This window comes from Psychrobacter sp. P11F6 (genome assembly GCF_001435295.1).
GTDB lineage: Bacteria > Pseudomonadota > Gammaproteobacteria > Pseudomonadales > Moraxellaceae > Psychrobacter.
This window is the reverse complement of the sequence record NZ_CM003594.1, coordinates 1,038,089-1,153,431: the sequence shown is the minus strand read 5'-3', so window position 1 is coordinate 1,153,431 and position 115,343 is coordinate 1,038,089. Positions and strand designations below refer to the sequence as shown.

At 42.5% G+C, this 115,343-nt stretch carries 93 protein-coding genes, 1 other RNA gene and 4 pseudogenes (2 of these 98 running past the window's edge); 37 read left to right on the top strand and 61 right to left on the bottom strand.

Annotated elements, in window-relative coordinates; genetic code table 11:
• Window positions 1-296 carry the final stretch of a GerMN domain-containing protein gene (locus tag AK822_RS04825; RefSeq protein ID WP_157292358.1) on the top strand. The gene continues 403 nt to the left of window position 1, outside the view, so 296 of the gene's 699 nt are visible here — the last part of the coding sequence; the start codon falls outside the window, past its left edge; the stop codon is at window positions 294-296.
• Between the two features lie 311 nt (window positions 297-607).
• Here AK822_RS04825 and AK822_RS04820 read toward each other — a convergent pair whose 3' ends face one another.
• Both AK822_RS04820 and AK822_RS04815 read right to left on the bottom strand, forming a co-directional pair.
• A complete protein-coding gene (locus AK822_RS04820; RefSeq protein WP_060490759.1) occupies window positions 608-907 on the bottom strand; it encodes a hypothetical protein in 300 nt (99 codons plus the stop codon).
• A gap of 396 nt (window positions 908-1,303) precedes the next feature.
• Window positions 1,304-1,900, bottom strand: a complete 597-nt coding sequence (locus tag AK822_RS04815) for a hypothetical protein (protein ID WP_060490758.1) — start codon at window positions 1,898-1,900, stop codon at window positions 1,304-1,306.
• A gap of 330 nt (window positions 1,901-2,230) precedes the next feature.
• On the opposite strand from AK822_RS04815, the pseudogene AK822_RS15255 reads away from it, so the two are divergent.
• Window positions 2,231-2,275 (top strand): annotated as a pseudogene (locus AK822_RS15255) (hypothetical protein); the annotation flags it as partial.
• Window positions 2,260-2,622, top strand: a complete 363-nt coding sequence (locus AK822_RS04810; RefSeq protein WP_087945684.1) for a hypothetical protein — start codon at window positions 2,260-2,262, stop codon at window positions 2,620-2,622. The pseudogene AK822_RS15255 and the gene AK822_RS04810, both read left to right, overlap by 16 nt.
• Before the next feature lie 91 nt (window positions 2,623-2,713).
• On the opposite strand, the gene AK822_RS04805 is transcribed toward AK822_RS04810, so the two are convergent.
• Window positions 2,714-3,226: a hypothetical protein gene (locus AK822_RS04805; RefSeq protein WP_060490756.1), complete on the bottom strand. Its 513-nt coding sequence runs from the start codon at window positions 3,224-3,226 to the stop codon at window positions 2,714-2,716.
• Window positions 3,227-4,087, bottom strand: coding sequence for a tetratricopeptide repeat protein (locus tag AK822_RS04800; RefSeq protein WP_060490755.1), 861 nt, complete (start codon window positions 4,085-4,087; stop codon window positions 3,227-3,229).
• A gap of 501 nt (window positions 4,088-4,588) precedes the next feature.
• Here AK822_RS04800 and AK822_RS04790 point away from each other — a divergent pair.
• A complete protein-coding gene (locus AK822_RS04790; RefSeq protein WP_060490753.1) occupies window positions 4,589-4,774 on the top strand; it encodes a hypothetical protein in 186 nt (61 codons plus the stop codon).
• Between the two features lie 175 nt (window positions 4,775-4,949).
• Window positions 4,950-5,324, top strand: coding sequence for a hypothetical protein (locus tag AK822_RS04785; protein ID WP_060490752.1), 375 nt, complete (start codon window positions 4,950-4,952; stop codon window positions 5,322-5,324).
• 74 nt (window positions 5,325-5,398) lie between these two features.
• Here the strand turns inward: AK822_RS04785 and AK822_RS14995 are convergent, their stop codons facing one another.
• From AK822_RS14995 to AK822_RS04690, 22 genes and pseudogenes are all read right to left on the bottom strand, one after another.
• On the bottom strand, window positions 5,399-5,575 hold the full coding sequence (locus tag AK822_RS14995; protein ID WP_167541666.1) for a YdcA family protein: 177 nt from the start codon (window positions 5,573-5,575) through the stop codon (window positions 5,399-5,401).
• A 482-nt stretch (window positions 5,576-6,057) separates the two neighbouring features.
• A complete protein-coding gene (locus AK822_RS04780) occupies window positions 6,058-8,298 on the bottom strand; it encodes a S8 family peptidase (RefSeq protein WP_060490751.1) in 2,241 nt (746 codons plus the stop codon).
• 141 nt (window positions 8,299-8,439) lie between these two features.
• On the bottom strand, window positions 8,440-9,528 hold the full coding sequence (locus AK822_RS04775) for an AAA family ATPase (protein WP_060490750.1): 1,089 nt from the start codon (window positions 9,526-9,528) through the stop codon (window positions 8,440-8,442).
• 920 nt (window positions 9,529-10,448) lie between these two features.
• Window positions 10,449-10,835 (bottom strand): annotated as a pseudogene (locus tag AK822_RS14635) (DUF2280 domain-containing protein).
• Between the two features lie 430 nt (window positions 10,836-11,265).
• A complete protein-coding gene (locus tag AK822_RS04770; RefSeq protein WP_060490749.1) occupies window positions 11,266-12,633 on the bottom strand; it encodes a replicative DNA helicase in 1,368 nt (455 codons plus the stop codon).
• Window positions 12,630-13,478, bottom strand: coding sequence for an ATP-binding protein (locus AK822_RS04765; protein ID WP_060490748.1), 849 nt, complete (start codon window positions 13,476-13,478; stop codon window positions 12,630-12,632). Before AK822_RS04765 ends, AK822_RS04770 begins: the two co-directional genes overlap by 4 nt.
• Complete coding sequence (locus AK822_RS04760) at window positions 13,465-14,394, bottom strand: YdaU family protein (RefSeq protein WP_060490747.1); 930 nt, start codon at window positions 14,392-14,394, stop codon at window positions 13,465-13,467. The genes AK822_RS04765 and AK822_RS04760 overlap by 14 nt, the downstream gene beginning before the upstream one ends.
• On the bottom strand, window positions 14,394-14,645 hold the full coding sequence (locus AK822_RS14830; RefSeq protein ID WP_060490746.1) for a hypothetical protein: 252 nt from the start codon (window positions 14,643-14,645) through the stop codon (window positions 14,394-14,396). Before AK822_RS14830 ends, AK822_RS04760 begins: the two co-directional genes overlap by 1 nt.
• A 126-nt stretch (window positions 14,646-14,771) precedes the next feature.
• Window positions 14,772-15,383: a hypothetical protein gene (locus tag AK822_RS04750; protein WP_060490745.1), complete on the bottom strand. Its 612-nt coding sequence runs from the start codon at window positions 15,381-15,383 to the stop codon at window positions 14,772-14,774.
• A complete protein-coding gene (locus AK822_RS04745; RefSeq protein ID WP_060490744.1) occupies window positions 15,376-16,035 on the bottom strand; it encodes a hypothetical protein in 660 nt (219 codons plus the stop codon). The genes AK822_RS04750 and AK822_RS04745 overlap by 8 nt, the downstream gene beginning before the upstream one ends.
• Window positions 16,028-16,645 (bottom strand): hypothetical protein, encoded by a 618-nt coding sequence (locus AK822_RS04740; RefSeq protein WP_416202331.1) that lies wholly within the window; start codon window positions 16,643-16,645, stop codon window positions 16,028-16,030. The genes AK822_RS04745 and AK822_RS04740 overlap by 8 nt, the downstream gene beginning before the upstream one ends.
• A gap of 12 nt (window positions 16,646-16,657) precedes the next feature.
• A pseudogene (locus AK822_RS15250) lies at window positions 16,658-16,819 on the bottom strand (helix-turn-helix domain-containing protein); the annotation flags it as partial.
• A gap of 2 nt (window positions 16,820-16,821) precedes the next feature.
• Window positions 16,822-17,106 carry a helix-turn-helix transcriptional regulator gene (locus AK822_RS04735; protein ID WP_228139063.1) on the bottom strand — a complete coding sequence of 95 codons (285 nt, stop codon included), beginning with the start codon at window positions 17,104-17,106 and terminating at the stop codon, window positions 16,822-16,824.
• Between the two features lie 2 nt (window positions 17,107-17,108).
• The gene (locus AK822_RS15245; RefSeq protein WP_060490742.1) at window positions 17,109-17,339 is read right to left on the bottom strand and encodes a helix-turn-helix transcriptional regulator; all 231 of its coding nucleotides are present in this window, start codon (window positions 17,337-17,339) and stop codon (window positions 17,109-17,111) included.
• A gap of 209 nt (window positions 17,340-17,548) precedes the next feature.
• Complete coding sequence (locus tag AK822_RS04725; protein WP_060490741.1) at window positions 17,549-17,950, bottom strand: hypothetical protein; 402 nt, start codon at window positions 17,948-17,950, stop codon at window positions 17,549-17,551.
• A gap of 29 nt (window positions 17,951-17,979) precedes the next feature.
• Complete coding sequence (locus tag AK822_RS04720) at window positions 17,980-18,300, bottom strand: hypothetical protein (RefSeq protein ID WP_060490740.1); 321 nt, start codon at window positions 18,298-18,300, stop codon at window positions 17,980-17,982.
• Window positions 18,285-18,863 carry a tape measure protein gene (locus AK822_RS04715; RefSeq protein WP_060490739.1) on the bottom strand — a complete coding sequence of 193 codons (579 nt, stop codon included), beginning with the start codon at window positions 18,861-18,863 and terminating at the stop codon, window positions 18,285-18,287. Before AK822_RS04715 ends, AK822_RS04720 begins: the two co-directional genes overlap by 16 nt.
• 67 nt (window positions 18,864-18,930) lie before the next feature.
• Entirely contained in the window at window positions 18,931-19,638 is a 708-nt protein-coding gene (locus AK822_RS04710; RefSeq protein WP_060490738.1) for a hypothetical protein, read from the bottom strand.
• A gap of 148 nt (window positions 19,639-19,786) precedes the next feature.
• Window positions 19,787-21,199 (bottom strand): coiled-coil domain-containing protein, encoded by a 1,413-nt coding sequence (locus tag AK822_RS04705; protein ID WP_060490737.1) that lies wholly within the window; start codon window positions 21,197-21,199, stop codon window positions 19,787-19,789.
• 114 nt (window positions 21,200-21,313) lie between these two features.
• A complete protein-coding gene (locus tag AK822_RS04700) occupies window positions 21,314-22,555 on the bottom strand; it encodes a tyrosine-type recombinase/integrase (RefSeq protein ID WP_060490736.1) in 1,242 nt (413 codons plus the stop codon).
• Between the two features lie 163 nt (window positions 22,556-22,718).
• Window positions 22,719-23,077: a transfer-messenger RNA gene (gene ssrA / locus AK822_RS04695) on the bottom strand.
• Window positions 23,078-23,162: 85 nt separating this feature from the next.
• Window positions 23,163-23,834, bottom strand: a complete 672-nt coding sequence (locus tag AK822_RS04690) for an alpha/beta hydrolase (protein WP_060490735.1) — start codon at window positions 23,832-23,834, stop codon at window positions 23,163-23,165.
• Window positions 23,835-24,197: 363 nt separating this feature from the next.
• Here AK822_RS04690 and AK822_RS04685 point away from each other — a divergent pair, with 363 nt between their 5' ends.
• The 3 genes from AK822_RS04685 (at window position 24,198) to AK822_RS04675 (ending at window position 27,169) form a co-directional block, all read left to right on the top strand.
• A complete protein-coding gene (locus tag AK822_RS04685; protein ID WP_060490734.1) occupies window positions 24,198-24,992 on the top strand; it encodes a response regulator in 795 nt (264 codons plus the stop codon).
• A gap of 42 nt (window positions 24,993-25,034) precedes the next feature.
• A complete protein-coding gene (gene creC / locus AK822_RS04680) occupies window positions 25,035-26,852 on the top strand; it encodes a two-component system sensor histidine kinase CreC (protein ID WP_060490733.1) in 1,818 nt (605 codons plus the stop codon).
• 116 nt (window positions 26,853-26,968) lie between these two features.
• Window positions 26,969-27,169 (top strand): hypothetical protein, encoded by a 201-nt coding sequence (locus AK822_RS04675; RefSeq protein WP_055124390.1) that lies wholly within the window; start codon window positions 26,969-26,971, stop codon window positions 27,167-27,169.
• 152 nt (window positions 27,170-27,321) lie between these two features.
• Here the strand turns inward: AK822_RS04675 and aroC are convergent, their stop codons facing one another.
• A complete protein-coding gene (gene aroC, locus AK822_RS04670; protein ID WP_060490732.1) occupies window positions 27,322-28,425 on the bottom strand; it encodes a chorismate synthase in 1,104 nt (367 codons plus the stop codon).
• Window positions 28,426-28,513: 88 nt separating this feature from the next.
• Window positions 28,514-29,680 (bottom strand): 50S ribosomal protein L3 N(5)-glutamine methyltransferase, encoded by a 1,167-nt coding sequence (prmB, locus tag AK822_RS04665; RefSeq protein WP_060490731.1) that lies wholly within the window; start codon window positions 29,678-29,680, stop codon window positions 28,514-28,516.
• A gap of 290 nt (window positions 29,681-29,970) precedes the next feature.
• Between prmB and AK822_RS04660 the strand changes: the two genes are divergently transcribed.
• Entirely contained in the window at window positions 29,971-31,410 is a 1,440-nt protein-coding gene (locus AK822_RS04660; RefSeq protein WP_060490730.1) for a L,D-transpeptidase family protein, read from the top strand.
• A gap of 116 nt (window positions 31,411-31,526) precedes the next feature.
• Here the strand turns inward: AK822_RS04660 and AK822_RS04655 are convergent, their stop codons facing one another.
• A complete protein-coding gene (locus tag AK822_RS04655; RefSeq protein WP_045445100.1) occupies window positions 31,527-31,739 on the bottom strand; it encodes a hypothetical protein in 213 nt (70 codons plus the stop codon).
• Between the two features lie 290 nt (window positions 31,740-32,029).
• Here AK822_RS04655 and AK822_RS04650 point away from each other — a divergent pair, with 290 nt between their 5' ends.
• The gene (locus AK822_RS04650) at window positions 32,030-33,805 is read left to right on the top strand and encodes a DUF389 domain-containing protein (protein WP_060490729.1); all 1,776 of its coding nucleotides are present in this window, start codon (window positions 32,030-32,032) and stop codon (window positions 33,803-33,805) included.
• Here the strand turns inward: AK822_RS04650 and AK822_RS14825 are convergent.
• Complete coding sequence (locus tag AK822_RS14825; RefSeq protein WP_157292356.1) at window positions 33,802-33,942, bottom strand: hypothetical protein; 141 nt, start codon at window positions 33,940-33,942, stop codon at window positions 33,802-33,804. The genes AK822_RS04650 and AK822_RS14825 overlap by 4 nt on opposite strands.
• A 25-nt stretch (window positions 33,943-33,967) precedes the next feature.
• Between AK822_RS14825 and alaS the strand changes: the two genes are divergently transcribed.
• The 4 genes and pseudogenes from alaS to AK822_RS04630 all read left to right on the top strand — a co-directional run bounded on the left by alaS (window position 33,968) and on the right by AK822_RS04630 (window position 39,287).
• Window positions 33,968-36,640 (top strand): alanine--tRNA ligase, encoded by a 2,673-nt coding sequence (gene alaS, locus AK822_RS04645; protein ID WP_060490728.1) that lies wholly within the window; start codon window positions 33,968-33,970, stop codon window positions 36,638-36,640.
• Window positions 36,641-36,965: 325 nt separating this feature from the next.
• On the top strand, window positions 36,966-38,252 hold the full coding sequence (locus AK822_RS04640) for an aspartate kinase (protein ID WP_055124395.1): 1,287 nt from the start codon (window positions 36,966-36,968) through the stop codon (window positions 38,250-38,252).
• Between the two features lie 369 nt (window positions 38,253-38,621).
• Window positions 38,622-38,789 (top strand): annotated as a pseudogene (csrA, locus tag AK822_RS04635) (carbon storage regulator CsrA); the annotation flags it as partial.
• A 123-nt stretch (window positions 38,790-38,912) separates the two neighbouring features.
• Complete coding sequence (locus AK822_RS04630) at window positions 38,913-39,287, top strand: HopJ type III effector protein (RefSeq protein ID WP_045445094.1); 375 nt, start codon at window positions 38,913-38,915, stop codon at window positions 39,285-39,287.
• 86 nt (window positions 39,288-39,373) lie between these two features.
• On the opposite strand, the gene AK822_RS04625 is transcribed toward AK822_RS04630, so the two are convergent.
• Both AK822_RS04625 and AK822_RS04620 read right to left on the bottom strand, forming a co-directional pair.
• Window positions 39,374-39,685: a YeaC family protein gene (locus tag AK822_RS04625; RefSeq protein WP_060490727.1), complete on the bottom strand. Its 312-nt coding sequence runs from the start codon at window positions 39,683-39,685 to the stop codon at window positions 39,374-39,376.
• A 53-nt stretch (window positions 39,686-39,738) separates the two neighbouring features.
• Window positions 39,739-40,743 (bottom strand): NAD(+) kinase, encoded by a 1,005-nt coding sequence (locus tag AK822_RS04620; RefSeq protein ID WP_227675922.1) that lies wholly within the window; start codon window positions 40,741-40,743, stop codon window positions 39,739-39,741.
• A 299-nt stretch (window positions 40,744-41,042) separates the two neighbouring features.
• Between AK822_RS04620 and AK822_RS04615 the strand changes: the two genes are divergently transcribed.
• Window positions 41,043-41,765: a Bax inhibitor-1/YccA family protein gene (locus AK822_RS04615; RefSeq protein ID WP_045445091.1), complete on the top strand. Its 723-nt coding sequence runs from the start codon at window positions 41,043-41,045 to the stop codon at window positions 41,763-41,765.
• Between the two features lie 202 nt (window positions 41,766-41,967).
• Here AK822_RS04615 and AK822_RS04610 read toward each other — a convergent pair whose 3' ends face one another.
• Window positions 41,968-44,748 carry a heavy metal translocating P-type ATPase gene (locus tag AK822_RS04610; RefSeq protein WP_060490726.1) on the bottom strand — a complete coding sequence of 927 codons (2,781 nt, stop codon included), beginning with the start codon at window positions 44,746-44,748 and terminating at the stop codon, window positions 41,968-41,970.
• A 469-nt stretch (window positions 44,749-45,217) separates the two neighbouring features.
• On the opposite strand from AK822_RS04610, the gene mrcB reads away from it, so the two are divergent.
• The 6 genes from mrcB to purH all read left to right on the top strand — a co-directional run bounded on the left by mrcB (window position 45,218) and on the right by purH (window position 53,449).
• The gene (gene mrcB / locus AK822_RS04605) at window positions 45,218-47,695 is read left to right on the top strand and encodes a penicillin-binding protein 1B (protein WP_060490725.1); all 2,478 of its coding nucleotides are present in this window, start codon (window positions 45,218-45,220) and stop codon (window positions 47,693-47,695) included.
• Between the two features lie 35 nt (window positions 47,696-47,730).
• Window positions 47,731-48,543 (top strand): tetratricopeptide repeat protein, encoded by an 813-nt coding sequence (locus AK822_RS04600; protein WP_087945682.1) that lies wholly within the window; start codon window positions 47,731-47,733, stop codon window positions 48,541-48,543.
• A 122-nt stretch (window positions 48,544-48,665) separates the two neighbouring features.
• Window positions 48,666-49,592: a 50S ribosomal protein L11 methyltransferase gene (prmA, locus tag AK822_RS04595; protein WP_060490723.1), complete on the top strand. Its 927-nt coding sequence runs from the start codon at window positions 48,666-48,668 to the stop codon at window positions 49,590-49,592.
• A 196-nt stretch (window positions 49,593-49,788) separates the two neighbouring features.
• Window positions 49,789-51,081 carry a DUF3426 domain-containing protein gene (locus AK822_RS04590; RefSeq protein WP_060490722.1) on the top strand — a complete coding sequence of 431 codons (1,293 nt, stop codon included), beginning with the start codon at window positions 49,789-49,791 and terminating at the stop codon, window positions 51,079-51,081.
• Between the two features lie 274 nt (window positions 51,082-51,355).
• Window positions 51,356-51,715, top strand: coding sequence for a DNA-binding transcriptional regulator Fis (gene fis, locus AK822_RS15175; protein WP_087945560.1), 360 nt, complete (start codon window positions 51,356-51,358; stop codon window positions 51,713-51,715).
• 153 nt (window positions 51,716-51,868) lie between these two features.
• Window positions 51,869-53,449 (top strand): bifunctional phosphoribosylaminoimidazolecarboxamide formyltransferase/IMP cyclohydrolase, encoded by a 1,581-nt coding sequence (gene purH, locus AK822_RS04580; protein WP_060490721.1) that lies wholly within the window; start codon window positions 51,869-51,871, stop codon window positions 53,447-53,449.
• Between the two features lie 202 nt (window positions 53,450-53,651).
• On the opposite strand, the gene AK822_RS04575 is transcribed toward purH, so the two are convergent.
• Both AK822_RS04575 and AK822_RS04570 read right to left on the bottom strand, forming a co-directional pair.
• On the bottom strand, window positions 53,652-55,526 hold the full coding sequence (locus tag AK822_RS04575) for a SurA N-terminal domain-containing protein (RefSeq protein ID WP_060490720.1): 1,875 nt from the start codon (window positions 55,524-55,526) through the stop codon (window positions 53,652-53,654).
• Between the two features lie 383 nt (window positions 55,527-55,909).
• Window positions 55,910-56,182 (bottom strand): HU family DNA-binding protein, encoded by a 273-nt coding sequence (locus AK822_RS04570; protein WP_060490719.1) that lies wholly within the window; start codon window positions 56,180-56,182, stop codon window positions 55,910-55,912.
• A gap of 519 nt (window positions 56,183-56,701) precedes the next feature.
• Between AK822_RS04570 and AK822_RS04565 the strand changes: the two genes are divergently transcribed.
• From AK822_RS04565 to fdx, 8 genes are all read left to right on the top strand, one after another.
• Window positions 56,702-57,346 carry a hypothetical protein gene (locus AK822_RS04565; protein WP_045451866.1) on the top strand — a complete coding sequence of 215 codons (645 nt, stop codon included), beginning with the start codon at window positions 56,702-56,704 and terminating at the stop codon, window positions 57,344-57,346.
• 528 nt (window positions 57,347-57,874) lie between these two features.
• The gene (locus AK822_RS04560) at window positions 57,875-58,384 is read left to right on the top strand and encodes an Rrf2 family transcriptional regulator (RefSeq protein ID WP_045451863.1); all 510 of its coding nucleotides are present in this window, start codon (window positions 57,875-57,877) and stop codon (window positions 58,382-58,384) included.
• Complete coding sequence (locus tag AK822_RS04555; protein ID WP_045451862.1) at window positions 58,381-59,607, top strand: IscS subfamily cysteine desulfurase; 1,227 nt, start codon at window positions 58,381-58,383, stop codon at window positions 59,605-59,607. Before AK822_RS04560 ends, AK822_RS04555 begins: the two co-directional genes overlap by 4 nt.
• A gap of 198 nt (window positions 59,608-59,805) precedes the next feature.
• A complete protein-coding gene (gene iscU / locus AK822_RS04550) occupies window positions 59,806-60,216 on the top strand; it encodes a Fe-S cluster assembly scaffold IscU (RefSeq protein ID WP_055124404.1) in 411 nt (136 codons plus the stop codon).
• A gap of 248 nt (window positions 60,217-60,464) precedes the next feature.
• Complete coding sequence (gene iscA / locus AK822_RS04545) at window positions 60,465-60,785, top strand: iron-sulfur cluster assembly protein IscA (RefSeq protein WP_045445072.1); 321 nt, start codon at window positions 60,465-60,467, stop codon at window positions 60,783-60,785.
• 118 nt (window positions 60,786-60,903) lie between these two features.
• A complete protein-coding gene (hscB, locus tag AK822_RS04540; protein ID WP_055124405.1) occupies window positions 60,904-61,485 on the top strand; it encodes a Fe-S protein assembly co-chaperone HscB in 582 nt (193 codons plus the stop codon).
• 274 nt (window positions 61,486-61,759) lie between these two features.
• Window positions 61,760-63,640, top strand: a complete 1,881-nt coding sequence (gene hscA / locus AK822_RS04535) for a Fe-S protein assembly chaperone HscA (RefSeq protein ID WP_060490718.1) — start codon at window positions 61,760-61,762, stop codon at window positions 63,638-63,640.
• A gap of 91 nt (window positions 63,641-63,731) precedes the next feature.
• A complete protein-coding gene (fdx, locus tag AK822_RS04530) occupies window positions 63,732-64,070 on the top strand; it encodes an ISC system 2Fe-2S type ferredoxin (RefSeq protein ID WP_045445066.1) in 339 nt (112 codons plus the stop codon).
• A gap of 120 nt (window positions 64,071-64,190) precedes the next feature.
• On the opposite strand, the gene AK822_RS04525 is transcribed toward fdx, so the two are convergent.
• The 5 genes from AK822_RS04525 to AK822_RS04505 all read right to left on the bottom strand — a co-directional run bounded on the left by AK822_RS04525 (window position 64,191) and on the right by AK822_RS04505 (window position 72,093).
• Window positions 64,191-65,468, bottom strand: a complete 1,278-nt coding sequence (locus AK822_RS04525) for an adenylate/guanylate cyclase domain-containing protein (RefSeq protein ID WP_228139062.1) — start codon at window positions 65,466-65,468, stop codon at window positions 64,191-64,193.
• A 629-nt stretch (window positions 65,469-66,097) separates the two neighbouring features.
• Window positions 66,098-66,529: an HIT domain-containing protein gene (locus AK822_RS04520; protein ID WP_045445060.1), complete on the bottom strand. Its 432-nt coding sequence runs from the start codon at window positions 66,527-66,529 to the stop codon at window positions 66,098-66,100.
• Window positions 66,530-66,778: 249 nt separating this feature from the next.
• Window positions 66,779-70,516 carry a transcription-repair coupling factor gene (gene mfd / locus AK822_RS04515; protein WP_060490716.1) on the bottom strand — a complete coding sequence of 1,246 codons (3,738 nt, stop codon included), beginning with the start codon at window positions 70,514-70,516 and terminating at the stop codon, window positions 66,779-66,781.
• Window positions 70,517-70,754: 238 nt separating this feature from the next.
• Window positions 70,755-71,288 (bottom strand): ribonuclease E activity regulator RraA, encoded by a 534-nt coding sequence (gene rraA / locus AK822_RS04510; protein ID WP_060492174.1) that lies wholly within the window; start codon window positions 71,286-71,288, stop codon window positions 70,755-70,757.
• Window positions 71,289-71,391: 103 nt separating this feature from the next.
• Window positions 71,392-72,093: an NAD-dependent epimerase/dehydratase family protein gene (locus AK822_RS04505; protein WP_055124410.1), complete on the bottom strand. Its 702-nt coding sequence runs from the start codon at window positions 72,091-72,093 to the stop codon at window positions 71,392-71,394.
• A 747-nt stretch (window positions 72,094-72,840) separates the two neighbouring features.
• On the opposite strand from AK822_RS04505, the gene rpsT reads away from it, so the two are divergent.
• A complete protein-coding gene (gene rpsT, locus AK822_RS04500) occupies window positions 72,841-73,107 on the top strand; it encodes a 30S ribosomal protein S20 (protein ID WP_010200097.1) in 267 nt (88 codons plus the stop codon).
• Between the two features lie 145 nt (window positions 73,108-73,252).
• Here rpsT and AK822_RS04495 read toward each other — a convergent pair whose 3' ends face one another.
• The 19 genes from AK822_RS04495 to AK822_RS04405 form a co-directional block, all read right to left on the bottom strand.
• Complete coding sequence (locus AK822_RS04495) at window positions 73,253-74,089, bottom strand: histidine phosphatase family protein (protein WP_060492173.1); 837 nt, start codon at window positions 74,087-74,089, stop codon at window positions 73,253-73,255.
• A gap of 184 nt (window positions 74,090-74,273) precedes the next feature.
• Window positions 74,274-75,071: a metallophosphoesterase gene (locus AK822_RS04490; RefSeq protein WP_228139061.1), complete on the bottom strand. Its 798-nt coding sequence runs from the start codon at window positions 75,069-75,071 to the stop codon at window positions 74,274-74,276.
• A 155-nt stretch (window positions 75,072-75,226) separates the two neighbouring features.
• Window positions 75,227-75,925, bottom strand: a complete 699-nt coding sequence (pyrF, locus tag AK822_RS04485) for an orotidine-5'-phosphate decarboxylase (protein WP_060490714.1) — start codon at window positions 75,923-75,925, stop codon at window positions 75,227-75,229.
• A gap of 74 nt (window positions 75,926-75,999) precedes the next feature.
• The gene (locus AK822_RS04480) at window positions 76,000-76,413 is read right to left on the bottom strand and encodes a lipopolysaccharide assembly protein LapA domain-containing protein (RefSeq protein WP_060490713.1); all 414 of its coding nucleotides are present in this window, start codon (window positions 76,411-76,413) and stop codon (window positions 76,000-76,002) included.
• A gap of 172 nt (window positions 76,414-76,585) precedes the next feature.
• A complete protein-coding gene (locus AK822_RS04475) occupies window positions 76,586-76,891 on the bottom strand; it encodes an integration host factor subunit beta (RefSeq protein WP_045445047.1) in 306 nt (101 codons plus the stop codon).
• A gap of 326 nt (window positions 76,892-77,217) precedes the next feature.
• Window positions 77,218-78,909: a 30S ribosomal protein S1 gene (gene rpsA, locus AK822_RS04470; protein ID WP_055124414.1), complete on the bottom strand. Its 1,692-nt coding sequence runs from the start codon at window positions 78,907-78,909 to the stop codon at window positions 77,218-77,220.
• Window positions 78,910-79,219: 310 nt separating this feature from the next.
• A complete protein-coding gene (gene cmk / locus AK822_RS04465) occupies window positions 79,220-80,002 on the bottom strand; it encodes a (d)CMP kinase (RefSeq protein WP_060490712.1) in 783 nt (260 codons plus the stop codon).
• Window positions 80,003-80,173: 171 nt separating this feature from the next.
• On the bottom strand, window positions 80,174-80,749 hold the full coding sequence (gene tadA, locus AK822_RS04460) for a tRNA adenosine(34) deaminase TadA (RefSeq protein WP_087945559.1): 576 nt from the start codon (window positions 80,747-80,749) through the stop codon (window positions 80,174-80,176).
• A gap of 12 nt (window positions 80,750-80,761) precedes the next feature.
• Entirely contained in the window at window positions 80,762-81,499 is a 738-nt protein-coding gene (locus tag AK822_RS04455; protein ID WP_060490711.1) for a uracil-DNA glycosylase, read from the bottom strand.
• A gap of 179 nt (window positions 81,500-81,678) precedes the next feature.
• A complete protein-coding gene (locus AK822_RS04450; RefSeq protein ID WP_060490710.1) occupies window positions 81,679-84,252 on the bottom strand; it encodes an AAA family ATPase in 2,574 nt (857 codons plus the stop codon).
• Between the two features lie 722 nt (window positions 84,253-84,974).
• The gene (locus AK822_RS04445) at window positions 84,975-85,382 is read right to left on the bottom strand and encodes an ATP-dependent Clp protease adaptor ClpS (protein ID WP_087814601.1); all 408 of its coding nucleotides are present in this window, start codon (window positions 85,380-85,382) and stop codon (window positions 84,975-84,977) included.
• A gap of 102 nt (window positions 85,383-85,484) precedes the next feature.
• Window positions 85,485-86,351 carry a hypothetical protein gene (locus AK822_RS04440; protein WP_060490709.1) on the bottom strand — a complete coding sequence of 289 codons (867 nt, stop codon included), beginning with the start codon at window positions 86,349-86,351 and terminating at the stop codon, window positions 85,485-85,487.
• A gap of 101 nt (window positions 86,352-86,452) precedes the next feature.
• The gene (gene argC / locus AK822_RS04435; protein WP_055124420.1) at window positions 86,453-87,520 is read right to left on the bottom strand and encodes an N-acetyl-gamma-glutamyl-phosphate reductase; all 1,068 of its coding nucleotides are present in this window, start codon (window positions 87,518-87,520) and stop codon (window positions 86,453-86,455) included.
• A gap of 110 nt (window positions 87,521-87,630) precedes the next feature.
• Window positions 87,631-88,767 carry a uroporphyrinogen decarboxylase gene (gene hemE, locus AK822_RS04430; protein ID WP_060490708.1) on the bottom strand — a complete coding sequence of 379 codons (1,137 nt, stop codon included), beginning with the start codon at window positions 88,765-88,767 and terminating at the stop codon, window positions 87,631-87,633.
• 294 nt (window positions 88,768-89,061) lie between these two features.
• Window positions 89,062-90,234 (bottom strand): glutamate 5-kinase, encoded by a 1,173-nt coding sequence (gene proB, locus AK822_RS04425; protein ID WP_045445028.1) that lies wholly within the window; start codon window positions 90,232-90,234, stop codon window positions 89,062-89,064.
• A 79-nt stretch (window positions 90,235-90,313) separates the two neighbouring features.
• Window positions 90,314-91,531 (bottom strand): Obg family GTPase CgtA, encoded by a 1,218-nt coding sequence (cgtA, locus tag AK822_RS04420; RefSeq protein ID WP_060490707.1) that lies wholly within the window; start codon window positions 91,529-91,531, stop codon window positions 90,314-90,316.
• A gap of 293 nt (window positions 91,532-91,824) precedes the next feature.
• Complete coding sequence (locus tag AK822_RS04415; protein ID WP_060490706.1) at window positions 91,825-93,270, bottom strand: glyceraldehyde-3-phosphate dehydrogenase; 1,446 nt, start codon at window positions 93,268-93,270, stop codon at window positions 91,825-91,827.
• Between the two features lie 339 nt (window positions 93,271-93,609).
• On the bottom strand, window positions 93,610-94,788 hold the full coding sequence (locus AK822_RS04410) for a lipocalin family protein (RefSeq protein WP_060490705.1): 1,179 nt from the start codon (window positions 94,786-94,788) through the stop codon (window positions 93,610-93,612).
• 440 nt (window positions 94,789-95,228) lie between these two features.
• Window positions 95,229-96,332: an NUDIX domain-containing protein gene (locus tag AK822_RS04405; protein ID WP_060490704.1), complete on the bottom strand. Its 1,104-nt coding sequence runs from the start codon at window positions 96,330-96,332 to the stop codon at window positions 95,229-95,231.
• A gap of 296 nt (window positions 96,333-96,628) precedes the next feature.
• Between AK822_RS04405 and hemP the strand changes: the two genes are divergently transcribed.
• On the top strand, window positions 96,629-96,787 hold the full coding sequence (hemP, locus tag AK822_RS14625) for a hemin uptake protein HemP (protein WP_227672156.1): 159 nt from the start codon (window positions 96,629-96,631) through the stop codon (window positions 96,785-96,787).
• Window positions 96,788-97,045: 258 nt separating this feature from the next.
• Here hemP and AK822_RS04400 read toward each other — a convergent pair whose 3' ends face one another.
• Both AK822_RS04400 and AK822_RS04395 read right to left on the bottom strand, forming a co-directional pair.
• Window positions 97,046-102,040: a translocation/assembly module TamB domain-containing protein gene (locus AK822_RS04400; protein ID WP_060490703.1), complete on the bottom strand. Its 4,995-nt coding sequence runs from the start codon at window positions 102,038-102,040 to the stop codon at window positions 97,046-97,048.
• 165 nt (window positions 102,041-102,205) lie between these two features.
• The gene (locus tag AK822_RS04395) at window positions 102,206-105,751 is read right to left on the bottom strand and encodes an autotransporter assembly complex protein TamA (RefSeq protein ID WP_060490702.1); all 3,546 of its coding nucleotides are present in this window, start codon (window positions 105,749-105,751) and stop codon (window positions 102,206-102,208) included.
• A 464-nt stretch (window positions 105,752-106,215) separates the two neighbouring features.
• Between AK822_RS04395 and AK822_RS04385 the strand changes: the two genes are divergently transcribed.
• The 6 genes from AK822_RS04385 to cydB form a co-directional block, all read left to right on the top strand.
• Window positions 106,216-107,547, top strand: coding sequence for an MFS transporter (locus tag AK822_RS04385; RefSeq protein WP_060490701.1), 1,332 nt, complete (start codon window positions 106,216-106,218; stop codon window positions 107,545-107,547).
• Window positions 107,548-107,745: 198 nt separating this feature from the next.
• Complete coding sequence (gene coq7 / locus AK822_RS04380; protein WP_201539625.1) at window positions 107,746-108,384, top strand: 2-polyprenyl-3-methyl-6-methoxy-1,4-benzoquinone monooxygenase; 639 nt, start codon at window positions 107,746-107,748, stop codon at window positions 108,382-108,384.
• Window positions 108,385-108,674: 290 nt separating this feature from the next.
• On the top strand, window positions 108,675-109,844 hold the full coding sequence (locus tag AK822_RS04375; protein WP_060490700.1) for a hypothetical protein: 1,170 nt from the start codon (window positions 108,675-108,677) through the stop codon (window positions 109,842-109,844).
• A 320-nt stretch (window positions 109,845-110,164) separates the two neighbouring features.
• On the top strand, window positions 110,165-112,639 hold the full coding sequence (locus AK822_RS04370; RefSeq protein WP_060490699.1) for an esterase/lipase family protein: 2,475 nt from the start codon (window positions 110,165-110,167) through the stop codon (window positions 112,637-112,639).
• A 503-nt stretch (window positions 112,640-113,142) separates the two neighbouring features.
• A complete protein-coding gene (locus AK822_RS04365) occupies window positions 113,143-114,639 on the top strand; it encodes a cytochrome ubiquinol oxidase subunit I (RefSeq protein ID WP_060490698.1) in 1,497 nt (498 codons plus the stop codon).
• A protein-coding gene (cydB, locus tag AK822_RS04360) for a cytochrome d ubiquinol oxidase subunit II (RefSeq protein WP_045445007.1) crosses the window boundary here: on the top strand, window positions 114,639-115,343 show its 5' portion. Its footprint extends 312 nt past the window's final position; the window shows 705 of its 1,017 coding nt (coding positions 1-705); its start codon is at window positions 114,639-114,641; its stop codon lies off the right edge, out of view. The genes AK822_RS04365 and cydB overlap by 1 nt, the downstream gene beginning before the upstream one ends.

The window sequence follows — 115,343 nt, the reverse complement described above, 5'->3', positions numbered from 1 at the left end:
AATACTTGAACGGTTTAACACCAGAAGAGAAAAAACTAGGGTTTGAGTCTAGTAATTTCGGCAATGAAAATTTTACAGTGAAAATTGAGAACCACATCGCTAAGATTCATTTTACTGCTAATGACTTAACTAAAGATTTGAGATCGCCACAGCAAGTGATCGATTTTACAATGGCTATCACTTTAACAGCCGAGCAATTTGATGCTGTTAATGATGCACAGATTTGCGTCAATAATACTTATAATTACGAAATAACTTTTTTTGCTAATGAAGAATCAGTTGATTGTCCCTTTTAACTTTTATTTCAACTATCTACATTTAAAATTAAACCAAAAAAAATCCGACCACATTAAGTGATCGGATTTTTAATATTTGGTGGAGATGGCGGAAACTAAACTATAAACTCAAGTTTTTGATAATAAACAATATTAATAATTTAAAAACAGGCGATACCAACCATAATACCAACAACCGTTTTTTATTTTTCTGTTATTCAGTACACACCTTATCAACTAAAGGTTATTTTGTAATTATTTGCCCTACTTATTATTTAAAAATGTGTGCTTAATAGCTATTCTCTCAGTTTAAGATTATTTTTTGCTTCTGCTTACTCCATAGCTACATCTCTTTCTGCCCAAGCTGCTACTGCTGCTGCCTCCATAGCTGCTTCTGCTTCCTCCATAGCTACGTCTCTTTCTCCCCAAGCTGCTACTGCTGCTGCATTGGACTGTGCCCTAGCTGCTTCTGCTTCTGCCCTAGCTGCGCGTGCATATTCATATGCATCTGAACTAGGTTGTTTGGCTTCAGCTAAGGCATATTCGTTATTGGCATTTGCTATTCCCAAGGAACAAACTGTTAAAACCATAATGCCTGATAGGAATGTAGATAATTGGTTTAATAATCTCATGATATTTACTACCTTAAAGTTAGTTCAAACACGATCACTATATAAGTTGTCTAAATCATTAGGAAAATTTTATTTTTCAACTATATTTTATTTTGTAATTATCAAAATTAGATTTTTAACACATTATCATTAGGGCGTGTTGAACATTCAAATATTAGGGCTGCTGATTGCTAAAATTGTACCAAACTAGGCGCAAACCGACGATAATGTCGAGACCTTAGCTAGGCTTGCAACAACGTTTGGGGTGATTTTAGCATCAGCCTTTTAGGGCAGGACTATTTTTTGCCAATATATGGCGAAATTGTTTCACCTAGAATAACTAGGCCTCAAAAATTTCACTGCATATTGTCTAAAAAATAGTCACTGCCAGCACCACATTTGAATGTTCAACACGCCCTAGTTATCGCGTTTATTTTTACCTATAAACTTCTTGTCTAACAGCGCCCATTTCGTTTCATCATTGCTATCAACCTTAGCTAAAGTATATTGATAACGATTTATAGGGAGGTTATTACCTTCAAAATCGCTTTCTATATTGCTAAAGTCAGATCCAGTAATAAAAAACTTACCTTTTTCGTACTTAACATCTTTAATAAATCTATCATTTATTAAATAGCCATCAGCGTTAATATCAGCTAATATATCTTGTTTATCAACTATAAAAGGTCTGTTGTCGGCAAGTTTTGAAAAAGAAGTCAAATATGAACGATATGTTGAAGCACCACCCCAACATGACCAATCCCCAGACCAGAAAACAAAATATTCAGCATAACCGTCACTGCTTTCAACTAAATAGACATCCTCAATAGTAGTCTGTGCATCACCTGTAAAAGTAGTATAGCAAGCTACTGCTTGAGCAAAATTACTTGCCTGCTTTAAGACTTCTTTCTTTTCTTGCAAAATAGGGTTAGCTTGAGCTGCATAAGATGTAGTTGATAGGATTATTAAACTTGCTACCAATTTGATAAATAGGGATTTACTAAAAAAACTCATATAAACTTCTCCAAAAGCATCTATCATTAGACATAAAAAACGTAAATACTTTATATTAGTACTTACAATTCTGTAAGTTAATGGTAACACTCAAGAAGTTTAAAAAATTATATTTTTCAAGGTTTTTGAATTAAAAGTTATTCAAATTACTCTCCAATAATATCAAAATCCCACCTTTAACCTGCTTTAACTTCTATTTGAAACAGTTTTTTTCTTGTGCGTGTGAATGGTGGCGCTCAGTGCAAAGGCTTACCTAGTACTTGTGGCCAGATGGCTAATTGTGAGCAAGCTAAGCAGGCATTAAAGTGAGGCAATACTCGATTAGATAGAGACAAGGATGGTGTCCCATGCGAATCGATATGCCCAGGTGGTTGATCAATATAGCCGTCTTACCTTCAATTGCATGCTCTCCTACTCAAGACGATAGTAATAAATTTGTTTCTGGTGATGTTCCAGTGCATGATACACCCTACCCATTTACGACATCAGGTGAGATATCCTGCGTTTATTATCCAGATTTTGGTATTGAAGTATATTTTGAACCTGTAGGTCATATTGAAGACTCCTCTATTGGTACGCCGCTGAACAAGGCGGCTCAAATGGCTCTGAAGAAAGATGGTATGACCCCGAACGTGCCTTACAGTATTAAGAAAGGTGCTGACTTGAGTGATGTTATAGGGATTAGACTGAAGGTATGTGATGAGAGGTATGAAGAAGTTTAGAATTTTTAGTAAGCAGAATTGATGACAATAAAAAAGGCATTACATGAATAAATCGCGAATGCCTTTTTGCTTTGCTCGACAAAACTATTTTTTATTTCAATATTTTCAGACCACTAGTTTTGACACCATTACGGCCTACTGTGGCGTTAATGACCTTTTTTGACTTAGTGAAGTGATGATCGCCATTTTTAATGTAAAAATCAATATACTCTTTGAGCTGTTTGAAAGAAGACTCAGCGAAATCTATTTCTTCAACTGTAATGTCCAAGCCTATATCGTATTCTGCCTTTTTTCTAATATCATGATACTTTTGTAGATCTATACCCAGATCGGATAAAACTCTAATTCTTGAGCGCTGCAAGCTCATGTGTATTTTCTGATGAGAACCATACTTAGAGGTTCTTTCAGTTGGATTAGGCGGATAATCATGTTTATCCAACATATGTCCGTTTGAATGAGGATTATCAAATAAGGAGCTAGCGTATAAAAAAGTAGCGTAATAACCACGAATAATCTTTAATCGCTTATGAGCTTCTGCACACTCATAACTCATCTCATCAACTTTTAACTTTTGCTTATATAAATCCTCAATCGTTACCGCCATCTAAGCCACCAACTCTTCATTCATACCTAAATATAAAGCATCTGAGTTTTCAGTGCCATCATGACGGCTTTCATTCTGTTTGAAAAAAACCACAAACTTACCTAGCAGGTCATGACGATCTTTATCAAAAACGTAATCCACAAAATGAGTGGTGAATTCTGAATTTAGGTAAGAAGCTTCGTCTGCGTTGATGTCTAGAAACACCTCAATCTTTAAATACCTGTCTAAACCATTTTCGATACTTAATCTATAGGCTGCCATCTGACGAGTTTTAACAAACAGAAAAAGCTCTAGTTGCTCCATGAATTCAGTGTGTTCGTTGGAAGAAATATCAACTTCATGAAGGTCGTTTTTGATTCTCTTAATATAATCCACAACATCATTCCAACCATTGATAGTACTAATTGCGTTCGATGACTCATAGTAACTAGTATCTAAAGTAACTAGCGAGCTGTGCATCAGGTTTGTACTCACTGCACTATCTCTTTTAGGAGAAACATTTTTCTCGTCAAACAACTTTTTAACTATTTTTTTCACTTCTTCATGACGCCCTAAAAGGTATAAGATCGTAGCATAATTCGACATAATTGTAGGGTGATTAGGGTCAAGTCTTGTGGCATTACTGCAAAATTTTTCAGCAGCTTGGATATTGCCTTTAGCCATTTCTGCCAATGCTTGAATAAGATAATATATAGAGGGCCCACCTTCTTTATTTTCATCTGCCTTCTTTAAATAATCTTTAAGAATTATATTAGTGGCAGGTATCACTATACCTCTCTGTTGAGAGAAAAACTCATCTATAATATCACTAAGAACATTACTCAAAATTTCTTGTTTAGAGTTTTTTGGACGTATTGTCATAATTCACCTTCATTTCATCTGTATTTCTTTGCAGATATTTCAGATGCAAAAAATGTCCCACAGGACACGTACTCTGTATAGGCACACAATGGCGCATCCACAAGCTATCACAAGCTATCACAAGCTATCACAAGCTATCACAAGCTATCACAAGCTATCACAAGCTATCACAAGCTATCACAAGCTATCACAAGCTATCACAAGCTATCACAAGCTATCACAAGCTATCACAAGCTATCACAAGCTATCACAAATAGATGATACCATTGTGGGGTCATTTGTTCAATTTATACAGCATTTATTTTTGTATATGTCAACCCTGTATTTTTCAAAAAATATATATCAATAACTTTATATAACCTAATGCATTGAACCAAAAAACCCGCCATTGTGCGGGTTTTTTTGGCAAATCATTATTTATAATCGTGATTAGTATCGATATCATATTGACTCTCTATATATTAGCCAACACGATTAAGGCTGGTCATAAGGTGGTAACGTATGGCAACGATTGAAACTAATATCGATATTAAGACATTGGAAGCAAGCGGTAAGCGTGGGCATGAGCTCGTCAAATGGGCTTATGAGACATTACGCTACGATGATGAAAAATTGGCCAGAAATTTTTTATTCTGGTCTCTCGCCTGCGACAATATCTCAGATACTAGAATTTTATATCAACTATAGTGCTGTAAAAAAGAGAATTGGTAACGAATTACTTATAACCTCGTCTCACTTCGATAGTATTGAACACGAAAAATTAAAAATAGCTTAATATTACACTTCGTTGTAAATTAGGCAGGTACTATCTTTAATTGATTTTGGGATAATATTAGTTTTTCTTTTCTACGGAGCGAATAAAATGGCGAGTATAACAGGTGAAGTAATTTACGAATGGTACAAAAATGATAGTGATAAAAACGATTTTGGTTCAGATTATGATGTTTCTGATCTTAGAGATGTGTTTTCAGCACAAGATTTCTCATTAGAAGAATCAGGAAAGCGTAGCGATGACTTGTTTATACAAATGTATATCGGATTCATATATCATCCATTTACAAATGAAGAAGGTAAAATATTTTTAGAAGTAGGACTTGATAGACATGGCACAGTAGAATGGGTTGAAGGCCCCAATCCAGAAGGTCCTTTTAGGATTATTGAGAGCAACCTACAAGTCTTAGGTGCAGACTTAAGAGATGATGATTTCGATGATTTTGCTGACGAAAATAATTACTGATTTTCAATATAAAGCCTTATCAGTAAAAAACCCACTGATGCAGTGGGTTTTTTACTGATAAGGCTGACTAAACGCTAGCTGGTACAAACTTTCTTAGATTGACTGATCTTACCATTATTACAAACAAACTTACCATTTTGACAATGCGAAACACCGCCCATGCTTTTAGAACAAGGAGAGTTCTGAGCATTCGCTTGTACGACTGGTGCCATCATAAGCATAGATACTACAAACGCTGACCAAACTTTCATCGCAACCGCCTCAATAATTAGATGACATAAATTCAAAATATATCACTGAGTATTATTTTCAGCAACAAATATCTAACTTATGTTTATAAAAAATTATATTAAGACTATATACTCGCTATAGGGCAGATTTTCATTGATCAATTAGTTTGCTAGTAAGAATACCGTTCGATATCATATCGAATCCTTTCCACTATTCAAAAATGAACAATGATATCACCTTGCTAGCCCCACCAAATAGAGGAAAAATCGCGTTTGAAATCTAACTCCTATCATCTACCATAAGTTTTACAGCTCCAACTCTAACGGCCGTTATCTCTATTCAGCTTTTGGCAGTATAATAATTTACTGCTCCATACAATTATTCCCACGACAGAGAACTACTCCAGCCGGTAGTGAGAAGATCGCTATTAAAAGATACTTCCAGGGTTTGGAGGCATCTTCTAATCGTGCTGTCACGTTAGCGACAATGGTAGGTAAAGTCATTAGATACTAATTTGAATAGTTTGCTGAGGTGTTAATGGATTTAAAATACCTCGGTAGTTTCTCACTACTTCGTTGTATAAATCGCTCACACTTTCACACTTGATAGTTATTACACAAACGAACTCTATCGGCTGTTTATCACTTTCATCTTGACCTTTATCTCTGTGGTGACTAGTTAAGTCAAATACTGGATTAGATAGTGACGTAGCCATGAATCTCACTTCCGCTTTTCTAACACATTCCCATTTAGCACCTTGAGACTTCATTGTATGTTCACTAGTGCGAGACGCCTTGTCATTAGGGAAAAAAGACTTCGCTTTGGGATGTTCACTATTTTCTTCGCTGAAACTATCATCATGGGGTCTAAACACAGCTTCAAAACCTTTCTTAGTATAAGCAGCCGCATACTCAGGATCAACATCAGTTTTAGATACGATCGTGCTCTTTATAGAAACTCTACCCTGGAGTTTAATGTCTTTAATAGGCAACGGCAGTCTTGTAAAGGAACCAACCGCCAAAACATCTTGATAAATAACTGTTACTTCATCATCGTTACATGTAACAGCATAATTAATATCATCATGACATTTGCCCCAGCCCACTTCTTGATGAGTAAAGCTATTCATCTCCGACTGATGTATTAATATTGCTTTTAATGCCATATTTGATACATTAGTACCAAAATTTCCTTTAATAAATGCAGCATGTCTCATTACTAGAGGTGCAGCAAAACTCGTCCCCTGTTGTTTATTAAGGACTAGGTTACCATTATAGAGATCAAGAACTTTAAAAAACTCTTGGTTACTTCCACCAAAGGCAATAATATCAGGCTTAATTACTCCAGGATTTCTACCTGGACCCATAGCGCTATAGGAAGCTCTTTCCCAGACACCATTTGATGAGTTTGCAGCTCCAACACTTAATATATTTACACCATCTGATGGAATTTGAATTCTATTTAAACTACCAAGACTAGAACAGTCACCATTATTACCAGCTGCAACTGTTATTAACACATCGTTTTCAGCAACATATCCGTCGAGTTTTGCAGTCCAGTAAGTAACTTCATTATCATCCACGGAACAATTCGGACCTAAGCTAATATTTACTAAATCAGGTTGTTCTCTTTCCATGTAGTCAACAATATTATCAACTACATCGTATAGGTTAATATCATCCATAGTGACAGGATTAAGATGTTTTTCTCCAAGAACACGGACATGAGTTACATTTGAAATCGGGCTTAGACTATCTGAGCTGTTTATGTGACCAAATAAATAAGCACTTGTAACAGCTAAACCATGCTGAAGAAAATCATCGGTAGGTTGTCCAATCCCATCCATTTCTTCATAATTAATATAGTCAGGCAAATCAAAACTGTCTGGTAACCCACCATCAAACACTACGGCTCTAATATTATCAAATAGTACACTGGTAGGTAGTTCATATATACAATCGTTCATATCTCTCGTTAATGAAGGACGAAAGGGTCTTAAATCAGGCATTTTTCTAAACGCTCTTAGAAAACTAAACTTACCAATGCTATCTAGATTTTTTGCATCGGTAATTATTGGTACAAAGCCTAACTGACCAACGGATCGAGCCTTACCAAAATTATATTTAATACTATCGTCTAGAGTTGCTAAGTAATTAAAAAATCCGGCCAATACAATTTCTGATGCGCCATTATGGAGAACACATTCTATTAAGATATTTTCTTCATCTTCATAATCAGTAATATCACCTTGAAACTTCTCTGTACTAGAGTCTATATCTAGTTGCTCAAAATAACAAATCGTCTTATTTAACTCATTTTCAGTTAAATCACCAATATTATTTAAGAAGTTTTCGAGATTAAAAATTGATGATTTTATATAATATATATCTGTCAAAGACTCATCATCAGGTACTTTTTTAGTACCCCAATTATCAGGTTTAACGTGCTTGGGCTTACTTCCAACTGCTATGAGATTTTGAGCTTCAAAGAAATTTTGAGGATGATCACTTTTCGATACATATCTTGGATGTAAAGTCACAGAAATAATAGCTTCATCATTGGGCTTGGCTATCTCTGGAAGTTCAGCTATATTATTAATAACTCTCTCTAACTGACCAAAAATTCTTTCTTTAGCTTCTTGAAAGCTGTAAGGGCGATTTTTAGGTCCACCACCACTTTTAATAACTGCTTGAGAGATTAATTTCTCTCCACTTCCAATTAAAAAGTTACTATCTCTAGCCATGATTAATCATCCTTTAATTTCTTATTAGTATTTAACTATTATCTAAATTTTACCTAGCTCATATATTTGACAACTATTCTAAAAAAATCCGTTAAAATTAATGCAAACCTTTAATGTTGATTAGCTGCAGACTGTAAGTTCTTAAAGCATTTTACTTAGCGTGGGCCTGCTAATTCCCGTAATCTTACTTACTTGTCTTTGACTAATATTTTCTTTTAGCAAGTCGATGGCTAAATGCTTCATTTTCTCCTTATTAGTTTTGTCTATACTCTTATCTACTTCTTCTATATATTTATGAAGTAACAAATCCAACGGAGTATCTGATAATACAGAATTTTTTCTGAAAAACTTTATCTTTTTATCAATATTAGCGTAAGTCTCGCCAACAAACAAAATACTCAAAATAGGAATAATCGATTTATCATCAATGTACTTACTTAAATTAAACTTTAAAAATTTATAAATATCATCATAACTGGGATTTGGAAAAACTACAGTCTTATTGAATCTACGCCATACTGCTGGATCTAAAAGCTCCTCATGATTAGTAGCAGCAATTAATAAGCCATCATTAGGCCAGTTTTCAATTTCTTGTAATAATACAGTCACTAGTCTTTTTAATTCACCTATCTCACTATTATCATCACGTCGTTTTGCGATTGCATCAAATTCATCTAATAGAAGTACAGCAGACTGAGACTTAGCAAAATCCAGTACTGTTCTAATATTATTACCTGTTCTACCCAGATAACTACTCATCACTGCTGACAAATCAAGTACGTAAAAGGGTTTATTCAGCATTAGTGCTAGCCAAGCAGCTGCCAATGTTTTCCCAACCCCCGGCGCTCCTACGAATAATAATGACGTTATGGGATCTAGACCAGCTAGAACTAGCTTTTCTTCGAACTTTCGCTCTTCAATTACTTCGTCAAGAGTCTTCTGTACTTCATCAGGCCACTTAGTTTCTGGAAATACTTGAGAAGTAACGGATGTTTTTATTAATTCAAGCCTGCTGTCTTGATCTACTGGTAGAGGTTTTTTAGAAAACCTAAGACTTTTCGTTACACCCACCCCTCTATTTTTTTTAATTATATTTAAAATCTTATCATTCAAATCTGGATGATGCTTAGCAATTTTCAATAGATTTTGTCGGGCGAATTTAGAAGCATTGTCACTATCACCTACCAAAACCAACTCAGCCAAAGTCAAAAATCCATCATAATCATTCATAATTTACCACCTATATCTCAACAATAACGACATTTTAGGTCATAGTGGTAAATTTTACAATAAAATAATAGTTAAATTTTACCACCAAGCATTAATAACTTTTTTTCCTTATGAAACCTCATGCTTTATGAAACTCAAAGTATGTAGTAATGTTGGATGTTTCAGCTTTAGGTCATTACTTATATCAGAAACCGGTTAGTAGGCTATTAAAATTTTTCAGGTCCTAATATGATCAGAAGGGAACAAATCTACCTGATGCAGCGGTGAGTGATGTCGATGACAAATTTAGATCCTTATTAAAATTTGAGAGTGAATAGGTACATTACTCGAAGTTATGCGCTGCGTCTGTCTCGCATAGATCATAGCAATGCCGACCTAAATACCTCCACTTGAACGCGCTTCTTGCTCGCCAACACTGCTCAATTTTGAGCACACTTTAGTAGATCTCGATATTCTCAATCTGAGGAAGTCTAAGACCACTCATCATGACGATGAACGCTATGCGCGTTTAAAACGCTGATGGGTACGGTGATGAAAGGTGGACTGTGCCGCCAATACTTCCCAACGACCTAGAGCCTTGGGTATTTGTCATTAAGTCGTAAACCCGGTGAGCATTAGGCCACTAGTAAAAAACTTGTAGTTGCTGATAGAGGATTACCTTCTTCACACCCTATGATTTGACTACCCAACTTTAGGCAGTGCCATTACTTCATACTTTGCATCCAGTTGTGGATGGATTGCAGCCAATAGCATCAGGTTGCGCCTGCTGGCAAGTAATTGCATCTTGATCAGACTTGAAATCCAAGCAAGAGCCATTCCCGAAACTTGGGGAGTGACAAGTACCAGGACTAAGATTTGCTAATAGCCCTAGCAATGTCGGGTGATACTGTTGGTCTAGGTCTCGTTGGATTTACGATACCCTATAAAGCATGGTTAACCTTATGCTTGTTGGTGAATGCCTCACCTACTCCCTTGGCTGCCTGTTCTAATATTTTTGCTACCAATGGCATGTTTTTAGACTCCAAAGCCTCTAGCACCATTTCATCACGCATCTTTAACCTGTAAGCCTTATTGGCTATTGGTATAGAGCTGATTTCATCATTGAAGTTTTTGCGGTGCTGTACGAATAACACTTGCCACTTATCAGATAAACTAACTCCGGACGCTTTCTCAGGATTATACTTTGCAACTTGTTACCTAGTAGCAATAAGCCCGTCAAATTCTTGCTTGACGGTATACACTACCTCGGAAGGGGTCATATAGGTGGCAAGCCCTCTGACGATATAGGCTTTAACCTTAGTGTTCAGCGCTGCCGTAATGCCTCTTCGTATCTCTAAGTGAACCTAAATCCTGCATAATTTTTAACTCACTGCTATACTTTTCTATACTCAATTTCGGTGTGGGTCTCAACAGTTGATAACAGGTAGCTTGCTGTCATTTGAAATGCGAGCAAGATTGGATGTTAAGAATTTTACGTTCTGCTCCTAATAATCTTTCCATCAAGTTCATATATTCGCAAATTATCTTATCGTACGTGGTTCGGTGCATTCCTTTTAAACATGACGGACAGTTAAGCCAATGACGGCGACCTCCATAATTGTACTAAAAGGGTCTAGTACCTCTTTGCAATCTCTACAGGTTATTGACCTGTTAGACCTATCGATACTTATGATGTTGTGCTCGCACGAGGTAATAACTTCGTATTCTTTTTTCTCAAATTTGATAATACTCATACTATCAACCCCCGTAGTCCGGCACATCGTCCAAGTCATTCATCATTGGTATGTAATTGGCAAAGCGTGCATATTGCCCCTCAAAGCCCAGCCTTACGGTTCCAGTTGGTCCGTTTCTACTCTTGGCCAAGATGATCTCTGCCGAACCATCGAGCTTGGCGCTACCGCCCTTCTCTTTCTGCTCGTAGTAGTCATTACGGTAAATGAAAGTGATAAGGTCAGCGTCTTGCTCAATAGTGCCTGAATCGCGTAGATCAGACATGATCGGGCGCTTATTTGGGCGCTTCTCAACATCACGGCTCAACTGAGACAGCAAGAACACTGGGCAGCCAAACTCATGCCCCAATGCTTTTAGCGTGCGAGTGACCTTGCCGATATTATCAATCTTGTACTGTCCATCAAGCCCGCCCATTATCTGCAGGTAATCAATACCAATCGCAGATAGCTTACCGCTAGCCTCACGCTTGATGCAGTTCAAGTGAGTGCGTATCTTCGCAATGCTGATATCCTTTTCATCCACGATGATTAAAGGCATGCTCTTTTGATCTGAGACAAAGCGATGCATCCGCGCCCACTCATCCTCACTTAGCTGACCTTTTCTGATAGAGGTAAGCTCAACCTTAGCCTCGGCGCTTGCTAGCCTGTCCATGACCTGCTCTTGTGGCATCTCTACGCTAAAGAATACCGCTTCACCTTCTCGGTAATTGGCGATATGTGCAAGCCAATTCATGACTAAGGCAGTCTTACCCATTGACGGACGAGCAGCGACCACGACCAAGTTTCCAGCATCAATCATCATCAAGTTATCAAGCTCTGGGAAGCCGGTAGAGATGAAGTTGTTAACACCATCTCTAGCAGCCGCGATACGTTCAATCATTCCGTCCATCAAATCACCTACTCGAGAACAACTGTTGTCAGTGTCACCCACTTCAAGGTTGGCAATGGCCCTCATAACCTCGTTGTTAACCTCAATGGTCTGATTGTCACCTTCTTCAAGCTTCTGTATGCCATACATCATTTGAGCAATAGACTGACGACGAATTGAACGGCTTTTTACTAGCTGGGCATGACTGCGTAAGCTATTGGACGTAATACTTGGTACTAAGCTCATTTGAGCAAAGTAACCGGCTGGGCAACATTCTTCATTGAGCTGGTTACGCTCTTCGAGAAGATCCGCTACCATAACCTCGTCATAAGGCTTGCTGTTCATTGCCAAATCACTGATTGCTTGATAGATAACCTGATGCCTTGCAGCTTCAAAGTCCTGAGCAATAACAACGTCGCTGACTTTATCAAACGCACCCTCCTTGCCAAGCAGCTGATTAAGTACACACTGCTCAACTTGGATAAATCTCTTTTGATCATTAATCATCGGGCGGCTCCTGCAATCTGAATGTCTGACGTTTGAGTTCTATAGCTACCCCAATCGCAATGCATCACCAATAGGTTTTGCTGTAATCGGTCCCATGCTCTATCGCCTAAGAACTCACGTAGGCCCTTAATGTCCATATTGGTGGTTATGACTGTCGGCGCTCGGTTGTAACGTAAGGCGATTATCTGGGCAATGCGCGCGCGGTCTTTTTCGTGACCGTCGCCCGCTCCCAAGTCATCAATAATCAGCAACTCGTTTGCCGCAAGCTCCTGAAGGTAATCATATTCACTCACCTGGTAATTACCCCAATGACCTCTTGCCTGTGCGCCAATATCAAAAGACGTTATCAATTCACAAGTGTGATCATAAAAATCTTGTTGGTTATAGCTCTTAAACTCGCTCGCTAGCGCCTGCTCTTTGACCAAGTAATGATTGACCGCTATTGCATTGGCCAACATCGTCTTGCCTGTCCCAGTAGGCCCCAAAATAACGATGTTGCGCGAGTGACCGTCGATAGCCTTACTATATTGCTGCAGCTGGGTAATCTTAGCGCGCTGGTCATCACCTTTTAGTGAGTCATACCGCCATTCGCTAAACCGTCCCATATTCGCGCTCACGCCCTTGTTTTTCATTTTAACTATCATTAACGCTCTCATGATACTGCGGTCTGTTTTAAGGCGCTCTTCGTTGTCACGTACGCGCTTCTCTTCGTTACAATGGCAGCAATTAACCTTGCCTGCTATTTCTCTATGAGCTGTCTGACCGTGTATGTCGCACTCAGCCAATACCTCACGCATCACCGTAGCCCCTAACTCAATCCGCGATAACTCTTTAATAATTTTCATTAGGCGCTCCTGTTCTGCTAGATAGCCCATCCAAAGGGTCGTAGTCTGGATTTTCATACTTGGTATTTACATCCATACTGCTGTAAGACGGCTTTGACTGCTGATTGCTGCTTGATTCGTCAACAATGATGTCGTCTAGCCAGCCTTTTTGGTTCAGATAGGTATAAGGGTCTTTGCGAAACTTCTTAGTTGGTGTTGAAGCAACATACGCTGGCAAGTGCTGCATGATCTGTTCACGTATCTTGTCACTAAGAGACTCCCACTTAACTTCGCATTTATCCTTAGCTACTGACTTGGCATAGGTCTTCCAGAAAAAATCAAAAGGAATGTTCAGGGATTTCTCACTATCGCCATTAGTATTAGTTACTGGTTCTTGGTTCTTGGTTATTGGTTCTATTTTAGTCGTGCCACTTGCGTCCGCGAGACGTTCCCGAGACGTTCCATGTGCGTCACCTTTTTGGAAGCCTTTACCTACCTGACAATGTTCAGAATAAAGGGCGCGCAAATCATCCATCTTTATATTAAAATCAGGTACAACGCCTACAGTACGTAGCCTAGCAAACATATCGCGCCTATCATCTCTATATCGCCGCTTACGTTCATTGGCGGCATCCTGCTTCTTAGCTGCTTCTTTATCTCTAGCTTTATAACCGACTATCTCTCTATCACAGCGGCCATTCATGTAAATACCGCCTTCTTCTTCAAAAAATTCATTGAGGACAAAATCAAGAGCGGTCTTCTCTGCGTCACTGTGACAAAGTAAGCGTCTCTGGAGACGTTCCAAGTCCGTTCCATCTAAAGGACACTCATTGTCGTAGTACATTTCAATGCAATCACGATAGACAGAACGCTCAAGACGCCCCAAATGCCGCGTAGCATTATTAAAATCCGCTATATGGTGTGGATAGTAGTGCATCACATACCCCCTGATTGGCTGGTCGTCAAAAACCATATTGACGTAGATTTATCAGCTTGAACGGGTGCAATCTCGCAGACAGTTATGCTATTATCATTTTCGTGACGTTTAACCACTGATCTGAATGATGTCAGCTTGGCTGCTAGTCTTTGCCGTGGAGTTAGCACGAAAGTATTTATCAGTTCCAAGAAGCCTGAGCGAATCGCTCGGGCTTTTTTGTGGCTGTTCGTTTTACGAGGTGTGGTAGTCATGACTCCCTCCATGCTTGCTTATTTTCTTGCGGCATTGACTGGAAGGTTGGCGCGCAGAGTGATACTTTTGGTAGTGGTTCTTGCGCTTAGCGTGCTTACGGCTTTGCTTTGGTGGGTAGGTTTTCATTATTTACCCTCCTTGCCGTAACGAGTCGTTGCTAGGGTTTCTTTGATTGAACCTAACTGGTTGTTTAATAGTTCGAACCACGTCACAGTAGCATCATGCGTTAAGCGTGCCATCGATATAGCGGTGTCAGCTTCTATTTTTTCATAGTGAATGAGTGCTAATAGCTTGCCAATGTCACTTATGACAATAGCTGTACCTTCAATGTCACAAGCGATATCTGACAAATCAAAGGCTGACATAACAACAACTTCGTCATCATCTGCTTCGGTTATGTCTATTACTGTGCGTTGTTTGATTTGGGCACTGAGAGAACCACCATACAAGGTGTTTATTGCTTGCTGATTAGCGGGTGTGTTGTGGTATAGGCTTGGCTGAAAATCGCCTGTTTCGCGGTCACTGGCTCTAACAAAGTAACCGTTACCATCATAGTAGAAATAACTACCTTCAAATTCTAGCGTCAACTTATTACGTTTACCATACGGATCATTTGTTAGCAAGAAAGGGCTATTGCTTAATGACGGGCATAGAACGCTATCACCTGCCTTGAATGTGGCTGGTGTGCTGTTGGTAGTGGTTTGGGTATTTGAGGTCGTGCGAATTGAATTACCCATGATGGATAGCTCCTAACAAGTTTTGAGTTAATATCATGCTATACAGTAAAGGTATAGGGTGACAGGTCTTACTCTCGGTCTTGTTAGAAACCGCCCCGCATATTCTTCCGAAGACTATTTTATTTTGCAGCGTCAACCCGTCATAGTCGGTCGGTGAAGTGTTCACCTTAGATATGAGGGAGTACTCCCTTGAGTCGCTTAAGTGCGCTCTTAGGATGGTGCTTGATCGTATAGTGACAGCTTGAGAGGCTGGGCTATTATCAGGCACAAAAAAAGCCAATAAATAACGGCTGGCTTGTCCACTAACGTTTTTTGAGAGTACTCCATGACAACGCTTTTTATAATTTGTTGTAAGGCAGTTAATACCAAAACCATTGGTATTTAATTTATGACAAGCAAATGCGATCATTGCCGAAAACGGTGCAATTACTTTCGAGCAATTAGTCAAAAAACGGGTAATATCCGGTGTTACATCAGAAAATAAAAACTTCGGATTTGCGCATGCCATAGCAAAACTTATAATCCGGTCAATTGTGATCGAAATACTATTCATAAAACTCAAATTCATACCATTAATACTCAAATTTGAGTGTTTATAGCTATAATTTGAGCTGTGGTTAGGTTTTATATCAATTTTGATGTAATTAGTCATTAATGATTAACTCCCCTATACTTGCGCTTATGTCAGCCAGTCGCGTTGATGCTTCACGGACACCCTCATTCATGCCAGCATCGGTAAGACGCGCTAATATAGCCATCGTGCCCAAACCGTTAGCATTACTATCAATAGATTGCTTTATTTGCTTAATGTAGTCATGAGCAAGCCATGTACCGCTAATATCCGCTCTATCGGGGTGTGGTTTGACATTGGTGGTTGCCAGCTTAACGCTCATAGCAATATCTGACACTTCCATCGAATAGTCGTCAATCTGATCGGCTTCTGCGGTACCTTCTATGTCGGCAAGCTGCGCCAATAGGTTAATAGCCTTAGCATTCGTGGTGAGGGCTCTTAAGAGATTGTCGATATAATCGTGTGGTAACCATACGCCATCGTCAGCATTAACAGCAGCCAAAGCAGCGTGGTTGACACGGTGCTCCTTCGTCACTTCGTTTATGCTGGCAAGAATGCCATCATCTTTATGAGTAACATCGTCGCCCGTTCTATGAACATTGGTAGGCGTATCAACCTGAGTGCTCACGTACCTGGCACGCTCTTTGTTTTCAATCCAATAGAGGCTGAATCGCTTACCATTCTTAACCATAATCTTACTTTTGATATCAAGCCCTGATCGTCTTAACTCATGTACGCGCTGGGCCAGGCATGTGATTTGGTAACGCTCGTAAGCCTCCCACGTTGATATGGTTGCTCCAGTCATTAAGTGAGATCTGATCGTGTCTGTCTGTGTTGCTGTTACTGTTTGCCGTGGATTAGTCATTGTTATGCCCCTTTTGCGTCTGATGATTGGCCTTCAAGCCATGCGATAACATCACTATTACGCCACGCAGTCATTGTAGGAGACAGCTTCACTGATGCTGGGAAACGTCCATCTTTTGACCATTCAAACAAGGTGGTTTTACTAAAAGGGACAAATGGTAGAAGCTGGCTTGCGCGGCTCATACCTTGTGGTGGTAAGTGCTTAACATGGTTTTCCTGCGCCTCTAGTTTTGCGCTGGCATTGTTATTAGCAGTAAAAGAAATAACTAACATGTCTGTAGTAGTCATGACTAAACTCCCTTGCTAGCTGAGTGTTGGCGTTCAATCCACGCTAATAAGTCAGCATTTCTAAATAATAAAATTCCGTTGATTTCAATCGGTCTTGGGAACTTTTCAGCCTTCCACCATCGGCGGAGTGTCTGATGATGGACACCTACTAAAGATGCCGCTGTCTTAATTCGCGTCTGTCCTTGTGGGTGTAATTGCAATGGGTTTTGAGGATTGTTCGATATATTCAGCATTTTGATAACTCCTGTTTGATGCCGTTAATTGGCGTTATTAAGTGTTATCAATCTTAGCTACCGGAAGGTTTTCCAGCATCCCAACTGGTATGAACTCGCATACCAGTTGGGATGCTGGTTTTATTTTGGTATAGTTTTTTGACAATAAAAAAGGTGAGCAATTAAGCTCACCTCTCTATCATCTCTTATGCTAGCACTCAAATGAGTAGCTAGTAACCTGCGATTGCTTTGCTTTCTTGTAGTTGCTGTAAGAGCGCCAGGAGTGACGACTCTTGAACCTCTTGCATACTCATCGTCGCTGTCGCGCTACCGAGCTTGAAGTTAACGTCAATATTATTTTTAGGTACAACACTGGCGGCGGTATCGTAGTTTTTGTTATTCAAGCTGCTGACTGCTTGCAGCGCACTATCAGATATCTTGCTCAAACCGCTATTAGTTTGGCTGTAACGGATGTTCTCGGCAATTTCTGACATATAAACCGATGCGCTTTTAAAGTTTGATAAATCAGAAGTGGTTAAAGGCTGTCCATCTGTATAGCCTTGTAGCTCACCGAAATTCAAAGCGCCATTACTAATGCCTTGCTTGTTGTACAACTTTCGAGCTTCTTCCATTGCTTGCTCAGCGGTCGAACCTGCTGACTTTAGGAAGTTCTCAGCGGCTGTCTTACTGCCAAACTGGTTACCTTAACTTGGTGTGTCCTCAGTGCCATAAATCCGCAAGTTTCTAAGCGTTTTGTCACCATTTTAATATATTGCTCTTCCATTACTTCAGCGGCATAGCTACCTTTAGCAACCATTTCATCATAGTTCTTAACGACCGCGACCACTGTTTCATCAAGTCTATTTTGTTCTGTTTTATTCATCTCAACCCATGCAGCACCAGATTTAAATTGAAACTCCATCATTTTTTGTTCTGAGCGTGCATACAGCTCTTCTTGCTTAGTAATTAATGCTTCACCCATTGTCGAGGTTTCACCGTTGAGCTTAGCGATACCAACCAACACGCTACCAATAATGCAGCTGATTGTGCCAAAAACACTATCAGCTGCGATTGATAAACCACGTATGCCGCCATTGCTCGCAGTTCGCCTTTGGTCACGCCTAGACCGTCAGCCATTGCTGTAGCTAATCGCGGCGCTTGCTCCATGATTGAGTTGAATTCTTCACCACGCACTACGCCTGATTGTAAGCCCTGCACAAGCTGAATGATTGCAGCATCAGCACTGGCAGCACTACCACCTGATAACTTGATTGCCTCGTTGAAGGTCTTAGTGACCGATAGTATCTCGCTTTGTGCCAAGCCCAGTGACTCAGATGCTTGGGTGATACGTGAAAAGAGCTCCCCTGTGTTTTCAATACTAGTAAAGATTTCCTTTGCAATATCAGTTACACCTTGAAAGCCTGTGACAAAAGCAACCCCTTCACCTGTAGCAAGTTTTACCTTTGCTTCCAATGTGACAAAAGCATCTGACATCTCGATGATTTCAGCGGCACCGATACCAGCAGCAGCCGGTAGTCCTGCCAATCCCCCTTAGCAGCTCTAAGCTTACCAACGTTGCTGCTAAAGTTGTTTGCACTTGTGTCTGTCCGTCTTATTGTGTCATCAACACCATAGAGCTCACGCTCAAATCGTCTGATTTGCTCCTCAGCTGCTCGTGTAACCCTTTCAATCTCTGCTGCTGGCTTACGCTGTTCTGCTGAAAGTTGACCAGTGTGCGGTTGATTTGCTCAATCTCACCATGTATAGTTTCAGGTACTCGGATGTTTGCCATTCGATATAGCGCGTTACGTGCATTATCTGCACTGGTGCTGGCACGATTCATCGCACCTGCTAACTCATTGGATAGCGGTGTACTAGCTGATCGCGCTTGGTTAAGCTCAGCTTCTAAGCGGTTAACACTCTGTGCCGCTGTTTCCAAGTCTCTTAGGCTTGCGCCTGTCTGAGCTAGGCGTGTGGCTTCAAGACGTGTTTCTTGTAGATTGGTTTCAAGATGTGCGACATGCTTTGCTGCGCTTTGAATAGCAGTATCAATTTGTTCACGGGTAAGGTTCGCGCCAGCACCCATCTGTCTTAATTGGTCTGCCGCTGTTTTTATCTCACTTGTGAGTCTGTCTGCACTCACGTTGCCAAGACCAGTTAATAAACCTTGCGCGCGGTCCGTGTCGGTTGTCAGTTGCGCCAAATTGCGTTCTACAGCCTGCGTAAACTGACTAAATCGATCACGCGCCTGGTTCACGCCTGCATTAAAATTCTCATTCAATAATCGTAGCTGTACGCTAAAATCTAGATCTCCTGCCATACTGATAGCTCCTCATATCTGCCATTAACTGGCAGTGTGTAGGATTATCAGCTTAGCTATTGGAATGGTCGCCAGCATCCCAGCTGGCATGGATTGGCATGTCAGTTGGTACGCCAGTTTTGGTTTGGTATGGTTTTTTAGAGACTGACTATTTCTTCTTTTTCGCTTCAGATAGAGCTTCATTTGCAGAGTCAAAACATTCTTGTAGTTCTTTTTGCAGCTCTATATCTAAATCGTTGATACATCTTGCTAGCTCTTCATTAGCTTCTGCGAAACGTTCTGCAAGCTTTGTTCTTTTTTGCCCATATATCGAGTATGCCTCAATACTCTCAATAATTTTATTCTGACTCGAAAATAAAGATTTTTTGAGCTCCACTCCAACTCCATACTTGAAGTCATCTGTATTTGACGTAGTTAGCAACTCAAGCAATAAACCTATAGTCACTAGATAATTTTTTTGAACGCTTCCTTCTAATTGGTTATTATCGTTAACAACTTTGATAGAGCGCGTCAATGGTTTAACTTGCGTTAATTCTGCTACAATCTCCTCATTCTGCGCTTTAAGCTTTTCATACTTTAATCTCAGATCTTTATAGTCTTTTGCAAGCTGATTAATCTCTTCATCTTTTTTATTACATTTATCAGAGTTAAAAGCGACAGGTCGAACGAGTTCATCACTACTTCTTTTTAGTGAGTCGCCCTCGTTATTAAGACATTCAAACACATCATCATTAAAGCCTTCATAAATAAAATCAAGACGTGCCAGCCATACTTTAACCTGCTCAGATGAAATTTGACCTTTATCATTGAAAATCGTTAACGAACGAGCGTCTATCGCAGTATCTGTTATTTCTTTATAAAGCTTGTAATCATGATTATTATAGTCTTCACCTACTGGACTATAGTCAGCAAGCAAACAGGCTATTTGATGAGCTGTAAATAATTGGTACTTAATTAGCAGTTTTTGATACTGTCCTAACTCTATTAATGGTTTTTCAGTTTTTATTTCTCTTTCGACTTTTAGCTGCTTTTGAAGACAATCCACTTGTTTAGTTAGCTCTTGAACTTGTCTTGACTGTTTTGCCTCAATATCTTTAATGTAAAGCTTTTCGATAGCGCCTTTACTTAGTAAAAATTCAGCACGTTCTTCAGTTAAACCGATGACTTTCTCACCAGCTTTGAAACGGCCAACAGATTTTTTTGCAATATAATAATATCCACGTTCATAAGCAAAAACATCGTATTCTGATAAAAGCTTAAACTTTTTTAAGTCATCAACAAGGAAATACTCATTGCCTTCAAGCGGCTCTTTCAGTGCTTTACGTGTGCCAGTAAAATAGCCATCAGGACGACTAGTCTCTAATACTTCAAAACTTCTACCACCTTGGTAGTGATACACTGGAGTTTCTATATCTATATTATTGGATAATAAATATTTCTTAACATCATCTATCGGGCTATCAGTCGCCTTTGATATAAGCTCTAACGTTTCCGAAACTAATAAGAACCCCGCCTTTTTTTGCTTGATTTCCTCTTCAAGCTTTTTAGCTAAAATACTCATTTCACACCCTTACACCCTCAATCTAAATAGGAGCAAGGCAGTGACAGTTTAAGGGTGTGAATATCTGTCTTTCGGGAGCAACCCCTAGCCTTGCAAAGCGGTTAAAGCATGATGTTAACCATGCTTTTGTGTTTGTTGTTTGAAGCTGGCATGAATGACGTTATCTAACTTGCCAGCATAAGCATCATCAATGAAGTTTGCCCATTGGTGCATCATGTCAATTCTGTATGGTAGGTGTTGCGCTCCGTTATAGGCTGCACTGATTTTGTTTTCTCTATCGTGTGCCAGTTGCAGCTCTATCGCTTCGTGCATAAATTCTTTTTCATGCAATGTAGTGCTAGCAAGACCACGGAAGCCATGGCCAGTCATGCGGCCTTTATAGCCCATTCTCCATAAGGCAGTAATGAACGCATTTTGACTGTAAGGCTTACGTGTTGAGGTATTAAAGAAAACGTATTGATTCGAAAATCCTAACTCTTTGATCTGTTCCAATATAACCATTGCTTGTGGCGCCAATGGCACAATATGCAAACGATTAGCTTTCATCTTCTCAGCAGCTATTCGCCATAGACCGTGTTTATAGTCAATCTCTGACCACTCCATAAAGCGGAGCTCACTGGTACGTACAAACGTATAGCACATAAACCATAAGCCCAACTTGACCAGTAAATCACCCTCATAGGCGTTAATGTCCTGAAGTAGCTTAGGTAGCTGTTGAGAGGTTACACGGCTGTGGTGCACAGTTTTACGAGGTTTGATAGCTTCTGCAAGGTCGGTAGCGGGATTATGAATTGCAAGTCCGTTACGTATAGCGTGTTTGAATATTTGACCCACCTCCCTAATAGTACGCTTCGCCATTTCGCCAGCGCCACGTGCCTCTACTGCCTTACCAATAGCTAAGACATCAGGTGCGGTTATGTCATCTATATTCTTTTGGCCGATAGAAGGCTTAATGTCACGCATGTATGCGGAGTAATTACGGGAGAAGGTACTTTCTGCTAGGTAGGTTTTACGTTCGGCATACCAATCTTGTGCGACTGTATCAAATATCTTTTTACCGTCTTGGCTGGCTCGCTGATCTTTTTTGTGGTCTTTCGGATTCACACCATCAGCTATTAAACGTTTAATCTCAATATTGCGCTGGCGTGAATTTTGAAGGCTCATTACTGGATAGGTACCAATAGTGAGAGTTTGCTGTTTACCTTGCCAGCGGTAAGCACTGATCCATGACTTAACACCTGTATAACGAACCCATAATTGCAGCCCGTTACCATCACTGTGTTTGTCAGGTCGCTTAGTATCAATGGAAATACTACTGGGCTGTAGCTTATTGATAGCGGTATGGGTTAGGGGCACGGGTCTATCCTTTGTTGGTATTATCCATGTTAGTACTGCTCAATACCAACAATAATACCAACATTCTATATGGAACACCATAGGACAGGATAGAACTTAATACCTGAAAAACACCCAAAATAAAGGGCTGACAGTCTATGACGGTCAGCCCTTTATCGTTGTTTGGTGGAGATGGCGGGAGTTGAACCCGCGTCCGCCAGCATTACGCTCATGAATCTACATGTTTAGTTTCTGTCTTTAGTTTTAATCCGCACCGATCCGACAGTCAGGATGGATTGGACGATTCTCTACTTTTGAACCCAAGCAATTGAGACAATCACTTGTGGCGAGCCTACATGCGGACGCTTCAACTTAGTTGACCAACTGTAGGTGATCAGCAACTAAGTAAACAGGGTTTAAGCTGCTAGAGCGTAATTTTCGTCGTTTGCGACTATAACAATATATGTTTGATTAACGAGAGGACATATACTCTCGACATGCATCATTGAGTTTCATTACCAGCGTCGAAGCCAGAACATCCCCAATAAGGTCATATATTATATAGGATTTATACGTCGACTTTCAACCTATATAATATCTATATTACATTACGTTACAGCTGAACTCTCTAAGCCAGGACTTTATTGAGCCATTTACCGATATTTTGAATCTGCGGCATGCAAACTTGATGTGCCATCGGATAAGTATGATAAGCAACATTATAGCCTTTAGCAGATAATAACTGCTGCGCCTGCTCGCCCAAAATTACAGGAACAACTGGATCATGCGTACCATGCTCAATCAATATTGGCATATCTTTATTAGCAGCGCTATAGCTAATATTATCATTAGTCGCTAGATAAGTAGAGAGTGTCATCAAGCCAGCTAAACGCTGCGGGTAGCCAAGTGCCACATGATATGCCACTGCCCCACCTTGCGAAAATCCTGCGATTACAATGTGTTCAGGCTTAACACCACGCTCTATCTCACGGCTGATCAAATCACGGATTTGCTGCGCAGACTCTTCAATCTGAGAGACATCGACTTTACGCTCTAGGCTCATCTCTAAGATGTCGTACCATGCTGGCATTACCATACCACCATTCACCGTCACTGGGCGCTTTGGTGCATGAGGGAAAACAAAACGCACTGCCATATCATCCGCTAAACCGAGCTGTGGTACCACTGGCTCAAAATCATGACCACTCGCGCCCAAACCATGCAGCCAAATAACAGCTCTATCTATCTTTTTTTGCGTGGGATTATGCTCAACGATGACCGCATCTAAATAGTCACTCATATTTTTAAATTCCTTTAAATAAAAATGGTAGGTACATCAAACTTATTTTTAGTAAAACTGATATTCGCACTATATTTCAATATTTTTTATAATAATACTGATTATTTTACAGCCTTTCATCAAAACCGCTAGTCAAAAAAGTCTTCGCTAATAATGCTAATTTCCATCAACTTTTCACATCTTTTAAGGCCTGATAGCAAAAGCGAGTGCGACTTTTGTGCTACGATAAATTTATCAACCTAGATAACACTCTAGCTACTACTGTATGATGCCCTACACTCATTTTTCAATGTTCGTATCTCATTAGATATTAATAACCCCTTCATCTTAAATAGTTTTTCTTTATATAGCGATATAGAGCTTATGACCCATATTTTACTGGTAGAAGACGATCCTGCTATCGCGATGTCACTGAAAGTCACTTGCAAGCGTGAAGGCTGGCAAATCACTTGGCTTGATAACGCCAGTAACGTGTTGCCTTTTCTGCGCAATTTACATAAAAGCGCTGAAGCGCAAAATCTATCGGCGATTATTTTAGATGTTGGGTTGCCAGATGGCGATGGTCTCAGTCTCTGTCAACAGATACGCCACACCCCTGATATTAACGGCTTAAAAGACACTCCTATCATCTTCTTGACGGCGCGTAGCGATGAGGTCGATCGTATTTTGGGTTTAGAAATGGGCGGCGATGACTATTGTGCCAAGCCCTTTAGCCCGCGCGAGTTGGTTGCCCGTCTAAAAGCCATTTGGCGACGTGAGCAATTATTGTCTCAGTCCTCCACCTCCCATACAACAGAAGCCAGCGATACAGTCAACCCTGCCTCTTTGAATACTATGTCGGGGCAGGCGTTAATCTTTGAATGTCAGTCTGGCATCTGGCACTACCAACCGCTTAATTATTCGTTAATGTGGCAAGAGCAGAAGCTTGAGCTAAGTAACACCGAACGCAAAATCTTATTGACCTTGTTAAAAGCGCCCAATCAAGTCTTTAGTCGTGAGCAACTGCTCGGCGCTGTGAGCGACTATCCCGATCATCGCTTAGCGAGAACCATAGACAGTCATATCAAGTCCATTCGTAAGCAGCTGGCGACTGTCGATGCCAGCATCTATGTTATCCATACGCATCGCGGCTTGGGCTACGCCTTGTGTCCAGCATAGCTGCACTGCCTATAGCCATATTTTGATTAAAACCGATATTCTATGACGTCAAATAATACACCTAAAAATATGAATCATAAAACCAACGATAGTGCTAACAGCCATCCTAATACTCATATTAATAAGGCTGATAACAGCGCGCATGCCAGCCAAAGCAATTGGTATGCAAAACTTCATCCTATCGGCACCGCGCAGCAAACGACTAAACCAAAACGACTGCTGAATTTAAGTATATTTTTTAGGATTTGGCTCGCGTTGGCGTTAGTGCTGATTATCTGCGGTGTGGTCGCATTTACTCAGCTGTTTGGTTATGTCAAACCGACGGCGCAGCAAGTCATCGAAGATACGTTGTTAGATACCAGCAAATTGCTGGCAGCAAGTTTGCAGATGCCGTTATCTTCAGGACAATTATACGATGAAGAGTACCAAACTAAACTCGATGCGGCATTTATCAGTGCGCCCACGATAAGTAAAACAACAGATCCAGAATATAAAAATAAAAGCCCTAGCAGCTTTCGGATATATGTCACCGATGATAAAGGCGTTGTCATATACGACTCACTACCCGAACCTGACAATGATGAAGGACAAGATTACAGCCGCTGGAATGATGTCTATCTAACGTTAAATGGTCAGTATGGCGCGAGAAGTACAACGCTAGATCATAATCAGCGAGATGGTACGGTGATGTATGTGGCACAGCCGATAAAGGATGAAACTGGCAACTTGATTGGTATCATCAGCGTTGGCAAACCTGTCGCTAGCGTGTTGCCTTATTTGGACGATACGCGCAATCGCATGCTTATCACAGCACTGCTCATGAGTATTGCTGCCCTTATATTAGCAGGACTGGTCGCATGGTGGCTCAAGCAAAGTATCAGCCTTGTGACCCAATATACCAGTGCACTGGCAGAAGACACCAAAAAACCCTATTTTTACTTAGGTCATGAACTTAATAGCCTAACAGATACCATTGAGTCTATGAAACATCGATTGGAAAATCGCGCCTATGTCACCGACTATGTTCATACCCTGACCCATGAGCTCAAAAGTCCGTTAACCGCCATTCGTGCCAGTAGTGAGTTGCTAGAAGACGACGGGCTCGATAAAGAAGATCAACAGATGCTCATCCAGTCCATTGGTGAACAAAGCATCAAAATGCAACAATTGATTGATCGGCTGCTATTACTTGCTAAGGTTGAGCAACCGAGCTTTAAGCTGAATCGCCAGCTGACCCCTCTACTACCGTTGTTGCAAACCCTTGCAAAAGACAATAGCGCTAAATTGCAACAGCAGCACCTAGCGCCTATCGACATCTATCTTAATAATAAACGGGTGACTGAAACAGCGACTTTATCGCCAGATGCCTTGGCAAATACTAGCGTTTTCGCTGATCAGTTTTGGTTGGTACAAGTGCTGCAAAATGTATTGGACAATGCCATTCATTTTGCCGATAGCACAGTCGTTATTTATCTGCACAACATCGCGCAACATGGTTCAGCGCAAACTGTGACTATTGATATCTTTAATAATGGTAAATTGCTCCCTGAGTATGCCGTTGATAAAGCGTTTGACCGTTATTTTAGCTTATCGCATCAGAGCCAAGCGGCTGAAAAAACCTCAGAGCATGCACCAGATAAATCTTCCAAGTTAGAAATCAAACAAGCACAGCAGCCCAATGTCACAAGTAATACCTTAAAAAAAGGCACTGGCCTTGGTTTAACTCTTGTGAAGCAAGTTATTGAGCATCATGGCGGTCAGGTAACTATTAATAACGTCCATGATGATAACGATAAAATTGGTACTGATAAGAATCAGCGTTCTGGTGTCATGGTTAGCTTAACCCTACCATTGGCTTAAAAATAAACATCTATGCCAGTTCATGAATTTTCCATCATTCCTACACAGGTTTTCTATCTGCTTATTTTACGATAGCGTTATTCAAATTCGTAACCCCTATTAAGGATAGACAGGCCATGAAAGACGCTATTGAACAAAACCAAATTATAAAAAACTGTTTAGGCGGTAGTCGCCATTTTTGCCTACAAGCGCTGTCAGGTGAAGGGATTGATAGTATCGCTTTTGGGCATTGGTTAGCCATTCCCAGTCAACAACTGCTATTGGTATTTCGCCACCAGCAATGTGTGGCTATTGACCACTATCAAGTAGCGGCTTAAAAATTCATTCAATTTAATGATTAAATCTTATTAACTGAATTGCTGGCTTGTTAATTATTTATAAAAAATCAGTCAAAAAAAACCCTCTATCATGTCTAGTTAGAAACGCTAGTTAGAAATGATAGAGGGTTTATAATTTTACGGTAAACAATCTAAGTAATAGATGCTACTGGCGGCTTCATATCCGCATTTTGACCGCGATGGCGCAAATAGTGATCGAGCAAAACGATAGCCAGCATGGCTTCTGCGATAGGTGTGGCACGTACGCCAACGCAAGGGTCATGACGACCTTTGGTCAGCATATCAACCGATTCGCCTTGAGTATTGATACTCTTGCCTGCCGTGGTAATGCTAGAGGTTGGCTTAAGCGCAATACTGACACGGATGTCTTGCCCTGACGAGATGCCGCCCAAAATACCACCAGCATGATTGGCAGTGAAACCGTCTGGCGTCAGCTCATCACGAGAGCTATGACCGAACTGTCCTGCCACTGCCATGCCATCGCCGACCTCAACGCCTTTAACAGCATTGATGCTCATCATCGCATGGGCAATATCCGCATCCAAACGATCAAATACTGGCTCGCCAAGTCCGACTGGCACACCGCTAGCGATAATCTCTAGGCGTGCCCCGCAGCTAGTGCCTTCACGGCGCAAACTGTCTATCAAGGTCTCAAAACGACTGACAGCATCGGCATCAGCGCAAAAAAACGGATTGCTATTCACAAAGTCCCAATTAATTTGGCTTGAGTCTAGGACATTACTGTACTCATTACCAATTTGGGTGACGTGACCACGGACTTGCACACCTAAGCGTTCTTGTAGATATTTCTTAGCGATAGCACCTGCCGCCACGCGCATCGCCGTCTCGCGCGCTGAGGAGCGCCCACCACCACGATAATCACGAAAGCCATATTTCATGCTATAGGTATAGTCGGCATGACCGGGGCGAAACGTGTCTTTAATCTCGCCATAGTCTTTGGATTTTTGATTGGTATTACGAATCAGCAGGCCAATAGACGTACCAGTCGTCTTACCCTCAAACACACCAGAGATAATCTCAACTTCATCGGACTCGCGGCGCTGGGTAGAGTATTTAGACGTGCCCGGTTTGCGGCGATCTAAATCGATTTGTAAATCATCTGCGGATAAGGCTAAACCCGGTGGCACGCCATCGACGATTGCCATAAGACCTGGACCATGCGACTCGCCGCACGTGGTGACTGTAAAAACCTGTCCAATGCTATTGCCTGCCATATTTATCCTTAAATAAATGAAGTCAATTTTTGAGTATCGCGTAAATCTCGATGGTTTTATTACTCAACAGTTCTAGTACTCGATAGCTCTATTGAATGCTATCTAACAGTTGTACATAAGCAGCAAACAGCTCACGATGCGCCATGAGCTCATCATAGGTAATCGCAAAGACACCGTGACCACCGTGAGCAAATTTCAACCAATCAAACTGGATTTCAGGATAGGCTTGCTTTAATGCCCACTCACTATCACCTACTTCACAAACTAACAAGCCTTCTGGACTTAGATAATCTGGCGCTTCAAACAAAATACGATGCACCAAATCCAGCCCATCTTGACCCGCAGCTAGCGCATGCTCTGGCTCATATAAAAATTCAGGTGGCAGCTCTGCCATAATAGCCGCATCAACATACGGCGGATTGGTGACGATCAGCTCATACTGGTGTTCAGCAGGAATCTTAGCAAACAAATCGGACTCAATCACATTAACCTGATGCCCAAGATCATGATGATCGACGTTTACCATGGCTACTTCAAGCGCACTTTTATCGATATCAACAGCATCAACCAGCGCATCAACAAAACGCGTCGCAAGCGCAATAGCAATACAACCAGAACCAGTGCATAAGTCTAAAATACGCTCAGGCTGTGACAGCTGCTTGACCTCTAAACCGTGATCATAAAATGCAGCAGCCTGCTCGTTGACGCTCTTAACAAGTGGTTTGGCAAGCTCATTGACATCAAAATATGGATGGAACTGCTGACGAATCAATTCTGCGATAGGCGATCTTGGAATTAGTACACGCTCATCGACATAAAAAGGCAAATCACAGAAGTATGATAAATTAATCAAATAGCTTAATGGTTTACGCTCAGCGATACGCTCTTCTAACAAACTCAGTACCAACTCCTTCTCTGAGGTGGTCAAGCGACAATCAAGAATCTGCTCATTGGCTGACCAGTCTAAAGCCAGAGAATGCAAAACAATGGCGGATGCTTCAGCAAACTCATCGGTGGTGCCTTGTGCAACGACCACATCATAATTACGAAGCTGGGTGACCGAAAAGCGAATAAAATCACGAATACTGACCAATTGCTCGCGGGCCTCTTCTAATTCTGCAGGCAAATTGGCAAATTGATCGTCTTCACCCAGAATCCCACTCTCTAAATCAAACACCATTTCACTCTCTAGACCATCGTCATTGAAGTATTGATTTTGAAACTCTTCTGCGCTCATTGTTTGGTCTTCTGACATATCGCACCTTGCTGATTACATGTTCACTGACTACATGCGGATGGGTTAAAACGCCTTTTATTAAAAGCCGATCTATTAAATAAAAATTTATTCACCATTATAGACATAAACGCTAAGTTGCGCCAATTTTTGCAGTTTTATATTCATAAAAATGGCTCTAAAAACAATGTGAATAATGAGGATTGTAAGTAAGAATAGCGCATCATCTTATGCATACCCTCGCTCAGTTATTGCCCAACTGTAGTGAATACGTCAACGGTTGACGTTTGGCAAGACTTTAATGAAAAAAGATGTGTCAAAAGTTTGCGAAGCATTCAAATTATGCGCATAATAGCCCCATTAGTTATAACCATAAGTATCCCAATATGATGAAAATGAAGCCTCTTATTACCGCTATATCAATTGCTATCGTTACTGCCAGTGTCAGCGCCGTTGCCGCACCTGCTGATAATACGCGCACCTTGCCAGTACGAACCGCTGACTCAATGCCTAGCATTGCCAAAAAAGTTAGCCTTGATGTACAAGAGAATCGCAGTAGCTCAATCGATGGTCGTGCTCCTGTCGTGGCCACGCCTGCTTTAAAGCCTAATACGCCTGACCGTATGACTCAGCTGATTGACGAAAAGCAGGAAGTCGATGTAGAGACAGCGCAACAAGCAGTCAGTGCTGATAATATGACGGTAGAAGAGCTGGCTCGTAAAGATGTGCAGTCTGATAGCACTGACGATATTAGTGAAGGTCAAGCCGTCGCGGCCCCTACCGCAGCCATATCTGATGCTAGCCCAGCAGATACTTCTATCAAAAGCATCGAAGATGTTAATGGTAAAAAACATACTACGCTGAATTTGTCGAATTACGCCAAACAGGTAAACGGTGCCACATGGACACCGAATATGAAAGTTAACTCGGCAATGACGATCAAAATGCAGGCACTGCTTGATTGGAACCATGCTTCTCCTGGCGCCATCGATGGCGGCTGGGGCATGAACAGTAAAAAAGCCCTCATCAACTTCCAAACCATGAAAGGTCTACCAGCCACAGGTAAAATGGATCAAAAAACGTGGGATGCGTTAAATAAAAATATCCCTGCCAACAAACCTGTGCTCGTGACCTACACCATCACTGAAGATGATATTAAGACCAACTTTGCCAGCACACCTGCAGGTTCAGAAGCCAAGTCAAAAATGAAAGGCTTATACTATCAAGACATTAAAGAGATGTTTGGTGAGCGCTTCCATATGGATGTGCGTTATTTAGATAAGCTGAATAAAAATAAGCAGTATAAAGCGGGCGAAACCATCACTGTTTTAAATACCCGTGCACCACTTAAGCAGCGCATTAACCGTGTGGTTGCCAATAAAGCCGATAAGACATTATATGCTTATAACGGCGATAAGCTGGTGGCTACTTACCCAACGACAATCGGTAGCGATGCCACACCATCGCCACAAGGTTCATTTAAAATTATTAACAAGGTGAAAATGCCTTGGTACAAAGCAACCGTTGGTAAAGGCGCAGACAAACAAATACATATGCTACCACCAGGACCAAATAGCCCTGTTGGCGTCGTATGGATGGGCTTGTCTAAACCTTCATATGGTATTCATGGTTCACCAAAGCCTGAAGGCATCAGTCGCCAAGCCTCTGCAGGTTGTGTGCGTTTGACCAACTGGGATGTGTTAGAGGTTTATGCCAATATCGAAAATGGCGCGACCGTTGAACTTAAGTAAATTTGGCTTAACTAATAAGTCATAAACGATGAATAAAAAAAAGACCTTACTATCAAGGTCTTTTTTTATGGCTGATAATCGGACTTATTCATTTAAATTGACCATATTATTCACTTTTATGCTTTATAGCCTTCTTCATTACCAGTAATGCTACCAACTTTTTTGGTAAAAAACATGCCTGCAGGGATAGACACCAAAATGCCTAATGCTACTGCTATTTGGATATGAGGTATTTCATTAAAACCTGTGACTAAAGCGCCAATCATAAAAACGCCAATGGTAACGGTTGCTGCGATTGAATAGATAACAGAGAATAATGGCCAGTTCATAACTTATTCCTCATTTTTATTGTGGATATAGTACCTTTATACACTAAACCCACAAAGAAAGTAAGTATTTCCTATAAACCTGCAAGCCAGCTATAGTAGGTGACTAAGCATAAAAACCCTGTTAGAGTTAAGGTTTTTATTGTTATTAGTTAATGATGCATAATTTTACTATTTTAAGTATTACTATTTAATGACAATGCGCTCTATTTAGTCGTAAAAAACCCATACGTTGTCCTCGTTTTATCATTACAATAATGTCTTTCTTTTACTTTTTAAGAAAGCCATCTGCCATGACCTCATCTGAAAACAAACTCTCTAATGATTCTTCAGTTATAAAAGATGCTTCAAGCACGGCCAATTATCTAGACAAAAAAGCGGCGCTAACTGACGCAGATGATAGCTCTGTACTAGATAGCACTGTCGAACATACTGAGTCTTCAAAAAGCTCAGAGATTCGTGATGACAATGACTGTGGCGAGGATATGGCTTGTGCGCAGCCTCCTGAAACAACGATAGCGATAAAGTCCATTGGTGCTGACGAGGTAGTGGCAACGTTAGAAACCGCCAAGCCCAACAATGAGTCTGAAATAACTAAACGTGAAATCACTGGGCTTGAGACACCACTATTCAATGAATCGTTGAGATTGACAACAGCGCCCAATCATCAAAATCTAGAAAATGCATCAGCAGAACATGCTCAAGCAAAAGAAGATAACGCTTACGAGCAAACGTCTCAAAAAGATGCTGACGCTGAGGTAACGGTAGAGGCAGAGGGTATTGCCCCAGCTGATGCACAGGGCACTTATCCTATCTCTGATAACCCTCAGCAAGAAAGCAAAGCAAATAGTGACAACACAAAACCGTCCTCAATTGATAAACAGCCAAACACACCGAAAAATAATGACACTATCGTAAAAAATACTGTAAAAGATAAAGTCGATAATCAGGAAGAGCTAGAAGACGAGATTAAAGAAAAAAAAGAAGCCAAGCTCGAGTCTTATAAGCAATTTGTTGCCGAGCAATTTAGCAATCAAAAGGTAGACTATCCAGAAGTACGGGTCAGAATCGAGGCCAACGCTCTGCCTAGCAAAATGTATTTCATTATGAATATACTTTCTGCCATCATCGCCAGTTATGGGTTAGTGACCAATTCAGCTGCCGTCGTCATTGGCGCCATGTTGGTTGCCATGATGTTAGGTCCCATTACTGGCATAGCGTTAGCGATTATTGATCATCGTATGCCATTACTACGTAAATCACTGATTACGGTTATCGTCGGCGTATCATTGGTGGTATTGGTTGGTTTTATCGTCGGCTGGTTACACAAAGATCAGCCACTGACCGCAGAGATATTATCGCGCACTCAGCCAACCTCGATGGATTTAATGATTGCTCTAGCGGGTGGTACTGCTGGCGCTTACGCGATGGTTTCACCGCACCTATCAGTGGCAGTGGTAGGCGTGGCGGTAGCCACTGCATTGGTGCCACCTCTTGCCGCGAGTGGGATATTATTTGCCAATGGCGAGACGCAGCTTGGACTTGGGGCACTGCTACTGGCGCTAACCAATATTATTGCTATCCAGTTTACCAATGCTTTAGTACTTTGGTTATTAGGCTTTCGCCGTTTGGTCGATGACGATTATAAATCCAGCACCTATTTGACCTTTTTACGCCGTAATGCGGTGACGTTATTATTGTTAGGTGGTTTAGGGACGTATTTGACCATCAACCTACAGACCAACGCCAAGCAGCAGGTTTTTGAGAGTAGCGTCAAAGAAGCCATCAATAGCTACTTTATCGATAAAGGCAACGTGCTGACCAATACGCAATTTGATACCTCAGAAGACAATAAAGTCGTACGTGCGGTCATTCGCGGAGAGACGACGCCTACCTCATACGATGTACGGCAAATTGAAACCGTCATTACTCAGGATATGGCAGAGAATTTTCCTGAGTATCTCCCTATTAAGCTACAGCTACGCTACTTGCCAGTACAAGTCATTGAATCCAATCCATTGATACAAGATAAACTGGACGAGACTGATGCGGCGATTTTGACCAATTAGCTTTTTTGACCAACTGGCTTTGATGCGCTACAAATCCATTGAGCATCTACAGGCGCAGAATAACCTAGCCGTTGTAACTCTTGTACCAAGAGCTTGGGCGTTTGTGCTAAAATCGTTTGCAAAATTATTTTACTCAATTCTATTCGCCAGTAAGGAGCCGCTGTGAGCCAGCCATTTCGCTCAGCCGATATTCGTCAAGCTTTTATCGATTTTTTCATAAGCAAGCAGCACACCCCCGTCGCCTCATCGAGTTTGATTCCACACAATGACCCGACATTGCTATTTACCAATGCCGGTATGAATCAATTTAAAGAAACGTTTTTGGGTATGGAGCCACGTGATTATACCCGTGCGGTGACGTCGCAAAAGTGCGTACGTGCTGGCGGCAAGCATAATGATTTGGATAATGTCGGTTATACGGCGCGCCATCATACGTTTTTTGAAATGCTCGGTAATTTCTCTTTTGGCGATTATTTTAAGCAAGCCGGTATTGGCTATATTTGGGAATTTTTGACCTCAGATGAATGGCTAGCAATCGATAAAAACCGCTTGTATGTGACCATTTATGAGACTGACGACGAAGCCTTTGATATTTGGCATAAAGACATCGGCATCCCAAGCGAGCGCATTATCCGTATTGGCGATAATAAAGGCGCACCTTACGCCTCAGACAACTTTTGGACGATGGGTGACACCGGCCCTTGCGGCCCTTGTACCGAAGTCTTTTATGACCATGGTGCCGATATCGAAGGCGGTCTACCGGGCACACCTGAAGAAGATGGCGACCGTTATATCGAGATTTGGAACTGCGTCTTTATGCAGTTTAATCGTCAAAAAGATGGCACTATGCTACCGCTACCAGCGCCAAGCGTAGATACTGGCATGGGACTTGAGCGTATCAGCGCCATCATGCAAGGCGTCCATGGCAACTACGAGATAGATTTGTTTGTACACTTGATGGATGCGGCGGCTAAGATTTTAGAGATTGAAAACCAGCAACAATCGTCATTAAAAGTCATCGCTGACCATATTCGCGCCGTTTCATTTTTGATTGCTGATGGCGTTACTCCAAGCAACGAAGGTCGTGGTTACGTACTGCGCCGTATCATTCGTCGTGCGGTACGTCATGGCAATAAACTTGGTGCTGACAGTGAGTTTTTCTATAAAATGGTCGCGCCTTTGGTTGCTGAAATGGGTACGGCGTATCCTGAGCTAAAAGATAAGCAAAGCGTCATTGAAAATGCCATTCAAAAGGAAGAAGCACAGTTTGCCAAAACTTTGGCACAAGGCTTACGTCTACTTGCCAGCGAGCTGGAAGGTCTAAAAGATGGCGACACGTTATCTGGGGAAGCCGCATTTAAACTGTACGATACTTATGGTTTCCCGGTCGATTTGACTGCGGATATCACTCGTGAGCGCGGTATTGTGATTGATGAAGCTGAATTTGATGAGCATATGCAAGCGCAACGTGAGCGTGCTCGTGATGCTGGCAAATTTGACGTTGATTATAGCAGTGTCATTCAAGTAGAAAACCCAACGACCTTTATTGGTTATGAGCAGCTTGCAGAAGAAGGCGTCACGATTGATGCGCTGTATCAAGATGGCAGTCCAGCCGATAGCTTAAACGAAGGTATGGAAGGCGTCGTGGTACTTGACCGTACACCGTTTTATGCTGAAGGTGGTGGTCAAGTTGGTGAGCTTGGCGAAATCCGCACTGCAACTGGCGTTTTTGAAGTGCAAGACACCAAAAAATCTGGTCAAGCCATCATCCATTATGGTGTCGTGACCATGGGTGACATTAATACCAAACAGACCGCTGATGCGCAAGTCTTGTCGAGTATTCGCGCAGCCAGTGCCAAAAACCACTCTGCCACGCATCTATTGCATGCGGCATTAAGAGAAGTATTGGGCGACGCGGTCACGCAAAAAGGCTCGCTAGTATCAAGCGAAGTATTACGTTTTGATTTCTCCTATGACAAGCCTGTCAGCACTGCTGAAATTACGCGTATCGAACGCTTAGTCAATGAGCAAATTCAAGCCAACACCCCTGCTCGCATCGAGAATATGTCTATCGACGAAGCGATGAAACAAGGTGCGATGGCATTGTTTGGCGAAAAATATGGCAGTGACGTTCGCGTCTTAACCATGGGCACTGACATTATCATCGATGGTCAGCGCAAGCCCTTCTCTATTGAGTTGTGCGGTGGTTTGCACGTTAAACGTACTGGTGATATTGGTGTGTTAAAAATCACCAGCGAATCAGGTATTGCTGCTGGCATCCGCCGTATTGAAGCTGTCACTGGCATGAATGCAATTAAAAACATTCAGCAAAGTGAGCAGCAGCTGAGCGAGCTTGCCAGTCAGCTAAAAGTAAAACGTCCTGAAGTGGCACAGCGCGTGCGTACCATGGCGGATAAGCAGCGCGAACTTGAGAAACAACTAGAGCGTTTAGAGCAAAAAATCGCCAGCGCCCAAGCAGCCAATTTACTCGATGAAGTACAGACCATCGCAGGCACGCCCGTGCTTATCAGTACCTTAAGCGGTATCGACGGCAAATCTATCCGTACCCTGATGGACGATATTAAATCTAAACTCCCTGATAGCGTGATTGTATTGATTGGTGATAAAGACGAACAGTTAGCCCTAGCCGCAAGCGTGGCAAAGTCTGTGACTGCGAAAGTAAAAGCTGGTGATATCATTCGTCATTTGGCAGGTGAGCTGGGCGGTAAAGGGGGTGGTAAGCCAGATTACGCACAAGGCGGCGCGCCAAAGTCTGCCAACAGTACCGCGGTTATCAATGCCCTACCTGCTTGGATTGAAACTCAGCTTAGCTAGTCCTGAAAAAGACATGAATACAGCGCATCACTCTGGTCTACTACGCATAAGATACGCGATTGGTTATAACGGTTATAACCAATCGCCATGTATCTAAGCGCTACGGGCACTTAACGTTGTGACGTAGATATGATATAAAGGTCAACGTTTATATGCATCGTGCGTGCATTACCTAGTCAGCACTACTGAATACATAAACGAAAAGCATGGGCGCAATTCTTATAATACGGCTTTATCTATACAAGCATTGATTGAGCGTCACATCCGCATATTGGCTCTCATTGATGATAATAAAAGGCCATTAATGAATAATAGGTAGATTTTTATGGCGTTAATAGTACAGAAATACGGCGGCACCTCGATGGGCAGTATCGACCGCATCAAAAACGTCGCCAAACGAGTCAAACGCTGGCATGACAACGGTCATCAAATAGTTGTTGTCGTCTCTGCTATGAGCGGCGAAACCAACCGTTTGATTGATCTAGCACGCCAAATTAGCACTCAGCCTGATCCCCGTGAATACGACCAAATGGTCTCAACGGGCGAGCAAGTATCGATTTCATTGCTTGCTATGGCGATTAAAGAGCTTGGTGTAGGCGCTCGCTCATTTACTGGTCGTCAAGTAGCGATTAAAACGGACAATGCCCACAATAAAGCCCGTATCGAAAGCATCGATGACAAAAATATCCGTGAGCAACTCGATGCAGGCAATGTCGTTATCGTCGCAGGCTTTCAAGGTATTGATGACGAAGGCAACGCGACCACATTAGGGCGCGGCGGCTCTGATACCACAGGTGTCGCTATTGCTGCTGCCTTGGGTGCTGATGAATGTCAGATTTATACCGATGTTGATGGCGTTTATACCACTGACCCTCGTGTGACCTCAAAAGCCAAAAAACTTGAAAAAATTACCTTTGAAGAAATGCTAGAGATGGCAAGTCTTGGCTCTAAGATTTTACAGATTCGTTCGGTAGAATTCGCCGGTAAATATGGTGTACCACTGCGCGTATTATCTAGCTTTGATGAAAACAACGATGGTAGCTTCGACCAAGAATTTCAAGACAATGTCGGCACCCTAATTACGATAGACGAAGGAGACAACATGGAACAGGCAATCATCTCAGGTATCGCTTTTAATCGAGACGAAGCAAAAATAGTCGTGCGCGGTGTACCTGATCATCCTGGTATTGCCTCTGCTATCCTAAGCCCGATTGGTCGTGCCAATATAGAAATTGATATGATAGTGCAAAACCTCTCTACCAATGGCACCACCGACTTTACTTTTACTGTCAACCGTACTGACATGGACAAAACCATGAAAGTACTAGAAAATGAAGTCAAAGATGAGATAGGTGCTAAAGAGATATTGGCTAATGATGAAGTCGTTAAAGTCTCTTTAGTCGGCGTCGGCATGCGCTCTCATGCTGGTGTTGCGAGCCTCATGTTCCAAACGCTTGCTGAAAACAATATCAATATTCAAATGATATCAACCAGCGAAATCAAAGTGTCTGTCCTTATCCAAGAACAGTATTTAGAAAAAGCCGTTAAATCACTACATACCGCATTTGGTCTGGATCGTGAAGATGGCGAAAGTAAAATCGCTGGGCTATAACTTATTTTAAAACGCTTAAAATAATCGATTTAGCATTAACAGTTATGCATTAAGTCAGTATCAATTACTTTCAACAATGTATTAAATTAAATAGGGTCTTTTTAGATCCTATTTTTATTTTTTATTATTGCTAGGGTAACTATTTACCCAATAGTTTTGTGAAAACCCGTGACAGTCTCTGTTATGCCCCCTATAATGGGGCTTTCATTTGGGCTAAATGAATCTACCTATCATTACCGCTATTGGCACAATAGTAAGCATTGTGGTTTTCATTGATACATTGTCTTTCTAGGGCTGCGGTAATGTCCTGCAATTGAGAAGTAATCTGATGAGTAATAATTTGTTAATGCGACATAAGGAGTGTGACGCATGTTAATTTTGACACGCCGCGTGGGCGAAACGCTAATGATTGGTGATGAGGTCAGTGTGACTGTCCTAGGTGTCAAAGGCAATCAAGTACGTATCGGTGTCAATGCACCGAAAGATATTGCCGTACACCGCGAAGAGATTTACCAACGTATTCAGCATGAGCGTTCTGTACAGTCGCAAATGCAACATCTTGAGCAAGGCAATTTTGCGCCTTCATTTGATGACGAAGACTATTTCAATCGCTAAGTTACATACTTTCACTTTTTTAATCTGCTCTGAGGTCATTTATTTATGAGTATCCGCCAATCAGATGTATCGGCTCTACTTAATGGTTTGGATAAAAAAGCCATTGGATTCAATGATGTCATCAGTTTTATTGATGATTTTTATCGCTACGCACCTGCCCCGTTTGTGAACGGTATGGTACACAATGCAGCTGGTGAAAATGAAGGTAGTGCGAAAATTTTTGGTTTTGCCAAGCACCATGGTCTAAATCAATTGGACACGCTAAAACTGTTTGGCGAGCATTATGCCAAAGTTCAAGCAACTCCTAACGGTACTGACCATGCCAATATCCGCAATTTTTTACATTGGGGCTGGCAAGGGTTTTTGATGCAAAAAAACCCATTAACGGTTCGCCCTAGTGTTGATACGACGGCGCTTTAAAAAATTATTAAATAAGAAAAGGCCACGCTGATTAGCGTGGCCTTTTTTATGTGCTTCATTTTTTATTAGAAAATTTAGCCATCAGCCTATTTATCACTAAACTTGACGGGTTGGACTGCGCCTTTCGGATTAGGCATGTTTGGATAATGATGCTCATGCTCGACATCACATTCTGCCCCGACGATAGAACCATCGTCTTTGACTGGCTTATGAATATAGCCTGTGCGCTCAGCAGGTGGCAGATGCTCGTGCTCCCACACCATCACCGCTTGCATACAGGTCTCGCACTGCTCAGCGGTCAGCTTGCGGCCATCAGGCCACTTACCCAACTCAATCGCCATGCGGAACTTATCCACCACTTCTGGCGTTAAACTTGCTAATATCGTTTGCTTGTCCATCCTTCCTATTCTCCACCACTATTTTTTATAACGTTTTTATATAAAAGAGACACTTATTCGTCGTCCATAATATCATCATCCACGTCAAGACTGAATTCCTCAGCATGGACGTTCCAGTGCAATTTGGTGCGACAAGCTTCATAAAAATCAAACCCTGGCGGGTGCAATAAAGTAAGTTTATCTGGATGCTTACGAATATAGAGCCGTTGCTCTTGCTCAAGTGGCACGCTTGGCTTGCCGTCGGCACTGACCATCGGCTGAGTGCGATTGTCTTCGTGAATGCGAATGCATACTTCGCTATTACCGCTCACCACAATCGGTCTGCTAGACAGCGTATGGGGATGCATGGGCACCAAACAGATAGCATCCATACTCGGATGGATTATGGGACCGCCGCCAGAGAGTGCATAGGCCGTTGAACCGGTAGGCGTTGCTGCAATCAAACCATCACTATGCTGACGGTAGACATCTTGACCATCGATTTTCATCTGAAAATCAATCATATGTACCGATTTCCCCGCATGCAATACGATATCATTGAGCGCCATATCTTCATGAATGATAGTGCGCCCTTCTCGTATCTCCATCGTCAATAGAAAACGATGATCCAGCTGATAATCACCCATCAGGACTTGGCGCAATTTAAACGCCGCTTCATCAGGTTTTACATCCGCTAAGAAACCAAGCCGACCACGGTTGACGCCGAGCACGGGTACACGGTAGCGTGCCAACGCTTCAGCCGCGTGCAATATCGAGCCATCACCGCCAACAACGATGACCAAATCGCAAATCTCACCAATCAAACTACGCTTAACGATTTTGACCTTTTCAATCTCAGTGAGGTTCAAAGTGGGCAAGTTCGCCGTCTGCACATCCATAATCAATGTGAGATTCATCTCATTGATAGTCTGGGCAATTTGCACCAAACTTTGAGTGACACTGCGTTTGCCAGCGCGGCCCATAAGCCCAATACGCCTAAAAGCAGGGTTTTTGATAGCGTGGAACAGCTCTGATTCATGTAAGTGCGGCAATCTTGCGGATTGCGCTGAGTTTTCCATAAAACGACTCGGCATAACGGTAAAGTACTCGCCAATGATAGCGATAAACGAGCGTTTAGACTAGCATGTTTATGAATTATCGTTGTTAACTGTCGTAATCAACCCCATATAAAAGCCATCGCACGTTACTCTTAAACGTGTTTGTTTAGCTAGGCAATACGCCAAAACACATCAACTAATAATAGCTCTATAAGGTCGTGAAGCCTTGATGGCTGTCACGTAAACACAGTTGACAATAATGGCGGTTTTGCTAAAGTAGCTAACATCACTATTATTTATATTTTATTAAGGACAACTTTATGGCCAATCCTATTGTCAGTCGCGCAGAACTTGCGATCGGCGGTAAGCCAATGACGGTCAAGGGCGTGATTCAAAAGACCAGTCTATTACTTGGATTATCTGCGATCACTGGTGTGGGCTTTTTCTTTTATGCCCTTATGGCAGGCTTGTCGCAAGGCTTTATTACGATGGCTGCCTTCGGTAGTATGTTTGCCGCTTTTGGTCTCGCGCTTTTTATCACTTTTAAACCACACAAAGCCAAAACCTTTGCGGTGCCTTATGCACTGTTAGAAGGCATATTTTTAGGCGGCATCTCGCTGTTCTTTATGCGGATGTATCCGAGTGTACCAGTGACCGCTATGTGTGCCACTTTTGTGACGGCAGCTGTTATGCTAGGGCTATATCGCTCAGGTCTGGTCAAGGTGACTGAAAAGTTCCGCTCAATTGTGACTTCAGCATTGATCGCGATTATGCTAGTTTATGTGGCGCAATGGGTACTTTCTTTAGCGTTTGGCTCAAGCCTACCGTTCTTATTTGAAGGTGGCGCTATCGCTATCGGCTTTAGCTTATTTGTGATTATCATCGCCTCTTTTACGCTTTTACTAGATTTCGATAATATCGATCGCGGTGTGGCAATGGGCGTATCAGAAGACTACGAATGGTTATTCAGTATTGGTATTCTTGCTACGCTCGTGTGGATGTACATTGAATTTATGCGTTTGCTAAGCTACTTGCAAGACTAATTTAAAAACCAGTTAATCGTTATATAAATAAAAAGCCGCCTTATCTATTCATATAGTTAAAGGCGGTTTTTTTATGGGTAAAGTTAAATACTTATGATAGACATACTATCTGGAAAAATGTGAGCAACAAGGAAGATAAGTCTCAGTACTACATTAGTAGGCTAAGTAAGTTTGGCGCAGCTAATCGTTTTTTGAATGGGTATTAAGCGCGTTTTAAGCGCAGCGCATTTAAAACCACAAACAATGAACTTAATGACATACCAATAGCAGCCAGCCAAGGTGGCACATAGCCTAACGCTGCTGGTATTAGCACACTGCCATTATAAATGAGTGCCCAGCGGAAGTTTTGCTTGATAATACGTTCCGTTTTATCAGAGATATGTTTGGCAGCAGTAATAGCGTCGATTTGACCATTTAAGATAATACTGTCACTCGATACTTGTGCCAAATCTGCCGCCCCCGCAATAGAAGTCGAGACATCTGCCGCTGCTAGCACTGGCGCATCGTTGATACCATCTCCCACCATCAACACTACGCCACCCTCCGCCTGTAGCTTTTGAATGTGAGTGACCTTGTCTGTTGGCGACAGACCATTGTAAGCAGAATGCATCCCTAAGCTTTCAGCCAATACCAGCGCTTGCGGGCTTGGGTCACCAGTCAACATAACTGTTTCAATACCCAACTCTTTAAGAGTATCGAGCATGGCTTTGGCACTATCACGCACCTTATCATTGAAATAGAAGCATGCCAGCGCTTGCCAAGTGACCGAGTCATTTTGTTGACAAGATAAAACCACCGCTGAGCTGGCGCGCTGTGATACTAAATCAATGACCATATCATTATCAGCATCGCTTAACGCAAAATCTACATGACCAATTCGATATAATACGCCATCAATCATTGCCTCGACACCGCCTGCTGGATAATGCTGTAAGGCCTGCGTCGATGGCAAATGCAACTGATAGGCAGCGGTAAGCAGCGCGTGTGCAATAGGATGACGGCTCCCTACTTCTAGAGCCGCAGCGATGGCTAATACCGTATCTTTTTGCTCATCTGTAGCCGTTGCAATATCATTATCTTTAAGCAGCTCAATATTTAATAAATTCGGCTTACCATAAGTTAAAGTGCCTGTTTTATCAAAGGCGACATGAGTGATTTCAGCGAGCGTTTGTAGCGTATGTCCACGCGTTGTCAAAAAGCCATAGCTTGCCAGTCGATTGGTCGCGACCGTCAGCGCAATTGGCGTCGCTAAAGACAGTGCACAAGGGCAAGTCGCGACCAATACCGCGACCGTAGCCCAAATCGCTTGACTTGGGTCAACGATATACCAGCCAATGAATACCAAGACAGACAATACTAAAATACGCGCCACAAACCAACGTGCCAGCTTATCGGCTTGCTGTGCCAGTTTGGGCTTTTCACTCATGGCACGGTTCATCAGCCGATCAATCAAGCCAATTTGGCTGTCTGCTGGCAATGCTGTGACCAGCATCTCAAACGGTTGGCTATCGTTTTGTGCACCGCCAACGATATAGTCACCTTGGCTCTTGATAATCAAGTCGCCCTCACCCGTCAATAGGCTTTGCGACACGGTAGCAGTCTGACTCAGCAAAATACCATCGCTGATGATTTCAGAGCCAGCTTCAACTAAAATGATATCACCCACTTGCAAACTATGGGCGGTGACCATTTGTTTTTCTTTTGCCTCATCTGCTGCTGTTGGTAAGGCTGATTGTTGAGTACGCGCGAGTTGCCAGTCTTGTGCAATTTTCGATGTGAGCTGATGAACATTGGCATCCATTCTTTGCATAAAATTAGGCGTTGGATTGGCTGATGTGCTCGCCTCATTTGTATCCAAATTACTGACTTGATTACTCACGTCTTCATTTACAGCTGTTTTCTCGAGCTCATTTTTCTTTAACTGCTGTAATATAAGCTCGGCGGCTTCTTTATCTTCCGCAATTTTTTGTACCAGTACTGGCTCAACCACGACCAAGTCATTGGCCATGGTGGCGGCTTTTAGGCGAGCATTATGTTCAATGTAACGCCCTGCCAGTAAAAAGAAAATAAACATACTGACTGAATCGTAATAGGTTTCCCCTTGCCCAGTGATGGTCGCATATAGGCTCGCGAAAAAAGTCACAATCAGCGCGATACTGACGGGTACATCCATATTAACTTGACGGGCACGAATTGCCGACCACGCTGAGGTAAAGAACGGGATACCCGCATAGAAGAAAACGGGCGTACTGACAAATAAAGATACCCAGCGCAAAAAATCACGCTGAAATATTAGCATATCGCTGTATTCACCAAAATAGATGGCAACGGCATACATCATCGCTTGCATCGAGCCCAACGCGGCAATGCCCAATCTTATGAGCATTTGGTTGTTATGACGCGCCAGCATCGCCTCATGCGTATCTTGACGATAAGGCTTGGCTTCATAGCCGATTTCATTAATGGTGGCAAGAATACGGCTGATCGGCAGCTTATCCTCGTTCCAAATCACACGCATACGCTGATTGGTCAAATTCACCTGACATTTACTGATGCCCTCTAACTCATCGAGACGCGACTCAATGAGCCAAGTACATGCCGCGCAGCGTAGGTTATTGACAGACAGTTCTGCAACCGACAGTCCGTCTTGAGCATAGACGAATTGTGATTTGATCTCGTCATGGTCATACGCCTCAAGGCGAGTCAACTGCGTCGGTAGACTTGCCGTACGATTAATCTCTGAGCGGTCCAAGTAATACTGCTCAAGCCCTGCCTCTACGATGCTTTGAGAGGCTAACTGACAGCCCATACAGCACATCTCACGCGGCTTACCCAATATCTTGGCATGGAACGGCGGCTGCGGTACAGGATCACCGCAGTGGAAACAGTGACCTGCGAGTGGCAGTACTAAACCTTCGATGATAGAGTTATCTTCATAATGCTGGCTGGTGGTCGAGGCCATTGATGATGGGACATTGGACATAATCGCGCTTACTTCCTTTAGACAGGTTTGCTCGAACCTTATTCGCTTTAAGTAAACTTACTATCACTAACGAGACTCAACGCCTATGCAGAAGACTTATCTAAAACAGCTATTTTAAATAACTCTCAGCACGGCTCACAAAAAATAAAACAATAACAGTAGCGGTTAATTCATAAAAAACACATCGTTGGCGCATCTCTAAACTGCTATCGTGCATGGCTATGTGACATGGTGACATGAAGCTAATATGACACTTATATGACAATGATACTGTCAATCTAAAGCTTTTAATGCTTTGTTAGCAATGACCGTGTTTTAACAGAGATTATACTATACGCAAGCGCTGTGAAGAGCATAACCACGCACAGCTTAAAATCAATGAATGCCTGCGTTGACGATGATAGATTGAAAAATTTGTCAATTTGCGTCATTATGAGGCAGTTTTTTATACCAAAATGGTGCGACATCAGTGCAAACATCCAATTCCAAGTTACCAAATACCAAGTTAACACAGTCCTCTAAATCTGTTAACCACACGCTACCTTCACAGCAGCGTGGGTTGGTATTTAGTAGTCTTATCTTAATTGTCATTATTGCTGGCATGGTGCTCTTGGCGCTATATTTAATCAAACTTGATCGCACCATTACCCATAAGTTCGAGGGTAAGCGCTGGGATATTCCTGCTAAAGTGTATTCGCAGCCGCTTGAATTGTATCAAGGCGCGAGTGTCGACAAAGATACGATGAAGACATGGCTGGAGTTGCTGAACTATCAAAGCAACAAAGCTTATGATCGCACGGGAACCTATCATAGATCAGGTAATACCTACTTTATTCATACTCGCGGTTTTACTTATAGCGCCAACGATGTGGATAAAGAGCAAGTCATAAAAATGACCATTGCTGGTAACAAGATTGAGTCCGTACAAAGTACTTTGCCTGCCAAAAGCGGCATCATTCGCTTAGAGCCGGTGAGTATCGGTGGCATTTATCCTGACAGTAATGAGGATCGTTTGGTCGTCTCGTTAGATGAAGTGCCACAACCACTCATTGATGCGTTAATAGCCACGGAAGACCGTGCGTTTTATGAGCACAAAGGCGTCTCTATACGAGGCATTGCACGTGCCGTACTGAACAACTTCTCTGGTGGCTCTAGACAAGGCGGCTCGACCATCACTCAGCAGCTGATTAAAAACTTCTATCTCAATTCAGACCGTACGCTGAAGCGCAAAGCCAACGAAGCGTTAATGGCAGTATTGCTCGAGCTACATTATAGCAAAGATGAAATTCTACAAACGTACCTCAATGAGATTTATTTGGGTCAAAACGGCAACCGCTCTATTAATGGTTTTGGCTTGGCATCACAGTTTTACTTTGATAAACCACTGAATGAGCTACGCTTGGATCAGCAAGCCCTGCTAGTCGGTATGGCAAAAGGCCCGAGTATCTACAACCCACGTCGCCATCCAAACGACTCAAAAGCGCGCCGTGACGTCGTGCTGGGCAACATGCTGGCTGTTGGCTCACTCAGTCAAGAAGACTATGAGAAAGCGCTAAAGCAACCACTTGGTGTCGTGGACAAACCTGTCGAAGGCAAAAGTCAATTCCCTGACTTTTTGGATATCGTCAAGCGCGAGCTGAATACCGTGTACTATTCTGATGATCTCAAAAATGAAGGTCTTATCATTATCAGTACTTTAGACCCTATTGCACAATTAGCCGCAGACAAAGCAGTTGATAGAAAATTGGGTGAGCTGCGTCGTAACAGTAGCAAAACTAAAGACTTGCAAGGTGCTCTAGTGAGTGCCAATCCTGAGACTGGTGAGCTGGTCTCTGTGGTGGGCAGTGGCAGTGAATTTACCGGCTTTAACCGTGCTGTCGATGCCAAGCGCCAAGTGGGTTCTTTATTGAAGCCTATTATTTATATGACAGCGCTTGAAAGTGGGCGCTATAATCTTGCAAGCTCAGTCGATGACTCACCGATTACCGTGAATCTAAGCGATGGTACTAAATGGAACCCCAAGAACTATGACAATCGTGACCATGGTTATGTGCCATTTACCACCGCTTTATCAAAGTCTTATAACCAAGCAACGGTACGCTTAGGTATGGAGTTTGGGGTCGATACCTTTGCCAAGCAGTTACAGCGCATGGGTATTAAAGAAAAAATACCACCCTACCCGTCAGCATTGTTAGGTTCTGTTAATCTTAGCCCAATGGACATGCTTGGTGTCTATCAAGTCTTTGCAACTGGTGGCTTCCGTACGCCTATCCATAGTATTCGCACCGTCATTGATGACCGTGGTCGTATTTTACAACGTACTGGACTCAACACTCAGCGTAGTATTCCGCCTGAGACCAATTTCTTAATTAACTATGCTTTACAAGATGTGGTCAAAAACGGTACTGCCAAACGCGTGCAATCACTTGGTAGCAATCTAAATCTTGCTGGCAAAACAGGAACCACAAATGATTACCGCGACGCTTGGTTTGCAGGCTACAGTGGCAACTACGTCAGTGTGGTTTGGGTTGGCCGTGATGATAACAAGCCAATTGGTTTAAGCGGCGGTACTGGCGCATTGCCAGTTTGGGTTGACTATATGAATCGCTTGAAGCTGACGCCTGTGGCACTACCAGAGCCTGAAGGTATTGAATGGTTGTGGTTAGAGAACAACTCAGGCAAGCTGTCTAATGAGCGCTGTGCAGATGCACGCTATCTGCCTGTCCTGTCAGCATATTTACCAGAAGAAGCCAGCAGTTGCGCTGTCGGCTTATATCAACAAGATCGTGCTCGTGAACAGAACCAGCAGCGCCGTAGTGAAGGTTTAGAGATTCCAAATGGCGAAGCTGTTGATAGCGACAACCAAGAAAACAGTGATGGGTCAAATGGTAATGATGCAGAAAGTCGTGCCGATACTTGGTATGATCGTGCCGTTGAATGGTTCTAAAGTTATTTGTGAAACTTAAAAAAGGTCTCAACTTAATGTTATCTCTCAAGCAAACTGTATCAGCTAGGTCAGCCGTCATAACGCGGTCTATCAAAATCAAGCCAGCCAATACGATGCTGGCAGTCAGTGCTCTAGCTGGCATGTTGAGTTTGAGCGCTTGCCAGACTGCGCCGACTGCATCTACCGCTATGAAAACCGTACCGACTCAAACGCTGCCATCATCGCAGACAGCTAAAGCCCCCATAGCGACTGTGACGCAAACGCCCATTGTCAGAACAGAGGACGAGGATGACTACCCCATTGAGCCTTATAATCCCTCTGAGCCAGCCGAATCAACCAATCCATTGACTCAAGAGACGCCTGTATTTACACCATCTAGTCCTGTGTTGACCCAACCTGATTCAGTTATAATCATTCCTTCGCGTGATGACTACATCATCTCTGAGCCGTCAGCACCGTCACACAACGAATTGCTAGAACAGGCAAGAAAAAACTCGCAGCAACGGACACAGCAAGCTACTACTACCAACAATAGCAACCTGCCAGCATTTCGCAATTTGATGCAAGCAGGTATCAGTCAACTAAAAGCTGGCAAACTGACCAATGCTGAAAACAGCTTTACCCGTGCACAGCGCCTAGCACCTAAATCTTCTGCGGTGTATTTCTATTTGGCGCAAGTGGCATTAAAAAAGAACCAGCCGCGCAAGGCAGAAGCCATGGCACGCCGTGGTCTGAGTGTTTCTCAAGATACCAGTCGTCGCCGCGCGCTGTGGCAAATTATTTTGCAATCAGGACAAGCCCAAGGCAACGCTCGCGTCATCAGTGAAGCGAAGCAAGCCTTACGCTAATATCAAGACATACCGAAGTGAATAGAGACCAAGTTTATCATTTGGTATCTATTCACTTTTTATATTCTGCACACGCATCATTTATCCAAAATATACATTTATTTTTAATTAAGGTTATCGTTATGGCATGGCAACAACTGCATTTACAATGTGAAAAAGCAAACGTCGATTTGGCTGAGGCACTGCTCCTAGAAGCAGGTGCATTATCCATCGCCTTAGACGACGCAGGTGACCAACCTCTATTTGAGCCCTTACCTGGTGAATCACCGCTATGGGATGAGGTTATCTTGACAGGGCTATTTGATGCGACCACCGATGCTGGCAGTCGTCAGGCAGTCGAGCAGCTCAGTCATGAAATCGCAGCACAAGTGCAAGCCACTCGTATCTGGCTCACGGCTGTCGATGATAAAGACTGGGAGCGCGAATGGATGAGCAATTACCATCCTATCGAATGTGCCAATAATTTATGGATTGTGCCCAACTGGCTGACGCCGCCCAATCCTGAGGCGACTAATATTATTATGGATCCTGGCCTAGCTTTTGGTACAGGCTATCATGCCACTACCCGCTTATGTCTTGACTGGTTAACAGAACAAGATCTAAAAGACAAAGTGGTGATTGATTATGGTTGCGGTTCAGGTATTTTAGGCATTGCTGCTTTGTTATTAGGTGCGCGCCACGTGTATGCCGTCGATATCGACCCACAAGCAGTACTGGCAACCAATCAAAATGCCGCACGCAATCACGTTGAGGATCGTCTGCAAGCGTTTTTACCAGAAGATTTTACTGACTACTGTACACAAAATGATGTGTTACCTGTAGACGTAATCGTTGCAAACATTCTAGCCAAGCCGCTTATTGGCTTAGCGCCTTACTTTGCTACCTTAATCGCACCAAAAGGTCGCATTGTATTGGCCGGTCTAATAGAGTCACAAACCGAACAAGTAACGGCGGCTTATCAACCTTATTTTGCGCTTGATGCAAAGCATGCTTTTACAGCGCAAGAAGACCAACATTGGCAGCGTTTATCTGGTACATTTACAGGCTAGCAACATTTAATTACATCTGTTACGATAGAGGGCAGTCAAATGTCATGCATTTGACGCCACTCTGTCCTTATTCATGATTTATGGACATTTACAGCTAATATTTAAAGCTAACACAAAAGGCAGTATTAGCACTATAGGCAACTATTAGCGAGTGGCTAAGCGGTATTGATAACCATAATTTTTTGGATTCGACCCTATGACCACGCCCATAAAAACTCAGTGCCCTCATTGCCAAGCTTGCTTTAAAATACAGCAAACACAGTTGAATAAAGTAAACGCCACTGTTAGCTGTGATCAATGCCAACAGAGTTTTTTGGTCAATAAACATCTTATCCTCACTGCCGATGCTGTCAGTACTTCCGCGATTCAAGAAAATACAACGACTGACACCAATATGACAGCCGATTCAAATGGACATTCTGCACAAACCGCTGACAATCATAATAAAAATCAACATGCAGTAGGCGCTGCTAAGTCACCACTCACTCCTCCACATTCAAAAAATATTTCATCTGATACTTTAATTGAGGATGATTTGATTCATGACGGCTTAATCTATGATGACATGGATAGCGATGAGCCAGAAGAAAGTATTTTAGAGTATGATTCTCTAGATAGTATGGATGCTTGGCTGACTCAAGCAAGCAATATGAACAATAGCAGTTATACTTCTACAGCAGACAACCAACCAACAAGTAACCTCTCTAAAAAAACAGATAAAAACAACGCGTCATCAGCGAAAGTATCATCTGATGCGACAACAGAAAATTCCTCATCAGCACAAATGGCGCTCAGTTCAGCAGCCGCTAATGATATTCATGCCAATGTGGATGATACTGCGGACAATTCTTGGCTCGAAAAACTCCTAAAAGACCAAAATAAAAGCGAAGAGGTTCGACAAGACGATACCGATTTATCACAACTGTTGCTCGATATGGGTGTACCACTGAAAGATGAAGCGTCAACCTCCGAAGAGCGTGTGAGAAAAGCACAAGCAAAGTTTACACCTACGCCGCAGAGACGTTCTATCGCATCCTTACTATGGACGCTAGGATGCTTAGTATTAGCACTGCTCCTTTTTACTCAATACGTCATTTTTAATCTAGAAACTTTGATAAAAAACCCAGTGCATGCAGAGCGCTTACAATCAGTATGTGCAGTGGCTGCCTGTAGTTTACCTAGTGCCGATCTAACAGCATTCACGATTACCAACCTTAATCATAAATCGAGTAAGATTAAGATGGATGGAAAGTCGAGCGATGTCAGTGCCACATTAAACAATCAAAGTGCCAAAGCACAGCTGTATCCGAATGTTAAAGTCAGCGTATACGGCGCAAATGATATGATTGGAGAATTCATCGCCACGCCAGCTGATTATCTATTAAGCAAGCAAAGCCAATTAGCGGCTGACAGTAGTCGAAACATATTATTTACCATCCCTGTAGCTAATAGACAAATTCGAGAAGTGACTATAAGTCCTCTGTATTGAATAGATAATTACCAACAAAATAGCTGTTTCTATAAACAACCTCGTCTTTTAAAACTTCAGCCCTCAGAAAAACGTAGGCAGATCGCAAGTTCAGTAGTGATGCAAGTGCGACCCAGCCAGTTATATTTTGTGGCAATGTTATAATAGTAAGCATATACCCTAGTCATACTGCTGCCAATATAAGGTTAATCTGTCAGCGCTAAACGATATTAATTTGATATAATACCCTGATATCTTATGGTTTGACTCTTTCCAATCCCAAGGACATTATCTTATGGCACCTCATGCACAGCATAATGCCAATCATTTTGCCACAAGCTCTGAGCATCCTGCCGATTATAGTACAGCCGACCATCATTCAACTCGTCATGTTAACTCCTCATTAGACAGCGATGCGAGCCACCGGCATGAACCACTGCGCGTACATGTGGAGCGTGTGGTACGACAGTACTTCGCGATGCTAGGCGATGAGATGCCGACCGACTTGTATGAGCTTATTTTAAAACAAGTTGAAGAGCCGCTATTGTCGGTTGTCCTTGAAAAAACTCGAGGCAATCAAACCAAGTGTGCACAAATCTTAGGTCTGAATCGTGGCACTTTACGCAAAAAACTCAAAACTTATGACTTAATGTAGCATCTGCTATATGCATTTCTCTGTATTTATTACCAATCATTATGTATGGCAATTTAACGTTATTGACGCTATCCACCATGATATTGTCTGCAACAATTGTCATTGTCACCTTGCCAGGCGTTTACGTCAGGCTTTTTTTATGGAAATTTTCTTATGAGTACAACCCCACTTGCTCTATTGTCAGTCTCTGATAAATCCAATATCGTTGAGTTTGCCCAAGGCCTTATTAAGTCAGGCTTTGGCTTACTATCTACTGGCGGTACTTATCGTTTACTCACAGAAAACAATGTCGCTGTGACCGAAGTATCCGATTACACAGGTTTCCCTGAAATGATGGATGGCCGTGTCAAAACGCTACATCCTAAAATTCATGGTGGCATCCTAGGACGCCGTGGTACAGACGATGCCGTAATGAGTGAGCACGCGATTGAGCGTATTGATTTGGTTGTCGTCAACCTTTATCCGTTTGCTGAAACCATTGCTCGTGCGGATGTCACCATGAACGATGCTATCGAAAACATCGACATCGGTGGTCCTACGATGGTGCGTTCTGCGGCGAAAAACCACGCTCATGTGGGTATCGTGACTGATCCAGCAGATTATGAGCGCATACTTGCCGCTTTAGGTGATGGCACCGAGCTGACACCTGCTTTGCGCTATGACTTAGCGGTTAAGGCTTTCGAGCATACTGCACAGTATGACGGAATGATTGCCAATTTCTTAGGTAGCCGTGTCAATGAAAGCCAGCAGCCTGAGAATTTCTCACGTACCTTTAATGTCCAACTGGAAAAAGTACAAGACCTACGCTACGGCGAAAACCCACATCAAAACGCCGCTTTTTATACAGAAAACCATCCGCTAAAAAGCCAACAAGCCTCTATAGCGACTGCTAAGCAACTGCAAGGCAAGGCGCTGTCTTATAACAATATCGCCGATACTGATGCTGCTCTTGAGTGTGTGAAAGCCTTTAGCGCCCCTGCTTGCGTTATCGTTAAGCATGCCAACCCTTGCGGTGTCGCTGTGGATAACGATCAAGTAACCGCTTATAACACTGCTTTTAGTACTGACCCTGAGTCTTCTTTTGGCGGCATCATTGCTTTTAACCGCCCATTGACGTTGGCGGCGGCTAAAGCCATTATCGACAATCAGTTTGTAGAGGTTATTATTGCACCAAGCATCGAAGATGGTGTGCTTGAAGCGACAGCTGCTAAGAAAAATGTCCGTGTATTGGTGTGCGGCGAACTGCCAGCGCCAGATCAACGCGATAGTCAGCTTGACTACAAGCGCGTCAACGGTGGCCTGCTAGTACAAGAGCAAGATCTTGGTTTGATTACGGCCAATGACTTAAAGATTGTCACTGATGTACAACCAACAGAAGCGCAAATCGCCGATCTATTATTCAGCTGGAATGTAGCAAAATACGTCAAATCTAATGCGATTGTTTATGCCAAAGGTCAGCGTACTATTGGTGTTGGTGCTGGTCAAATGAGCCGTGTCAACTCAGCTCGTATCGCCGCTATCAAGGCAGAGCACGCTGGATTGGCTACTGAAGGTGCTGTTATGGCATCAGATGCCTTTTTCCCTTTCCGTGATGGCATTGATAACGCTGCCCAAGTCGGTATTGCTGCTATTATCCAGCCAGGTGGGTCTATGCGTGATGATGAAACCATTGCTGCGGCAAATGAGCATGGCATCGCGATGGTATTCACTGGTATGCGTCATTTCCGCCATTAAATTGTTCCGTATCACTTTGAATATTAGCATTGATAGCAGTATTGAATTTCGTATCGCCATTAATGCTAAATCTTTATGATAAAAGTAATACTCATTAAAAAAGCCACTGTAGACAGTGGCTTTTTTATGCTTAAAATTTGAGAAAACTATTTGGAAAGAATAACTAAGTAAGTATCTCAAATTTTCCTTAATAGCTTTACTTCTAACGCCCTTGCGCGTTTGCTATATTGGCGTCATTAATTTCAACTTTATACACCAAACGTAGATAATCCAAGTAATCTTGTAGCTGATCTTGCCCCAAGTTATCACGAATGATGGCAGCTGTTTGTGCTCTTTGCACATCAGATAATGGCGACTGCTCCTCTGTTTTAATACGATCACCGACCAACAAAGTCGCGCCCATCTCAGTCTCACTGGCAATAGCAACGACGCCATTATTAGCTGCTTGCTGACTAAAGGCCAATCCGCGCTCTTTCTCTGTCAATAGAGTGGTTTGGCGATTCACTTCACCTAATGATTGAAAACGTACTGGCTGTTTATTGATATCAGCAGGCGTTTTAATACCAGCGGCTAGTTTCTTCGCCTCTTTTAGCGCCAATGCCGTGGCCTTTTCTTGACGTAATATCTGAGTGATTTTTGGTGTAGCAGCAGCTAAGCTAAGCGTTTTCGTAGGACGATAGTTGCTTGGCTGCACCCATACCGTCCCGTTACCGACTTCGATACCTGCGGTTACTGCCTGATCTTGAATGGTAAACTCATCAAAAGCCTGCTTAATCACTGCTGGTTGTGATAACTCCGATTTGTTGTTTTCTTTACGATAATCCTTGATACGTTTTAGCGTTACGTTCTCTTGCTGAGCAATATCTTCGATGCTAAAGCCATCTGCTGCCAAGTCATTAATCGCTGTTACTTTATCTGCATAGATTTCTTGACGCTTATATTCTTTGGCTTTTGCTGTCAGCTCTGCACGCATGCTTTCTAGGCTTGGGATTTTACTACCGTTATCTTCGGTTACGGTAAATATCTGGTAGCCAAAGCTAGTCTTAATAGGTGCTGTTACATCACCCACACTTAAGCCTTCTAAAGCCTGCTCAACCGCTGCGGCATCATTGCCAAACACAGAGGGATTAAAGGTACCAATATCGCCACCTGTTGCTCCTGATGGATCATCTGACTCAGTTTTAGCCAATGCGGCAAAAGACTCACCTTTATCCAAGCGGGCTTTGATTTTAGTCGCTCTGGTCTTCGCGTCTTTACCCGTTAATAGGATTTGACTGATTTTGCGTTCATCGACGACCGCTAGCCCTTGCTTATAAGCTTCATATTGCTGCTGCAAATCCTCTTCCGTAACTTCATTCACTTGAATGGTTTTAGGACTTAATTGCAAATATGCCAAATCTACCATCGCCGCACTTTTTAGTGTGTCTTTATTGGCATCATAATAGGCTTGTATATCGCCTTTGCTTAACTTGACCTGATCTACATAGTCTTGCCAATTAAATCGATGCAGCCAGATATTGCGCGACTCAAGTTGTAAGTCAATCAATTGACTGACCGCTTGCATGGGATATACTGCCGTGCCAACAATACTTGCATTGAGCTGGTCGAGGCTTAATTGGTTACGAAACTCAGCAAATAGCTGATCTTTAGTCATGCCGCGCTGGCGCAAGAAATTTGAAAATTGATCGTTAGAAAAATTACCTTCTGCGTCCTTAAAAATTTCTTCTTCACGCAATAGACGATTAATCGTGTCATCAGAGACTGTCATACCAAGCTTGCCCGCTTGCTGCTCCAATAGCGTACGATCAATGAGACCTTTGAGCACCTGCTCGTGCAATACATCTTCATTTAATAGACTGGCATCATCAACTTGTTCTAGTATTTCAGTACGACGGTTATTTACGGCAGTCTGATACTCGGACAACCCTACGCTTGCTTCACCCACCTGAGCGACTTGGTTGGGATCGACCCCGCCTCCAAAATAGCTTTCGACACCCAATAGAGCGAGCGGCGATAGGCATAAAATCAATAAAATGCGACCTGGCCAGCTTTTTAAGAAATCGCGCAATTTATCCATAGTTATCTCTGCTTTATAAACCTATATTGATGAAAAACCATTGTAATATTACTATTAATATCAATGCTATCTAAGCAGGCAATGGTAAGAATAAGAACGTGTGAATTTGATATAGAACAATAAGACTGAGTAAAACGGCCTTATTTAAACAACGCATCTATCGCGCGCCCTATGATACGTGATTTTTGATGCAGACTCAAAATATTCACGTGGTATGATACAAACTATAGCGATAAAAAAAGCACCTAATATCTAGGTGCTTTTTTATGATTCATATTATGACTTTTCAGCCATGCTATAAACCATATAATGCTTTACTAAGTAAATGCTGTGTTGATTCGTATATCACGTCGTTATACAGCATCCATTTTTAATAAAACGGCTTAGTTTAAACGCTCTTTTAAGTTTTTACCCGCTTTAAAGCTTGGTACTTTACTTGCTGGAATGCTAAGCTCTTCACCCGTCTTAGGGTTACGGCCAGTACGTGCTTTACGGTCTTTTACGCTGAAAGTACCAAAACCAACCAATGAGATGCTATCGCCAGCTTCTAGCGCTTCACCAACACTTTCCATAACAGCATTCAATGCATCGCCAGCTTGGGTTTTGTTTAGGCCACTTTTGTCTGTGATGCTATCAATTAATTCTGACTTATTCATAAAATTTCCTTCAAGTTTAAGGGGGATAATAAACGCTCACGCCAAGCATTGTAACGCTCTCATAGCATTTAAGCAATAAAAACTGCCTGACTGGCGTATTAACAGGTTTCGCTTTGTTATCGTCTTTATATCAAGGCAGCATAAGGAGCGCAAGCGATTTTACATATTTTTGCCTACTGTACTACGTATTTGACACTCAATGTTACGCAAAGCCTCTGCAACTGTTATAACCGCTAGTAACCTTGGCTTTTCCTAACTTCGACTTAGCGAGTCAACCTCTATAATGCCTTATCGTTCAAAGAGATGTCATCTCATACTGAGGCATCGCCAGTCATAAATATCTGTGTCCTTGTTGATTACCAAATTGTAAAGTAATAATTTTCCAACTGACAGAAACTAGCGTTACTTTTTATTATAAAGGCGTTACTATAAGCAAAATATCACTGCACCTTTTGGGTCAATTTTGACTCTTGTTTGTCTTTTGCCTCTAATTTGCCAAATATAAAACGGATTATTTACATGAAGCGTTCTACGTTGTCTCACTCTTTTCTTAATATCATTCTGGTGTTCATCGAGTCGGCGCTGACACTATTGTTACGTTTAGATCCCGAACTACGTAAAGCCGCTTACCCACTTGCCAAGCAAGGTACTGTCGTGGCGCTACGCTTGTATCTACCGCATGTTGAAGTGTTTGCCACTTTTAGCACCAAAGGCGTATTATTAGACGCAGAGTTACCTATTGACCGCAGCGAACCTGACGTCATCATTAATGCTTATAGCATCCAAGTGATCAATGCGATCACCACTCATGACAGCGAAACCACCGAAAAACTACAAATGCGCGGTGAGTCTGTTCAAGTACAGTTGGTCAAGCAGTTTATTATGCAGCTCGGTCTTGGCAGCTTAATTCAAGGTCTTATTAAAAAGATAAAAGGTGGCAAAGGTAAGACCAAGCCTACTGAAGCTGAAATGGCTGACAAAAAGGACAGCTATAAATTACGCATCAAAGAGCAACAAACCCAAATAAACACCTTGACTATTAAAAACCGTGAGCTTGAAATCACGGTTAAAGAGTTACAGAGCAAACAGAAAACCCTGATAATCGTCACCGTGGCTGCGCTTGTCATTATGATCGCAGCCATTATTGCGCTATTAATGAATTAATTTCGCCAACGACGACTTATCAATGACAGCTTAACAATGAAAGGCTGCTTACTTTACCAAGTGCGTTTGATGTCGATGAAGGCATACTTAAACGCTTAGGATATTAAGCGCTTAGATGACTGGGGCGTATTGAACATTCAGCACGCCCTAATATAATTGATAGAAGTTAAAAAAATGCCTGACTCAAACCTCAAGACTGTATTTTAGTATTTCAAAAATGCTAGGAATCAATGCTCTCAATCTTATACCCCCTCCTTTTAATACCATTGTTTTTATCAATCATAGTGATAAGCTCGATTAACCATTCAACCACACTTTAATCTTGACTAAATTACTCAGGATTAAGTATAATTGGCTTAATCGTTGCACACATCGGGTTAATCATCTGCTGTTTAATAACGATAAGACACAACTTAGCGGTTATGTGATTCCATCAGTAGCTTTCATATTGCGCTACAAGCTGCCACCACTATCATTTTGCTAAGGTCGTTGTTAAATAAAAATGACTTAAAAGTTTGGAGATAACACATGCGTTTGACTACTCGAGGCAGATATGCCGTTACTGCGTTACTGGATTTGGCATTACAAACCAGCCAACAAGACACTGCAGTCTCCTTATCTGATATCGCCAAGCGGCAATCGATTTCTATCTCTTACCTTGAACAACTGTTTTCCAAACTTCGTAAGCGTGGTCTAGTCACTAGCATCCGAGGTGCAGCAGGCGGCTATCATCTAGCTAAACCGTTGCATGAAATAGATGTCATGAGCATCATATCTGCCGTCGATGAGTCGGTTAATGCGATGCAGTGCGAAGGACGTGGCGACTGTCAAGGTGGTACAATGTGCTTAACCCATGATTTATGGTGTGCACTGTCCAATCATATCGAACAGTACTTGAAAAATATAACATTAGCGCAATTATTAGACATGGAAAATGTGCAGTCAGTGTCAGAGCGTCAGCACAGCTCTACCAAAGAGATTTCCATAAAAGATATCAACACTATTACCCTATCGAACAGCGAGGCAAACCCAGCATGAGCCAACATAACAACCTTATATACTTAGATTATGCCGCCACTACCCCAGTTGCAAAATCAGTAGCTGCTAAGATGAGCGAGTATCTGACAGTAGATGGCATCTTTGGTAATCCAGCCTCGCGCTCGCATGGCTATGGCTGGCAAGCAGAAGAAGCGGTAGAAACAGCGCGTCAACAAGTGGCTGAAGTCATTAATGCTGATCCACGCGAAATCGTCTTTACCTCTGGTGCAACAGAATCAGACAACCTAGCCATTAAAGGTGCAGCGCACTTTTATCAATCTCGTGGTAAGCACATCATTACCAGCAAAATCGAACATAAAGCCGTATTAGATACGTGCCGTGAGCTTGAGCAAGAAGGTTTTGAGATTACTTATCTTGAGCCACAGCCAAGCACTGGGCTAATCTTACCAGAGCAAGTTAAAGAAGCATTACGTGACGATACTATCTTAGTATCACTCATGATGGTGAACAATGAGCTTGGTACGATTACTGATGTCGCTGCCATTGGTGAAATCACTCGTGAAGCGGGTGTGGTCTTCCACGTCGATGGCGCACAATCTGTTGGTAAAGTATTGATTGACCTTGAAACCACGAAGATCGATTTGATGAGCTTCTCAGGTCACAAAGCCTACGGCCCTAAAGGTATTGGCGCATTATTTGTTCGTCGTAAGCCACGTATCCGTTTGAAAGCAGAGCAGCATGGCGGTGGTCATGAGCGCGGTATGCGTTCAGGTACATTACCGACGCATCAAATCGTTGGTCTTGGAGCAGCATTTGCTTTAGCCAATGAGCGTTATGAAGAAGACCATGCACATGCAGCCAAGCTACGCCAAAAACTGTGGGACGGTCTACAAGATATCGAAGAGATCTACCTAAATGGTGATCTTGAGCACAGCGTGCCTAACATTGTAAACATCAGCTTCAACTTCGTTGAGGGCGAGTCTCTCATGATGTCACTTAAAGATTTAGCTGTATCATCAGGTTCAGCCTGTACATCAGCGACGCTTGAGCCATCATATGTATTACGCGCTATTGGTCGCCCAGATGAATTAGCACACAGCTCAATTCGTTTCAGCTTTGGTCGTTATACCACTGAAGCAGACATCGATACTGTCATCAAACAAATGCATGAAGCGGTCGATAAATTACGTGCCTTATCACCACTTTGGGATATGTACCAAGAAGGTGTTGATTTAGATTCAGTCGAATGGGCTGAGCACTAAAATTACCGAAAGCAACGACACAGTTATCAAACAGAACCATTATACGATTGATCAGACACTTATAAATCCAGTTTTTATAAATACCGTTTTTATAAATACCGTTTCTATTAACTAAATGTTTGACCCCAATTATCGATGAGTAGTTAGACATTTAAAGTCAGTAATTGACTACTCATCATCTAACTAGGAGAAAACCCCATGGCCTATAGTGACCAAGTTATTGATCATTACGAAAATCCACGCAACGTCGGCAATCTTGATAAAAATGCCAAAAACGTTGGTACTGGTATGGTTGGTGCCCCAGCTTGTGGCGATGTAATGCGCCTACAAATTCAAGTTGATGATAACGGCATCATTGAAGATGCACGCTTTAAAACTTATGGCTGTGGTTCAGCCATTGCTTCAAGCTCGCTCGTGACTGAGTGGCTAAAAGGCAAAAGCTTGGATCAAGCGGGCGAAATCAAAAACAACGATATCGCGAAAGAGTTGGCCTTACCACCAGTAAAAGTGCATTGCTCTGTACTTGCTGAAGACGCCATTAAAGCCGCTATTAGCGACTATAAAGGTAAGCATAGCGCAGCAGTAGAGACAGAAGAAGCGGCTAGCTAAACCTATTAGCGTAAGTATTGTACTTCTAAGTACACGGTCTTAATGGCCGTACTTTAGTAGTCGATGTATTGAACAGCTACTAACGCTAAAAAGGTGACAATAACGCTAATGTAATTGTCACCTTTTATTTTCTAGTGATTCTTAACTGGTCGTTATTAAGATTTTTTTGGCAAGTGCGCTATTTTCATTGCCAGTTTATACAGATTTTTTTGATTGATATTTATCATTGATAGTCAATGGGAGTTGGCATGATTGAAATGACAGAACGCGCCGCTCAGCATGTTCGAGACTTTTTGGACAATCGCGGCAAAGGCGAAGGTATTCGAGTGGGTATCCGTACCGCGGGTTGCTCAGGCTTAGCTTACGTTTTAGAGTTTGTAGATACCCCTGATGAAAATGACACGCGTTACGAAAGCCGCGGCGTTAACATCTTTATTGATCCTAAAAGTTTGGTGTATTTAGATGGTTTGTTGATGGACTACGAAAAAGAAGGTCTTAACGAAGGCTTTAAGTTCACCAATCCCAATCAAAAAGGCGAATGTGGTTGCGGCGAGTCTTTTACCGTTTAATGAGCCAAAGGTTAAAAACCCTTGAGCTTAGAGTTTCCTGACTCTATATTTAAGACATAATAAATATGTTCTCAGCTAAAGAAAACTTTCAAAATAAATAACAAGCAAGGCGTATGATATGACAGACATTACTGCAGAAGCCCAGTTTGATAACTTCTTTGCCCTATTTGAGCAGCCTGTACAGTTTGAAGTCAATCAAGAGAGTCTCGATCAGCATCTACGTCTGCTACAAAAACGTTATCATCCTGATAATGTCACCAAGAATCTAGCCAATACTACGCAAGCGCAACAGCAGTCTGAGCAAGCCTCAGCGTTAATCAATCAAGCCTACCAAGCGTTAAGTGCGCCTGATAGTCGTGCTAGCTATCTACTAGACATGGCAGATCAAGCACAGAATCTAGAGCATTCAATTGCAGACTTGGACTTTTTAGAAGATGCGATGCAGATGCGCATGGATTTAGATGACGCTATTGAGGGTAAAGATCGTGCGACATTGCAACAACTACACCCTCAAATCACCGAGCGACTGGCAAAACAGTCTAAGCGTTTTAACGATGCTTACCAAAACCAAGATTGGCAAACGGCGATTGATGCGACACAAAAACTAAAGTTCTTAGTCAAATTAAATGCTGACGTGACTACTGGTATCGATGAGTTAGCAACTGCTGAGCATTCAGATGATGATGATTTATACGTCTAACTAACTGACGTATAAGCTTGTTAATTTATTTTATATGCCAAATTTATTTATAAATGGTATTAGCTTATGACGCTTATTTGAAAACTATATTATAAGCGATGGTTAAAATAGTCACAGCGATGCCGTATAATCCCTTATTTTAAGCACTTTTAATCGCTAAGTATCTTCGTTTTCACGTGCATACAAAGCAGTCAAACTACAATAGTGCGCTTATCATATTTGTTCCATTTCACTTATTAATTTTATCTCTTTCATTTTATCTTTGAGTTATCTTATGTCTTTATTGCAAATTGCCGAACCCAATCAAAGCGCCCAACCCCACCAGCATCGTTTTGGCCTAGGAATTGATCTTGGTACTACGCGCTCATTGGTCGCGGTAGTACGCTCAGGCAAGGCGCAAGTCTTAGAGGCAAGCGCAGCTACCGACACCTTATTACCTTCTGTGGTCTATTATCCAAGCATAGGTAAGCCGTTGGTTGGCTCTGATGCATTAGCTCACTTAGCGGATGATCCAAAAAATACGATCGTCTCGGCTAAGCGTTTTATGGGTCGTAGTCAAGCTGATATCAAATTCTCTCATCCTTATGAGTTGAGCGGCAGCAAAGATGACATGCCAGCATTTGTGACGGCTCAGGGTAAAGTATCGCCTGTTGAAGTATCAGCACGTATTTTAGCAGCGCTTGAGCAACGGGCAGCGAGCGCATTGCCTGCAGACAGTATTGAGGGTGCGGTCATTACTGTCCCTGCTTATTTTGATGAAGCACAGCGGCAAGCGACCAAAGATGCAGCCCAAGCGGCTGGTATCAATGTGTTACGCCTGCTAAATGAGCCTACTGCTGCTGCCGTCGCCTATGGTCTCGACCAGTCAACGCAAAACAGCGATAAAGAAAGTTATTATTTAATTTACGATCTGGGTGGCGGTACTTTTGACGTTTCTATCTTAAAACTGACTGATGGCGTCTTTGAAGTATTGGCAACTGGCGGTAATAGTGCATTAGGTGGTGACGACATCGATCGTCTAATGACCAATTGGCTTATCAAACAATTAGCTATCGATCCTAAAGATGTGAGTCGTCATGATAAGTCGATACTTGCACAGCAAGCCAAAGCTTATAAGCAAGCACTGACTGATGCTGAGCAAGTCAATATTGACATCACTGTGAATGAGCAATCTTACCAAGGTGTGCTTCGCCGTACAGATTTACTGGCTATTGCAGAGCCAGTTAGCCGCCGTACATTGAGCGTATGCGAACAAGTACTGCGTGATGCCAAGCTTTCGAGTGCTGATCTAGACGAAGTGATTTTGGTCGGTGGCTCTACTCGTATGCCTGCTATACAACAAGTCGTGACAGAGTTTTTTGCCAAGCAACCACTTTGTCGTCTAAATCCAGATGAAGTCGTGGCTTTGGGTGCTGCCCAAACGGCGCATCAATTGGTCAATGGCGATAGTAATAACAACCTACTATTGTTAGACGTAACGCCGCTATCGCTTGGTCTTGAGACCATGGGCGGCTTAGTTGAAGTGCTGATTCCACGTAATACGCCTATCCCTGTCAAAAAACGCCAAGTGTTTACCACCTATCAAGATGGTCAAACAGGCATGGTGATTCATGTGGTACAGGGCGAGCGCGAGACAGTAGATAACTGCCGTTCATTGGGTCGTTTTGAGCTATATGGTATCCCGCCGATGAAAGCTGGATTTGCTCGTATTGAAGTCACCTTTAGTATTGATGCGAATGGACAGCTAACCGTCAGCGCACAGGAAACCACAACCAAGACAGAAAGTAAGATTGAGATTGTGCCTTCTTATGGGTTATCAGATGAGCAAAAAGAGCAGTTGCTCGTTGCAGGATTCAAGCATGCAGAAGAAGATAAAAATACACGTTCTTTAATCGAGACCAAAGTAGAAGCGGAGCGTGAAGTATTAGCGCTACAATCTGCCCTTAAAGAATTTGCAGCTTTATTGTCTTCTGAGGAGCAGCACTCATTGGCTGAGCAGATACAAGGGTTGCAAACAACGCTCACTACTGATGATTTGGCACTTATCGAGGCACAGCAAGCAAAGCTCAAGCCTCATAGTGATGCTTTTGCTGCCCGTATTATGAATCAAAGCGTCAAAGCCAGCATGGCAGGCACGAATGCCCAAGATTGGTAGCAGATACATTTAAAATGTGATTTAGTCACCATACTAAGCTCATTTCTTATATTTTTATTCTTTTAATTGATTAGCACTGGAAAGACGATTTATGCCAAAAATTACCGTACTACCGCATCATGAAATTTGCCCTGAAGGCGCCGAAGTCGAGCTAGAAGCTGGCAGCAACTTATGTAAAGCGCTATTGGAAAAAGGCATTAAAATTGAACATGCATGTGAGATGTCAAAAGCCTGTACCACATGCCATGTGGTCGTCCGTAAAGGTTTTAATAGTTTAGATGAAATGGATGATATTGAAGCCGATTTATTAGATCGTGCTTGGGGATTAGAGCCTGACTCACGCCTATCTTGTCAGGTCATGCTCGATGATGAAGATTTAACCATCGAGATTCCTAAATATACGCTCAACCATGCAAAAGAAAACCACTAAACGCTAACCGTAAAATTCATCTGACTGTTATATTGCAAAAGCCAGCTATCATAATAATAGCTGGCTTTTTTGTACTTGATTTTATAAACATTATTTTTGGATGATTATTTATGACGATTGTCATTGATTGTCATTACTTTTGCTTGCTGCCGCTATGTCAGTTGCCACTTTTTCTTGCTCCTGCTCGACACGCTCAAGCGCAAAATTTAAGCGTGCTCTGATATCTTGATAATCATTATCCTTCATATCTTTAAAATTTAGATGCAAATTAAAACCTGGTAATGTGTGATCAACCCACTTTGATAAATGACCTTTATACGTATCTGGATCCAGCACTTGCCACGCATTTACCTTGCTATCAAAACCTTTTAACTTGAACGCACCCGCATGCTGACAGTCATAATTATGACAGATATAATCGTAGGTACTCTCACTGACCAGTATCTCATCTTTACCAGCGCTCGATTCAAGTCTTGCCGCTAGATTGGCCTCTTTACCAATAAGAGTATAACTTAGACGATTATTACTACCAAAATTACCAACATGGCAATAACCTGTGCTGATGCCGATACGGATGTACAACCCCTCAAAGCCCATCAAGCGCCATTTTTGCCTCAGTGTACGCATTTCGCGACGCATGTCTATTGCCATTGCAATACAGTCTAAAGCATCTTGGCGCGCACCGCGACTATTTGGCTCACCAAAAAAACACACCATGCCATCACCAATAAATTTATCAAGTACGGCGCCATGCTTGTTTGCTATCAATGTCATACAATGCATATAAGTATTTAAGATATCAGCCAAATTGTCAGCGCTCAAACTATCTGACAATTCCGTAAAGCCAACGATATCTGAGAACATAATCGTCAGCTTAGCACGCTTATTAGCAACGGTAACTGGGCTATCAGATTTTACGATAGGCTCCCAAACTTGCGGAGGTATGAAGCGCGTCAACTTATTAATGACGGAGACCATCGTGCTTAATCGTCCAACAGCCTGATGAGCACGAGTTTCATAACCAATATACTCTTGGTACACATGCCAAAACTGATACAGTATGACGATCATACTGGCTAATAATATTATTGGTGTAGTCCAGCCTTCATGGCAATCTATATCAGCACTGCTTAGGGTAACGCTAACATAATAGAAAACAATGACGGTGATTATAGAGACGGCAATCAGTTTTAAATGATTTTCAGGGCTACTGATAATAATTCTGAGTGCTATAAGCGCGGCTAAGCTAAGCGAAATAACCGTGCAAAATTGTATCGACCCAATAACTACCGATAGTAAAATGATAACAATGTTAGACGTCCAAAAGCTTTTTTGGCGGCGATAGTTATAAATCAAAATCATTAAACTTGGCAGACAAACAATAACGAGCAGTGCCATTGAAGTAGGTCTAAAATTAAAATGTACAGCGAGGAGTATGACCGTAAGTATTAAAACGAAGACTTCTGGATAGTCAAATCGATAAATCCCTTCATTTTTTGAAGAGTGATTTGGTCTCAGCGTGTCTAAAAAAGGCATATGAAGTATTCGCTTACGTAAAACAGGCTATGTAAAAAACTAAAAGGCTTGAGGATAGCACACGCGTACTACCTACCTCTATGCCAAGTTATGTATAAAATTAATCAATGATTACATTATACTTTTTAAATGCAACAAAACCCATGTCACTGATAGCCAAAAGCCTACCACTCATCACTCATCTTGTCTTAATACGCTACTAAATCAGGATTATAAGACATATCGTTTAAGCCAAACACAAAAAATCCAGATAATATTTATCTGGATTTCACATACTTAAAACCTATTAATATATAAAAATTAGGGGCTGTAATAACTGAGCATAACGTTGGCACATAACCGTAAAACGACTAAGACACCAAAATAAAGCCTAACTTTAAACGTTTAGCCATTTTTCCAGTTATTTTGATGGGTCAATCGATGCCTAGCCAATAGAGTATCATTATCAATTTGCCAATCAACTTACCGACCTGTTACTACTCAGGTATTTATTACATTTGCCAGTCAAACGGCATCTGATGATGGCCACGTAGCGCCATCATTAACGTTTGCTGCATCTGCGCCAACACCTCTTTAGTATAAGGAATAGCAGGGACGCCCCATACTGGATTTGGCCATTGCATGTCATTTTGATAGCGAACGATGTGATGAAAATGAAGTTGGGGCACTTGATTACCGAGTGCAGCTACATTCATTTTATCAGCTTGAAAGGTCTTGGCTAGCTGACTCGACAACCAGCTTGACTCACGTAAAAACTGTGTTTGATCGGCTTCAGATAACTCATATAACTCTTTGATACCTGATACGCGCGGCACTAATATTAACCAAGGAAACTGGCAATCATTGATTAAACGACAAGTCGATAATGGGAAGTCACCCACTAAAAAGCTATCGGCAGCAAGTTTATGATGAAGTTGGAACATAATGACGGTTCTCTTGTTATGACACTCAGATAAAAGGAATATGAATCTAGAAAAGCAGAATTTAATTTACTAAAAAATAATAGGCTAAATATAGGATGTCGCTATTTTATCAGTTATCCGACCGATAAAATAGCGCTATGACTCATTGTCTTGACGTCCTACTTGAGCACTGGCTAGCTGACTTATTGAGCTGATTGAATCTACCGAAAATCATTGCCAAGCTCTCAAAATGCCGAAATGCCAAAACAACTACGCTGACTCTGCCACCATATGCTCGCTAAAATAGCGTAATAATTCTTGAATCGCGGTGACGCGCTGTTGCGGCGTTGCCAGTTTATCAGCATCTTGATAACGAATACCAGAAGCACCATTCATACGATAACGCTGACCATTTGATTGAATCAACTTAATAATCGCCAAGGCATCGACTGGGGTATCAGGCGCAAACTCTAAGGTCATGCTGCTGCTATTGGCATCAATCTTATTAATCTTGAGCGGCTCAGCCTGTATACGCAGTCCATGAACAGCAAATAACTGCTTGGTTTGATCCGGTAATATACCAAAACGATCAATCATTTCAGTACGAATATCGGTCAATGCCTCTTTATCATCGGCATTACTGATGCGTTTATAAAATAATAAACGCTGATGCACATCGTGTAGATAGTCTTCTGGTATCAATGCTGAGCTATGCAAATTAATCTCACTGGTCAGCGACAATGGTGTGCTTAAATCAGGCTCTTTACCGGCTTTAATAGCTTTTGTCGCTCGCTCCAGCATGTCCATATATAAACTGAAGCCAATCGCCTGCATATTACCACTTTGCTGCTTACCGAGTATCTCACCAGCACCGCGAATTTCTAAGTCTTCGCTAGCCAGCATAAAACCTGCACCCAACGTATTGGCGCGTTCAATCGCATGCAATCGGCGTTTAGCATCGCCTTTAAGCCCTTTAATAGATGGCACCAGCAGATAACAATACGCTTGATGATGACTACGACCGACACGACCACGCAGCTGATGTAATTGTGCCAAGCCAAACTTATCAGCGCGCTCAATGATAATGGTATTAGCATTCGGTACATCAATACCGGTTTCGATAATGGTGGAGCATATCAGTACATTGAATTTTTTATGATAAAACTGCTGCATCACTTGCTCAAGTTGGCGCTCTTGCATTTGCCCGTGAGCAACCCCTACTCTCGCCTCAGGCACCAATTCACGTATGGTTTCTGCCATACGCTCAATGCTCGCCACATCATTATGTAATAAATAAACCTGCCCACCGCGCAATAGCTCGCGCAAGATAGCCTCTTTCATTAGAGCATCGGTCTTCTGCATGACAAAGGTTTTAATCGCCAAACGACGTGCTGGCGGTGTCGCAATAATGGACATGTCACGCATACCTGAGAGCGCCATATTGAGCGTTCTAGGGATCGGTGTCGCTGTCATCGACATACTATCCACATCAGTCTGAATCGCCTTGATACGCTCTTTATGGCGCACACCAAAGCGATGTTCTTCATCGACAATCATCAAACCTAAATTAGAGAATTTCACATCAGGTTGTAATAGTTTATGGGTACCGATGACGATATCGACTTTACCTGCTGCGAGGTCTGTTAAAACCGTTTCTTGATGCTTTTTGCCGCCAAAGCGCGATAGCGTTTCGATACGCACTGGCCAATCAGCAAAACGGTCGCGGAAATTGTCTTCATGCTGACCGGCTAGCAAGGTGGTCGGCACCAATACTGCCACTTGATAGCCTGCGCTGACAGCAATGAATGCTGCGCGCATGGCCACTTCAGTTTTACCAAAGCCGACATCACCGCAAATGAGACGATCCATTGGTTGGTTTTGCCTCATGTCTTCCATCACCGCATGAATGGCATTGGCTTGATCCAGCGTTTCTTCAAAAGCAAATTGACTGGCAAACAGCTCGTACTGTGATGGATCTATTTTAAAATGAATACCAACTTTGGCTTCGCGCCGTGCTTGCATATTAAGTAGCTCGGCCGCCACGTCATGGATTTGCTCGAGCACTTTTTGCTTAGCCTTATCCCATTTGCCGCTACCGATTTTGTGCAATGGTGCAAGTGCTGGGTCACCGCCACTATAACGGTTAATCATTTGCAAATTAGCAACGGGCACATAAATACTGGCATCATCGGCATATTTTAAGTGAATAAACTCTTGCTCGCCATCACCCACATCTAACGTAATCAGCCCATTGTAACGCCCAATACCATGCTCGATATGCACCACTGGGCTACCTTCGGTTATTTCAGTAACACTCTTAACCAAAAACTCTTCAGACACGCCACTTTGACGACGACGGCGTGTTTGCAGGACTTGCCGACCAAATAACTGCGTCTCACTAATCAGCACCAAACGCTCAGGAACATAAACCCCGCGCTCAATGGGCGCAACGGTTAAACCAACCTGCGGCAGCTTATTACCTTTAACGCTGTTGGTTTTGTCCGCTGCTAAAAACGCCTCAAAGCTGTCATAAGCCTTAATGTCAATCTTGCCTTTGAACAGCTCAATAAGAATCTCACGACGACCCGCTGTTTCAGCAACGATCAATACTGGCGTCGCTGTTTGTGCTTGCAGCTCTAAAAATTCTAATAGCTGGGTAAGAGGCTCAGCCTTTTGGTGGTTAACGGTCAATTGTGGCGGCTCTTGCGCACTGAGCGTCACCAAGCCTTGCTGCTTATTTGCCGTCAGCGGCAATTGTGGCTGTAAATCTGATTGGTGTTCAACTTGTAACAATGAGTCATCGCTGTCAATCGCAGCGACATCCGTCATGCTAGCCAGCTCATTGCGCGCACTGAGAATCACGCGTGGATAATGATTAAGGTGCCCATTTAAGGTATTCGATAGCAAATATAACCATTCAGGCGCGACAATAGGTTTATCGATATCATGACGACGCTCTTCATAACGGCGCTGAATTTGTGACCAGTAATCTACCTGTTTTTCATTAATCAGTTCATCAGTGATAAACAGCGCATCGCTTGGTAAGTAAGCAAACAAGCTACTCTCTGCTGTCCACGCTTTTAAATCAAAAAATAGCGGCTGATAATATTCAAGTCCGCTACTAGCGATACCTGCCATTACGTCTTTATGTAGCTCAAACTTACGGCTGCTCGCATTAGGGAACATCGTGGCGAAGTTGGTACGAAACGTCTCACGCCCTTCATCAAGCGGGAACTCTTTGGCGGGTAGTATTTGGAATTGTTCGATAGGTTTTGAAATATCTGGCAGCTTGTGTAGCAGTGATAGTGACTCTTTGCCCATACTGCTATCGTTGCCACTCATCATGGTTTTGAGGTCATCAACGGTCAATGTCCGCTGGGTTTGCGGATTAAAAAAACGAATGGTCTCAATCTCATCATCAAACAAATCTAAACGTAGTGGAAACGGCTGACCCATGGCAAAGATATCAATGATGCTGCCACGTACCGCGAATTCACCCGGCTCAAATACATTCTCAACGGCGCGGTAGCCTGCCTTTGCCAGCAATCCGCGCTGGGTATTGATATCAAATCGATCACCAACGCTCAAATCAAAATGCTGCCCTATCAGCCAGCTTGGCGGTGCGACACGATGCATCAACGCCTGAACCGAGATGAGCAGCACGCCTGACGTTGGCATATCGGTTAATAGATTGATACGCTCACTAACAATGTCTTGATGTGGTGACAGCTCATCATAGGTCAACGTCTCCCAATCGGGAAACACATAAGCATCGACGCCGCAAAATGCCAATTCCGTCTCTATCTGATTGAGCTGGTTTTGGTCACGCGTCACCACGACTTTTAATCGGTCGGCAACATTCCATAGCGGTGTTTGCACCAGACTTGCTAGCCACAAACTGCTGACTGCACCATGCACAGGTGCCAGCCAACGCCGCTCGGCATTCTGGATAGGAAACAACTGCTGGTTAATTGGTTCAAACGCGTCAGTCAAAGCAGTGATAGGCATAAAGAGTAGGATCAATGTTAGGAGTCAGAGAGCTATTATACGAATATTTCAGCAATTACCAAAATTTATGCCGTAACGGTTTGTCACTTAGTATTTTTATTAAAAAACCAATAGACAAATAGCTGATAAAGATTATATTCGTATATAAAGACAGGATGATTAAATGTAAAAACCTCAACGGCTAAGCTGAGGTTTTTGAGTGCTATTTATTAAGCTGGTGTTAAATGACAAGCCACTTTTAAATTAATGGCTTGTCGCTAGCGATAGTGCCATTGTTATCGGCATAGACAAACATACCAGAATTTAGTGTTAAATCACCAAAGCTAATTTCAATATCGGTTTGACCTTCATCGCGGCGATTCGATTTACGCGGAATGCAACCAAGCGCCATAACACCGATGTCCATTGCTGCCATATCATCAACGTCACGGACGCAGCCGTACACGATAACCCCCGCCCAGCCATTATCAATCGCTGACTGCGCAATCATGTCGCCTAGCAGCGCACAACGCATTGAACCACCACCGTCAACCACCAACACCTTACCGTTACCATCCGTGTCTTTACCATCGCTATTTAGCAATGATTTGACGCGACTATTGTCTTCGAAGCATTTCACCGTCACAATTTCACCGCAGAATTTCTTTTTGCCGCCAAAGCTATGAAAAGACTTACCTTCGATATTAGGCAAACACACCTGCGACTCAGGGTTGGCATCCAATAAATCACAGGTCACAAAGTTCTCTTTATCCATTATTATTGATTCTGGCATGTCTGACATAGTGACGCTCCTTGTTATGTATGATTGGTTATTCATGATTGATTATTTATGACTGGGGCTTAATTTTAATCGTTCCCTCAACTTAATACTTAGGCTATTTTTTAACTTTAGTCATCGCTAGCATTTGCTTATTTTCGATGATATCAGTGGTTTGGATAGCTGGTTCATTACGGTATTTATTACGCTGATAAACATCATGCGCACTCATCGCCATGGCAATGGCAACGCGTTTAGCGGAAATGGGATGCAGTGACAATGATTCTGATACCAAAGGCGAGATAAGCTGAAAGGCTTTTTGACCAATACTTTCAAGCGGACGACCTTTATGCTTGCCAAGTAACAAGGACGGACGGAAAATAACTAGCTGCGTAAAACCTAGCGCCATAATAGACTGCTCAGTTTCAGCTTTTACGCGATTGTATAAAAACCGACTATGAATATCAGCATTCATGGATGATAACAAAAAGAAATTTTCAACACCTTTTTCTTGGCACAGTTTGGCAAAATTGACATTATAATCATGATCAACCTTTCGAAAGGCCTCATCGCTACCAGCCTGCTTCTTAGTCGTACCAAGACAGCTAAAAGCGTCCGTCTTTCGATCAACACCAACGCTGGCAAATATTTCAGCCAAATTATCAAAATCATTAACCTGATAAAAACGCATGCTGGTATTGATATAGCGTGGCGGACGCCTTGCAATCACAATTAACGTGTCATAAAGCTCACTAAGCTGTTTGACAAGATGCTGTCCGACCAATCCTGTCGCGCCAATTACAATTGCTTTTCGCTGCATAGCCTATCCATTTATATAATGTTGGAAAATAGATGATAATGAAAAATCTGATTTTAAAGCCTATCACCAAAGCTTTTCATCTTAGGGCGTATCCTCATTTTGAAAATGGTAATAAAAATGAGATAAATCACAGTCAAATGAGGAAAATAGCGCAGATACTATCGGAATATTAAACAGTATCGGGATATTAACCAGCTATTTGACATTGTTTTTTAACATTGTTTGGCAAGATTTAGCCATTTTTAGCCCATTTAGATGTCCATCGATTGAATTGAGGACATGCCCTAGTATCATACCTAAATTAACGCATAACTGAGGGTATTCTGTAGAATTTATTGTAAGAGATTTTATCGGCTAAGAGATTTATTCACTCATAAGCGGTTTTTAGTGCAACAATATTGATAAATATTTCAAAAAACAGCTGAGCAGAGACACAAAAACTGTCATATATATGATCACACAACTTCTTTAAGCATTAATCATCAAATATATTGTTCTAAGGGCGATAATTTGCTAAGATAACCGGCTTTACACGTTAACGCTGTTTAATTATTCCAAACAGTTTTGACGCTTGCGATGCTCTATTGCTAATTTAGGTGCCTTTAATAACAGATAGGTACTTTAATATTAGACATCGACATCATGTTTGGCGAGACGGCTGCTCGTTACCGATGATGGTTAAACCCTTTTTTATTGTAATCCACATCCACATTCATATTTTTATCTGTCTTTATCAAGGAGATTCGCGTGGCTAATACTGCACAAGCTCGTAAACGCGCCCGTCAAAACACCAAACGTCGTCAGAACTCTGCGTCACAACGCTCTATGGTTCGTACTTACTTAAAACGTGTTGATGCGGCTATCGCAGCTAAAGATTATGACGCGGCTACCGAAGCTTACAAAAAAGCGGTACCAGTTCTTGATCGTATGGCTGACAAAGGTATTATTCATAAGAATAAAGCTGCTCGTCGTAAGAGCCGCCTGAACAAAACTATCAAAGGCCTACAAGCTTAAGATTGTTAACGTTTAGACCACATCTCGCCTTTATAGCGTGATGACTAAAACCTTGTTACTAGTTCTAATACTGGGGCAAGGTTTTTTTATGTCTGATCAAAAAATGAGTAGTAATCTTTTAAATAGTATCTAGATTAAATAGTATTTAGATCCATTTTACTTCTGGTGGTAAGAGCAATGTATTAGGATGAAAGCCGGCAGCACGGTAGTCTTCTAATAAAGTATGAATCGGGCGCACATACACTTCACCGCGCCAAACGAAGTGTGCACTGGCTTGTTCAAACGGCTTATCATCAAACCACAAAAACACGCCTTCCATCATCTTTGGCCAATCATTCCAATCAATCTCGACCACATCAAACATCACTGCTAAAAAAGCAGATAATAAAGTATCATGACTGACGGCAAGCATGAGATGCCCTTGCTGCGGCTGATGTTGATAAAACAGTGATAAAATATCGAGACCGCCTTGGTAAGCGTTTTTGGTACCTTCAAGATTGCCTTGCAAAAATCGATTGATAAAGTTGAGCACGCCAATTTCTTTAAATACTGGATTTGCTATTTCAGGCTCAGTCACTAAGCTACCAGGCTCGACCAACAATGACTGATGATTAATATCACGTTGTAGTCCCGCACCTGCTTGCATCAGCTGCGCCGTGTCAATACAGCGTCCAATCGGACTTGAGATACTGTCTACATCAAGCGAGTACGGTAAATGCCCTGCCAACCAACGCCCCCACGACTTCGCTAGTACTCGACCTTTAGGTGTTAGTGGTAATTGATAACTGGCAAAACCATTGCCATCAGAGCGTTCACGTAAGGAATGTCTGGTAAATAAAATAAGCCGTTTATCTTCAGGCAATAAGCTGACTGAGGAAATCATACTATCAGGCAAGTGCGAAGGCGCCGGAGCACTTGGAGTATGACTCGCAAGCTTTTCAGCAGACAGTTTTGAGGGATTGTTATTGAGATATTTGCTCATGGTAGCAAGCGTAGCAGATTTTTTGATATGAATGAACAAAATATCAGTTCAATTGTAATATTGCTTACGAGTCTAGGCGGTTAGACTTTAAAATAAGCGCTATTTTATATTCACTATTTTAAAAAATACGAATCAAGGTGACAAATAACTAAAAAGATATTTACTTTCAAGAGGCTAAAATTACTTAGCCGATATCAATGACTTTGTCCCACGCAAATGCTAATGCAGTGCTGCTCACCTCATTTGGATACGCACGTGGATTGACAATGATTCGTGTATTACCAATACGGTAATCAAATGCTTCGTGTGTATGTCCATGCACCCATAGTATTGGCGCCCAATCTTCATGCATCCAGCCAGACAAATCACTGACAAAAGCTGCGTTACTTGGTAGATTCGCATACTTCTCAGAAACCGATAATGGACTGATACTATGATGACTCATCACAACAGTTTTTTTGCCAAGTGTTCTGGCGGTGATCAATGCTTGCTTTAACCATTGACGCTGCTTAGCATGGATTTGCATCGATACTTCAGGTGAAAAAAGCTCGCCTCCAGCATAGATTTGTTTATAGTCACGCATAAAGCGCATAGCAGCAGCTATAGTATCTTCATTGGCCTGATATTGGTAATCTGTCCATAAAGTACAACCTAGGATACGTATGTCACCAATATCAATATGTTGACACTGTAGAAAACGGACGCCTTGCTGCGACTGGGCGTTATAATTATCCCAAGTCGCAAGCTTTTTATCAAAATGTAGCACATCTTCATTAAAGTATTCATGATTGCCAGCTATCGTAATCACAGGCACTTGCAAACGTGCTGCCTGCTCTTGTAGCCATGGCATACCACTATCACTGTTAGCTGTATCGCCCGCGACTAATACCACGTCTGCATCAGTTTTGGGAATATGCCCTAGCGGATGTGACTGACGCGCATAACTGTCAATATGTAAGTCACTTAAAATCTGTAATTTCATAAGCTCTAATATCATTAAATAAACGTAAATAGTTTAGCACTTTTTGATATACCCGCAAAAATTAAAAAAAGACAGCGGATTAGGCTGTCTTTTTTATCATGCTGACACTATAAAATTCTAAACGCCTTTCAAATATCCAAATATTTTATAAGTATCTAAATACCTTGGAGTATCTTTTGTAATTTAGCCGCAGGATCTGCTGCCTGAGTAATTGAACGACCAATCACCAAATAATCAGAACCATCGTCTAACGCCTGTTTTGGCGTACAAATACGTTTTTGATCATCTGCATTGTCGTCTAGCAAGCGAATACCAGGGGTAATCAATTTAAAATCCTGACCACATAGTGTCTTAAGCGTTTTAGCTTCTTGCGCTGAACAGACCACACCATCAAGACCCGCTTGCTTGGTTAATTGTGCCAATCGACTCACTTGCGCATCTAGACCATCGGTAATACCTGTTTGCATCAATGCTTGATTATCCATAGAGGTCAGCACGGTGACGGCTATCAGCAAGGTATCAAAATTACCGTCTAACAAGCGCTGTTTAGCCAATGACATCGCCTCTAAGCCCGCGCTGGCATGCACATTCACCATCCATACGCCAAGCTCAGCTGCCGCTAGTACCGCTTGAGCGGTAGTATTAGGAATATCATGGAATTTCAAGTCTAGAAATACGTCAAAATTACGCTGATGTAGCACCTTAATTATCTCAGGACCACAGCGAGTAAATAGCTCTTTACCCACTTTTAAGCGGCATGATGTTGGATCTAACTGATCAGCTAATGCTATCGATGCCTCCATCGTCATATTATCTAAGGCAACGATGACTGGGGAATTCATTGTATTATTCATGGTTTTACCATATCTATATCAGAATTATCAAAACACTATATATGGACTGCTCATAGATCAGTACAAAATATAATTTAGTCTCGTTTTTGTTTGGTAAGTTTCGCGCCTTCATCTACAGTAAGTACTTCTGCGTCTTGCACTTGCACATTGGTTGCTATCGAACCATAAACAGCTTCTTCCACCGTTGGTGCACTTGCTTGGCGATCAATGACAGCATTGGCTTGTGTCAGTTGCGCTTGCAAATTCACATTCGCTTTTTGCAAACGCGAGATTTCCCACTTATTCTGTAAGACACGGAAGATAAGCAGTGCCAACAAGATGCCAATAACAATACCAAGCATAAGGCATAAAATCAGCAGCAATCCTAGATTCATCGTCGGTGCTTGCGAGAATAATAAATTTACGCCAACTTCGGTATTATTTGCCAACACCAAACCAAGTGAATAAGCAAAGCTCAAAAACAGCAATACAAATAGTAAAAAGCGCATGAGACGTCTACCTCGATTTGGAATGTCGTTAGTGTTTTAAAAATAGCACTCTAAAACCTTCATCAACCCATACATTTATATGCTTATAAAATCACTAGTGATAAGTTCTAGAAAAAGTAGCTGGCAAGCACTCTTGTTGGCAATTTTACCCAATAAATACTTTATAACACACTTAGCTATTTGCTACTGTATCATTGACTGCTTCACGTAATGCTTTACCTGGTTTAAAGTGCGGTATCGCTTTGGCAGGTACAGGTACGCTTTCTCCTGTTTTAGGATTTCGACCCATACGGGCACGACGATGGTGCAGACAAAAACTGCCAAAACCACGAACTTCTACGCGTCCATCATTGGCTAACGTATCGGTCATCAAGTTTAATATTTCACGTACTGCATCATCGACTACAGTATCAGTCATATTGTCACAGTTCGCACTTAAATTACTAATAAATTCGGACTTGTTAATCGCTTGCTGCATTATTACGCTTGCCTTGTTGATTAATGGATAAGATGACTGTGAATTGGACCATCATTTTCGATAGCTGGTTACTTTTAAGACAAGCTATACATCAAGATCATAAGGATAAATAGCCATTCACTAAAATAATCTCAGTGTCTTAAATAAGTAATAATTCACATCTCGTTACTCAATGTTGCAAATGATAGCGGATATTACGGTAAATGGAAATAAGAGTTTGCCTGTTTGAGCAAAAACCTCATTGATTAATAGTACACTTAAAATTTAAGCAAAAAAAAAGCGACCATAGTCGCTTCTTTTATAATCTTATATCAGTAACGTGCAGCTTACTGCATTTGCTCTTTGATCAAGTCACCAATTGTTTTTGGCTGTGCATCAGAACTGGCAGTAGTACTAGTCGTGCTAGTGCTGCTTAGCTCTTTAATCGCTTGACGCTCTTCAGCTTCGTCTTTCGCTTTGATAGACAAGTTGATGTTGCGAGTTTTACGATCAACACTGATGATTTTCGCTTCAACGTCATCACCAACGCTCAAATGCTTAGTCGCATCTTCAACACGGTCACGTTGAATTTCAGAGGCACGTAGATACGCTTCAACTTCGTCAGCAAGCTCGATAGTAGCGCCTTTAGCATCTACTTCTTTTACTTTACCATTAACGATAGCACCGCGGTCATTGTTGACTAGGTATTCGTTGAATGGATCAGAGCTTAACTGCTTCACGCCTAGGCTGATACGGTTTGCTTCTGCATCTACTGACAATACCATTGCTTCAACGGTGTCGCCTTTATTGTAGTTACGGATAGCGTCTTCGCCAGTTTCGTTCCAAGAGATATCAGATAGATGAACAAGACCATCAATACCACCGTCTAGACCGATAAAGATACCGAAGTCAGTGATTGATTTGATCGTACCAGTGATTTTATCACCGCGCTCATGTTTCTTATCAAACTCATCCCATGGGTTAGCAAGAGTTTGTTTGATACCTAAGCTGATACGACGACGCTCTTCATCGATATCAAGAATCATTACTTCAACTTCATCGCCCACTTGAACAACTTTTGATGGGTGGATGTTTTTGTTGGTATGATCCATTTCTGACACGTGTACTAGACCTTCAATACCTTCAGAAATCTCAGCGAAACAACCATAATCAGTTAAGTTGGTTACGCGTGCTTTAACCACACTACCTACTGGGTATGTGCCGCCAACGTTATCCCAAGGATCAGTACCAAGTTGTTTTAGACCTAGGCTAACGCGATTGCGCTCACGGTCAAACTTCAATACTTTAACTTTTAGGTCTTGACCAACTTCAACAACTTCAGATGGATGCTTGATACGGCGCCATGCCATGTCAGTGATGTGCAATAGACCATCGATACCACCTAGATCAACGAATGCGCCGTAATCAGTAAGGTTCTTAACGATACCTTCGATCTCGATGCCTTCTTCAAGCTTGTTCAATAGCTCTTCGCGCTCAGCTGAATTTTCAGCTTCCATAACTGCACGACGGCTAACAACAACGTTGTTGCGTTTTTGATCAAGTTTGATAACTTTGAATTCTAGCTCTTTGCCTTCAAGATGCGTGGTGTCACGGATAGGACGTACATCTACCAATGAACCTGGTAGGAACGCGCGTACTGAACCGATATCAACGGTAAAGCCACCTTTAACTTTGCTTGAGATGATACCTTTTACGATTTCATCATTATCAGCGATTTTTTCAAGGAAGTTCCAAGTTTCAACACGCTTAGCTTTTTCACGTGAAAGCAAGGTTTGACCCATGCCGTTATCAACCGCTTCAACCACGACATCAACGCTATCGCCAACTTCAACTTCAAGTTCGCCTTCTTCGCTTAAAAACTCTTCACGAGCGACGATACCTTCAGATTTCAGACCAGTATCAACAGTGATCCAGTCGTTATCAATGGCCACAACAGTACCAGTGATAACCGAGCCACGCTCGATATCCAGACCTGTTTCTTCGATGCTCGCTTCAAATAGTTCAGCAAATGATTCCATTATGTCTACCTTTGTATAGCCGTATCCTGTCCAGCACAGTACGGATCAAATTTATGATTGCATAAAACGAGAATACTGGTTTTATATCCCATACAACCATATATAAAAACGTTTGTTGTTAGTAAGCACATAACTTATTAAACTCACTAGCAACAACTGTCTTATATTGCAATGCCTTATACTTTTAAATCTCTATGATTTAGAAAGAATATTTTTATCACTCTCTAGAGATTATTAGCGTCTACTACTGTGATTTTATACTAAAATCAAGCGTATAGGAAACTTTTTCATACTTACTAACTTGTTTTTATTAACTATTAAAGAAAATACCTTTATCCTGACAATGTCTTTTCACTTGTGCATAAACTGCATCAGCATCTAAGTTAGAGCTATCTAGTAGTAGAGCATCTTCTGCAGGCTTTGATGGTGCAGTCGACCGATTCTCATCACGATCATCACGAGCTTTAATTGTCGCTAGAATCATTTCAAAATCTGCCGTCTGACCAGCATTTATTAACTGTGTTACGCGGCGCTCGGCACGCGCTTCAGCACTGGCAGTCAAATACACTTTTACATCCGCATCTGGGAACACAACCGTCCCCATATCGCGACCATCAGCGACCAATCCAGAACGAGTTGCCATATCTTGTTGCAACTTTAGTAATGCTTGACGAACTTTTGGAAATACTGCTACTTGTGATGCATAGCCGCCCACGGTTTCATTACGAACTTGCTCACCAACCGCCTCACCATTCACTAAAACATCAACACGTCCTGATGCATTGTTAGGTACAAAAGCAATCTCTAGGCGCTGCGTTAGTGCTAATACAGCCAACTCGTCAATGGCTTGGCTTCCGTCTGCCGCAACTAATCCCGCTTCAAATGCTTTGAGTCCAACGATACGATACAGAGCACCTGAATCTAGCAGTTGATAATTCAATGCTTGGGCCAAACGCCACGTCACCGTACCTTTACCTGCCCCACTTGGTCCATCAATGCAGATAACTGGATAGCGCAACACTGGCGCTTGGTTATCATTACTGCCAGCACTAAAGTTATCAAGTATAGCGTTATCAGCTGTAGAAACGGTCATAATACTCACTTAATAGTAGACGATACTGATACGGCTTAATGCATGCTAGCTGCAGAACAATATTTACTTATTTATCAAACGCTTGACAATTAATTCATCATTTCGTCATCAAATAGGGCGATATTATAGCAAAGAAACTTACCCATCACTAGCAGCAAGACTGATATCTTGTTAATTGCTTATATTGTCTTTCTTTTTTGCCGCTTTTCGTCGTTCACGGAAAAAGGTCTTAAGCATCTGGCTGCTATGCTCACGACATAAGCCATTATGTACTTCGATAGCATGATTATAAAAAGGCTGCATAGGTAAGTTCATCTGACTGCCAACCATGCCTGCTCTTGGCTCACTCGCTGCATAGACCAATCTATCGACCCGCGCATGAATGAGCGCTCCGATACACATCGTACAAGGCTCTAAGGTAACGTATAACGTTGTCTGTAATGGTAAGCGATAGTTTTTTAAGCGCGCACACGCTTCTCTTAATGCGACAATCTCTGCATGAGCAGTCGCATCGTGACGACCAATTGGTTCATTAAATCCTTGACCAATAATCTGCTGATTATGTACCAGTATCGCTCCTACCGGCACTTCTCCACGCTCAGCACCTTGCCTAGCAAGTTTAAGAGCTATGTTCATCCAGCTCATATCTTGAAGTGACCAAAATGTGCTGGCTTGCATATCTTCAATAACTAACTGACTATTTGCAGTTGGATGTGGCTTCAAGCTTATATTTTGTCTATGTTTCATTTATTTTGACAACTATTGCGGTAATTGCCAATCGATAGGCGTTTGCCCATACTGTACCAGATAATCATTGGTCTTAGAAAACGGCTTGGAACCAAAGAATCCACCACGATTGGCAGCAAGTGGTGATGGATGTACAGCTGTCAGAATAAGATGCTTATCAGTATTGATATATTTGCCTTTTTTCTGTGCTTTACTGCCCCACAATATAAATACGGTATGTTCTGTTTGTTCATTAACCACATCAATCACCGCATCGGTAAACTGCTCCCAGCCTTTATTTTGATGACTATTTGGCTCACTTTCTCGCACGGTCAGAGAGCTATTTAATAGCAAAACTCCTTGCTGCGCCCAGTAAGTCAGGTCGCCATGTTTTGAAGGTGCGATACCAACGTCACTCGCCATCTCTTTTAACAAATTATTAAGTGAGGGTGGCTTTGGAATGGCTTTGGGCACCGAAAACGATAAGCCCATTGCCTGACCTGGTCCATGATAAGGATCTTGACCTAGTATCACGACTTTAACTTGTGATAAAGGGGTCAGGTTTAACGCGTTAAATATTAAGGGTGCTGGCGGATAGATACTGTTTTCTGATTGATAGGCTTCTTTTAAAAACGCACGCAAGTCGTCCATATTGTTAGAAGTTAACTCGTCTGCTAATGCCGTTTTCCAATCTTCTGGCAAGCGTACATTGTCTAAAATTGCTTGTTTTTGCGCTGGCGATTTTGGCATTTGTTCATCGAATAATTCCATAGTATGTCCTGTTATATTTGTTATCGATTAGATAAATATCGAATGGGGGGCGTGAACCAATCTCGCACATGAATGAGAGCTCGTGATTTCATGCGTTGGTTTTGTTATGAATTATAGCAATAAAAAAACGGCTACCACAGTAACATGGTAACCGTTGTTATTACATTAGTAGCAAAAACTTAGCTGGCGAGTGACTCAGAGTCTGGATGTGGCTCATGAGTCTCAACGACCGTCAAGATAATGCGACTATCTGCTGATCCTTTATCTGTAGACTTATAATCCGTCTTACCACTGTACTTATCAAGCTTAACAGAATCACCATCTTGCTCATCATTAGCTTCAGGCTCTAAGGTAAGATGTACTACCCCGCCATTGACCAAATCACCAAACAAAATCATACTTGCTAATGACTTTTTGATCTCATCTTGAATCAGACGCTGCATTGGGCGTGCACCCATTAGGCGATCATAGCCTTTGTGAGCCAAGTAATCGCGTACTTCGTCATCAATCTCTAAGGTGACTTGTTTATCATCAAGCTGAACTTGTAGCTCAACCAAGAATTTATCAACCACAGATACCACCACGGAGGTATCTAATGGGTTAAATTGGATGATGGCATCTAAACGGTTACGGAACTCTGGCGTAAAGACACGTTTGAGCGACTCCGTATTATCACGGCTATGGTCTTGCTGAGTAAAGCCCATTGAAGAGCGGCTAATACTATCAGCACCAACGTTGGTCGTCATAATCACAATGACTTGCTTAAAAATAGCCACACGACCATTGTTATCAGTCAACGTACCATGATCCATGACTTGCAGTAACAAGTTGAAGACATCAGGGTGCGCTTTTTCAATCTCATCAAGCAATAACACACAATGTGGATGTTGATTGATTTTTTCAGTCAACAAACCACCTTGATCATAACCGACATAGCCAGGAGGCGCACCAATCAGACGTGAAGCAGTATGGGCTTCCATATATTCCGACATATCAAAACGAACCAGTTCTACGCCTAACAAATTTGCCAATTGACGTGAAACTTCGGTTTTACCCACCCCAGTAGGACCGGCAAACATAAACGAGCCGATAGGCTTATCTGGTGCTTTGAGACCGGCACGCGATAGCTTAATGGCGTCGGCTAAGGTTTCAATTGCCTCATCTTGACCAAACACTAAATGCTTAAGATCACGATCTAAGTGCTGAAGAATACTCTTATCATCACTTGATACTGACTTGGGGGGAATACGTGCAAGCTTGGCAACAATCGCCTCAATATCCGCCACATCGATTTTCATCGGTGGTTTTTTCTTAGCTTTGGCACTTCTTGGTTCACTGAACGATTTGGCACGATCATTGGCTTTTGCAGTTTCCGCTTCATCCTGCATTTCGCTATCGCTATACGTATCGCCATCGAGACCCTCAACATCGGCATCAATCTGAGCATCAAAGTCTTGCTCTATATCCGCAATGAAGCTTTCTTCTGCATCAATATCATCAGCATCAGGAATTACGCCTAAACGCTTATAGGCACCTGCTTCGTCAATCACATCAATCGCTTTATCTGGTAAGAAACGCTCGTGAATATGCTTAGCAGATAATTGAACGGCGGTGACCAACGCTTCATCGGTATATTCGACGTTATGAAATTCCTCATAACGAGGCTTCAGACCGCGTAAAATATCAATTGTATCATCGACACTCGGCTCTTTGACATCAATCTTCTGGAAGCGACGTGACAGTGCATGGTCTTTTTCAAACACTTGACGGTATTCGGTAAAGGTGGTTGAGCCGATACAGCGCAGCTCACCATTAGCAAGTGCTGGCTTAATCAAGTTTGATACGTCCATATTGCTACTCATTGACGACCCTGCGCCAATAATCATATGAATCTCATCAATAAATAGGATTGCATTGGGCTTTTTCTTTAGCGCATCAAGCAGTGACTTCATGCGTTTTTCAAAATCACCACGGTATTTAGTACCAGCGATTAATGAGCCGATATCAAGGCTATAAATCACGCAGCCATTCAATGGTTTCGGTGCTTTATCATTAATAATCAACCACGCCAAACCTTCAGCAATCGAGGTTTTACCGACGCCTGGCTCACCAACCAACAACGGGTTATTTTTACGGCGACGGCATAATACTTGCGCGGCGCGCTCAATTTCAGGGCCACGTCCAATTAATGGATCCGTCTTACCTTCAGCCGCACGCTGGTTTAGGTTGGTCGCAAACTCAACCAAGGGATCCTTACTGGTTTTTTCTGAGGCACTACGGCGTTCACCCGTCATAGAAGCACGTGGCTCAGATGGCTCGTCTTTATCTTGACCATGTGATAAGTATTGGGTCAACTCAAGACGACTAATACCCTGCTTTTTGAGCAAATAAACGGCATAAGTATCGTGCTCTGAAAACATAGACACTAAAATGTCTGAGCCTTCAACAAGGCGACCACCGCCAATAGATTGCACATGGAAAATAGCACGCTGCAGAATACGATCAAAGCTTTGGGTTGGCTGCGGTGACTGCTCGGTGTCTGCGTCTACCGTTGGCGTATGCTTATTTATATAAGCTTCTAACTCGGTGCGCAGCGTTGAAACATTGGCATTACAGGCAGTTAATGTATTGGCAGCGTGAGTATTCTCTAATAACGCCAATAATAGATGCTCAACAGTGAGGTACTCATGCGATTTTTGGCGCGCAAGTGTCATTGCTAAACGCAAAGAAACTTCAAGATGACGACTTAACATAACGACTTCCTACGGTTATACCTATCTTTATAATTGATAGCTTTATGAATGAGTTAGTAAGTAAATCAGGGCGACAGATGGATTGTTCAAGGGCTAAATCTGTATTATCAAAAGACAGCGCTAAATGATATTGACCATGTATTACTCAAGTAGCAATGCTATCTACTTATCACCAATTAAGCGTTTTGATCACTCATACTTGCTTTTCTTTATCTCAACACGATACTTAAGAAGAGTCAATCTATTAACACAGACTAAAATGTATCAAGGCGTACTGCGCATCAATATTTATAGTAACGAAATAGCATGAAAGCTTCAAAAGCTGAGCAAATAAAGGAGAAATGGGTAATAGAATAATAGATGAGAGAGTGAAGGATACAAGTGACTTTTTTAAGCCATCAACTGATTAAATTATAGAAAAATTCAAGTTAATAGGATGACTAGAAAATGATACGAGTGCAGCAATCATTTCTATAAAATTTAGACAGCTGTTTGATGTGATGACTTAATATAGATAAGGGTATATTAAAGAAAAATCAAGGTTAGGAAGTTTTTATAATAAAGAATTTATGAGTGACTGCTTGGATACAGAGTGCCTATCAAGCTCACAATGAGCGGTTTTTAGAGCTTGAAAGGGTTTCTAAACGATAAAACCATTGAAAATAATAAGATAAAAACACGAAAAGAAGATAGAACTTTAAATTCATATTTACGCTATTTTCTTATTCGCCTTGATGTGGCTCAATCTGGGTCAATAATGGATAGCCTTCACGATGTGCCAGACTGTTTACCTTTTTGGCTTTGGTCTCAGCGATATCTTTAGGATAGATACCAGCAATGCCTTTGCTACTGTTGTGAATCGTCAGCATAACTTCGACTGCCGAATCCATACTATGACGAAATTCAGACTGTAAAATATAAACAACGAACTCCATCGGCGTATAATTATCATTATACATAACGACGGCATACATAGGCGGCTTAGCCACTTCTGGCTCTGCTACCAATACATCTGCTTGTGGTGAGGTCTCGCCGTCCGTATCACCATCTTGTGCACGATGAGCAGGTATGGTTGGAAAGTGCCAATCAGCAACAGTTGGCAACGCTTGCAATAGGGTTTGTTTTATCATAATTGGCATACAAATTAATGGTTATATTTATAACAGAATAAAGAGCGCTAACAGAGGTTGGCAAATGCAATGCTTATTATAGCGCTCTTAAATATGAATAGATTAAGGCTCAATCGGACTTTCGTCGACTTCAGGTAAATCTAAAAGTGATAGCGGCATATTATCAACTCGCTCGCCAAGCTTCCAATCATAGAGCTGCTCCACTTGTTGCCCGCCAGCTAGTAAGCTGAGTTTGACTTGTAACGGTTTAAAGCCTGATGGCATCATGAAACGACCACGAATACGAACGATACCTTCAATGGTATAAACTGGAGGATCTAGCGGCACCTCTACAAAATCATCGTCATTGAGCAACGTCAACGTTGGCTTTAGGCGTTTGGCTTTGCCATCGCTAGCAAGCATGCCTATATCGAAACCATATTCGAAGGCATTTTCAGGTAACGGCTCAATCTTTGCTGCTATTACTTGTAAAGGCATGCCGCCTTTGTCACGAAGGACATCAGCATATAATTCATTCAGTTGAGAGACTTGTCTATTCTCAACCGTTAATTCTTGCTGGTTTTCACGCAACTCTTTGATATTAGCCAAGCTAATCGCCAGCTCTTGCTTAGCAGTAGCCGCTTGATTGGCCGCTATTTTATGACTAAGACGTAAATCTTCAAGCGCTTCTGTTGCCTCAGTGCTATTGATCATCGCTTGCTTGGTTTCAGTTTGCATAGAATGAAAGCCACGCTGATATCCTAATTTATGACCGAATATCAATCCAACAATGGCAGTCACCAATATGACAACGACAAAGAGAGCCAACACCAATGTGGATGCCCCTTGTTGGGTACCACCTACCTTAGTTACTGAACTAGCATTGGTTTTAAGAGAATGCGGACTACGCTCTAAATGATACAAATCAGAGTCTTTGCACGATGAAAGTGCGGGCTGTGAGCAAAAGCGTCGTACAAGCTTGACACGCATTTAGACAATATCTCTTAACAGTAATGGCAATATTATAGCGGAATTTATAATCAATACCTAGCACCATAAATGTGAATGATTTGACCACAGCTAAACATCTGCTACGGAACAATAGGTGCAAAGTTTAGACCCATTGTTTCATCGAATCCGAACATGACATTCATATTTTGTACCGCTTGTCCTGCTGCCCCTTTTACCAAATTGTCTTGTACGACAATCACTGTCAATTCCGCACGTTCATTGTCTTGATGTACAGCAATACGTAAACGGTTACTGGCGCGGACACTACGGGTATCTGGATAAATACCTTTTGGCATGACATCAATAAACGCCTCTGATTCATAGCATGTTTCAAATATCTGCTGCCAATCAATAGCAGCACCCGCATCCGTCAGCTCAAGATGAATAGAGCTCAGCATGCCACGTATCATCGGCACAAGGTGCGGTAAAAAACGAATGCGATGGGTGAACTGACTGTCTAATAACTGCGCCACGCCTTGCTCAATCTCGGGCAGGTGACGATGTCCTTCAACGCTATAAGCTTTAAAGTTATCAGTAGTTTCAGCATAATTAAGCGCAAGTGAAGCTTGGCGACCAGCGCCAGAAACACCAGACTTTGCATCGATAACGATGCGTGATTCCACCAATCTCTCTGCTTGCTTATTTTGCATATCGATTATTGGTTTCAAACCCAAAATAGCAGTGGTCGGATAACAACCAGGATTACCGACGACTAAAGCAGTGGCAAGTTTATCGCGATTCACTTCAGGTAAACCATAAACAGCTGTCTTTAGTAGCTCAGGACAAGCATGCGACTGCTGATACCAGTGTTCAAAATCGGACAGTGACTGCAAACGAAAATCAGCAGCCAAATCAATGACTTTCACACCAGCTTGCGTTAGCGCCTCTGCTTGCTTCATCGCTACGCCATGTGGAGTGGCAAAAAAGACCACATCACACTTTTGCAGCGTTGCAAGCGTCTCATCGCCCAAGTCGCTAAAGACAATATCTGATATACCGCGTAAGCTTGGAAATATCTCATCAGCGCGTGTACCAGCTTCGCTACGCGAGGTTAGCAAATCAATAGATACTTCAGGATGCGCAGATAACAAGCGAATCAGCTCAATACCCGTATAACCTGTGCCACCAACAATCGCTGCTGAAATCATAAGATATTCCTTTTTATTTTACTTGGTAAATATCAGTGTTTGTTAAACAAATCTTAGATAGAAAGCTCGCTTATATGCCTGAACTTTGTCATTTTTAGATTCAAGCGGCTTTAGATTTTATAATCGTGCACCGCATCGATAAATACTTTGGCATTGTCAGGATTGACCCACTGTGTAATACCATGACCTAAGTTTGCTATATAACCCGTTTTTTCGCCGCTTGCATAAGCACTATCAAGCATTGCATTTACTTCAGCACGAATCGTCGCAGGTGAACCATACAATGTTGCTGGATCCAAGTTGCCTTGAATGGCTTTACTACTCTGTAGTTTTTTATGCTGTTTGGTCAATTGACGCTGACTTTCAGCCAATACTTGGCGTGCACGATCAATGGGCATCGTCCAATCCAACCCTAAAACATCGGCCTGACTATCTGCTTGCACATCCAACCATAACCCACCGCCTTTGGTAAATAATACCACTGGTATCTGCGGATGGCGTACTTTTAATTCAGCGACAATACGCTTATTATAAGCATGAGAAAAATCGATAAACTGACGATGGCCAAGCGCCCCGCCCCAACTATCAAAAATCTGTAAAATTTGAGCACCAGCGACCACCTGTGCATCTAGATAATCAATGACAGAAGTGGCTAATTTATCTAATAATTGATGCAAAAAATCAGGGTTGCTATACAAAAAGCCTTTAGTATAACGATAGTCTTTTGAGCTGCCGCCTTCAATCATGTAGGTGGCCAATGTCCATGGACTACCAGAGAAACCAAATAACGGCACTTGACCATTTAGTGCTTTGCGGATGCTCGTCACCGCACGCATGACATAATCAAGAGAATCATTGGGTTCAAGTACTGGCAATCTATCTAAGTCTGCTTGCGTACGAATAGGATGTTTAAACTTAGGGCCTTCGCCCGCCTCAAAGTATAAGCCCAATCCCATAGCGTCAGGTATGGTCAAAATATCACTAAATAAGATAGCAGCATCTAAATCATAACGGCGTAGTGGCTGTAAAGTAACTTCAGTGGCGCGGTCCGTATCTTTACACAGGCTCATAAAGTCGCCCGCTTCTGCACGAGTGGCCTTATATTCTGGTAAATAACGACCAGCTTGACGCATCATCCAGACTGGCGTGGTGTCTATCGTCTCAAAGCGTAATGCCCGTAACAATCTGTCGTTCTTTAAAGGCGCAAACTCTTGCTGAATCGAGTTACTATTGTCTGAAGCACTCATGTACAAATCTCCAAAACAACACCGCATTCATGATCATCAATGAATACGGTGCTAGATAAAATAAGTTGAATAAAAGAATATTAAAACGTTTAGATAGCGACAATCTATGCTAAAAAAACCACAAATAATGAGATATTCGCTAATAACAATTTATTGGTTAATATCTCTCGCATTAACAATCATAAAAACAATAATCATTAAAAGTATTTGTGCTTTTTAGAGCGTCATTTGCCGTTGGTCTTTAATCAATAATATCGTGCTCATATTTGAAATCGGATGAATACCATCAATGGTCTACATGGTCAGCGCTAAATTATCACGGTGTACCATGACCACACGCTCTTCATTATTACCAAGAATTCTATCAAACTGCTCAGTACGCTCACGAGCCACTCGGCAAGCATCACGAGAGGAGAAGTTCACTTGTCCAACCGCTAAACGCTCACCCGTATCTTGGTGTACCACCTCAACCACGTCACCTTCGTCGAAATCACCGCGTACTTCCACAACGCCGACCGGTAGCAAGCTCTTGTGATGCTCGACAACCGCTTTTGCTGCGCCTGCATCGACTATAAGAGTACCTGACATACGTAAATGTGCGGCAAGCCATTGTTTGCGTGCAATGATTTTGTCTTGATCATTGGTGGTCAATAAAGTACCAACCGCTTCGCCTGATACCACACGAGTAATAACATCATCGATAGCACCGCTCACGATAACGGTTGGACAACCACCCATCGCTGCAAGACGACCAGCACGAATTTTGGTCAGCATACCGCCGCGACCAAGCTTGCCACCATCCCCTGCAATATCAAATAAGTAATCCGCCATCGCACGCTCTTGGCGAATCATTTTTGCATTAGGATTGTCACGTGGGTTGTCCGTAAACACCCCATCTTGATCGGTTAAAATGATATATAAATCGGCATTGACCATCGCCGCTGCCATCGCGCCCAAAGTATCGTTATCACCAAATTTAATTTCATCAATGGTAATAGTGTCGTTTTCATTAATAACTGGGAGCACGCGCCACTCTAGTAATTGTGTCAGTGCACCTGTCGTATTGAGATAACGGCTACGATTAGACAAATCATCATGCGTCAGTAGCAGCTGCGAGCTTTGAATACCATGTTGGATTAATGCTGACCACCACGTTTCAATCAAACCCATTTGACCAATAGAAGCACAGGCCTGTAGTGCTGCTAGTTTCTTCGGGCGCTCCTCAAGGTTCATTCGTACCACCCCTTCAGCAACGGCACCTGACGATACTAGCAGTACTTCGACGCCTTGCTTGTGCAGCTTGGCAATCTGCTTTGCCCACTCGTATATGGCAGTTCGATCCAGCCCTCGACCGTTATTGGTTAACAACGATGAGCCAATCTTGACAATAACGCGCTGAATATCAAAGTTGCGAGTTTGTTTAATAAACCTTGCTTCTTCGGTCGTGTTTTCTATGTCACCTGCCATATAAACTCCTGTCTCTCATGTAAATTGATTACGGGGATTGATCTAAAAAATTCAAGTATATCAGCTCAAGCCTGTTAGCTTAAGGAACATAAATGACCTCAACACCATCTTCGTCGTCATCGTCAAAATCAGCATCCTCGTCGCTTAAATCTACACCTTCGCGAGCCGCTTTACGAGCCGCACGATAGGCTTCACGCTGCGCCTCAGTATTTAGACGTACTTCTACTTCTAAGCGCTCAAAACGGGTTCTTTGTGCTTCAGCGAAGATAGGATCTTCTAGTTCACGCTCACGCTCTAGTTCAATCTCATTCATTAAATGATATTTAACTGCATCAGTCCCTTCACCCATTAAGGTTGACGTGCGAAATACATCGCCTGTCCAATCAAGCTCGGCGACAATATGAGTACAAAGCTCATCTAACTCTTCGTCAGGCACCTGATCAATTTTGTTTAATATCAAAATCTGGGGCAAGTTGGATAACTCAGGCGAAAAACGCTCAAGTTCATTCAAGATAACACGAGCGTTGGCTACCGGATCGCTGCCATCAATTGGCTTTACATCAACCACATGTAACAGACGACGAGTACGAGCCACATGTTTTAAGAAACGAATGCCAAGTCCAGCCCCTTCTGAAGCACCTTCGATCAAACCTGGAATATCTGCCATCACAAATGAGCGATGACGACCGATATCAACCACACCTAGATTCGGAACGAGGGTGGTAAACGGATAGTCAGCAACTTTTGGTCTAGCAGCAGAGACTTGACGAATAAAGGTAGATTTACCAGCATTAGGCAAACCAATCAAGCCAACATCAGCCACAACTTTTAGCTCAAATTTAAGAACTTTTAACTCACCTTCAAAACCAGACGTCGATTTACGCGGTGCTTGGTTGGTAGAGCTCTTAAAATGGGTATTGCCCAAACCGCCATCACCACCTTTGGCAATCAGTAACGTCTGACCAAGTTCAATCAAGTCACCCAACACTTCGTCAGTTTCGGTATCAACTACCGTGGTACCGATAGGTACTGGTAAAAACAAATCATCAGAGCCCTTGCCTGAACAGTTTCTACTGTGGCCATTCTCTGCTCGCATAGCATCGTGACGACGGGTATAACGATAGTCCACTAGGGTGTTGGTGTTATCCTCTGCAATGACGTAAATATCTCCGCCCTTGCCACCATCTCCACCATCAGGTCCACCACGTGGGACATACTTTTCTCGGCGAAAACTGGCGATTCCGTTACCACCGTCACCTGCTTTTACCGTTACGACGGCTTCATCAATAAATCGCATCTTACGTTCCTTTATTTACACTCTAGTTTATAGACTCAATAGCAGTCATATACTGCTTCTTTTGCCTATAGGTATCTTTTAAAAAATAGGAGACTTACGTCTATGTTGCTATATATCATTATATCATTGCTTTATTTATGACAATAACACCCGATAACCAATTGGACTATCGGGTGCGGTATATATTAACTTAAAAAATCACATCTATTTGTCCATGCTAAAAGTGACTATTAAAGTACTTTCTTATAAAGAGTACCTCAATATTAAAAACTCACTACTGCTGTACAAATGTATTAAGCTGGAATCTGTGTATAACTGATGCCTGCCATTTGTGTGGCTAAACGTAATACTTGCGTACTATAGCCAACTTCATTGTCATACCAGATATAAACAATGGCATGATTGTCGGTCAAAATAGTCGCTTGGGCATCAACGATACCTACATGGGTATCACCAACAAAATCCGTCGATACCGCTTCAGTAGAATCTGTATAAGCAATCTGTGTTTGCCACTGACTGCTATTAGAGATTTTACGCATGAATTCATTTAACGCATCAGCATTTTCTGGTGCTGTTTTAAGATTCAAGTTTAAAATCGCTAAGCTGACGTTTGGCGTTGGTACACGGATGGCATTACCCGTTAGTTTACCACTAAGCTCTGGCAGTGCTTTACCAACCGCTTTAGCAGCACCCGTACTGGTAATAACCATGTTCAATACAGCACTACGACCACGGCGATCCGCTTTATGATAATTATCAATCAAGTTCTGATCGTTAGTGAATGAATGAATCGTTTCAACGTGACCGTTTTCGATACCGTATTCATCGTTCAATACTTTTAACGTTGGGGTAATTGCGTTGGTGGTACAGCTCGCCGCACTGACGATGGTATCTTCACCGACTGTATCGTTATTTACACCATAAACAACGTTTTTAATCTCACCGCCAGCTGGGGCTGTTAATAGTACTTTTTTCACACCAGTCGATTGCAAATGCTTGCCAAGACCCGCTTCATCTTTCCAGATACCCGTATTGTCAATCACTAACGCATCATTAATACCGTAAGCCGTATAATCAATCTCGCTTGGATCTTTAGCGTAGATAACCTGAACAAAGCGACCATTGATAATCAAGCCGTTGTTTTCATCATCAACCACCACGCCACCAGCAAAGCTACCATGAATCGAATCACGCTCTAGCAATGAGGCGCGCTTGGCCAAATCGCCAGATGCCGCAGGACGTACAACGATGGCTTTTAACTGCATACCTTTAGCACTTGACGCTTGTGATAATAGCAGGCGAGTTAAAATACGACCGATACGACCAAAACCATATAGCACGACATCAGTCGCAGGATTAACAGTAGTGTCATCAACATTAACGGCTTGAAGTGCTGCTTGTAAATCACTGTCATTAGCGATTAATTGACCAACATCAACCTGTGCAGACTGAAGCTTATCATTAGCCGCTAGCGCTTTAACCATGGCTAAAGTGTCAGCGATATCAATAGATTTAGCGTCTTGGTTACGCAAGGCTACTTTTTGATGCAATGCTAATATTTGACCAACTGACGTCGTATTTAACGTGTCACCGAACAAGGTCACTTGTACGTCTTGCTCGTTATAGAGCTTATTCAATAGCCCCATCAGCTCAATCGCTTGTTGCTCTTGATTGTTGTAGTTGCTTAAGTGGTCTTGATGTAATTGGCGTAAGGTATCAGCGTTGCTCACGAGAAACATCCTTATGGTCAGTAATGTGTGATCAGTAAATGATAGAGAATACAGATTAGATAGATTATGTGTGGTCTAAGCAATCACTCTAGTATGGCAACCGCACGATATCGGTGTCAGTTATTGATGTAGAGTATTGAGATCGCCTAGATTTTAGCCTAAAACGGCCTATTTTGCCAGTGATAACCGATCTGCTAGCGCTTATAAAGCATTTTATTGAGTTATGCAGGTTATTATGAAAATAAAGGCAGCCAATTATGCTGCCTTATTGTTCATTATTGCCAATATCGAATAGTGGATGATAAAGTACCACTACCATTTAACCCAGTATCTAGTAAGTGATGCTTGTTATGGAACGAGGCTAACCGTTTGATTGGTCTGCGAGGTTAACTTAAATTCCTTTAAGTCGTAGCCTTGCTGTTGAGCGATTTGACGATATTTGGCATAGGTTTCTTGAGTGACGTTTGGCGAACGCGCCAATAACCATAAATATTTTTTATCAGGCGTTCCTACTAAAGCAGTTTTGTAATCAGCATCGCGTGCTAGTACCCAATAGTCGGCACGACCAACTGGCAACCAACGAATCCACGATGGTAAAAAGGTGACCTTTAACTTACTGCCTGACTCATCAACCGGCTTAGCTAAGCCATCAGCAGTAATGCCAGAACCGTCTTTCTGCACGCATTTATTAGTGACTATGATACCTGAACCGTCGGTTTTTTCCGTATAATTGGCGGTGACATCACTGGCACAATTGCGCTGAAAATACATGGGCAAACGACCTATCTCATACCATGTCCCTGCATACTTTTTTAGATCAACGCTATCCACTGTGGTCGGTGTGCTTGCAGACTTATGAATGATGGCGCTTGGCTTGATTAACAGTGTCTCTGTAGTGGTTCTATCAGTAGTGGCGTTAGCAGTCATGTCAGCGGTAGCATTGACTGGTGGCGTCGCCGCATACGCTGAAAAGGCAGCTAATGGGATGATAATTGCTAGAGCTATGCCCGTATGCTTGATAAGTCCATTCATAAATATACGCTCCGGTATTTCTTTGTATGATGAGTAAGTAGAGGTTGATGATGAATCAACATTTTGCTTTGAATGGTGGTTCTGTCCAGATTCTTTTTCGCTCAACTCTTGTGACCATTTATAATCGTTAGTGCAGTGACCACTATCCTTGGTACAGTAATCACTAACGAAATTACTGCTTTCGCTATGTTTTGAATCGCCGTCTTTATTATTGTTGCTGTTAGTCATAGTAGACTCTTTTGCCCGTAGTGGGCTCTTATCGGCGCTTTTATATCCAAAATAGTGATCTTGCCAAGACGTTTTTTTTGCCAAATGGGTAGAATATTGGTCGTCTAGATTATCATGGTTATAGCTAGCATCGTTGCTGGCGTGACCTGTCTGCCGTGTACTATCCTCATTCAGAGGATAGTGGCGCGACTGGTTAGTCTGCTTAGATTGAGAACCAGCTTCCTTTGTATCAGACCATGCTGATTGAGGTAACTTATTGGTTTTCATAGAGGTACCATTATTGATAGTGACTGTTAACTATTCTTCTTATATGCCCTATATGTACTCTCATCTTCTGTGCGTCTTCAACTTTTAAAAATATATTAAATGTAAAAGCTAGCGCTACAAAAACCAAATATTATGAGAGGGCTTAAGAGGTATATTGATAAGCAATTCGCTTATAAGAATATAGAGTAAGTACTCTTTGTTTAGGTGATATATATTAATGGCAGCTCGACTATTAAAACAGTGTCGCAATGTAGGAAAAAGCAACGGTTTGTAAGTAACTATGCGTTTATGCAGTAGAATAAATACCGAATAAACACATAGTTACTGATTGGATAAATATATTAAAAATCAATTATTTGCCCTGATAGAGGCCAATTAATGGCAATTCTGGTTCAGAACTGGTCAGCATTAGTGCCCACACTCCCTCCATTAGTTTTTTACTATTCAAAGAACTGTCGAATACCAGCAACACTGATACCCCCATGCTCTAATACTTGATGAATCATCACAGGTGATAAACCACCCAAACCGATAATCGGCATGTCAGCCAATTGTGCCAATGCTGACCATGACTCCCAACCAAGTGGTACAGTATCAGGATGTGTATGGGTGACTAGTACAGGAGACAAAAAGGCGCCAATGACGGGCGGTAATTGCTGTTGTAACCGAGCATGAGCCAGTTTATTGGCAGCATCAATACTGGCGGCATCATGACAACTGACTATTAACGGATAGTTTTTAGACAGCACTGTATCTTGTGTATCCTCCGACCATTGCAACAATGCGGTATGAGACAGCTGATTGGCAACGATTGAATTGGCAGTGGTTGTATCTTTCATTGCTAGCGGCGCTTCAATGGTTAGGGTCTGTCCATTGACATCACAAGAGACAATCGCCTTAATATCTGGACGCATATGCATCAACTGCGCTGCCATACTTTCTGAGCCAGCTGCCTTTATTCGAATATATACCCAAGCATTGGCTGCTAGCTTGTTTTGATGAAAAGTCAGCCATGCGGCCACTGGATCAGGAGTGGCATCAAAATGCGTCAATGGATAGGTAATTGCTATCGTTGTTGGCACACTCAGCCATTCGAGAATCGTCTGGTTAGCAGCGGGTAAATGATACTTTCCTGCTAATAAATCTGCCTTATTTACCCACGTTAGCGCCTGACCTTCTAGCCCATATTGGCGATGCTTATGCTGCTCATACTGCTGCGCAGTCAGCTCAACCTTATAAATCTGTAAACTGACCTGCTTATCACCATAATCATGATGCAGACGTCCAAGCTTGACCATCGTATTGTCACAAATCTCAATGCCTGTCTCTTCAGCAACTTCCCGAATTAACGCCTGCTCGGCGTTTTCATTGGCTTCTATTTTGCCACCTACAAATTCATAGCGGTTGCCTTGATGCTGGGCGGCGTTTCTAAATCCAAGTAAATATTGGGCTTTATGATGAATGACCGCAACTGCCACGTTTACGATAAGTACTTTTTCGCTGTTATATGAGCTATCAATGTGGTTATCTGCTTCATTTGGCATCGGCGTCTCCTTTATTACTGTTTTTTTAAAGTGCGATTTGATTGGTTTATACTTTCAAAAAACCAAGTCGATTTAAAACCAACCTATTGATTTATAATAATAATTAGCTAATTTTTATTTATTTAAATCTCATTTACGAAAATTACTTTAGATAAGTTTACACAATGACTGCATTTTATTTTATCAATTACCTTGCAAAATTCTTCAATGTAAATGATAATTATTATCGTTAAAGATAGTTACTGTATCGCCATTACTATTCAGCCATTTTTTATCAAAAGGAATTTACTATGAGCATGGTTATCTCTCGTTACTTGAATTGCCGTGAAAACCGTTTACCAACTTTACAATCACAACACTTATTTGCACTCACTAAAGAAGTGCGTATCGAGCATGAGGGTGAAGAGTATCGATTACGTTTAACACGTAATAATCGCTTAATCCTGACTAAATAGATTAATATCATTGATCATCAATATTAGGTCGTGTCATCGTTTTAAAAATGGTGATAAAAATGAGATAAATTGCAGTCAAACAAGGAAAATAGCTGACTAATATCGAGATATTAGTCAGCTATTTGACGCCGTTCAGCAAGATTTAGCCATTTTAAACCCATTTAGATGACTATCGATTGAATTAAGGACACCCCCTAGCCTATCTATAAAAAAACGCCTTCATTCAAAGGCGTTTTTTATTGGATAAAACGATGCGATTTAGAACTGCCAACTGTAAACCACATCCACCGCGTTTTCTGCCGCTGAGGTTGCCTCTACATAAATACGTCGAGTTAACTGATAACGAATAGATAAGCTATTTTGAGCATTAAACACCCCTACTCCGTAGCGTATATACAAGTCAGGCGTCACGTAACCGGTGACGTTGACGTTGGTGTCTTCACTACTACCTGAGGCATCAACGGTCAAGCTCTGAAAACCAAAAATCTGACCGATTTGATTGGTTAGATTGCGCGTGCCACTCAGTCCAAAGCTTAAGCCCGCGGCGGCTAGGTTATTCGTCACTTGCGATTTAAAGCCTTGCTCACTGATTTGGGTGGCGCCCTTGTTATTAATTCGACCTGTCACCAAAGCATTCATCGCCTGCTGTTGGGTCAAACCTGCATTATTAAAGACAATAATATTGGGGCTTTCTGTATTGCCTTTGACACGCACACCTACCGTTTTACCACTGATCGTTTTAACCGCCTCAATACTGAGGTTAGGTTTCATCACATCACCGTTGAAGCGCACTTGTCCGTAGTTAAGCTCTAGGTTCTGACCAAAAGCGTTGATATTGGTACGACGTGATACTTGCACCACCCCTTTTGCACGCATGACACCCGTGCCAGTTTGAGTGATATTAATCGCACCAGCTAAAGGAATAACGGCACCAAAACCACGGAAGTTGATATCATCACCCAAGTCGACACCGATATCCGCATTGATTGACCAAGGTTTCGATATTGCCAAGACCTCGTCAATATTGCCAATGAGACGACGATCAAGAACCACTGCATCCTCGGTTTGAGTAATAATATCTTCGCTGGCTTCTGGCGGACGAATGGTCGCTGACGGTACGCTGACCGCCCCTTTAATATCGACATAACGATCGCCTGGACGCACGATAATATCAATATCAGGATTGATTTCTGCCACTAATAATGGTGGCTGAGTAATCACCAAACGCTCACCGCTGACGCTAAGCTTGGCTTGGAGTTTTTGTTGCCAATTAACGGTACCAGTCAAAACCCCTTTACCCGTACCACTGCTAAAGGTTCCATCAATAGTCGCTTGCGTGCCACGAATTTTGGCGTCAGTATTTACATTGGTTAAATTAATGGGCAAATCAAGCATCGCAATACGGCCATTAGCAAGTTTCACATCGCCATAGAATTGCGGCTTATCTAATGTACCGCCCAATCCTCCTGCCATCGTGACATTGCCCTCTAGCACTCGCATACCTGGGAAGAAAGGCTTGAATATCGCAAGGTTAAGCTCATTCAATACCAAAGCGCCCGAAATTGGCTTAGGCGTCTTATAAGGATCAACGACCACTTCAGCATAGCCACGCGCACCGCCACCAGTGTTAATATCGGTACGTAGTTTGATGCCCTCAGGGACGGACAGTGCAATCAATGAGACCCGCTTATAAGGCAGAGTGACGGGTAAACTATCACCATCTTGAATCAAACCGATTTTGCCGTTGTCTGAATACAGTGTGGTATTAATCGTCGGTGGACGACCACGTTGCCAGCCAACAATCGCCTTACCATTAATTTTGCCATGCCAGTCGATATCTTTGGGTAAAAAGACCGAGAGTAATGACGTATCTAGATTCTGCAAGGCGATATTCACCTCACCTTTATCAGGTGACGCGATTAAGTTTTCACGTAAGCATACCTTGCCCGTTTGATCGGTGGCTTGCCAGCAGTGCGCTGCCAACTGTACTTTTAAATCGTTATTATTGCCATTTTGATTGTTGGGTAAATTAACAATTAACTGCGCGGGCTGTAACTGATTTAAGGTCGCATATTTAGATTGAACACGGCCCTTACCGATGACGCCAGACCAGCTCAGTTTATCCCGATTGAAGCCGCCTTTAAGCCTTGCGCCAATCGTAAGCTGCTCATTGGCAACGTCAAGATTGACCACATGCGCCTGCTCAGTACCATTAAATGTTGCTTTAACGCTTTTAAAACTCTGTCCAGCTGCATCTAAACCTTCAGCGGTGATAATGAGCTGACTTGGGCTGCTTGCTAAATTGACCAGCTTACCGCGCACGCGACCTTGGCGCAAAATAAAGCCCGGCAGCGCAATCCGCTCACCAACCAAATCGATATAAATGGTTGGCAGCGCTTGTCCTGCTGGCTGTGATAAGGTCGCACCGCCAGTGACTTTGCCAGCCAATTTATCTGACAACTGATCCAGACTGGTGATATTAATTTTGGTTTGTAATTGCTTAGCATTGCCATTAGCAGTGACATAATTATCACCCCAACGTAGCACTAAATTATCCGCGTTTAAGCTGTCTATCAAGGCATTTACTTGCTTATATTGCGCCTGTGCATCTTGCGTTTGTAGACGCTTGAAATAGCTTGCCAAATCTTTTGGCAGACGCATCTTCGCCGCTAAGCTACCCTTAGCACTAAGCGGTTGACCTTTCAGCATACCTCTTAAATCAATTTTTTTGATATTAATGATTTGCTGCGAGTCACTCCAGCGCCCATCCGTATCGATAGTGCCGGTGATAAGGCTTGGAGTATCTTTGAGGAAATAACCAATATTAAAACGATCCATCACTGCGTCAATATCCCACGCAATGCCTTGACGTACATCAACCGTCCCTTTGGCATCAATACTGCCTGCCGCGCCCACATGACGGAAACGCTTGATACGAATCAGCTGGTCATCGCCACTGGCATCAATGGTTAGCTTGCCCGCTGGCAGTTGCTCAGCATCTAGCACTCCATCGAAATTCACCGCAAAACGTTGCAGTTTGCCTGCGGTATTTTTACTATTCTTAGGCGCAGTTTGCCACTCGCCACTGGTCTTCAAGTCACCGGTGATAATCGCTGGATTATTGGGCAAGAAATAACCCAAATTAAATTTATCAAAGCGACCATCTATCGTCCAGCCGATATTTTTACGCAAATCGATGACGCCCTTGGCATTCACTGCGCCCGCTTCACCATTGTAATTGAGCTTACGAATACTGATAAACTTTGGCGTGCCAGCCGCATCAATAGATAGGCGTCCTTTTGGTACATCTGCAGTATCGACTTGTCCATTGAAGCGCGCATCGAACATAGACAGCTCGCCACCAACGATATCGATTTTGGCATCAGCCGCACCCGTTATGCCAATAGCACGGCCATCTTGAGTCGCATCAAGTTGCGCCTGCAAGTCGGTATTATTTAAGGTAATAATATGACGCTGACCACTAACGCCACCTTTAGTAATAGCCAATAAACGACCACGCGCGCTGACACTACCTGTTAGGCGCTCAAGCGGCAAATCACTGCGATACTGTTTGGGTAATAATCCATTGGTACGCGCATCTATCTGCCATGTGAGCGGACGCTTTTTATTTGCCAATTGAATCTGCCCAGTACCTGATAAGTCGCCCACGACCCCTTTATAGTTCAGGCGATTGATGTCGATGACATCCACAGCTTTGCGCACGCGCACATCATAGTTGCCTTTAGGAGCGGCATTCAATTCATTAATGACCGCATTGGCATCTACTGATAACCGTGAGCCACGAATGATGACATCCGCCTGTCCACGCGGACTATCAATATTACCGATATTAGGCACATCGCGGCGGATTAGGTTTTGCCATTTGGCATCGATATACCAAGGCGCTACCTGTGTCGACTTCGCTGACGTTTTGCCTTGGACGATATTGGCATTCACATGCTCGCCATCACGTTGACGCAAATCTGCATCAAGCTCTACGTTACCAGCGCTGTTTTTCTGCTGATAATGTAGTGACAATCGACCATTCAGCTTTTGCGGTGCATATGCTTTGAAATCAGCATAGTCATCAGGAATAACACGGCGAATATCAAAATTGCTACCTGTCGCTCGCACTTTTGCATCAAAGCTGTCTTGCCAATCTAAAATACCTTGCAGAATTAAATTTCCAGCTGGCACCTGAGCATCTAAGCGATCAATACGTAACTGACTGTTTGCAATGACGGCGCGACCTTGATAGTGACCAGACGGAATGTCTTTAGCCGTCAGCTCAGTATTGATACGCAGACGTATTTCAGAGATCACCCCTGTCGCGGTAGCAGTACCACTTTTTAAACGAATTTTTTGGCTTTCCGCATAAGGGATCAAAATATCATCCCATTGCAATTTTGCCTGGAATGGCGAGTCCTGATCCAAACCCTGCACAACAAAATCACCGCTCACATCGCTGTCATTGTAGCGACTACGAACTTTACCAACCGTACGTTTTAGCGTCCCTGTTGCCGTGATATTCAATGGGTCAACATAGGCTTTTTCTAGCGCACTGACTTCTGCAATCGCGCTTAAATCTAGCGGATAGTCGCCTTGTAAATCAATTTTACCTTGTAAGGCACTGATTTTGACGATATCAGCATATTGTAAATCGCCGCGACCAACCGTTACCATGCTACCGACCCATGTTAAATCACGGGCAACAATATCCTGCACAACAATGGGCTCTTTGGTCACTTGTTTATAAGTAATATTTTTTATTTTAGCGTGATCAAAGCGTAAGTTCACTGGTAGCTGTAACGTTTTATAATCGAACGGCTCACCCGTTGGTGGCTTGTTATTGATAATCTCAATGGTTTGTATGTCTGCATCACGCAGATGCACTTCTTTGGCAAATATGGCACGCCAGCCTATCTTGACGTAGGCTTTATCAACCAATACTTCAAGGTCTTCAGTTGCCTTGATATCAATATCAGTGACCCAGATACCATCACGTAAATTACCGCGACCATATTTAAAATCAATGCCCGTCTCAGCACTGACTTTCTCTAATATAAACTTCGTACCCGACTCTGTGCCCATTGCGTAAAAAAACACGGCAAACATGATGGCCAGCACAATTAAAATAAGCACCAGTAATTTGAGCAAAAATGACAGCGGATACCAGCGTCTGACGGCACGAGCGTCGCGCTGTGCTGGATCTTCATCTGGGGCGTTATTAGGCGGGGTATTTTTTGTCAGCATGACACTCAACTACGTTAAAGAATGGTCACCGGCAATCGGCACGATAAATAAGAAATACAACGGATATTGCTAATAGCGTGTGTTGAACCTGTCTCAATTTCACTAACGGAGACAACTTAATAATGTTCAATACGCGCTAAATGATGTCACTACTGGATTACATGGCTATAAAGGTGAGCCAATAAAGAAATGCAGTCTAACGGGTATGCTTTCTTCTGTCACCCCAGCCGCCACATCAACTCGTACCACACCAACTGGCGATGCCCAGCGGATACCAACACCGACGCCGACCTTTGTCTCAGTCTCGAAGTTTTTGTCGTAAGCATTACCCACATCAGTGAAGAATGCCCCGCGGAATCCTGGTTTAAATTCATAGTTATACTCTGCACTACCAACCGCAAGCACTTGCCCACCAGTCAAATAGCCTTTGTCGAGCGGTGACAAGCTCTCATAATCATAGCCACGAATACTTTGGTCACCACCCGCAAAGAAGCGTAATTTATAAGGCACATCATAAAAATCATCTGCCCAGATATAGCCTGTATTCAGACTGCCCAGCACTTGGTGCTTTTGCTCATCGCCAAAACTATAAATGCCGCTGACACCCGCGCGAATGATTGCCATATTAGTGTCGCTAAGGGCTTTATCAGCCCCTGCTTCAAGCGAGTAATACTGACGCATACCGCGAGTCGGATTGGTCACGCTGTCTACATCGGTTTTGTTCATACCATAACCAAATAGCAGCGCTTGCTGTTTAGGCTTAGAGGAAGTAAAGCGAATAGGTAGATCGTCCAACTCTGTTTCATCGACCCCAGTCTCTAGCTCATCTAAACGGTAATTCACAGAGTAGCTGCGATTCCAGCCACTGTCACGGCGAATATTACGCGCCAATGCTGCTTTTAGCGTCGTAGTAGAGAGGTCGAAGTTGCCTTCACCTTGGTCGATGACCTCTTCTTCATAGGTAAGACGCGCATCTAATTTATCGTTAAGTGGATGTTTCCAAGGTCGACTGGCATAAACAGCGACGTTTTTGGTAATTCTGGAAACCTCGGTCTCCGCACCAGCTTGATAGCCTTTACGATTGAGCAAATTATAGTCTATTTTTGCCGTCGCTCGCACGCCCGTATCTGTGCCGTAACCAAGACCTACTTGGGCATCGCGCGGCTTACTTGAAGAGACAAAAACATACAACGGTACTTTTTTACTTTCTGCCACTTGTCGCGGTGTTTTTCGACCAGCCAGCGTTGGTGGTACAAAGTTTTCATCAGTGATTAAGCTTTCTTCATCAGGGAATATTTTTTGCGCAATATTACTGATGCCGTCGCTTATTTTACCCAAAAGATTGTCCGCCTCTTGGTCTTTTTCATCCAATACACGGTCATTTGGTAAGCGGCTCAAACGCTCTGCTTTTTGTTTGATAGCTTGTAGTTTATCAAGTGTTGCTGCATCAGCTTCAAAATCGATCGCCGCAATGTCGGCGGGATTGACTGTTTCACCGCTATTGGCAGTCGTATTACCCTCACTCTCTGCGTTATTTTCATCACCGTCATCAGCGCTATTGTCTTGATTAACACGGCTACTATTAGAAGCAGCTGAGCTTTCAGCACCATTATTATCCGCAATGTCTAAGGCGCCATCACTATTAATATCGTCGTCGAGTGTGCCGCTATCATTGGTAGGTGTGTTATCAAAAGCCAAAGTACTGGCTTCACTGCGTTCATCTGGCGGCAATATCGACTCAACGTTGACCGTATTAAAATAACGAGTCGCTGATAAGTCATTGCTAAACTCGGTCACCGCTGGACGATAAAAAGGATCGCCGGGCTTAAAGTCAAACAACTGTTGTAATAGTGACAACTCAACGGGTAGCTTGTCAGGATCTTGGGTTAAGGTGTTGGTTTCTTCATCGTATGTAAAAAACACAACGTCATCAAACTCATAACGATCACCAGTATTGTAGACCAGCGATACATCTGCTGTATTATCTGGCAAAATAATATCAACGGATTTATTGAGCCAATATTGATCAAAATAGCCATAAGTATTACTCAGCGACTCAAGGGCCGCCTTGCTATCTTTATAAACACGGTGATTGAAGATATCACCTACTTGTGGCGGCAAGTCTTTTTCAAGTGCTATATATTCCGGTTGTTCACTGCCTTCACCGCGAATCTCAACAATACGGCTATCCACACGTACCGGCTCGCCCAGCTCTTCGATAATGACATCGATCGTGTCAGCATTGCGCTGACGTAGGCGTAACGTAATATCATAGTAACCTACTGCTTGGGCTGCCTCTAATGCTGTTTGGCGCAGGCGTGGCAAGGCGGCCGTAAAGTCGGTAACTGACTGAACTGTCGTATCATCAAGGGCAGCCTTGATGTTTTTCATGGGCTGAACGTCATTGTCCGCTTTGGTGAGCTTTGGCTTACCATCGACAGCACCTTCAGCGGTCGCTTGCCGTAGATAAATTGTAGTATCTACATGTGGTAATGCCATCACACCTGCATTGAATAAACGGTTATAAAGGCGTTTCACGATATTGCCTTTATTACGTGCCATTGGCTTGGGCTTACTGGCTTGTTCGATACTCTGGTTTATTCCCTGAGAGTCCGCTTGATAGTCTGGCAAATAATCATCAGGATTGATAATATCTGACGTTGTACCATCTTCATTGGTCTCATCACTGGCATTGGCAACAATCTCATTATCGAAAGTACCGGTTCCATCCACGCGCCCACTACTGACAGAGTCGCTAACATCGATCGGACGCGACATAACTTCAGCCGTCTGTGCACTTTCAGCATCGCTCTCATTCCTACCCAATGTCTCAAGGTTGTTAGGAGTTGGCAGATTGGTTGCATCCAAATCCACATCTAAACCAATAGGCGGAGTTGCATCATCTAATGTCGCTATTGGTGCGTCAAAATCGCGATCGTTATTAACGTTGGTACTATTAACGTCAGTACTGCTATTAACGTCCGTACTATTATTGATGTCGTCAATATCTTGGGCATTCTGCATGTCCATCGAAGCCAGCTCACGATCAATCTCCTCAGGCGTCATCATCTGATGACCCTGCTGCTGTATGGCTGCGGCTTGTTGCAACAAGTCATCATTGGCGCTATTGGAAAGATCGAGCTGAGCATCATTTGCGCCAGCCATATTATCCATGGCATTTACCTGAGAATTGACCATACCCTGAGCATCTGGTTTTTTAGCGCTTTTATCTTGAGCATCAGACTTCTTAATGCCTAGGCTTTGTTCGCTATACTCATCCAATACTGACTGATCGATAATGCCCTGCTCTACTGCCTTTTTTAGGCGCAATGCATCCAAAGCGATATCGAGCTGAGTATCATCATCTGACAGTGTGGTCGATTGAGTGCTGGTTGGTTGAATGTTTGATTGATCGACAGCTATTTGATTGCTCGTAGGTGGTTTAGGAGAACTGACATTATTTGTGGTATCAGCCAATGCAGCAGGTGCCATACCGAAACCCACCAGGCTGGTCGCTAGCGCAGTGAAAAGTGCTGAACGCGTAAAATGAATGCGCGGCGCATTGCCATGAGTTGCCATAGCTGCTGTACGACGTGTTTTTTGAAAACGGTCACTCTGAAAATCTTGAATTTTAATATCCTCTCGAACATTATCCGTATCACACTGCATCATCGATACATTGCGCGCGAGCGTTGAAGGCTGGTGTTTCATGTGTATTTCCTATCACCTCACGCGGCACAATATTATGAACGATAACAATCGCCTAGTCTTACCGGTGAATAAACTTATAGCAGTTGGCTGAATTATGGTTTACTGTCTTGCTTTGGATAATGACCTTTTATAACGCAAACCTTGGTGTCAGATTAGCACCATGTTTTTATCAAAAAATAGACATGCGTGAGTGGTAGCAAGCCTTTGCCATTACTCACACCTCGCGACGCAACCATGCAAAATTTACAAATCATAACTTAGATAATTATGAAATCATAGCGTCGAGCGCATGTATTTTTACCAAAGCCTTGCTATTATACGGCTTAATATTGATAAAACCTATGCTATATTTCGATAAGTTTTTGATACTGTTAATAATTATATCGATAATTACTTTCACTTTAAAAGCGGTATTCAGCGCTTTTCTTTGATCTAGCAACCGCGACCCGTCTGTAGGAATTTTCATGGCCAATCAGTTTCAATTATTTAAGCACCGCCGTTTTAGCGCCATGTTTTTTACCCAGTTTTTGGGCGCGTTTAATGACAATATTTTTAAGCAAGCACTCATACTGGTTTTGACTTACACCGCTGCGAGTCAGTTGGGCATGGAAGTCAGTATTTTGAATAACTTGGCCGCGATGTTGTTTATTTTGCCTTACTTTTTGTTTTCTGCACTGGCAGGACAAATCGCAGATAAATTCGAAAAATCAAAACTCACACGATTGATTAAATTGCTTGAATTCGTGATTATGGTGATTGCGGCAGTAGGGTTCGTGTTTGAATGGTATGCATTGTTATTTGTTGCGTTGTTTCTCATGGGTACTCAATCTACTTTTTTCGGGCCTATTAAATACGCCTACTTACCACAAGCGATGAAAGAAGATGAATTGGTTGGTGCTAATGGTTTGTTTCAAATGGGAACATCGTTAGCGATCTTACTCGGTATGATTATCGCGGGTGTTTTAACCCAGATAACACAGCCGCTCTATTGGATAAGTGTGACCGTATTGGTCATCGCCGTATTGGGTTATTTTGTCGCACGATTGATACCCCACATGCCAGCGATGCAGCCAAACCTAAAAATCAACTGGAACATTGTGACCACTAGTGTGGCGACGGTGCGCTACTTATATTCATTGCCTTTTTTGTTCTTTGTCATCCTTGGTAATAGCTGGTTTTGGTTTTATGGCGCGACTTTTTTGACCCAAACGCCAGAATTTAGCAAGGTCATCTTACATGGTGATGAATCAGTGGTTATTTTCCTATTAACCTTATTTTCTGTTGGTGTGTCGATTGGCTCATTATTATGCAAATCACTAACCAAAAACCAAGTCAGCTTACGTCTTTTGCCCTTTGGTATCGCCGGCTTAAGTCTTTTTGCGATTGACTTATACTTTTCGCTGTCAAGTCTCAACATCAATGTGAATAATGCGACTCTGTTTGGCATCAGTGAGTTATTTGCGGTGAGTGGCAGCTGGCGCGTGTTTGCTGATTTATTCTTTTTGGGCTTTAGCGGCGGTTTATACATCGTACCGTTATATGCCTCTATGCAAGCCTATGCACCCAAGAGCCACCGCGCGCGTGTCGTTGGTGCCAACAATATCTTTAACGCGATATTTATGGTCACCTCAGCGATTTTCTCTATCGTTATCTTGAACGCTTTGGGATTCAATTTACCTCAGCTATTTTTAGTGACAGGACTCATAAACATTGCCTTCGGTGCCTTTTTATACAGTAAACTCAATAAGCATATTAAAAATGCAGTCATCCAAACGCACGATGAAGTGGCTCCATAAGTAAGATTGACATGCTGCTATAGCAATCGGTGTGTTATCAAATGGATAATATTGATGCTGATAATTTGGATTGTTTGCTATAGTAATACCTATGCGTTAATCACTATCATTATTTTAGAAAAACGGATAATGTTTTTAGCAGAACAGATAAGTTTAATTTTTTGATCGTATTTAAGCCATCAGGAGTGAATCATGGCCCTGCGTCCCTTATCCAAAGTCGACCAATTATTACTTGGGGTCGATAAGGCATTACGAGCTGTCGTACCACATTCAAACCCTAGCACTCGTCCACTACCAGTCAGCAGTGACGAGATTCCTGAGCTCACTATCACCGAGGCGCGACATGTTGCCGGATTGATGCGTATCAATCATACTGGTGAAGTATGCGCGCAAGGTCTGTATCATGGTCAAGCATTTGCCGCCAAAGACAATGGCGTCAAGCAAGCCATGCAACAATCAGCCGAAGAAGAGGTCGATCATCTGGTCTGGTGCGAGACGCGATTAGACGAGCTTGGCAGTCATGCCAGTGTCTTTACGCCATTATGGTATGGCATGTCTTTCGGTCTTGGCGCAGTCGCGGGTGCCATCTCTAATGAATTTAGCTTGGGATTCGTCGCAGAGACAGAAGCTCAAGTCAGCGAACATTTACAAGACCATATCACCCAATTACCAGAGCACGATAAACGCTCGAAAGAGATACTGGCGCAAATGGATATTGAAGAGTTGCATCATCGTGAGCTGGCATTAGCAAGTGGCGGCGCAGCGTTATCACCGCCTGTACGTCATACTATGCGCTGGATGGCCAATCGCATGAAAGCCACGGCATATCACTTGTAATTGCCATCTGTGATAGCAGATTTTGAGCGATAGGTTGTGATGATAAGTGTGTTGTGATGGTAAGTGCAGTGCGCTTTATTATTGATATTGCTCTCATTTACCCTGCTGTCGCTGGCATGACGTACACGCTATCGCGTTACTATTAACAATCCTACTACTGATAGCGCTCAGTTGAATTTGTTAGGGTATTAAAAATTTGTATGATTTTGCCGCAAAGACATGAGCTAATAACCATTCAATTGCTAAATAACAACTAAATAACAACTAAATAAACTAAGGTAACGATTTTTATGAAAGCCATCAACCAATCGACTCTCTCTGCCCGTTCGTCTAGCAAGTCGCCTAAACTGGCAACTCTGACAGCACTGGCAACAGCTTGTGCCATGCTATTATCAGCGCCTGTCAATGCGGCAGAAACCAATGCAGCAACAGATGCTGCAAAGACCGATACTGCTGCCACATCGGTGCCTAGCGCCATGGATTCTAGCAAACGTGTGATTCGCCTTGCTCGACCGACTGCGGCTAGTACAGCACAAGAGGGTACTCCATCAACTTCACCGACTGCGGCAGTGACAGCCAATACTCAACCAACTGACCTTCAAAGCAGTAGCGTTCCACAAAGCGCTCCTTTGCCAAATAATGCTCAGCCGTATCGTGCGCCAATGAGTACATTGCAACCACAAGATGTTGTACCAGCACCAAAAATACCTGAGTTCACTGGCACCACTCGAGTTTATGAGCCTGGTCCATTGACCGCTACTGGTGTCGACCTGCGTAGTGGTCAGCTTGCCAATATACCAACGCCGCAAGTGCAATTGTCAGACGTAAGCTTTGTACCGACTGTGTTGATTCCTCAGCAAAACGGTAATAACAACGATAAGCTAGACGTGAGCTTGCTTGATGATTTCATCGAAGACGTCTCACCTAATGCCCGTCATTACCCACCAAACTTCCCTAACCGCTCACAGCGCCATTATACGCGTGAAAAAATCAAAGTATTGGCTGAATGGATACAGCCTTATGCTGAATCACCAAATGCCTCTTATGATGTATTGATTCGTGCCGCTAAACTCAATGGCATGGGACGTAACTTAGATTTGGGATCAGACTATACGATACGCGGTGGAAAATATGTTGACCGTGCCATTAAACTGCAACCTGATAGCGGCGAAGCCAACTTCTTATACGGCATGATGTTGTCAGAAGGCGGCGGCTTCAAAGAAGGTCAAAAATACCTAGACCGCGCAGTGTCTCTTGGCTATACCGAAGCAGAGCAAAGCTTGGCACAGTCAGACTTATTAAGTGACCGCCGCGATAATGCACTAGAGCGCTTGCGTCGTCTTGAACAGAAAAACCCTAACAATGACATCATTCGTCAGCAAATCAAACTTATTGAAGAGGGTAAATTCTACATTTGGGATATACCTGCGCCTGACATCAATGTTAAGCCTAGTGCTTAACATTGATTGGGTATTTAAATTTCATTAAGTGAATTTACCAAATACCATGATTGCTCCATAAGCTAGATTGACTCGACTAAGCCCCTGACTGTATATCGAAATTACTTCAATATAGAGTCAGGGGCTTTTTTATGTCTAGCGAAACTCCATTGAACCCAACTTGCTGTCTACCTTATTTAAATGCGTGTTCGATTCGATTATCGAAGTTTAAACCGTATTTTTGAAATTTAAATAAAATAGTTTAATTCGAAAAGTTACGCTACACTTCTTCTTATAAATTACTGACTCAATCATGCTTTTACGACTAACTGGACTCACCTATGACTTTCGCTAGCCCTATCAAAAATATGGTGACGCATGCTAAGAAACCCCCATTTTCGATCACATCAGTCGCCTTGATAGCCGCGGTAGCATTACTACCTGCGTGCAGTACGGTATCAGTGAATAAGCAAGCGTCAGCGAAGACGATTACTGCGCAGCGCGGTAATATTATCACTACCAAAAAATTAAGCAGTGATACGGCATCAGCGCTCTTATCGGCAGGGCTCAATGAGCAAGCCTGTATGCAGCAGTTTGATTTATGCCTCACTCAGCTTACTGACAGTATTTTGAATAAACACTACCGTCCTACTTTGGCAGTTTTTGCAGAGTTACACTACGCAAAAGCGCGACAGCTTTCTGCCTCTCAGGACTGCCGCAATGCGCTGGCTCGCCCGCCACTTGATCCTTATTATGCCAACGCACCTTTAGAGGATACAGAAGCTAAAGTCCAGCAAGAAAACACCAATCGCTGTCTAACAGGTTATCAAGAGCGGCTATTCGATGCTATCAAATCCAGTTATACCTATTTATTTTATGACAGTTTGACCCATGACTTTGAGGGCGCAGATCAAGATAAAAGTCCCTCTCAGTCACAGAACCGTATTCCAAATGACACCGATATTCAGACCCAAGACATCTATAATGCCGCCAGTAATGATGTGATAACCCAGCTTTATAGATCAACCAACGGCTCAAATAAATTGATGGGCGGCACCAAAGTAGACTATTTGCCCACATCCGCTAGCAATCTTAATGACAGTAACCAAGCCGCGATTGCCAATTATTCACCGCTCAAGGGCAAACCTACTGATCAAGTCAACGTCATGAAAATACAAATTGATGATTATGATCTTGGTGTTTATTTGCCTAATGAAAATAACTATTTGCAAAATGCACATAAGCAGACCTCTGCACTAGCAGACTTGGTTTCCACTTACGAATTACGCCTCTCTGGGCTTAACTCAATCAGCAAACGCCCAGGCTTAGGTATCAGCTTGGTGGCCTCACTGGATGACCGCTATACCACCACAATTCGCCAATTATTAGTGTCATCATTGTCAGGTCGATTGACCAATGAGAAAGATGGAGACACAGATGAGAGCAAGCCAAGTTCGCGTATCTACCCTACTGGACATTTGCTATTAACAGGATTGATTGAACCAAGCGGCGATAGCGTATTGGATGTACTAAGCAGTCGCAAGCTCGATATTCATTTATACAACCCATACCAAAGCGAAAGCGTTAACATCCTTAATAGTGACTATCCACTGGCGGCTAACTTTTCTGCAGGTTATGGCTTGTGGCTGTCAGAGAACCAGCTAGATGGCGTCGGTTATCTCAATTTAATCACTCGCCAGCCAGAGGCCAGACTGCCCAAATTATTCATGCTTGAGCCTTATGATCCCAACAAGCGCGTCCTGATTATGCTGCATGGTTTGGCTTCTAGCCCTGCCACTTGGGTCAATTTAACCAACGATATTCTCAACGACGATAAGTTGCGTGATAACTATCAAGTGTGGCAGATATTCTATCCAACCAATTTGCCCATTTTAGAAAACCGTTATCAAATACAACAGTTAATCAACAGCACCTACGAGCAAACTGATCCTAAAGGACAAAATCGTGCCAGCAAAAACAGCGTGATTATCAGTCATAGTATGGGTGCCATTATCGCTCGCATGATGCTATCTGATGAGAACTTGGTCGATGACCTAGATCGACTAGACGATCAAAATGTGCTGTCTGATAGTGAAAAACGTAAGATTCGTGACGCACTTAAAGCATCATTTGGCGAAGATCAGCTAAAAGAACGCTTTGAGCTACAAGCGTTACCACAAGTAGATACGGCTGTCTTTTTATCAGCGCCTTTTCGCGGAACTGACTATGCAGATCGCTGGTTCACTCGGGCACTGCGCCGTATTGTCTATTTGCCAGTCGGTTTGGTAAAAACTGTCACGGACAACTTGGCCACCATTGCCACGCAAGGTGATTTGGCACAAAATCCTTTGGGTGCGTTATATTTACAAAATGGCGCAAGTCAACTGAGCGACAAATCCTCTTTTATACAACTGACGAAAGACATCACCATCAATGATCGTGTGACCTATCATTCTATCATTGCCAATAATGATGCCGATATTACTAAAGGACTGGCGCAAATGCAGCCAGCTGGTGCAAAGGTTGATTTATCACAAGCAGTAGAAGAAGACATTGAAAATGAGACAGTTGGTACAAGTAGCCCTTCTGATAGCTCAAAGCTCTCTGCCCAACCACTGGTTGCAGCCGTCACTGTCAATGAAGATATCAGCCAAGCACTAACTGAACGTTTATCAGATGGTATTGTTCCTTATACCAGCGCTCATCTTGATGGCGCGGCTTCTGAGACGATTATCAGCGGTGGTCATAGCATTCAAACTAACCCGCAAACTATTTTGACATTGCGCCAGATTTTACATAAACAATTGCAGGAATAATGATTGCTTGTGTCATATAGCGCTGCACTGGTCTTTGCACTTTAAAATTAAGAGTAAAGCAGATGGCTTTGCAACTTTGTACTCTGTTGGATATTTGTGCCTATACTAGGACAAAAATAAAACATTACTGTTATTAAGGTAAACTTGATAACACTTTGTTTTCCCAAGCGATTAGTCTGATATATCTGGGTTTATCTCAGCAGTTTTTAATGACTATCAGGTATGCGACCAATCTGTTGCGCAGCTTGCGTGTGCATCGAGGGAAGCGCATAATATATTGACAGCACCTGACAGTAATGTATTAATTTATAGGGATATAAATTACTTAATTCAGCTAAACAGTCGTTAGCTTAGCCGCACTCTATCCCTAAGATTGCTCGCTAATCAACACTGAGCCATTGCCCGTACTATTTTTTACCTTAATCTATAGACGACTGCGGGCAGTTACTTGAGCGTTTTATGGAAGCCAGCGCTATTCAGCTAACAGATAAGGGTAACCGTTTATGTTCGCTACGTTTATGATTGACCAGCTCGATGCGCTGATGCTCGCGCGTATCCAATTCGCTTTTGTTATCTCGTTTCATATTGTTTTTCCCGCGTTTTCTATCGGACTTGCCAGCTGGTTAACGGTACTTGAATTCCGTTGGCTCAAAACAGGCGAGCCTATCTATGCTGAAGTCTACAAGCATTGGGTCAAGATATTTGCCGTTGTTTTCGGCTTAGGCGTGGTATCTGGTGTAGTAATGTCCTACCAGTTCGGTACTAACTGGGCGGTCTTTTCTGACAAAGCCGGTAACGTGTTGGGCCCACTACTCGCCTACGAAGTATTGACCGCGTTTTTCTTAGAAGCGTCCTTTTTAGGTATTATGCTATTTGGTTGGGGGCGCGTGAGCAAGCGTATGCATTTCGCTTCCACTGCCATTGTCGCCATTGGTACACTGATTTCAGGCTTTTGGATTTTAGCCGCCAACAGCTTTATGCAGACGCCGCAAGGCTTTATGATGGGCGCAGATGGACTTTTATATCCTACCAACTGGCTTGAGATCATTTTTAGCCCTTCATTCCCTTACCGCTATGCTCATATGATGACAGCGGCATTCTTGACGACTGCCTTTGTCATTGGCGGGGTTGGTGCTTATTATATTCAATCTAAAAAGCATACCGAACACCGTCAACATGGTCGCGTTATGCTAGGTATGGCCATGATTATGGCGATATTTGTCGCACCCGCTCAAGTATTGATTGGCGATGAGCATGGTCTGAATACTTTAGAGCATCAGCCAGCCAAAGTCGCAGCGATGGAAGGTATTTGGGAGGATGAGCGCGGCGCAGCGTTACGCTTATTCGCTATTCCTGACCAAGAAAACCAAACCAATAAATATGAAATAAGCATTCCCTATGTTTCAGGTTTGATTCTTACCCATTCGTTAGATGGGGAAGTTAAAGGTCTAAAAAACTGGGCACCTGAAGACCAACCACCGGTCATGATTGTATTCTGGGCATTTCGCATCATGGTTGGTATTGGCATGTTAATGGTGCTAGTCGGCTTATTTAGTCTCTATAAATACTTTAAAAAACAGCAATATAATCCCGAAAGTGTCTGGTTCCACCGTGCTTGGATGATGATGACCCCACTCGGCTTTATCGCATTACTGGCGGGCTGGTTTGTGACCGAGACAGGACGTCAACCGTGGACTGTATATGGTGTGATACGAACCGCAGAAAGTATGTCACCGCTCGCAGCACAGCAAGTGGCAACCACGTTGATTGGTTTTATTGTCCTCTATATATTTGTCTTCGGTGCAGGCAGTTTTTATATTCTACGCTTGATTGCTCAAGGGCCAAAACCGTACGAAGATCCTGCCGATGATAATTTCTATGAGCACTCAGTGACCGAAAGCCAAGGTCGTGCGCTCAGTGGCGATAGCAATCCTGCTAAGAGTACTGAAGAAGATATAGATACTCCTGCAAACGACGTCGATGATGGAGGGTTACGCTAATGTTTAACTACGGTGATGTATTAGACTTACCTTTAATTTGGGGCGGACTGATCGCTCTATCCGTCTTTATCTATGTATTGCTTGATGGCTTTGATTTAGGCTGCGGCATCTTGTTTCCCTTTGCTGGCTCAGATAAAAACCGTAGCCGCATCATGAACTCTATTGCCCCGTTTTGGGATGGTAACGAGACTTGGCTAGTATTGGGCGGTGGCGGCTTGTTCGCTGCTTTCCCAGTGGCTTATGGCATTATTATGACGGGGCTTTATCTGCCTGTTACTTTTATGCTATTCGGTCTAATAATGCGCGGTGTGGCATTTGAATTTCGCTTCAAAGCATCGTCACGTCGTCACGTATGGGATACTTTCTTTTTTGTTGGTTCAGTCGTTGCTACATTCTCTCAAGGTATTATGCTTGGGGCGCTTGTACAAGGTCTTGAGGCAAGCAACCGCCTCTATACTGGTGGGCCATTTGATTGGTTAACACCTTTCTCGATCGTCTGCGGCTTTGCGATGATTATTGGTTACGCCTTACTTGGCTCTACATGGCTCATTATCAAAACTGAGCATACCCTACAAGTCTGGGCACGCAAAGTGTCTGGCTGGATGCTGTCTGCTTTGGTAGTGGCAATGATCGTCGTCACAGCGTTTATGTATTTTTCAGACATTAATGCCCTCGAAGGCTGGTTTGGCTTCCCAGGTCTATTA

What these genes read in the sequence shown, in the direction of transcription:
- AK822_RS04820 (WP_060490759.1), bottom strand. Translation starts at nt 907, where the DNA reads ATGAGATTATTAAACCAATTATCTACATTCCTATCAGGCATTATGGTT.
- AK822_RS04815 (WP_060490758.1), bottom strand. Translation starts at nt 1,900, where the DNA reads ATGAGTTTTTTTAGTAAATCCCTATTTATCAAATTGGTAGCAAGTTTA.
- AK822_RS04810 (WP_087945684.1), top strand. Translation starts at nt 2,260, where the DNA reads ATGCCCAGGTGGTTGATCAATATAGCCGTCTTACCTTCAATTGCATGC.
- AK822_RS04805 (WP_060490756.1), bottom strand. Translation starts at nt 3,226, where the DNA reads ATGGCGGTAACGATTGAGGATTTATATAAGCAAAAGTTAAAAGTTGAT.
- AK822_RS04800 (WP_060490755.1), bottom strand. Translation starts at nt 4,087, where the DNA reads ATGACAATACGTCCAAAAAACTCTAAACAAGAAATTTTGAGTAATGTT.
- AK822_RS04790 (WP_060490753.1), top strand. Translation starts at nt 4,589, where the DNA reads ATGGCAACGATTGAAACTAATATCGATATTAAGACATTGGAAGCAAGC.
- AK822_RS04785 (WP_060490752.1), top strand. Translation starts at nt 4,950, where the DNA reads ATGGCGAGTATAACAGGTGAAGTAATTTACGAATGGTACAAAAATGAT.
- AK822_RS14995 (WP_167541666.1), bottom strand. Translation starts at nt 5,575, where the DNA reads ATGAAAGTTTGGTCAGCGTTTGTAGTATCTATGCTTATGATGGCACCA.
- AK822_RS04780 (WP_060490751.1), bottom strand. Translation starts at nt 8,298, where the DNA reads ATGGCTAGAGATAGTAACTTTTTAATTGGAAGTGGAGAGAAATTAATC.
- AK822_RS04775 (WP_060490750.1), bottom strand. Translation starts at nt 9,528, where the DNA reads ATGAATGATTATGATGGATTTTTGACTTTGGCTGAGTTGGTTTTGGTA.
- AK822_RS04770 (WP_060490749.1), bottom strand. Translation starts at nt 12,633, where the DNA reads ATGATTAATGATCAAAAGAGATTTATCCAAGTTGAGCAGTGTGTACTT.
- AK822_RS04765 (WP_060490748.1), bottom strand. Translation starts at nt 13,478, where the DNA reads ATGAAAATTATTAAAGAGTTATCGCGGATTGAGTTAGGGGCTACGGTG.
- AK822_RS04760 (WP_060490747.1), bottom strand. Translation starts at nt 14,394, where the DNA reads ATGCACTACTATCCACACCATATAGCGGATTTTAATAATGCTACGCGG.
- AK822_RS14830 (WP_060490746.1), bottom strand. Translation starts at nt 14,645, where the DNA reads ATGACTACCACACCTCGTAAAACGAACAGCCACAAAAAAGCCCGAGCG.
- AK822_RS04750 (WP_060490745.1), bottom strand. Translation starts at nt 15,383, where the DNA reads ATGGGTAATTCAATTCGCACGACCTCAAATACCCAAACCACTACCAAC.
- AK822_RS04745 (WP_060490744.1), bottom strand. Translation starts at nt 16,035, where the DNA reads ATGACTAATTACATCAAAATTGATATAAAACCTAACCACAGCTCAAAT.
- AK822_RS04740 (WP_416202331.1), bottom strand. Translation starts at nt 16,645, where the DNA reads ATGGTTAAGAATGGTAAGCGATTCAGCCTCTATTGGATTGAAAACAAA.
- AK822_RS04735 (WP_228139063.1), bottom strand. Translation starts at nt 17,106, where the DNA reads ATGACTACTACAGACATGTTAGTTATTTCTTTTACTGCTAATAACAAT.
- AK822_RS15245 (WP_060490742.1), bottom strand. Translation starts at nt 17,339, where the DNA reads ATGCTGAATATATCGAACAATCCTCAAAACCCATTGCAATTACACCCA.
- AK822_RS04725 (WP_060490741.1), bottom strand. Translation starts at nt 17,950, where the DNA reads ATGGAAGAAGCTCGAAAGTTGTACAACAAGCAAGGCATTAGTAATGGC.
- AK822_RS04720 (WP_060490740.1), bottom strand. Translation starts at nt 18,300, where the DNA reads ATGGGTGAAGCATTAATTACTAAGCAAGAAGAGCTGTATGCACGCTCA.
- AK822_RS04710 (WP_060490738.1), bottom strand. Translation starts at nt 19,638, where the DNA reads ATGGCAGGAGATCTAGATTTTAGCGTACAGCTACGATTATTGAATGAG.
- AK822_RS04705 (WP_060490737.1), bottom strand. Translation starts at nt 21,199, where the DNA reads ATGAGTATTTTAGCTAAAAAGCTTGAAGAGGAAATCAAGCAAAAAAAG.
- AK822_RS04690 (WP_060490735.1), bottom strand. Translation starts at nt 23,834, where the DNA reads ATGAGTGACTATTTAGATGCGGTCATCGTTGAGCATAATCCCACGCAA.
- AK822_RS04685 (WP_060490734.1), top strand. Translation starts at nt 24,198, where the DNA reads ATGACCCATATTTTACTGGTAGAAGACGATCCTGCTATCGCGATGTCA.
- creC (WP_060490733.1), top strand. Translation starts at nt 25,035, where the DNA reads ATGACGTCAAATAATACACCTAAAAATATGAATCATAAAACCAACGAT.
- AK822_RS04675 (WP_055124390.1), top strand. Translation starts at nt 26,969, where the DNA reads ATGAAAGACGCTATTGAACAAAACCAAATTATAAAAAACTGTTTAGGC.
- aroC (WP_060490732.1), bottom strand. Translation starts at nt 28,425, where the DNA reads ATGGCAGGCAATAGCATTGGACAGGTTTTTACAGTCACCACGTGCGGC.
- prmB (WP_060490731.1), bottom strand. Translation starts at nt 29,680, where the DNA reads ATGTCAGAAGACCAAACAATGAGCGCAGAAGAGTTTCAAAATCAATAC.
- AK822_RS04660 (WP_060490730.1), top strand. Translation starts at nt 29,971, where the DNA reads ATGTGTCAAAAGTTTGCGAAGCATTCAAATTATGCGCATAATAGCCCC.
- AK822_RS04655 (WP_045445100.1), bottom strand. Translation starts at nt 31,739, where the DNA reads ATGAACTGGCCATTATTCTCTGTTATCTATTCAATCGCAGCAACCGTT.
- AK822_RS04650 (WP_060490729.1), top strand. Translation starts at nt 32,030, where the DNA reads ATGACCTCATCTGAAAACAAACTCTCTAATGATTCTTCAGTTATAAAA.
- AK822_RS04640 (WP_055124395.1), top strand. Translation starts at nt 36,966, where the DNA reads ATGGCGTTAATAGTACAGAAATACGGCGGCACCTCGATGGGCAGTATC.
- AK822_RS04630 (WP_045445094.1), top strand. Translation starts at nt 38,913, where the DNA reads ATGAGTATCCGCCAATCAGATGTATCGGCTCTACTTAATGGTTTGGAT.
- AK822_RS04625 (WP_060490727.1), bottom strand. Translation starts at nt 39,685, where the DNA reads ATGGACAAGCAAACGATATTAGCAAGTTTAACGCCAGAAGTGGTGGAT.
- AK822_RS04620 (WP_227675922.1), bottom strand. Translation starts at nt 40,743, where the DNA reads ATGGAAAACTCAGCGCAATCCGCAAGATTGCCGCACTTACATGAATCA.
- AK822_RS04615 (WP_045445091.1), top strand. Translation starts at nt 41,043, where the DNA reads ATGGCCAATCCTATTGTCAGTCGCGCAGAACTTGCGATCGGCGGTAAG.
- AK822_RS04610 (WP_060490726.1), bottom strand. Translation starts at nt 44,748, where the DNA reads ATGTCCAATGTCCCATCATCAATGGCCTCGACCACCAGCCAGCATTAT.
- AK822_RS04600 (WP_087945682.1), top strand. Translation starts at nt 47,731, where the DNA reads ATGTTATCTCTCAAGCAAACTGTATCAGCTAGGTCAGCCGTCATAACG.
- prmA (WP_060490723.1), top strand. Translation starts at nt 48,666, where the DNA reads ATGGCATGGCAACAACTGCATTTACAATGTGAAAAAGCAAACGTCGAT.
- AK822_RS04590 (WP_060490722.1), top strand. Translation starts at nt 49,789, where the DNA reads ATGACCACGCCCATAAAAACTCAGTGCCCTCATTGCCAAGCTTGCTTT.
- fis (WP_087945560.1), top strand. Translation starts at nt 51,356, where the DNA reads ATGGCACCTCATGCACAGCATAATGCCAATCATTTTGCCACAAGCTCT.
- purH (WP_060490721.1), top strand. Translation starts at nt 51,869, where the DNA reads ATGAGTACAACCCCACTTGCTCTATTGTCAGTCTCTGATAAATCCAAT.
- AK822_RS04575 (WP_060490720.1), bottom strand. Translation starts at nt 55,526, where the DNA reads ATGGATAAATTGCGCGATTTCTTAAAAAGCTGGCCAGGTCGCATTTTA.
- AK822_RS04570 (WP_060490719.1), bottom strand. Translation starts at nt 56,182, where the DNA reads ATGAATAAGTCAGAATTAATTGATAGCATCACAGACAAAAGTGGCCTA.
- AK822_RS04565 (WP_045451866.1), top strand. Translation starts at nt 56,702, where the DNA reads ATGAAGCGTTCTACGTTGTCTCACTCTTTTCTTAATATCATTCTGGTG.
- AK822_RS04560 (WP_045451863.1), top strand. Translation starts at nt 57,875, where the DNA reads ATGCGTTTGACTACTCGAGGCAGATATGCCGTTACTGCGTTACTGGAT.
- AK822_RS04555 (WP_045451862.1), top strand. Translation starts at nt 58,381, where the DNA reads ATGAGCCAACATAACAACCTTATATACTTAGATTATGCCGCCACTACC.
- iscU (WP_055124404.1), top strand. Translation starts at nt 59,806, where the DNA reads ATGGCCTATAGTGACCAAGTTATTGATCATTACGAAAATCCACGCAAC.
- iscA (WP_045445072.1), top strand. Translation starts at nt 60,465, where the DNA reads ATGATTGAAATGACAGAACGCGCCGCTCAGCATGTTCGAGACTTTTTG.
- hscB (WP_055124405.1), top strand. Translation starts at nt 60,904, where the DNA reads ATGACAGACATTACTGCAGAAGCCCAGTTTGATAACTTCTTTGCCCTA.
- hscA (WP_060490718.1), top strand. Translation starts at nt 61,760, where the DNA reads ATGTCTTTATTGCAAATTGCCGAACCCAATCAAAGCGCCCAACCCCAC.
- fdx (WP_045445066.1), top strand. Translation starts at nt 63,732, where the DNA reads ATGCCAAAAATTACCGTACTACCGCATCATGAAATTTGCCCTGAAGGC.
- AK822_RS04525 (WP_228139062.1), bottom strand. Translation starts at nt 65,468, where the DNA reads ATGGCACTGCTCGTTATTGTTTGTCTGCCAAGTTTAATGATTTTGATT.
- AK822_RS04520 (WP_045445060.1), bottom strand. Translation starts at nt 66,529, where the DNA reads ATGTTCCAACTTCATCATAAACTTGCTGCCGATAGCTTTTTAGTGGGT.
- mfd (WP_060490716.1), bottom strand. Translation starts at nt 70,516, where the DNA reads ATGCCTATCACTGCTTTGACTGACGCGTTTGAACCAATTAACCAGCAG.
- rraA (WP_060492174.1), bottom strand. Translation starts at nt 71,288, where the DNA reads ATGCCAGAATCAATAATAATGGATAAAGAGAACTTTGTGACCTGTGAT.
- AK822_RS04505 (WP_055124410.1), bottom strand. Translation starts at nt 72,093, where the DNA reads ATGCAGCGAAAAGCAATTGTAATTGGCGCGACAGGATTGGTCGGACAG.
- AK822_RS04495 (WP_060492173.1), bottom strand. Translation starts at nt 74,089, where the DNA reads ATGAGCAAATATCTCAATAACAATCCCTCAAAACTGTCTGCTGAAAAG.
- AK822_RS04490 (WP_228139061.1), bottom strand. Translation starts at nt 75,071, where the DNA reads ATGAAATTACAGATTTTAAGTGACTTACATATTGACAGTTATGCGCGT.
- pyrF (WP_060490714.1), bottom strand. Translation starts at nt 75,925, where the DNA reads ATGAATAATACAATGAATTCCCCAGTCATCGTTGCCTTAGATAATATG.
- AK822_RS04480 (WP_060490713.1), bottom strand. Translation starts at nt 76,413, where the DNA reads ATGCGCTTTTTACTATTTGTATTGCTGTTTTTGAGCTTTGCTTATTCA.
- AK822_RS04475 (WP_045445047.1), bottom strand. Translation starts at nt 76,891, where the DNA reads ATGCAGCAAGCGATTAACAAGTCCGAATTTATTAGTAATTTAAGTGCG.
- rpsA (WP_055124414.1), bottom strand. Translation starts at nt 78,909, where the DNA reads ATGGAATCATTTGCTGAACTATTTGAAGCGAGCATCGAAGAAACAGGT.
- cmk (WP_060490712.1), bottom strand. Translation starts at nt 80,002, where the DNA reads ATGACCGTTTCTACAGCTGATAACGCTATACTTGATAACTTTAGTGCT.
- tadA (WP_087945559.1), bottom strand. Translation starts at nt 80,749, where the DNA reads ATGAAACATAGACAAAATATAAGCTTGAAGCCACATCCAACTGCAAAT.
- AK822_RS04455 (WP_060490711.1), bottom strand. Translation starts at nt 81,499, where the DNA reads ATGGAATTATTCGATGAACAAATGCCAAAATCGCCAGCGCAAAAACAA.
- AK822_RS04450 (WP_060490710.1), bottom strand. Translation starts at nt 84,252, where the DNA reads ATGTTAAGTCGTCATCTTGAAGTTTCTTTGCGTTTAGCAATGACACTT.
- AK822_RS04445 (WP_087814601.1), bottom strand. Translation starts at nt 85,382, where the DNA reads ATGATAAAACAAACCCTATTGCAAGCGTTGCCAACTGTTGCTGATTGG.
- AK822_RS04440 (WP_060490709.1), bottom strand. Translation starts at nt 86,351, where the DNA reads ATGCGTGTCAAGCTTGTACGACGCTTTTGCTCACAGCCCGCACTTTCA.
- argC (WP_055124420.1), bottom strand. Translation starts at nt 87,520, where the DNA reads ATGATTTCAGCAGCGATTGTTGGTGGCACAGGTTATACGGGTATTGAG.
- hemE (WP_060490708.1), bottom strand. Translation starts at nt 88,767, where the DNA reads ATGAGTGCTTCAGACAATAGTAACTCGATTCAGCAAGAGTTTGCGCCT.
- proB (WP_045445028.1), bottom strand. Translation starts at nt 90,234, where the DNA reads ATGGCAGGTGACATAGAAAACACGACCGAAGAAGCAAGGTTTATTAAA.
- cgtA (WP_060490707.1), bottom strand. Translation starts at nt 91,531, where the DNA reads ATGCGATTTATTGATGAAGCCGTCGTAACGGTAAAAGCAGGTGACGGT.
- AK822_RS04415 (WP_060490706.1), bottom strand. Translation starts at nt 93,270, where the DNA reads ATGTTTCTCGTGAGCAACGCTGATACCTTACGCCAATTACATCAAGAC.
- AK822_RS04410 (WP_060490705.1), bottom strand. Translation starts at nt 94,788, where the DNA reads ATGAAAACCAATAAGTTACCTCAATCAGCATGGTCTGATACAAAGGAA.
- AK822_RS04405 (WP_060490704.1), bottom strand. Translation starts at nt 96,332, where the DNA reads ATGCCAAATGAAGCAGATAACCACATTGATAGCTCATATAACAGCGAA.
- hemP (WP_227672156.1), top strand. Translation starts at nt 96,629, where the DNA reads ATGGTTATCTCTCGTTACTTGAATTGCCGTGAAAACCGTTTACCAACT.
- AK822_RS04400 (WP_060490703.1), bottom strand. Translation starts at nt 102,040, where the DNA reads ATGCTGACAAAAAATACCCCGCCTAATAACGCCCCAGATGAAGATCCA.
- AK822_RS04395 (WP_060490702.1), bottom strand. Translation starts at nt 105,751, where the DNA reads ATGAAACACCAGCCTTCAACGCTCGCGCGCAATGTATCGATGATGCAG.
- AK822_RS04385 (WP_060490701.1), top strand. Translation starts at nt 106,216, where the DNA reads ATGGCCAATCAGTTTCAATTATTTAAGCACCGCCGTTTTAGCGCCATG.
- AK822_RS04375 (WP_060490700.1), top strand. Translation starts at nt 108,675, where the DNA reads ATGAAAGCCATCAACCAATCGACTCTCTCTGCCCGTTCGTCTAGCAAG.
- AK822_RS04370 (WP_060490699.1), top strand. Translation starts at nt 110,165, where the DNA reads ATGACTTTCGCTAGCCCTATCAAAAATATGGTGACGCATGCTAAGAAA.
- AK822_RS04365 (WP_060490698.1), top strand. Translation starts at nt 113,143, where the DNA reads ATGTTCGCTACGTTTATGATTGACCAGCTCGATGCGCTGATGCTCGCG.